The organism is Elioraea rosea (genome assembly GCF_007644105.1).
Taxonomy (GTDB): domain Bacteria; phylum Pseudomonadota; class Alphaproteobacteria; order Acetobacterales; family Acetobacteraceae; genus Elioraea_A; species Elioraea_A rosea.
In genome coordinates, this window is the sequence record NZ_VFAC01000001.1 from 110063 (window position 1) to 220268 (window position 110206).

Annotated in this window: 105 protein-coding genes, 1 tRNA gene and 2 pseudogenes (2 of these 108 cut by a window edge); 53 read left to right on the forward strand and 55 right to left on the reverse strand. The window is 70.4% G+C overall.

Features of this window, described 5'->3' with window-relative positions; translation table 11 throughout:
* Nucleotides 1–779, reverse strand: the 5' portion of a protein-coding gene (locus FIF60_RS00550) for an ABC transporter substrate-binding protein (protein WP_144182721.1). 763 nt of this gene lie to the left of the window's left edge; 779 of the gene's 1542 nt are visible here — the first part of the coding sequence; it begins with the start codon at nt 777–779; the stop codon falls past the left edge of the window.
* A gap of 212 nt (nt 780–991) precedes the next feature.
* On the opposite strand from FIF60_RS00550, the gene FIF60_RS00555 reads away from it, so the two are divergent.
* Genes FIF60_RS00555 through puuE form a run of 3 tightly spaced genes read left to right on the forward strand, consistent with a single transcriptional unit; the run spans nt 992 to nt 4053 of the window.
* Nucleotides 992–2260, forward strand: a complete 1269-nt coding sequence (locus tag FIF60_RS00555) for a M20 family metallo-hydrolase (protein ID WP_144182723.1) — start codon at nt 992–994, stop codon at nt 2258–2260.
* 12 nt (nt 2261–2272) lie between these two features.
* Nucleotides 2273–3124 (forward strand): pyridoxal kinase PdxY, encoded by an 852-nt coding sequence (gene pdxY, locus FIF60_RS00560; protein ID WP_144182725.1) that lies wholly within the window; start codon nt 2273–2275, stop codon nt 3122–3124.
* Nucleotides 3121–4053 (forward strand): allantoinase PuuE, encoded by a 933-nt coding sequence (gene puuE, locus FIF60_RS00565; RefSeq protein WP_144182727.1) that lies wholly within the window; start codon nt 3121–3123, stop codon nt 4051–4053. Before pdxY ends, puuE begins: the two co-directional genes overlap by 4 nt.
* Here puuE and FIF60_RS00570 read toward each other — a convergent pair.
* On the reverse strand, nt 4050–5177 hold the full coding sequence (locus FIF60_RS00570) for a hypothetical protein (protein ID WP_144182729.1): 1128 nt from the start codon (nt 5175–5177) through the stop codon (nt 4050–4052). The genes puuE and FIF60_RS00570 overlap by 4 nt on opposite strands.
* Nucleotides 5177–6241: a hypothetical protein gene (locus FIF60_RS00575; protein WP_144182731.1), complete on the reverse strand. Its 1065-nt coding sequence runs from the start codon at nt 6239–6241 to the stop codon at nt 5177–5179. The genes FIF60_RS00570 and FIF60_RS00575 overlap by 1 nt, the downstream gene beginning before the upstream one ends.
* Before the next feature lie 214 nt (nt 6242–6455).
* On the opposite strand from FIF60_RS00575, the gene FIF60_RS00580 reads away from it, so the two are divergent.
* Complete coding sequence (locus FIF60_RS00580) at nt 6456–6842, forward strand: hypothetical protein (protein WP_144182733.1); 387 nt, start codon at nt 6456–6458, stop codon at nt 6840–6842.
* On the forward strand, nt 6839–7498 hold the full coding sequence (locus tag FIF60_RS00585) for a hypothetical protein (protein WP_144182735.1): 660 nt from the start codon (nt 6839–6841) through the stop codon (nt 7496–7498). Before FIF60_RS00580 ends, FIF60_RS00585 begins: the two co-directional genes overlap by 4 nt.
* A 13-nt stretch (nt 7499–7511) precedes the next feature.
* Here the strand turns inward: FIF60_RS00585 and FIF60_RS00590 are convergent, their stop codons facing one another.
* The 3 genes from FIF60_RS00590 to FIF60_RS00600 form a co-directional block, all read right to left on the reverse strand.
* Complete coding sequence (locus tag FIF60_RS00590) at nt 7512–8102, reverse strand: YopT-type cysteine protease domain-containing protein (protein WP_144182737.1); 591 nt, start codon at nt 8100–8102, stop codon at nt 7512–7514.
* 12 nt (nt 8103–8114) lie between these two features.
* On the reverse strand, nt 8115–9146 hold the full coding sequence (locus tag FIF60_RS00595; RefSeq protein WP_144182739.1) for an amino acid ABC transporter substrate-binding protein: 1032 nt from the start codon (nt 9144–9146) through the stop codon (nt 8115–8117).
* Nucleotides 9147–9251: 105 nt separating this feature from the next.
* Nucleotides 9252–9893, reverse strand: a complete 642-nt coding sequence (locus FIF60_RS00600; protein ID WP_144182741.1) for a hypothetical protein — start codon at nt 9891–9893, stop codon at nt 9252–9254.
* A 169-nt stretch (nt 9894–10062) separates the two neighbouring features.
* Between FIF60_RS00600 and FIF60_RS21445 the strand changes: the two genes are divergently transcribed.
* Entirely contained in the window at nt 10063–10206 is a 144-nt protein-coding gene (locus FIF60_RS21445) for a hypothetical protein (protein WP_158639007.1), read from the forward strand.
* A 9-nt stretch (nt 10207–10215) separates the two neighbouring features.
* Here the strand turns inward: FIF60_RS21445 and FIF60_RS00605 are convergent, their stop codons facing one another.
* Complete coding sequence (locus FIF60_RS00605) at nt 10216–11292, reverse strand: tartrate dehydrogenase (protein WP_144182743.1); 1077 nt, start codon at nt 11290–11292, stop codon at nt 10216–10218.
* 4 nt (nt 11293–11296) lie between these two features.
* Nucleotides 11297–12196 (reverse strand): L-threonate dehydrogenase, encoded by a 900-nt coding sequence (ltnD, locus tag FIF60_RS00610; RefSeq protein ID WP_144182745.1) that lies wholly within the window; start codon nt 12194–12196, stop codon nt 11297–11299.
* Nucleotides 12197–12317: 121 nt separating this feature from the next.
* Between ltnD and FIF60_RS00615 the strand changes: the two genes are divergently transcribed.
* Nucleotides 12318–13274 carry a Bug family tripartite tricarboxylate transporter substrate binding protein gene (locus FIF60_RS00615; protein WP_144182747.1) on the forward strand — a complete coding sequence of 319 codons (957 nt, stop codon included), beginning with the start codon at nt 12318–12320 and terminating at the stop codon, nt 13272–13274.
* On the opposite strand, the gene FIF60_RS00620 is transcribed toward FIF60_RS00615, so the two are convergent.
* The 3 genes from FIF60_RS00620 to FIF60_RS00630 are packed head-to-tail and all read right to left on the reverse strand — an operon-like array spanning nt 13271 to nt 18126.
* Nucleotides 13271–15628, reverse strand: coding sequence for a xanthine dehydrogenase family protein molybdopterin-binding subunit (locus FIF60_RS00620; RefSeq protein ID WP_144182748.1), 2358 nt, complete (start codon nt 15626–15628; stop codon nt 13271–13273). The genes FIF60_RS00615 and FIF60_RS00620 overlap by 4 nt on opposite strands.
* 3 nt (nt 15629–15631) lie before the next feature.
* Nucleotides 15632–16603: an ABC transporter substrate-binding protein gene (locus tag FIF60_RS00625; RefSeq protein WP_144182750.1), complete on the reverse strand. Its 972-nt coding sequence runs from the start codon at nt 16601–16603 to the stop codon at nt 15632–15634.
* Entirely contained in the window at nt 16600–18126 is a 1527-nt protein-coding gene (locus FIF60_RS00630; RefSeq protein ID WP_144182752.1) for a M81 family metallopeptidase, read from the reverse strand. Before FIF60_RS00630 ends, FIF60_RS00625 begins: the two co-directional genes overlap by 4 nt.
* Before the next feature lie 94 nt (nt 18127–18220).
* Between FIF60_RS00630 and FIF60_RS00635 the strand changes: the two genes are divergently transcribed.
* A complete protein-coding gene (locus FIF60_RS00635; protein ID WP_158639008.1) occupies nt 18221–19774 on the forward strand; it encodes an ABC transporter substrate-binding protein in 1554 nt (517 codons plus the stop codon).
* A 228-nt stretch (nt 19775–20002) separates the two neighbouring features.
* Nucleotides 20003–21103, forward strand: a complete 1101-nt coding sequence (locus FIF60_RS00640) for a hypothetical protein (protein ID WP_144182756.1) — start codon at nt 20003–20005, stop codon at nt 21101–21103.
* 12 nt (nt 21104–21115) lie between these two features.
* On the opposite strand, the gene FIF60_RS00645 is transcribed toward FIF60_RS00640, so the two are convergent.
* The 3 genes from FIF60_RS00645 to FIF60_RS00655 form a co-directional block, all read right to left on the reverse strand.
* Nucleotides 21116–22234, reverse strand: coding sequence for an enolase C-terminal domain-like protein (locus tag FIF60_RS00645; RefSeq protein WP_144182758.1), 1119 nt, complete (start codon nt 22232–22234; stop codon nt 21116–21118).
* The gene (locus FIF60_RS00650; protein WP_144182760.1) at nt 22231–24177 is read right to left on the reverse strand and encodes a TRAP transporter permease; all 1947 of its coding nucleotides are present in this window, start codon (nt 24175–24177) and stop codon (nt 22231–22233) included. Before FIF60_RS00650 ends, FIF60_RS00645 begins: the two co-directional genes overlap by 4 nt.
* Nucleotides 24178–24239: 62 nt before the next feature.
* Nucleotides 24240–25226, reverse strand: a complete 987-nt coding sequence (locus tag FIF60_RS00655; protein WP_158639009.1) for a TAXI family TRAP transporter solute-binding subunit — start codon at nt 25224–25226, stop codon at nt 24240–24242.
* Between the two features lie 144 nt (nt 25227–25370).
* Between FIF60_RS00655 and FIF60_RS00660 the strand changes: the two genes are divergently transcribed.
* Nucleotides 25371–28043, forward strand: coding sequence for a cation-translocating P-type ATPase (locus FIF60_RS00660; protein WP_204251039.1), 2673 nt, complete (start codon nt 25371–25373; stop codon nt 28041–28043).
* A 7-nt stretch (nt 28044–28050) separates the two neighbouring features.
* On the opposite strand, the gene FIF60_RS00665 is transcribed toward FIF60_RS00660, so the two are convergent.
* Nucleotides 28051–28803, reverse strand: coding sequence for a glucose 1-dehydrogenase (locus FIF60_RS00665; RefSeq protein ID WP_144182764.1), 753 nt, complete (start codon nt 28801–28803; stop codon nt 28051–28053).
* Nucleotides 28804–28982: 179 nt separating this feature from the next.
* Between FIF60_RS00665 and FIF60_RS00670 the strand changes: the two genes are divergently transcribed.
* The 6 genes from FIF60_RS00670 (at nt 28983) to FIF60_RS00695 (ending at nt 34873) form a co-directional block, all read left to right on the forward strand.
* Nucleotides 28983–30302 carry an ABC transporter substrate-binding protein gene (locus tag FIF60_RS00670; RefSeq protein WP_144182766.1) on the forward strand — a complete coding sequence of 440 codons (1320 nt, stop codon included), beginning with the start codon at nt 28983–28985 and terminating at the stop codon, nt 30300–30302.
* A 64-nt stretch (nt 30303–30366) separates the two neighbouring features.
* Nucleotides 30367–31269: a branched-chain amino acid ABC transporter permease gene (locus FIF60_RS00675; protein WP_144182768.1), complete on the forward strand. Its 903-nt coding sequence runs from the start codon at nt 30367–30369 to the stop codon at nt 31267–31269.
* Complete coding sequence (locus FIF60_RS00680; protein WP_144182770.1) at nt 31269–32210, forward strand: branched-chain amino acid ABC transporter permease; 942 nt, start codon at nt 31269–31271, stop codon at nt 32208–32210. Before FIF60_RS00675 ends, FIF60_RS00680 begins: the two co-directional genes overlap by 1 nt.
* The gene (locus tag FIF60_RS00685) at nt 32207–32998 is read left to right on the forward strand and encodes an ABC transporter ATP-binding protein (protein ID WP_144182772.1); all 792 of its coding nucleotides are present in this window, start codon (nt 32207–32209) and stop codon (nt 32996–32998) included. Before FIF60_RS00680 ends, FIF60_RS00685 begins: the two co-directional genes overlap by 4 nt.
* Nucleotides 32985–33647, forward strand: a complete 663-nt coding sequence (locus tag FIF60_RS00690) for an ABC transporter ATP-binding protein (protein ID WP_144182774.1) — start codon at nt 32985–32987, stop codon at nt 33645–33647. Before FIF60_RS00685 ends, FIF60_RS00690 begins: the two co-directional genes overlap by 14 nt.
* 110 nt (nt 33648–33757) lie before the next feature.
* Nucleotides 33758–34873: an NADH:flavin oxidoreductase/NADH oxidase gene (locus FIF60_RS00695; RefSeq protein WP_204251040.1), complete on the forward strand. Its 1116-nt coding sequence runs from the start codon at nt 33758–33760 to the stop codon at nt 34871–34873.
* Between the two features lie 60 nt (nt 34874–34933).
* Here the strand turns inward: FIF60_RS00695 and FIF60_RS00700 are convergent, their stop codons facing one another.
* A complete protein-coding gene (locus FIF60_RS00700) occupies nt 34934–35884 on the reverse strand; it encodes a TAXI family TRAP transporter solute-binding subunit (protein ID WP_144182776.1) in 951 nt (316 codons plus the stop codon).
* A 137-nt stretch (nt 35885–36021) separates the two neighbouring features.
* Between FIF60_RS00700 and FIF60_RS00705 the strand changes: the two genes are divergently transcribed.
* Nucleotides 36022–36921: a LysR family transcriptional regulator gene (locus tag FIF60_RS00705; protein ID WP_158639010.1), complete on the forward strand. Its 900-nt coding sequence runs from the start codon at nt 36022–36024 to the stop codon at nt 36919–36921.
* A 19-nt stretch (nt 36922–36940) separates the two neighbouring features.
* Here the strand turns inward: FIF60_RS00705 and FIF60_RS00710 are convergent, their stop codons facing one another.
* The 3 genes and pseudogenes from FIF60_RS00710 to FIF60_RS22350 all read right to left on the reverse strand — a co-directional run.
* On the reverse strand, nt 36941–38095 hold the full coding sequence (locus FIF60_RS00710) for a helix-turn-helix transcriptional regulator (RefSeq protein WP_158639011.1): 1155 nt from the start codon (nt 38093–38095) through the stop codon (nt 36941–36943).
* Between the two features lie 124 nt (nt 38096–38219).
* The gene (locus tag FIF60_RS22345; protein WP_239451425.1) at nt 38220–38582 is read right to left on the reverse strand and encodes a LysR substrate-binding domain-containing protein; all 363 of its coding nucleotides are present in this window, start codon (nt 38580–38582) and stop codon (nt 38220–38222) included.
* A gap of 14 nt (nt 38583–38596) precedes the next feature.
* Nucleotides 38597–39058, reverse strand: a pseudogene (locus FIF60_RS22350) (LysR family transcriptional regulator); the annotation flags it as partial.
* A gap of 89 nt (nt 39059–39147) precedes the next feature.
* On the opposite strand from FIF60_RS22350, the gene FIF60_RS00725 reads away from it, so the two are divergent.
* Entirely contained in the window at nt 39148–39900 is a 753-nt protein-coding gene (locus tag FIF60_RS00725) for a Bug family tripartite tricarboxylate transporter substrate binding protein (RefSeq protein ID WP_239451448.1), read from the forward strand.
* 176 nt (nt 39901–40076) lie between these two features.
* Here FIF60_RS00725 and FIF60_RS00730 read toward each other — a convergent pair whose 3' ends face one another.
* On the reverse strand, nt 40077–42230 hold the full coding sequence (locus tag FIF60_RS00730; RefSeq protein ID WP_144182786.1) for a multicopper oxidase family protein: 2154 nt from the start codon (nt 42228–42230) through the stop codon (nt 40077–40079).
* Between the two features lie 304 nt (nt 42231–42534).
* Between FIF60_RS00730 and rpmE the strand changes: the two are divergent.
* Nucleotides 42535–42741, forward strand: a pseudogene (gene rpmE, locus FIF60_RS21995) (50S ribosomal protein L31); the annotation flags it as partial.
* A gap of 326 nt (nt 42742–43067) precedes the next feature.
* Nucleotides 43068–43520 (forward strand): Hsp20 family protein, encoded by a 453-nt coding sequence (locus FIF60_RS00740; protein WP_144182790.1) that lies wholly within the window; start codon nt 43068–43070, stop codon nt 43518–43520.
* Nucleotides 43521–43620: 100 nt separating this feature from the next.
* Here the strand turns inward: FIF60_RS00740 and FIF60_RS00745 are convergent, their stop codons facing one another.
* Entirely contained in the window at nt 43621–43818 is a 198-nt protein-coding gene (locus tag FIF60_RS00745; RefSeq protein ID WP_144182792.1) for a DUF1192 domain-containing protein, read from the reverse strand.
* A 194-nt stretch (nt 43819–44012) separates the two neighbouring features.
* On the opposite strand from FIF60_RS00745, the gene FIF60_RS00750 reads away from it, so the two are divergent.
* Nucleotides 44013–44594, forward strand: coding sequence for a DUF1013 domain-containing protein (locus FIF60_RS00750; RefSeq protein WP_144182794.1), 582 nt, complete (start codon nt 44013–44015; stop codon nt 44592–44594).
* Nucleotides 44595–44664: 70 nt separating this feature from the next.
* Here the strand turns inward: FIF60_RS00750 and FIF60_RS00755 are convergent, their stop codons facing one another.
* Both FIF60_RS00755 and FIF60_RS00760 read right to left on the reverse strand, forming a co-directional pair.
* Nucleotides 44665–44844 carry a YdcH family protein gene (locus FIF60_RS00755; RefSeq protein WP_144182796.1) on the reverse strand — a complete coding sequence of 60 codons (180 nt, stop codon included), beginning with the start codon at nt 44842–44844 and terminating at the stop codon, nt 44665–44667.
* 176 nt (nt 44845–45020) lie between these two features.
* The gene (locus FIF60_RS00760; RefSeq protein ID WP_144182798.1) at nt 45021–46130 is read right to left on the reverse strand and encodes an ATP-dependent 6-phosphofructokinase; all 1110 of its coding nucleotides are present in this window, start codon (nt 46128–46130) and stop codon (nt 45021–45023) included.
* A gap of 148 nt (nt 46131–46278) precedes the next feature.
* On the opposite strand from FIF60_RS00760, the gene FIF60_RS00765 reads away from it, so the two are divergent.
* From FIF60_RS00765 to FIF60_RS00775, 3 genes are read left to right on the forward strand one after another with little or no spacing between them, the layout of a single operon-like run.
* Entirely contained in the window at nt 46279–46482 is a 204-nt protein-coding gene (locus FIF60_RS00765) for a YdcH family protein (RefSeq protein WP_144183167.1), read from the forward strand.
* A 10-nt stretch (nt 46483–46492) separates the two neighbouring features.
* Nucleotides 46493–46984: a 5-(carboxyamino)imidazole ribonucleotide mutase gene (gene purE / locus FIF60_RS00770; RefSeq protein ID WP_144182800.1), complete on the forward strand. Its 492-nt coding sequence runs from the start codon at nt 46493–46495 to the stop codon at nt 46982–46984.
* A complete protein-coding gene (locus tag FIF60_RS00775) occupies nt 46977–48125 on the forward strand; it encodes a 5-(carboxyamino)imidazole ribonucleotide synthase (RefSeq protein WP_204251041.1) in 1149 nt (382 codons plus the stop codon). The genes purE and FIF60_RS00775 overlap by 8 nt, the downstream gene beginning before the upstream one ends.
* A 19-nt stretch (nt 48126–48144) precedes the next feature.
* Here FIF60_RS00775 and FIF60_RS00780 read toward each other — a convergent pair whose 3' ends face one another.
* The 3 genes from FIF60_RS00780 to def are packed head-to-tail and all read right to left on the reverse strand — an operon-like array spanning nt 48145 to nt 50310.
* Nucleotides 48145–49092 carry a transglutaminase family protein gene (locus FIF60_RS00780; protein ID WP_144182802.1) on the reverse strand — a complete coding sequence of 316 codons (948 nt, stop codon included), beginning with the start codon at nt 49090–49092 and terminating at the stop codon, nt 48145–48147.
* Nucleotides 49093–49097: 5 nt separating this feature from the next.
* Nucleotides 49098–49745: a COQ9 family protein gene (locus tag FIF60_RS00785; RefSeq protein ID WP_144182804.1), complete on the reverse strand. Its 648-nt coding sequence runs from the start codon at nt 49743–49745 to the stop codon at nt 49098–49100.
* Complete coding sequence (gene def, locus FIF60_RS00790; RefSeq protein WP_144182806.1) at nt 49738–50310, reverse strand: peptide deformylase; 573 nt, start codon at nt 50308–50310, stop codon at nt 49738–49740. Before def ends, FIF60_RS00785 begins: the two co-directional genes overlap by 8 nt.
* Before the next feature lie 226 nt (nt 50311–50536).
* On the opposite strand from def, the gene rpsU reads away from it, so the two are divergent.
* The 5 genes from rpsU to FIF60_RS00815 all read left to right on the forward strand — a co-directional run bounded on the left by rpsU (nt 50537) and on the right by FIF60_RS00815 (nt 54052).
* The gene (gene rpsU, locus FIF60_RS00795; RefSeq protein WP_144182808.1) at nt 50537–50740 is read left to right on the forward strand and encodes a 30S ribosomal protein S21; all 204 of its coding nucleotides are present in this window, start codon (nt 50537–50539) and stop codon (nt 50738–50740) included.
* A 146-nt stretch (nt 50741–50886) separates the two neighbouring features.
* Nucleotides 50887–51429, forward strand: coding sequence for a hypothetical protein (locus FIF60_RS00800; RefSeq protein WP_144182810.1), 543 nt, complete (start codon nt 50887–50889; stop codon nt 51427–51429).
* A gap of 73 nt (nt 51430–51502) precedes the next feature.
* Nucleotides 51503–52471 carry a tripartite tricarboxylate transporter substrate-binding protein gene (locus FIF60_RS00805; protein WP_144182812.1) on the forward strand — a complete coding sequence of 323 codons (969 nt, stop codon included), beginning with the start codon at nt 51503–51505 and terminating at the stop codon, nt 52469–52471.
* Between the two features lie 107 nt (nt 52472–52578).
* On the forward strand, nt 52579–52863 hold the full coding sequence (locus FIF60_RS00810) for a UxaA family hydrolase (protein WP_144182814.1): 285 nt from the start codon (nt 52579–52581) through the stop codon (nt 52861–52863).
* Between the two features lie 13 nt (nt 52864–52876).
* Nucleotides 52877–54052, forward strand: coding sequence for a UxaA family hydrolase (locus tag FIF60_RS00815; RefSeq protein ID WP_275426697.1), 1176 nt, complete (start codon nt 52877–52879; stop codon nt 54050–54052).
* Between the two features lie 76 nt (nt 54053–54128).
* Here the strand turns inward: FIF60_RS00815 and FIF60_RS00820 are convergent, their stop codons facing one another.
* From FIF60_RS00820 to FIF60_RS00835, 4 genes are all read right to left on the reverse strand, one after another.
* On the reverse strand, nt 54129–54809 hold the full coding sequence (locus tag FIF60_RS00820; protein ID WP_239451426.1) for a PEP-CTERM sorting domain-containing protein: 681 nt from the start codon (nt 54807–54809) through the stop codon (nt 54129–54131).
* Between the two features lie 210 nt (nt 54810–55019).
* Complete coding sequence (locus FIF60_RS00825; protein WP_144182816.1) at nt 55020–55373, reverse strand: DUF1428 domain-containing protein; 354 nt, start codon at nt 55371–55373, stop codon at nt 55020–55022.
* A 45-nt stretch (nt 55374–55418) separates the two neighbouring features.
* Nucleotides 55419–55826 (reverse strand): VOC family protein, encoded by a 408-nt coding sequence (locus FIF60_RS00830; protein WP_144182818.1) that lies wholly within the window; start codon nt 55824–55826, stop codon nt 55419–55421.
* Nucleotides 55827–55839: 13 nt separating this feature from the next.
* Nucleotides 55840–56607 (reverse strand): VOC family protein, encoded by a 768-nt coding sequence (locus FIF60_RS00835; RefSeq protein WP_144182820.1) that lies wholly within the window; start codon nt 56605–56607, stop codon nt 55840–55842.
* A gap of 80 nt (nt 56608–56687) precedes the next feature.
* Between FIF60_RS00835 and FIF60_RS00840 the strand changes: the two genes are divergently transcribed.
* The 3 genes from FIF60_RS00840 to FIF60_RS00850 all read left to right on the forward strand — a co-directional run bounded on the left by FIF60_RS00840 (nt 56688) and on the right by FIF60_RS00850 (nt 60901).
* Nucleotides 56688–57134: a MarR family winged helix-turn-helix transcriptional regulator gene (locus FIF60_RS00840; RefSeq protein WP_144182822.1), complete on the forward strand. Its 447-nt coding sequence runs from the start codon at nt 56688–56690 to the stop codon at nt 57132–57134.
* Nucleotides 57135–57200: 66 nt separating this feature from the next.
* Nucleotides 57201–58850 carry a hydantoinase B/oxoprolinase family protein gene (locus FIF60_RS00845; protein WP_144182824.1) on the forward strand — a complete coding sequence of 550 codons (1650 nt, stop codon included), beginning with the start codon at nt 57201–57203 and terminating at the stop codon, nt 58848–58850.
* Nucleotides 58851–58855: 5 nt separating this feature from the next.
* Nucleotides 58856–60901, forward strand: a complete 2046-nt coding sequence (locus FIF60_RS00850) for a hydantoinase/oxoprolinase family protein (RefSeq protein WP_144182826.1) — start codon at nt 58856–58858, stop codon at nt 60899–60901.
* A gap of 13 nt (nt 60902–60914) precedes the next feature.
* Here FIF60_RS00850 and FIF60_RS00855 read toward each other — a convergent pair whose 3' ends face one another.
* From FIF60_RS00855 to dctP, 3 genes are read right to left on the reverse strand one after another with little or no spacing between them, the layout of a single operon-like run.
* Nucleotides 60915–62213, reverse strand: a complete 1299-nt coding sequence (locus FIF60_RS00855; protein WP_144182828.1) for a TRAP transporter large permease — start codon at nt 62211–62213, stop codon at nt 60915–60917.
* 13 nt (nt 62214–62226) lie between these two features.
* Nucleotides 62227–62781: a TRAP transporter small permease gene (locus FIF60_RS00860; protein WP_144182830.1), complete on the reverse strand. Its 555-nt coding sequence runs from the start codon at nt 62779–62781 to the stop codon at nt 62227–62229.
* A 34-nt stretch (nt 62782–62815) separates the two neighbouring features.
* Nucleotides 62816–63814 (reverse strand): TRAP transporter substrate-binding protein DctP, encoded by a 999-nt coding sequence (dctP, locus tag FIF60_RS00865; protein WP_144182832.1) that lies wholly within the window; start codon nt 63812–63814, stop codon nt 62816–62818.
* A 212-nt stretch (nt 63815–64026) separates the two neighbouring features.
* Between dctP and FIF60_RS00870 the strand changes: the two genes are divergently transcribed.
* The 3 genes from FIF60_RS00870 (at nt 64027) to FIF60_RS00880 (ending at nt 65865) form a co-directional block, all read left to right on the forward strand.
* Nucleotides 64027–64692, forward strand: a complete 666-nt coding sequence (locus tag FIF60_RS00870) for a PEP-CTERM sorting domain-containing protein (RefSeq protein WP_144182833.1) — start codon at nt 64027–64029, stop codon at nt 64690–64692.
* 163 nt (nt 64693–64855) lie between these two features.
* Nucleotides 64856–65545, forward strand: coding sequence for an SOS response-associated peptidase (locus FIF60_RS00875; RefSeq protein WP_144182835.1), 690 nt, complete (start codon nt 64856–64858; stop codon nt 65543–65545).
* Nucleotides 65546–65667: 122 nt separating this feature from the next.
* Nucleotides 65668–65865, forward strand: a complete 198-nt coding sequence (locus tag FIF60_RS00880) for a hypothetical protein (protein WP_144182837.1) — start codon at nt 65668–65670, stop codon at nt 65863–65865.
* An 89-nt stretch (nt 65866–65954) separates the two neighbouring features.
* On the opposite strand, the gene FIF60_RS00885 is transcribed toward FIF60_RS00880, so the two are convergent.
* A tRNA-Val gene (locus FIF60_RS00885) sits at nt 65955–66029 on the reverse strand.
* A gap of 96 nt (nt 66030–66125) precedes the next feature.
* Here FIF60_RS00885 and FIF60_RS00890 point away from each other — a divergent pair.
* From FIF60_RS00890 to FIF60_RS22225, 4 genes are all read left to right on the forward strand, one after another.
* A complete protein-coding gene (locus tag FIF60_RS00890; protein WP_144183175.1) occupies nt 66126–67019 on the forward strand; it encodes an N-formylglutamate amidohydrolase in 894 nt (297 codons plus the stop codon).
* 66 nt (nt 67020–67085) lie between these two features.
* Entirely contained in the window at nt 67086–67700 is a 615-nt protein-coding gene (locus tag FIF60_RS00895) for a GNAT family N-acetyltransferase (RefSeq protein WP_144182839.1), read from the forward strand.
* 251 nt (nt 67701–67951) lie between these two features.
* Nucleotides 67952–68731 carry a transglycosylase SLT domain-containing protein gene (locus FIF60_RS21880; protein WP_204251042.1) on the forward strand — a complete coding sequence of 260 codons (780 nt, stop codon included), beginning with the start codon at nt 67952–67954 and terminating at the stop codon, nt 68729–68731.
* 66 nt (nt 68732–68797) lie between these two features.
* The gene (locus FIF60_RS22225; RefSeq protein ID WP_275426698.1) at nt 68798–68923 is read left to right on the forward strand and encodes a hypothetical protein; all 126 of its coding nucleotides are present in this window, start codon (nt 68798–68800) and stop codon (nt 68921–68923) included.
* A gap of 19 nt (nt 68924–68942) precedes the next feature.
* On the opposite strand, the gene FIF60_RS00905 is transcribed toward FIF60_RS22225, so the two are convergent.
* On the reverse strand, nt 68943–70073 hold the full coding sequence (locus FIF60_RS00905; protein ID WP_144182841.1) for a CaiB/BaiF CoA transferase family protein: 1131 nt from the start codon (nt 70071–70073) through the stop codon (nt 68943–68945).
* 146 nt (nt 70074–70219) lie between these two features.
* Between FIF60_RS00905 and cls the strand changes: the two genes are divergently transcribed.
* Complete coding sequence (cls, locus tag FIF60_RS00910; RefSeq protein ID WP_144182843.1) at nt 70220–71644, forward strand: cardiolipin synthase; 1425 nt, start codon at nt 70220–70222, stop codon at nt 71642–71644.
* Nucleotides 71645–71648: 4 nt separating this feature from the next.
* On the opposite strand, the gene FIF60_RS00915 is transcribed toward cls, so the two are convergent.
* From FIF60_RS00915 to FIF60_RS00925, 3 genes are read right to left on the reverse strand one after another with little or no spacing between them, the layout of a single operon-like run.
* Complete coding sequence (locus FIF60_RS00915) at nt 71649–72047, reverse strand: hypothetical protein (RefSeq protein ID WP_144182845.1); 399 nt, start codon at nt 72045–72047, stop codon at nt 71649–71651.
* A 23-nt stretch (nt 72048–72070) separates the two neighbouring features.
* Nucleotides 72071–73240, reverse strand: a complete 1170-nt coding sequence (locus FIF60_RS00920; RefSeq protein WP_144182847.1) for an acyl-CoA dehydrogenase family protein — start codon at nt 73238–73240, stop codon at nt 72071–72073.
* 60 nt (nt 73241–73300) lie between these two features.
* Nucleotides 73301–73888, reverse strand: a complete 588-nt coding sequence (locus FIF60_RS00925) for a LysE family translocator (RefSeq protein WP_144182849.1) — start codon at nt 73886–73888, stop codon at nt 73301–73303.
* Between the two features lie 99 nt (nt 73889–73987).
* Between FIF60_RS00925 and FIF60_RS00930 the strand changes: the two genes are divergently transcribed.
* Complete coding sequence (locus FIF60_RS00930; protein ID WP_144182851.1) at nt 73988–74992, forward strand: 2-hydroxyacid dehydrogenase; 1005 nt, start codon at nt 73988–73990, stop codon at nt 74990–74992.
* Here the strand turns inward: FIF60_RS00930 and FIF60_RS00935 are convergent, their stop codons facing one another.
* Nucleotides 74993–76465 (reverse strand): N-acyl-D-amino-acid deacylase family protein, encoded by a 1473-nt coding sequence (locus tag FIF60_RS00935; RefSeq protein ID WP_144182853.1) that lies wholly within the window; start codon nt 76463–76465, stop codon nt 74993–74995.
* Nucleotides 76466–76611: 146 nt separating this feature from the next.
* On the opposite strand from FIF60_RS00935, the gene FIF60_RS00940 reads away from it, so the two are divergent.
* Nucleotides 76612–77964, forward strand: coding sequence for a serine hydrolase domain-containing protein (locus FIF60_RS00940; protein ID WP_144182855.1), 1353 nt, complete (start codon nt 76612–76614; stop codon nt 77962–77964).
* 30 nt (nt 77965–77994) lie between these two features.
* On the opposite strand, the gene FIF60_RS00945 is transcribed toward FIF60_RS00940, so the two are convergent.
* Genes FIF60_RS00945 through FIF60_RS00965 form a run of 5 tightly spaced genes read right to left on the reverse strand, consistent with a single transcriptional unit; the run spans nt 77995 to nt 85103 of the window.
* Nucleotides 77995–79674: a hydantoinase B/oxoprolinase family protein gene (locus FIF60_RS00945; RefSeq protein WP_408869784.1), complete on the reverse strand. Its 1680-nt coding sequence runs from the start codon at nt 79672–79674 to the stop codon at nt 77995–77997.
* A 12-nt stretch (nt 79675–79686) separates the two neighbouring features.
* Nucleotides 79687–81762, reverse strand: coding sequence for a hydantoinase/oxoprolinase family protein (locus tag FIF60_RS00950; RefSeq protein WP_144182857.1), 2076 nt, complete (start codon nt 81760–81762; stop codon nt 79687–79689).
* A complete protein-coding gene (locus FIF60_RS00955) occupies nt 81762–83027 on the reverse strand; it encodes a hydantoinase/carbamoylase family amidase (RefSeq protein WP_144182859.1) in 1266 nt (421 codons plus the stop codon). The genes FIF60_RS00950 and FIF60_RS00955 overlap by 1 nt, the downstream gene beginning before the upstream one ends.
* A gap of 5 nt (nt 83028–83032) precedes the next feature.
* A complete protein-coding gene (locus FIF60_RS00960; protein ID WP_144182861.1) occupies nt 83033–84304 on the reverse strand; it encodes a hydantoinase/carbamoylase family amidase in 1272 nt (423 codons plus the stop codon).
* Between the two features lie 10 nt (nt 84305–84314).
* Nucleotides 84315–85103 (reverse strand): SDR family oxidoreductase, encoded by a 789-nt coding sequence (locus FIF60_RS00965; protein WP_144182863.1) that lies wholly within the window; start codon nt 85101–85103, stop codon nt 84315–84317.
* 142 nt (nt 85104–85245) lie between these two features.
* Between FIF60_RS00965 and FIF60_RS00970 the strand changes: the two genes are divergently transcribed.
* Nucleotides 85246–86220, forward strand: coding sequence for a 2-hydroxyacid dehydrogenase (locus tag FIF60_RS00970; RefSeq protein ID WP_144182865.1), 975 nt, complete (start codon nt 85246–85248; stop codon nt 86218–86220).
* 40 nt (nt 86221–86260) lie between these two features.
* Here the strand turns inward: FIF60_RS00970 and FIF60_RS00975 are convergent, their stop codons facing one another.
* On the reverse strand, nt 86261–88606 hold the full coding sequence (locus tag FIF60_RS00975) for a methyl-accepting chemotaxis protein (RefSeq protein ID WP_239451427.1): 2346 nt from the start codon (nt 88604–88606) through the stop codon (nt 86261–86263).
* Nucleotides 88607–88760: 154 nt separating this feature from the next.
* Here FIF60_RS00975 and FIF60_RS00980 point away from each other — a divergent pair, with 154 nt between their 5' ends.
* Together FIF60_RS00980 and FIF60_RS00985 are read left to right on the forward strand one after the other, a co-directional pair.
* Complete coding sequence (locus FIF60_RS00980) at nt 88761–89399, forward strand: flavin reductase family protein (protein WP_144182867.1); 639 nt, start codon at nt 88761–88763, stop codon at nt 89397–89399.
* Between the two features lie 86 nt (nt 89400–89485).
* On the forward strand, nt 89486–91153 hold the full coding sequence (locus FIF60_RS00985; protein WP_144182869.1) for an ABC transporter permease: 1668 nt from the start codon (nt 89486–89488) through the stop codon (nt 91151–91153).
* A gap of 140 nt (nt 91154–91293) precedes the next feature.
* On the opposite strand, the gene FIF60_RS00990 is transcribed toward FIF60_RS00985, so the two are convergent.
* Entirely contained in the window at nt 91294–91758 is a 465-nt protein-coding gene (locus FIF60_RS00990) for a hypothetical protein (RefSeq protein ID WP_144182871.1), read from the reverse strand.
* A gap of 90 nt (nt 91759–91848) precedes the next feature.
* Nucleotides 91849–92946 carry a Fe(3+) ABC transporter substrate-binding protein gene (locus FIF60_RS00995; protein ID WP_144182873.1) on the reverse strand — a complete coding sequence of 366 codons (1098 nt, stop codon included), beginning with the start codon at nt 92944–92946 and terminating at the stop codon, nt 91849–91851.
* A 189-nt stretch (nt 92947–93135) separates the two neighbouring features.
* Here FIF60_RS00995 and FIF60_RS01000 point away from each other — a divergent pair, with 189 nt between their 5' ends.
* Nucleotides 93136–93984 carry an amidohydrolase family protein gene (locus tag FIF60_RS01000; protein ID WP_144182875.1) on the forward strand — a complete coding sequence of 283 codons (849 nt, stop codon included), beginning with the start codon at nt 93136–93138 and terminating at the stop codon, nt 93982–93984.
* A gap of 61 nt (nt 93985–94045) precedes the next feature.
* Here the strand turns inward: FIF60_RS01000 and FIF60_RS01005 are convergent, their stop codons facing one another.
* The 6 genes from FIF60_RS01005 to FIF60_RS01030 all read right to left on the reverse strand — a co-directional run bounded on the left by FIF60_RS01005 (nt 94046) and on the right by FIF60_RS01030 (nt 100276).
* Nucleotides 94046–94834 carry an HpcH/HpaI aldolase family protein gene (locus FIF60_RS01005; protein WP_239451428.1) on the reverse strand — a complete coding sequence of 263 codons (789 nt, stop codon included), beginning with the start codon at nt 94832–94834 and terminating at the stop codon, nt 94046–94048.
* Nucleotides 94835–94895: 61 nt separating this feature from the next.
* Nucleotides 94896–95672 (reverse strand): hypothetical protein, encoded by a 777-nt coding sequence (locus FIF60_RS01010; RefSeq protein ID WP_144182877.1) that lies wholly within the window; start codon nt 95670–95672, stop codon nt 94896–94898.
* Nucleotides 95673–95816: 144 nt separating this feature from the next.
* Nucleotides 95817–97400: a cisplatin damage response ATP-dependent DNA ligase gene (locus FIF60_RS01015; protein WP_144182879.1), complete on the reverse strand. Its 1584-nt coding sequence runs from the start codon at nt 97398–97400 to the stop codon at nt 95817–95819.
* A complete protein-coding gene (locus tag FIF60_RS01020) occupies nt 97397–98482 on the reverse strand; it encodes a ligase-associated DNA damage response exonuclease (RefSeq protein WP_144182881.1) in 1086 nt (361 codons plus the stop codon). Before FIF60_RS01020 ends, FIF60_RS01015 begins: the two co-directional genes overlap by 4 nt.
* A gap of 22 nt (nt 98483–98504) precedes the next feature.
* A complete protein-coding gene (locus FIF60_RS01025) occupies nt 98505–99266 on the reverse strand; it encodes an SDR family NAD(P)-dependent oxidoreductase (RefSeq protein WP_144182883.1) in 762 nt (253 codons plus the stop codon).
* A 23-nt stretch (nt 99267–99289) separates the two neighbouring features.
* Nucleotides 99290–100276, reverse strand: a complete 987-nt coding sequence (locus FIF60_RS01030) for an acetamidase/formamidase family protein (RefSeq protein ID WP_144182885.1) — start codon at nt 100274–100276, stop codon at nt 99290–99292.
* Nucleotides 100277–100450: 174 nt separating this feature from the next.
* On the opposite strand from FIF60_RS01030, the gene FIF60_RS01035 reads away from it, so the two are divergent.
* The 3 genes from FIF60_RS01035 to pdeM are packed head-to-tail and all read left to right on the forward strand — an operon-like array spanning nt 100451 to nt 105071.
* On the forward strand, nt 100451–101701 hold the full coding sequence (locus FIF60_RS01035) for an MFS transporter (RefSeq protein WP_144182887.1): 1251 nt from the start codon (nt 100451–100453) through the stop codon (nt 101699–101701).
* A 56-nt stretch (nt 101702–101757) separates the two neighbouring features.
* Nucleotides 101758–104385, forward strand: a complete 2628-nt coding sequence (locus FIF60_RS01040) for a ligase-associated DNA damage response DEXH box helicase (protein WP_239451429.1) — start codon at nt 101758–101760, stop codon at nt 104383–104385.
* Nucleotides 104382–105071 carry a ligase-associated DNA damage response endonuclease PdeM gene (pdeM, locus tag FIF60_RS01045; protein WP_144182889.1) on the forward strand — a complete coding sequence of 230 codons (690 nt, stop codon included), beginning with the start codon at nt 104382–104384 and terminating at the stop codon, nt 105069–105071. Before FIF60_RS01040 ends, pdeM begins: the two co-directional genes overlap by 4 nt.
* On the opposite strand, the gene FIF60_RS01050 is transcribed toward pdeM, so the two are convergent.
* Both FIF60_RS01050 and FIF60_RS01055 read right to left on the reverse strand, forming a co-directional pair.
* Complete coding sequence (locus tag FIF60_RS01050) at nt 105038–105604, reverse strand: GNAT family N-acetyltransferase (protein ID WP_144182891.1); 567 nt, start codon at nt 105602–105604, stop codon at nt 105038–105040. The genes pdeM and FIF60_RS01050 overlap by 34 nt on opposite strands.
* A 36-nt stretch (nt 105605–105640) precedes the next feature.
* Entirely contained in the window at nt 105641–106252 is a 612-nt protein-coding gene (locus FIF60_RS01055; RefSeq protein ID WP_144182893.1) for an FMN-binding negative transcriptional regulator, read from the reverse strand.
* 178 nt (nt 106253–106430) lie between these two features.
* Between FIF60_RS01055 and FIF60_RS01060 the strand changes: the two genes are divergently transcribed.
* The 4 genes in view from FIF60_RS01060 to FIF60_RS01075 are tightly spaced (at most 13 nt apart) and all read left to right on the forward strand, a layout consistent with a single transcriptional unit that may run on beyond the window.
* The gene (locus FIF60_RS01060) at nt 106431–107888 is read left to right on the forward strand and encodes a cryptochrome/photolyase family protein (RefSeq protein WP_144182895.1); all 1458 of its coding nucleotides are present in this window, start codon (nt 106431–106433) and stop codon (nt 107886–107888) included.
* On the forward strand, nt 107889–109199 hold the full coding sequence (locus FIF60_RS01065) for an NAD(P)/FAD-dependent oxidoreductase (RefSeq protein WP_239451430.1): 1311 nt from the start codon (nt 107889–107891) through the stop codon (nt 109197–109199).
* Nucleotides 109196–109975 (forward strand): DUF1365 domain-containing protein, encoded by a 780-nt coding sequence (locus tag FIF60_RS01070; RefSeq protein WP_144182897.1) that lies wholly within the window; start codon nt 109196–109198, stop codon nt 109973–109975. The genes FIF60_RS01065 and FIF60_RS01070 overlap by 4 nt, the downstream gene beginning before the upstream one ends.
* A gap of 13 nt (nt 109976–109988) precedes the next feature.
* Nucleotides 109989–110206, forward strand: partial view of an SAM-dependent methyltransferase gene (locus FIF60_RS01075; protein ID WP_144182899.1) — the 5' portion only. The gene runs 1000 nt beyond the window's last position; 218 of the gene's 1218 nt are visible here — the first part of the coding sequence; its start codon is at nt 109989–109991; its stop codon lies off the right edge, out of view.

Sequence of the window (110206 nt, forward strand, 5' to 3'; positions counted from 1 at the left end):
ATCGCGGGATCGCGCGCGAGCTCGGGCAGGGCGGCGGCCCTTGCGCGCGCGATGTGCAGGTCGCCCGCGCGAAGCGCCAGCGTCGGATCCTCGAGGTCGCGCAGGGAGAACTCGACCGCCTCGGCACGCGGAAGCCCCGGCTGCCAGTAGCGGTCGAACGCCGGCGCATGGAACACCTCGTTCGGCACCCAGCGGCCGAAGCGGAACGGGCCGGTGCCAATGGGCGTGCGGATCGTCTGGTCCCACCCCTCGCTCTCGGGGGCGACGATCCAGAGCTCCGAGAGCAGGTTCAGGAGCGGGCCGTAGGGCTCCTTCATCGTCATGACGAAGGTGCGCTCGTCCAGCGCCTCGAGGCTCTCGACAAGACGCATCGGCGCGGACAGCCAGCCGCCGCGCACCTTGTCGCGCACGCGCTCGGCGTTGGCCCGGACATCGGCCGCCGTGAGGACCCTGCCGTTGTGGAAGCGGACATTCTCGCGGATTCGGAACACGTAGCGCTTGCCGCCATCCTCGATGGCCCAGCTCTCCGCCAGGTATGGCAGCGCGCGCCCATCGTCGGCGATCGATGTCAGCGCCTCGACGTAGACCTGCTGCACCGCGATCGAGCCGGTGTGACGGTGCGGGTCGGCCGTGTCGAGGCCGAGCAGGTGGACCCTGAGCGTCCCCTGCCGGCGCGGGGCCTCGGCGCGGGCACGGCCGGGAACATGGGCGAGAAGCCCGGCTGCGGCGAGCGCGCCGCCCATCAGCGCGCGGCGGGTCGGGCGTGCGGTGTCGGTCATGGCGGTCCTCCGGCTGGATGTGCCACCACCCTTAGGCCTTGTCTGTTACGGCCACGCGACGGCTGCATGACGTTGTCGTTGCCGAGCCGACCACCCCCGAGCGACGTCCGCACCTATCGACGATGCTGGGCCTCATCGACGCGGCGAAAGCCGCGTTGACGGAGCGGCCTTGCGCGGGCCAGATCGCGTGGAATGGATGGGGAGAACGATCGATGAGTGCTGGTGTCGCGCCGAACGCCGTTGCCGCCGTGAGCGAGGGTCGGCTGTGGCAGCGCCTGATGGAAATGGGCGAGATCGGCGGGTTCGAGTTCGAGGGCGGACACAAGGGCGTCAACCGCCCCTGCCTCAGCGCGCTCGACCGCACCGCCCGGCGGCTCCTGATCTCCTGGGCGGAGAAGATGGGCGCCTCCGTCACGATCGACCCAGCGGGCAACCTCTTCCTGCGCCTCGAGGGCGAGGACCCGTCGCTGCCTGCCGTGCTCACCGGCAGTCACATGGACAGCCAGCCCCAGGGCGGGCGTTTCGACGGCATCTACGGGGTTCTCGCCGGCCTCGAGGCGATCGAGGCGATCGCGACCGCAGGCATCCGGCCGAAGCGCGCCATCGAGGTGGTGGCCTGGACGAACGAGGAAGGCGGCCGCTACGCGCCTGGCTGCACCGGCTCAATGAGCTTCACCGGCTTCAAGCCGATGAGCGAGTTCGACGACCTCGTCGACCGTGACGGCATCCGCTACGCCGATGCGCTCGCCGAGCAGATGGAGGCAGAGAGCGACCTCGCCAAGCGCCCGCTCGGCTACGCCCCACACGCCTATCTCGAAGCGCATATCGAGCAGGGGCCGCGCCTCGAGGTCGAGCGCAAGGAGATCGGCGTCGTCACCGGCATCCAGGGCTCGCGCTGGTTCACCGTCACCGTCGAGGGCCGGTCCGACCATGCGGGCACGACCCCGCTCGCGCTCCGGCGCGACGCGGTGCAGGACATGGTCCGCGCCATCGGCGCGCTGAACCAGCTGATGCACGACCCGGACGACGTGCTGCGCTTCACCGTCGCCTCCATCAAGGTCGAGCCGGACACCTCGAACAGCGTGGCGAACAAGGCCGTGTTCACGATCGACTTCCGCCACCCGGACAAGGCGGTCCTGCTCGCGCGCGGCGATGCGATCGCGGGCGTCGTGCAGGCGGCGATGCGAAGCTGCACCGCGACGGTGCATGAGCGGTTCCACGCCCTGCCGGTCGACTTCGCAGAGACTGCCACCGGCGCCGTAGCCGCCGCGGCGCAGGCGCAGGGGCTGTCATCGCTCGCGCTGCCCTCCGGCGCGTTCCACGACGCTCAGTTCCTCGTCCCCGTCTGCCCGACGGGGATGATCTTCATCCCCTGCCGCGGCGGCGTGTCGCACCACCCCTCCGAGCATGCCGAGCCCGTCGCCTGCGCCAACGGCGCGCGCGTGCTCGCCCAGGCCCTGCTCAGCCTCGCCAATTCCTGAGCGGTGCAGGGGATGCGCGTTCTCTCCATCCAGTCCTGGGTGGCGCATGGCCATGCCGGGAACGCCGCGGCGGTATTCCCGCTGCAGCGTCTCGGCCTCGATGTCATCGCCATCCATACCGTTCTGTTCTCGAACCATACCGGCTACGGCGATTGGGGTGGGCGCGTGTTCGATGCCGCTCTCGTCGGCGAGGTGCTCGAGGGCGTGGCGCGGCGAGGCGTGCTTGCAGAGACCGATGCCCTGCTCACCGGCTACATGGGCGATGCGGCGATCGGCGAGGCGGTGCTCGCCGCGCATGCGCTGCTGAAGGCTGCGAACCCCGCAGCGCTCTGGGCCTGCGATCCGGTCATCGGCGATGTCGGCCGCGGCGTGTTCGTCCGCCCCGGCATCGCGGAGTTCTTCCGCGACGCCTGCGTTCCGGCGGCGGACATCATGACGCCGAACCATTTCGAGCTCGACCTGCTGACCGGCCGTGAGACGCGCACGCTCGAGGCGGCGAAGGAGGCCGCGGGCGCACTGATGGCGCGGGGGCCGAAGCGGCTTCTCGTCACGTCCCTCTCCGTCGAGGGAACGCCTCAGGACGCGATCGACGTCGCCGCCTTCGGACAGGGCGAGGCCTGGCGCGTGCGCACGCCGAAGCTGCCCATCGCCGGCCGCGGCACGGGCGATGCGATCACCGCGCTCTTCCTTGCCCACACGCTTGCGGGACGGCCGCTTGCCGAGTGCCTCGCGCGGTCGGTCTCCTCCCTGCACGGCGTGCTGCGCGCGACGATCGCCGCCGGGCGCGAGGAGATGGCTCTGGTCGCGGCGCAGGAGGAGCTCGTCTCGCCGTCGCGGCTGTTCGAAGCGGAGCGGATCGGATGAAGAACCCCTACGCGCCTGGCGCGGGCGACTATCCGCGCGACCTCGTCGGCTACGGTGCCGCGCCGCCGAACCCTCGCTGGCCGGGCGACGCCGCGATCGCGGTGCAGATCGTGCTGAACTACGAGGAGGGAGGCGAGAACTCCATCCTGCACGGCGATGCGGGGTCGGAGGCCTATCTGACCGAGGTCGTCGGCACGCAGTCCTGGCCAGGGATGCGCAACCTCTCCGTGGAGAGCCAGTACGACTATGGCGCGCGCGCGGGGTTCTGGCGCATCCATCGCGAGCTCACGGGCCGGAGCATTCCGATCACCGTCTATGCCGTGACGATGGCGCTTGCGCGCAACCCCGACGCGGCGAAGGCGATGGTCGCGGCGGAGTGGGAGATCGCGAGCCACGCGATGCGCTGGATCGACTATCGCGATATGCCCGAGGAGGAGGAGCGGCGGCAGATCGCGGCCTCGATCGCGCTGCAGGAGGCGGTGACGGGAACCCGCCCGGTCGGCTGGTACACCGGCCGCTTCAGCGCCAACACCAAGCGGCTCGTCTCCGAGGCCGGCGGCTTCCTCTACCTCGCCGACAGCTACGCCGACGACCTGCCCTACTGGGAGGAGGTCGCGCCCGGGCGGTGGGAGCTGATCGTTCCCTACACGCTCGACAACAACGACATGCGCTTCGGCACACAGCAGGGCTTCAACACGGGCGAGGATTTCGCCCGCTACCTGATCGACGCATTCGACGTTCTGCACCACGAAGGCCTCGCCGGAAGCCCGAAGATGATGAGCGTCGGGCTGCATTGCCGCCTCGTCGGCCGTCCTGGCAGGCTCGCCGGGTTGCGGCGCTTCCTCGACCATGCGCAGCGCAAGGAGCGCGTGTGGTTCTGCCGCCGCGCCGACATCGCCCGACACTGGCGCCAGCACTTTCCTCGCTAGGCCGCCTCCGCGGCAGGACCCGCGAACAGCCCGACGCCGCCCGCACGGAGGATCGCGAGGGTGGCGGGCAGCGCCACGTCGTCGGCGATGATGCGCGGCATGAGCGCGGGCGGGATGGCCGCGCGAAGGGCATCCGGGTCCATCGTCTCGCAGCCGCACAGGCGCAGCCAGGTCGCGCCGGCCGCGAGCGGTTCGATGGCGGCGAGATGCGCCGGCCGGATCCGCGAGAGGCACACAGGCACCTCCGCAGCGGCCGCGACCCGCGCGGCCTCGGTGAAGCCCTCGACGCAGCCGACGGCTTCCGACAGCGGGATCTCGAGCATGATCCGCCCGCGAAGCCGCGCGGGAAGCGAGGCATCGAAGCGCGCGAACTCGGGCGAGAGCACCGTCTCGGAGCCGGAAGGAACTGTGATCGTACCGCCCGAGGCGCGCTCATGGCTCGCCGCGAGCTGGCCGAGGATGCGCCGATGCGCTACGCGGGCAAGGCGCGCCCGAAGCCGCGGCTCGGGCGCGAGCGTGCGCCCGGGCACGAGAACGTCGAGCAGGCCCTGAAGGTCGAGCCCCAGGCTCTGCATCGCACGCGTCTTCTCACCGCCCTCGCCGAAGCTCCAGACCGCCATGCTCGTCAGCCGGTCGAGCAGCTCAACCTGGCCGATGACGCGCTCGATCGAGACGACGTCCTCGAGCGTGATCGGCGTCGCGGGCGGTCCGCTCGCCACAGAAGGCGGGGCATGGCCATGCTCGGCCGCGATCACGGCAAGCGCCAGCTGCAGCGAGGAAAGGTCCTCCGGCACGTCGAATACGGCAGCGACGCCCGGGCTTCCCGCCATCGCCGCCTCGACGGCCGAGACCTCCGCCTCTCCGCCGCGGCGCCAGATCGCGAGCGCCTCGCCGTCAGGCAGGTCGTTCCAGACGAGCCCGGGCAGCGCGAGCACCGGGTCGAGCGCGCTGCGAAGCCGGGCCACCTGGTCCTCCGCTGCGGGCCAGCCGGGCAGCCGCGCTGGCCGCAGCAGCAGCACGCGGCGGGCCGCGCCGTTCTCCGCCACGGAGGCGAAGAGGCGCGCGGCTTCGGCGGGTGTCATCGGGTGGCGCAGCGCCGGGCCGAAGGAATGCGAGAGCAGCATCACGCCGCCTCGCGGGCTGCGAGCAGCATCTCGACGACCGGCCCCTCGAACAGCCCCACGCCGAGGGCAAGGCCGAAGCCGATATCGGCCTCGCTTCGGCAGCCGCCGAGGACGATTCGCTGCGCGCCGAGGCGGCCGATCGCGCCAGGCTCCGCCGCCTCGCGCTCGATCGCATCGGGCGCGGTGATCGCGACGAGATCCTCTGCCGCCGCGATCGCCCGGAGCATCGGGAGCGTGGCGGACGAGGCGGAGGCGAGGACCGGGCGCTGGCCGTCGGCAGCGAATCGTGCGCGGGCGGAGGCGAAGGCGCGCGGCGCGGCGATGGCGTCCTCGAGCGCGACCTCGGGCATCAGCCGCGCCATGCCCGCCCGCCCGCAGGAGCCTTCGAGCGCGTCGTGCGCACCGCCGAGCGCGCTCGCCGGCGCAAGCGGCAGGACGAGACGCCCCCCTGGCGGTTCGCGCGCGAGCAGCGACGGCGCGGCGGCGAGGAGCAGGGAACCGAGCAGCCCGACCGCCTCTGCCGGCGCATCCGGCGCGCCCGCGCCTCCTCCGGCGAGCGCGCGCCCTGCGATCGACGCGTCGGGGCAGAGGCGGCGGGCCACCACCCTCGCCTTCCCGCCTGGCCGGAGCGACACGATCGGCAGGCGGCGTACCCAGAGCTCGGCCGGCGCGGCGGCAAGCACGCGGCGCATGGCAAGCAGGCTGTCCGTTGGCGGGCGCTTCTCCTCGATCGGGGTCGGCGGCACGGGCTCGGCGCGGGCATAGGCCGCGAGCGCGGCGGCATCGCGCGGCAGGAGGTGGCGGGAGAAGCGCGTTCCAGGCTCGGGCAGGAGTTCGCCAAGGCGGGCGGCAACCCGGTCTGCCGCGGCGGGAACAGCATCGCCCCTGCCGAACAGCACCATCGCCTCCGCCGTCGCGGCGAGCCCTGCCTCGGGCAGGACGCGCGAGGCAAGCCGGCGGAAGGCAGAGAGCACGGCAGGCGAGCGGGCCGGCGGGGGCAGCGCGACGGCCACTGCCCAATGCTCCGCTCCGCTCTCGATCGCCCGCCTGACGGGATGCTGCATGCCGGCCTGCGCCACCTTCTTCCCCCGCCCGGGAAGGGCGGCGCGCGCCGCGTCCCCACGGGGCAGCCATCGTGCCAGCGCGGCGGAAACCCCCGGTTAACGCGCCGCTTGCCGATACGCCGGATACGCTTCGGGCGCGACGCTGGCATCGAAGCGAAACATTCCCCCGCCACCGTCGGCGCATCCAAACAGCCACGCGACGGGAGAGGCGAAGATGCGAGACGTTGTCCTGACACCACGGCGGGCCCTCGTGGCCGGCATCGTCGGCGGCATCGCCGCGGTCGCCCTGCGCGGCCGCGCGAACGGCCAGCCGGCCCAGCCCGAGGTGCTGCTATTCCGCATCGTCGGCCCGCGCGACACGATCACCGCAGGCATCACGGCCGCGGAGCTCGCAACCTGGGGCCGGGGCGAGGCGGTCACGGTACTGGCAGAGAGGCTGGTGGCGGCGGGGCAGATCACGCTCTGGTCCTACGCGGTCGGCCGCGCTGCGGATGGCTCGCTGCGGATGGAGCCGCGCGGGCGCGTCGCGGTGCTGCGCAACGATGCGGTGAGGATCGAGCCGTATCGCGCTGCGCACCCGGTCGCCGCGCCGTCGTCGTGACGACCGTCAACGCGCCGGCCCCCGGCCGGGTTCGGCGATGGGCGATCCGGCTCGCTGTGCTTGGGCTGATCGTCGTCACCGCTCCTGTCTGGGGCCCGGTGCTGCTGATGTTCACCATCGCCGGGTTCGAGGAGTTCGCGCAGCGCACGACGGTGACCGAGGAGCCGCCCGGAACGATGCCGCTGGTCGCCCCCGGGCGGCAGGCCTCGGTGATCAGCACGGGCGGGCCCTGCTACATGTGCGCCTCGGGCACGCGGGGCTCGTCGGGCTGGGGCTCGAGCAGGTCGAGCCGCATCCTGCTCTACATGATCGACCGCGAGGCCTTCGCCCTGCTGCCGAGGACCGAAACGCCCCGGCGAATCCAGCTCGTGGCCCTCGAACCCATGGTCGTCCTGGTCCGCGATGATCCCTCGGAGTTGGCGCCGGAGGAGGGTTTCGCCGTGTCGGACGAGTGGCTGGGTGTCCATGGCGGCAATAAGCGCCTCTGGCATGGCACCACGCTGCCGGGGCCGATCGCCGATCTCTCCTGGGCGAGCCCGGGCACGGCGCTCACGCCCGTCGCCATCGATGCGGAGGGGCGCGGCGTCATTCCCCTTCCCAAGGGCCGGCTCGTGCTGGCCGAGCAGGCGGGCGTCGTGACGGTGACGCGCGAGTAGCGGGCACCCTGCCCTATCCGCCCATGTAGATGATGCGGCAGGATTCCCCGAGCGTTGCATTGTAGAGGTCTGCCGCCATCCAGTAGCGGATGAACCAGTTGCTGAACGCGCCACGGTCCGTGAACTCGACCTCGCCGTAGTTCGGGTCGAAGAACCGGCAGCGCGCATCGGCGACGACCGCGGCGACGGCATGGCCCTCGCCTCCGCCGCGGAAGCTGATCTGCTTGTAGCCGAGCTCGTAGAGCTCGTTCGCGACCTCCGTCATGTTCAGCGGCTCGATCGTCAGCGTCGTCTGGCCGATGCGGGTGAGGCCGTGCCCCTCGAGGAAGCGGATGCGGTTCTCGATCCGGTTCGGCCCCTCGCCGAAGCTCGGACTCGCCTGCATCTGGTTGATCGCCTTGATGCCCGACGGCGTGCGCACCCAGCCGTAGAAATCCTCTCCCTTCCTCGCCTTCACGAGCCACCAGCAGGACAGCGCGATGCAGGCGCCCGGCCGCGTCAGGGGGTCGAGATTGGTCCAGCCATAGCTCTCGACATCCCCCTGACGGAAGGCGTGCTTCACCCGCCCTCCCGAGGCCTCTGCAGTGTTGAGAGGGCCGAGCATGGCCCCCGCACCTCAGCGAAACGGCATCGCGTACATCAGCCCGCCGCGCGTCCAGAGGTCGTTCGGTCCCCGCGGCAGCTTGAGCGGGCTGCCCTGGCCGAGATTGCGCTCGAACAGCTCGCCATAGTTGCCGAGCTGCTTGATGACGCGGTAGGCCCACTCGTCGTCGAGGCCCATCATCTTGCCATGCCCGCCCGACTTGCCGAGAAGCCGCTGCACGGCGGGGTTCCGGCTCTCGAGCATCTGGTCGACATTGGCCTGGGTGATGCCGAGCTCCTCCGCCTCGATCAGCGCGAACAGCGTCCAGCGGACGATGTCGAACCACTGAGAATCGCCCTTCCGCACGAGCGGCCCGAGCGGCTCCTTCGAGATGATGTCGGCAAGAACGATATGGTCCTCTGGCTTCTCGAGCGCGGTGCGGATGCCGGCGAGCTGGCTCGCATCGGTGGTTAATGCGTCGCAGCGGCCGGCGATGTAGGCCTTGCGCGTCTCCTCGTTCTGCTCGAACACGACGGGGCGCACCGCGATGCGGTTGGTGCGTGCCCAGTCGGCCAGGTTCAGCTCGTTTGTCGTTCCGGTGGTGACGCAGATCGAGGCGCCGTCGAGTTCCTTCGCGCTCTTGAGGTTCAGGCTGGTACGCACCAGGAAGCCCTGGCCGTCATAGAAGTTCACGCCGGTGAAGCTCAGGCCGAGATTGGTGTCGCGCGAATGCGTCCATGTCGTCGTGCGGACGAGAAGGTCGATCGCGCCGGACTGCAGCGCCGTCAGCCTCTGCTGGGAGGTGAGCGGCGAGAGGCGCACCTTGGTCGCATCGCCGAGCACCGCGGCCGCGACCGCACGGCAGATCTCGACATCGAACCCCGTCCAGTTGCCCTGGCTGTCGGGCAGGCTGAAGCCGGGCGCGCCGACATGGCCGCCGCAGAGCAGGACACCCCGTTCCTTGACCTGCTCGAGCGTCGGCCGCTGCGGCTGGCCCTGCGCGAGCGCCCCTGTCGCCACGAGCGCCCCCGCTGCGGCGGCCGCAATCAATCCCCTCCAAGCCATGGGTGTCCCCCCTCCCTATTCGTTCGGGAGCGAAGCGAAGCATGGTTGGCGGGGGCCCGTCCATTCCGGATGAGAGGCGCGGCGGCGGCGCGCCGCATCCGCGCCTCAGGCGAGGATGTCGACGCCCTTCGCGGCGAGGACGGTGGCGCTGGTGGCAAGCGCCGGCACGGAGGGGCCGGTGAGCGCGAAGTCGCGCTCGGCGAAGCGCTCGTCGAGCCGGCGCAGTTCCTGCCCCGCCTCGGCAGCGATCGCGGCGAAGCGGGCCCTGTCCGCCCTGTCGGCCGAGAGCACGCGGGCAAGCGGCGAGGCCGGGTCGCGGCGCGCGGCGGCGTAGAGCGCGGCGAGCGGCCCGCCCGTGTCGCGCGCCGAACCGATCTCGACCACCTCGCGCAGCCGCGTGCGCAGCGTCTCGAACTCCGCGCCCGAGGCGTCGGCGAGGCGCTCGACGAGGTCGGCGGCGAGCGCTGCCATGGCGCGGGATTCGCGCAGGCCCGACACGACGGAGCGGCTCGGCTGGAACCGGTCATCGGCCTTTGCGGCGCTGGCCTTGCCAGGGTTCGTTGCGATGGCACTGGGAAGCGGTGCGGCGCGCAGGACCGACACCGAGGCTTCCGACGCGTCTCCGGCACCTGCCTCGCTGGCCAACGCATGCGGACGCAGAGCGGGCACCGCCATGCGAACGGAGGGAGCGAACGAAGCGTGGTCGGGCCCGGTGGGCACGAGGCGTGTCTCCTCAACCTTGCTCATGTATCATGATACGGAACATACCCTTCGTACGCAAACGACCGGTGTGTGACCGCCATCACTTGCGTGCCGGTGATGCCGGCGATCGGGACTGGAACGAAAGGCGAACCATGCCACCACGCGGCGTGACCGGGCATGTTGGGTACGGCGATGGCGTTGGGAGAGCGGGCCGATGACATGGCCGAGCCGGGTCATGGCCTGGGCCAGACGATTGGGCTTCTGGCGCCTCGCCGGGTTCGCGATGGCCCTGCTGGTGCTCTGGCTCGCGCTGCGGGGATGGACCGAGCCGACGGCCGTGAACATGCCCCGCCGCTGAGCCCGGCGCTCAGATGTTCCTGCCCTCGATGGCGGCGATCACCGCTTCCGTCACCTCGCGCGTCGTCGCCTTGCCGCCGAGATCGGCGGTCAGCAGCCCCTTCGCCGTCACCCGCGCGATCGCATCGGTGATCATCGTCGCGGCAGCAGGTTCGCCGAGATGCTCGAGCATCATCGCGCCAGACCAGAACGTGCCGACCGGGTTGGCGATCCCCTTGCCCATGATGTCGAAGGCCGAGCCGTGGATCGGCTCGAACATCGACGGCGCCGCCCGCTCCGGGTTCAGGTTCGCCGTCGGCGCAAGGCCGAGGCCCCCGGCCAGCGCGCCGGCAAGGTCGGACAGGATGTCGGCGTGCAGGTTCGTCGCCACGACCGTGTCGATCGAGCGCGGCTTCAGCACCATCCGGGCCGCCATCGCATCGACCAGCACGCGCTCGGTCCGCACGGCGGGAAACTCCTTCGCGACCTCGGCCGCGATCTCGTCCCACAGGACCATGCCATGACGCTGCGCGTTCGACTTGGTGACGATGATGAGGTGCTTGCGCGGCCTGCTCTCGGCGAGGCGGAAGGCGACGCGCATGATGCGGGTGACGCCGACGCGGGTGAAGATCGACGTCTCGGTCGCAACCTCCTCGGGGAGGCCGCGATGCGCCCGCCCGCCATGGCCGGCATACTCGCCCTCGCTGTTCTCGCGCACGATCACCCAATCGAGCGCCTCGGCATCCGCGCCCGCGAGCGGGCTCGCGATGCCGGGAAAGAGGCGGATCGGGCGGATGTTCGCGTACTGGTCGAAGCCCTGGCAGATCGCGAGCCTCAACCCCCACAGCGTCAGGTCATCCGGCAGGTCGGGGTCGCCCACCGCGCCGAACAGGATCGCGTCATGCCGCCTCAGGCTCGCGAGCCCATCCTCGGGCATCATCCGGCCGGTGGCGCGATAGAAATCCGAGCCCCAGGGATAGTCCGTCACGTTAAGCGCGAAGGTGCCTGCGCGCTTCGCCGCTGCGGCGAGCACGGCGAGGCCGGCGGGCACGACCTCCTTGCCGATGCCGTCACCCGGGATCGCGGCGATGCTGTAGCGCTTGGTCATCCAGTCAGTCCTTCTTGTCACCGGGAACGGGAATGCCCGCGAGCTTCTGCCAGAAGCGGATGGCGAAGGCGTCGTCCTTATCGCCGCCGCCGCCGGCCGCGACGCCGAGGAACACCTGGTGCGCGGCAGCGGAGAGCGGCAGCGGGAAGGTCAGCGCACGCGCCTGGTCGAGCACGATGCCGAGGTCCTTGACGAAGATGTTGATGGCGCTCCTCGGCGCATCGTCGCCGGCAAGAAGCCTCGGGCCCCGATCCTTCATCATCCAGGAGGAGCCCGCGCTCTCGCTGATCACGTCGTAGAGCACCTGCGGGTCTGCGCCCGCACGCACGCCGAGCGCGAATGCCTCGCCCATCGCGGCGAGATGCACGCCAGCGAGAAGCTGGTTCACCATCTTCACCGTGCTGCCCGCACCTGGCTCTGCACCGAGCTCCCACACACGGCGGGCGATGGCATCGAGCACCGGCCGCGCGGCCGCGAAGGCAGCGTCCGGCCCCGAGGCCATCACCGTCATCGACCCCTCCGTCGCTCCCTTGACGCCGCCGGAGACGGGGCTGTCGAGCATCAGCACGCCGTGCCCGCCGAGGCGTTTGGCGATCGCGACGGCGGCACCCGGCGCGACGGTCGAGCAGAGGAGGACGACCGCACCCTTCGCGAGCCGTGGGGCTATGCCGCCCTCGCCGAACAGCACCGCCTCCGCCTGCGCGGCGTTGACGACGAAGACGATCACCGCCTCGCGGTCTCCCGGCAGATCGGAGACCGAGGCGACGGCCTTGCCGCCTTCCTTTGCGAACGCTTCGCGCCCGGCCTCGCGCGGCTCGACGCCGACGACGTCATGCCCCGCCTTCAGCAGGTTCACCGCGGCACCGAAGCCCATCGCGCCGAGGCCGATCACGCCAACCTTCACAGCCGCCTCCTTCCCAACCCTGAACGCGCCCCGGTCTAGCGCGCCGCCGGCGTGCTGCGAAGGGGCGGCTTGCGCCAGGGCCGGGGTCGACTATCGTCTCGGCAAACGTCGGGAGGTTTCCATGCATCGCCGTTTCCTGCTCGCCGCCGCAGCCGCGACGCTTGCCGTGCCCGCCCTCGCGCAGGCCTGGCCGATGCGCACGATCCGCATCATTGTTCCGTTCGGCGCGGGCGGGCCGGCAGACATCTATGCACGATACCTGGCAGAAAGGCTTTCGGGCCCGCTCGGGCAGAACATGGTGGTGGAGAACAGGCCGGGCGCCGGCGCGGTCGTCGGCACCGACGCCGCCGCAAATGCCGGGGGCGACGGCTACACGCTCCTGATGATGTCGAACACCCATACCGCGAACGAGACGCTTCTGCCGAACCGACCCTACGCGCTGATGCGCGATTTCGTTCCCGTCGCGCCGGTCAACATCGCCAACCACGCGCTCGTCGCCAGGACGGGGCTCGCCTCCTCCGTGGCCGACCTCATCGCCAAGGCGAAGGCAGCGCCAGGGACGCTGAACTTCGCCTCCTCCGGTCCCGGCACGCCCTACCACATCGCTGGCGCCGCCTTCTGCCACCGCGCCGGCATCCGCGTCGAGCACATCCCCTTCCGTGGCTCGGGCGAGGCACGGACCGCGATCATCGCCGGGCAGGTCGACTTCATGTTCGACAGCATCACGACGCAGATCGAGAACATCCGCTCCGGCCGCGTCGTCGGGCTCGCGACGTCCGGCGCGCGCCGCAACCCGCTTCTGCCGGATCTGCCGACGGTCTCCGAGGCAGGGGTGCCGGGCTACACCTCGAGCATCTGGCTCGGCCTGATGGCACCGGCCGGAACGCCCGGGCCGGTCGTCGAACGGCTGAATGCGGAAGTGCTGAAGGTGACAACGTCGCCCGAGACCGAGGCGCTCTGGCGGCGCCAGGCGGTGGAGGCGATGCGCATGAGCCCGGCCGAGTTCGGGGAGTTCCTGAAGAAGGATATCGCCGACCAGGCCGAGATCATCCGCGCGGCGAATATCCGGCCAAGCTAGCCGCTCGCCCGCGCCTCGCGGATCGCGCGCCACACCCGCTCGGGCGTGGCGGGCATGTCGACGTGGCGGATGCCGAGAGGCGAGAGCGCATCGACGATCGCGTTGATGACGACAGGCAGCGCGCCCACCGTTCCCGCCTCGCCTGCCCCCTTCGCGCCGAGCGGGTTGGCAGACGTCGGCTGCGGGTTGCTCTCGACCACCATCGACGGCAGGTCTGCGGCGCGTGGCATCCGGTAGTCCATGAAGCTCGCCGTCACCAGCTGGCCGGCCTCGTCGTAGAGGATCGCCTCGCCGAGCACCTGGCCGACGCCCTGCGCCACGCCGCCATGGATCTGCCCCTTGAGCAGAAGCGGATTGATCACGGTGCCGACATCGTCGGACACGACGTAGGACACGAGCCGCACGACGCCCGTCTCGGGGTCGATCTCCACCTCCGCGACGTGGCAGCCATTGGGGAAGGTCGCCTCGTCGGGGATCAGCACGGCATCGGCGGCGAGGCCGAGCTCCTCGCCCTTCGGAAGCCGGTTCGGCGTATAGGCCGCTACCGCAACGTCCTCGATGCGCACCGCACGGTCGGTGCCGGCGACGCGGAAGGAGCCGGACTCGAAGGCGATGTCGGCCTCGGCCGCCTCGAGAAGATGCGCCGCGATCCGCTTGCCGCGCGCGATGATGCGCTCGGAGGCCTTCGCCATCGCCGTTCCCGCGACGACGAGCGAGCGCGAGCCGAAGGTGCCGCGGCCATGCGGCACGAGATCGGTGTCGCCGAACACCACACGCACGCGGTCGAAGGAGAGGCCGAGCAGGGTCGAGGCGAGCTGGCGGAAGGCCGTCTCGTGGCCCTGGCCGTGGTTGTGGCTGCCGAGCAGGAGCGTCGCGCCGCCATCGGGCTCGAAGCGGATGCCGGCCCCCTCCTCGTTCGGCGCGCGGAACGGGCCGGCTGCGATCTCGATCGCGTTGGCGATGCCGATGCCGCGTAGCATCCCCCTCGCCTTCGCCTCCTCCCGACGCGCGGGAAAGCCCGCCCAGTCGGCGGCCTCGAGCGCCATCGCCATGCCGCGCGCGAAGTCGCCGCTGTCATAGGTGAAGACGAGACCGGTCTTGAACGGCATCGCCTCGCGGGGAATGAGGTTGCGCTCGCGCAACGCCACGCGGTCGATGCCCATCTCGGCGGCGGCGAGGTCGATCACCCGCTCGATCGCGTAGGTTGCCTCCGGCCGGCCCGCGCCACGATAGGGCGCCGTCGGCTGGGTGTTGGTGAAGGCCCCGCGCACCTCCGCGAGGATCGCGGGCGTGCGGTAGACGCCCGCGAGCCCGCCCAGATTGTTCGTCGGCGAATGCGGGGTGTTGAAGGCAAGATAGGCGCCGAGATTGGCGACGGTGCGGATCCGCAGCGCGAGGAAGGTACCGCCCGCGTCGAGCGCGAGCTCGACCACGCTGTCGTTGTCGCGTGCGTGGAAATCGGACAGGAAGCTCTCGGTGCGGTCGGCGATCCAGCGCACGGGCCGGCCGAGAAGGCGCGCGGCCCACAGAACGAGCGCATGCTCCTGCGTCGGCGAGCCGCGCATGCCGAACGCGCCGCCCATGTCGGGCGAGATCAGCCGCAGCCGGTTGTCGGCCACGCGGAGCGTCTTGCCCGCGAGCTCGGAGCGGATCTTGTGCGGGATCTGCACGCCCGAGATCAGCGTCCACCGCCCCTCGCCCTCGTCCCACGCGCCGATGGCGCCACGCGGCTCGAGCGGGTTGGCCGAGATGCGCGAGACGCGGAAGGGCAGTCGCGCGACATGCGCGGCCTTGGCGAAGCCTGCCTCCACCGCCTCGCGGTTGCCGAGGCTGAACAGGAAGCAGAGATTGTCCGGCGCTTGCTCGGGCCACACGGCGGGCGCGCCCGGCTCGAGCGCGGCCGAGGCATCCGTCACCGCAGGCAGCGTCTCCCATTCCACCGCCACCACTTCGGCAGCATCACGCGCGATCGCGCGCGTCTCCGCGACCACCGCCGCAACGGGGTCTCCCACGAAGCGGGCCGCATCCGTCGCCAGGATGCGATAGGGCGGTCGCGGCATCGGCGAGCCGTCCGGCAGGTTTCGCGCGACGGAGGTCTGCAGCGCGCCGAGTTGCTCGAGGTCGCCGCCCGTCAGCACGCCAAGCACGCCTGGCATGGCAAGCGCGGCCGAGGCGTCGATGCCGCGGATGCGCGCGGCGGCGTGGGGGCTTCGCACCAGCACCATGTGGGCGGCATCGGCGAGGCGATGATCGTCGGTGTAGCGGCCGCGTCCGCGCAGCAGCCGCCCATCCTCGACGCGGCGGACAGGGGCGCCGAGGCCGCCCTCGGCGAGAGCGGTGATGTCGTCTGCCATGGTTCAGAGGTCCAGCGTGTCGGGGTGGAAGAGCTCTTCCGGGGCGAGCGCGCGACCGATCAGCCCGTCATCCCGCGCGGCCTCGATCATCGTTGCGAGCTCGGCGCGGTTGCGCGCGAAGCCGTAGGCCCAGGGGTCGGGGCCCATCAGCGCGCGCGTCTCGGCCCAGTGCTCTGCCGCCCAGGGGAGTGCGACGCGAAGCACGTTGACCTGCGCGAGCTCCGCCTCGGCCAGCCGTTTCGCTTCCGAGAAGGCGCGGACGAGCGCGCGCGGCAGGCCGGGGTTGGCCTCGGCCACATCCTTGCGGATGGCGATGCAATGCATGATCGGGAAGAAGCCCGTCGCGCGGAACCAGGCCGATTCGGCGCCGCGAACGTCGGCGAAGAGCCGCGCCACGGGCGCCCCCTTCTCGATGCAGGGCGGCGGGCGCGGCCCGACATAGGCGTCGATGCCGCCGCTCGCGAGAAGCGCATCGAGCGTCTCGCCATTCGCGATCGGCGCGAGGTCATGGCCGGGGGGAAGCGACAGGGCGAGGCGCTCGTCGATGCCCGGCTGGACGAGTCCTCCGGTGCGCCAGCGTATCGTGCGCGTATCGACGCCGTGTGCGGAGCGGAGGATCGCGCGCACCCAGAGCGCTGCCGTCATCTGGTACTCGGGGACGCCGATGGTGCGGCCCGCGAGGTCCTCCGGCCGCGTGATGCCGCGATCGGTGCGGACAAAGATCGCGCCATGGCGGAAGGCGCGGCTCGGCCAGATGGGGATCGCGGTATAGGCCGCCCCGCCGCGCGTCGTCGTCAGGATGTGGCTCGACATCGAGAGTTCGGTGACGGCGAAGGCGCCCTCGCGCAACGCGCGGCGGAAGATCGTCTCCGGCTCGCCCGGCTCGAAGGCGAGATCGGCCCCCTCGACCGCGACGCGCCCGTCGATCAGCGGGCGCGTACGATCGGTCGCCACGCAGGCAAGGGTGAGCCTCACGCCGGGACCGACCAGGTCATGCCGGGGTCGAGCGGCCAGATCGGTCGGGGAACGTTCCGGTAGGGAACGCGCGTCAGCACCACCGCGGTCAGCCCGGCAACGTCCACCTCGACGATCGCCTCGCGGGGGAAGATGTCGTCGAAGCCCGCACGGAAATGCCCGCGGCTCTTGACGACAAGGCTGCGCACCGAGCGGAGGTCGATGCCGAGATGCTCGAGCATCGCTGGCTCCGCACATTGCTTGCGCAGGGAGACGACGATGACGCGGATGCCGCCGAGGCGCAGAAGCGCCGTTGGCCCGAGGCTCACGCTTCGCCCCTTGTAGATGCCGCGGCGGCCGATGATCTCGCCGTCCGACAGGGCCTCGACCACCGCCTCGGCCTCGAAAGGCTGGCTGAACTCTTGGGTCTCTGCGGAGTTGAAGCGGGCACGGATCGTCGCCCCCTTCCCGGCCTTGTGGGCCTCTGCCGCGAGAGGCGGGTCGTTGTGGATGCCGAACACCGCGCCCTCAACCCCCGCAGCATAGAAGGCGCGCAGGATGAAGGGCGTGTTGCCGCGCCCGCCCCCGCCGGGGTTGTCGGCGACGTCGGCGAACAGCAGCGCCTGGGCGGAGGGGTCCTTGCCCGCCTTCAGGGCCATGGCGGTCGCGTCCTCGAGGCTCGTGAGCCTGATCGAGAAGCGCTCGCGCATCGCCCAGAGCCGCGCGGCGATTCCCCGCGCCACAGCCTTCGCGCGCTCGGCGTCGCGCCGCGCCGTCACGATCACGCTCATGCCGTTCTTCGGCGTGTCGCCGACGGAGAAGCCCGAGACGACCGAGACGTCGAGGATCTCATGGTCGAGCAGGCTCTGCACGTAGGCGATGATGTCGGCATAGGGGCCGCGATCGGTGTTCTGGCTCGTCGCGGGGGGGATGAGCGGCAGCTTCACGAAGGCGGCCTTCGGCTTCATGCCGCCGAGCATCGCGCGCATCGCATTCGCCGCATCGATGCCGCGCTCGACCATGTCGACATGCGGGTTGGTGCGGTAGCTGATCAGCATGTCCGACTGCTCGACCATCGCCGCCGACACGTTGGCGTGCAGGTCGAGCGTGCCGATCACCGGAACGTCCGGCCCGACGATGGCGCGAACGCGCGCGATCAGCACGCCATCCGGGTCGAACTCCTTGGTCGCTGTGGCGGCACCGTGCAGACAGAGATAGACGCCGTCGAGCGGCATCGCGGCGCGAAGCCCGGCCTCGATCTTGCCGAGGATCTCGTCGAACACCGCCTGCTCCACCGGCCCCGAGGCGCCCGCGGAAGCGGCGATGAGCCACACGGGCTGCCACGGCCCACCGTCCTTCATCCCGTTGAGGAAACCGGTCAGCCCCGACGGCGCGCGCGGGTTCGGCCGGGCGAGGTCGGCGGCAAGGGCGTCGCCTTCGAGCCAGCACGTGGCCTCGAACTCGGACCTGGGGGCGGGGGCGGCGTGGCCATTGCTTTCCAGCATGAAGGCCGCGAGCGCAATCTTGGGTGGTGTGTTCGGCATGGCGCGCATGCTGCTGCGGCGGCGTGCTTTGCGCAACCGGGCGAAACCGGCATGATCGCCCTGCCCACCGGGCAACATGCGAGGGAGGATTGCGATGCGAAGGGTGCTTCTGGCCGCCGCGGCCGCATTGGCGATGACGGGAACCGCGCAGGCACAGAGCGTCACGCTCGGCACGAAGCTCGAGCTCAACACGCTCGATCCGCATTTCTTCAACGGCTTCCCCCCTGCCTCGAGCCACAGCCAGATCTGGGACAGCCTCACCTGGCAGAACGAGAAGCTCGAGCTCGAGCCGGCGCTGGCCACCGCCTGGCGCAACCTCGACGAGAACACGTGGGAGTTCACCCTGCGGCAGGGCGTCACCTTCCATGACGGCACGCCGTTCACGGCAGACGATGTGATCGCGACCATCCGGCGCGTTCCGACCGTGCCGAACTCGCCCTCGCTCTTCACCTCCTTCACCCGGACGATCGCTTCCGTCGATAAGGTGAACGACCACCTCATCCGCATCCGCACCTCGAGCCCGAACCCGCTTCTGCCGCTCGACCTCTCGCGGGTGTTCATCATCGCGGCCAAGGACGCGGAGGCGACGACGAGCGAGTTCAACGCCGGCCGCGTGAATGGCACGGGCCCCTATCGCTACGCCTCGTGGACGAACGGCGAGCGGCTGGTGCTGCGGCGAAACGATGCCCATTTCCGCGGCCCTGCACATTGGGAGCAGGTGACGGAGCGGGTGATCGCGCGCGACCCTTCGCGTGTCGCCGCCCTCCTCGCCGGCGAGGTCGACGCGATCGACCTCGTGCCGACGGGCGACAAGCCGAGGCTTTCGCAGGACAGCCGCTTCACGCTGTTCGCGGGGCCTGCGGGCGTGGTGCACTACATCGCGCTCGACAGCGCACGCGAGATGAGCCCGCATGTTGGGGCGAAGGACGGCCAGCCGCCGCTGGCGCGCAACCCGCTGCAGGATGCCCGCGTGCGTCGCGCCCTCTCGCTGGCGATCGACCGCACCGCCATCGCCGAGCGGCTCATGGAAGGCAGTGCCACGCCCGCGAGCCAGTTCCTGCCGCCCTCGTTCCCAGGCACGAGCCAGCGCCTGAAGCCCGACCCTCTCGACCTCGCCCAGGCGCGACGGCTGCTTGCCGAGGCAGGCGTGCCGAACGGGTTCCGCCTCGCCTTGCACACGACGACCGACCGCTACCCCAAGGACAGCCAGATCGCCCAGGCGGTCGGGCAGATGTGGACGCGGCTCGGGCTTCAGGTATCGGTCGAGGGCGTGCCGGGCCAGGTGTTCTTCGGCGCCGCCACGCGGCAGGAGTTCTCGGCCTTCATCGCCCAGTACGGCACGGCGGAGGCCTCCGAGGGCCCCCGCGCGGTGATCCACACCAATGACGCCACGAAGGGGCTCGGGGCGGCCAACCGCACGCGCTACTCGAACCCGGAGGTCGATGCGCTGATCGTCGCCGCCCTTGCCGAGATGGACCCGGAGAAGCGCATCGAGAAGGTCGCCGCCGCAATCGATGCCGCCTTCGCCGACCAGGCGCTGATCCCCGTGTTCCACCCGACCTGGGACTATGCCGCCCGCAAGGGCATCGTCGTCGTGCCGCGGCCTGAGAGGCGGTTCAACGCGCTGATGCTCCGCCGCGAGGGCTGAGCCCGGCCGGCGCGCTCGCCGGCGACCTCACGCGGTTTGCAGTGGCACGGGCCCGGCTGCCCGTGCTGCACTGCACCGCGGCCGTATCCCGAGCGGCGCCCCCCGCGCGAAGGGGTTATGACCCCGCGCACACGCGCTGGAAACATTTTCGGGCTTATCTCCGGTGTCATGACGCTGGAGGCGGCAGGCATGGTGGCGGCATCGAGGCGCAAGAGGGCGCGACCCTGGATGATCCTGGCGGCGGCGGCCGCGGCGCTCGGCGCCTGCGCCGCGCCCGTGCCCGACGCCGCGCCGGAGCCTGCCACGCCGCTCATCGCGGTGCCGGGCCTGACCGTGACCGAGAGCGCACCAAGCCGTGCGGTGCTCGACATCGCCGCCGTTCCGGGGCTCACCGAGACGGGCCGGCGAAGCTATGCCCGCTTCCTCACCTACCCCGCGCCGCGCGCCTTCGCCCTCGGCGGCGATGGTGGGCTTGCCTGGGCAGCCAATGCCCGCAGCACCGAGGAGGCAGAGCGGCGGGCGCTGGCCCAGTGCCGCACCGCCAACGGCGGCCGCCCCTGCCGCCTCTACGCGGTCGACCAGGATGTCGTGTGGGAGGGCGCCCCCGCCGGGCCCGGCGAGACGCTCTCGGTCGACGCCGAGGGGTGGCGGCTCGTCAGCCCGCCGCGCTTCATCCGCCACGGGCGCGAGGCTGCCGGCACCATCCTCTGGACGCATGGCCGAGGCAGCGACCCGCGGCACGCCGCAGGCACCGAGCGGTCGCCCATGCCGCTTCCCTTCATCCAGCGCTTCAACAACGCAGGCTGGGACGTGTGGGTACTGGAGCGCGACCCGTTCCATGACGTGAACTACGACGGGGTGCTGTCCTTCGCCGACGCGTCCCTCCGCGTCGCTGCCCGTGCGCTTCGGCATGCGGGATACCGCCGTGTGGTCGCTGCAGGCCAGTCGGCCGGCGGCTGGGCGGCGCTCGCCGCGCTCGACACGCCAGGGCTGCTCGACGGCGTGGTGTCGGTCGCGGGCGCAGGGCTCTACCAGCCTCCGCCAGGCCAGGTCGGCACACTCGATTTCGCCGCGCTGCTCGAACGCATGCGCGACCGCGAGGCGGCCGTGGTCGTCGCCACCTTCGACGGCGACCATCTTCTCCCCTGGCCTGGGCGGAGTGCTGCCATGCTTCGCACCGCGCTCGCCGACCGGCCTGGCCCGTTCCTGCTGATCGACCGGCCGGACGGGCTCGTCGGACATGGCGCGGGCGCGGAGCCCGGCTTCAACGACCGCTACGGCGCGTGCATCGTCCGCGCCGTGGCGGAGCGCGACGCGCGGAACTGCTGACAGGCTGGGCTGCTAGCCTCGTTCCGCCACGGTATCGGCGGCGAGCGCGGCCTCGTCGAGCGCGACGCCGAGGCCAGGCGCCATCGGCACGTGCACCGCGCCATGGATCACCGGAAAGGGCTCCGCCGTGACATCGCGCGCAAGCACGAAGCGCGGCATGTAGAACTCGCAGCCGAGCGACATGTTCGGGCTCGCCGCGATCACCTGCGCCGCGGCGGCAAGCGCGATTCCGCCTTCCCACAGCGTTCCGCCATAGGTCGGCATGCCGGCCGCGGCGGCAACCGCATCGGCCTCGCGCGCGGCGAGGAGGCCGCCTGCCTTCATCAGCTTGACCGAGACGCAGTCTGCCCAGGCGCCGCGGGCGCAGGCGAGCATCTCGTTGGCGTTGTAGACGCTCTCGTCCGCCATCACCGGCGTTGCGAGCGCGGCGGCGAGCGCGGCGAGCGTGGCTTCATGGCCGCGCGGCACCGGCTGCTCGATGAAGCCCAGGCCCAGCTCATCGAGCGCGCGGCACACCCGCATCGCCTCGTGCGGCGCAAGCCCCTGGTTGAAGTCGGCCCGGATCTCCGCCTCGGGCACCACCTCCCGGAGATGGCGCAGGCGCTCGAGATCGGTCGCAGCGCTCGCGAAGCCGGTCTTGACCTTGAAGGTGCGCACCCCGTCATTCGCGAAGGCCATCGCCCGGTCGAGATCGGCGTTGAAGTCGGGGTCCGCGATCGAGAAGGAGAGCCGGATCGTCTCGCGCACGAGGCCGCCGAGCAGCGCGTGCACGGGCAGCCCGGCCCGCTTGCCCGCGATGTCCCAGAGCGCCATCTCGACGGCCGCGCGCGCCTCCGGGTGCCCGGCGAGCGCATGCGCCATGCCGCCCGCGATCGCCGAGATGCGCGCGGGGTCGGCGGCGATCAGGACCTGGCGGATGGGGCCGTCGAGCGCCGCGGCGGTCGTGTCCGCGGTATTGCCGAACGGCGCCCAGGGGGCGGCTTCGCCAAGGCCCGTGAGACCGTGGTCGGTGTCGATGCGCACGATGACGCGCGCGACATGGGCGGCGATGGTACCGCTGCCGTGCGCCCGCGCCATGGCGATGGCGCTGTCGATGCGCGTGATGCGAAGCCGCGCGATGCGGTCGGTCATGCTGTCCTGTCGCGGGTGGTGAAGAGGGCGGGAAGGAAGGCCATCATCGCGAGCGTACCGAAGCCGAGGGCGAGGCGGATTTCCTGCGGCAGCATGTGGCCGAAGGCGACGAGGGCGCCCATGGCAACGGCGAGTGCGGCGGCCCACAGGGCAAGCGGCGCGCGCAGGTGACGCGCGAAGCCGGCGCCGATCAAAGCGAGCGCTGCAGCGAGAAGCAGCGTTTCCTCGACGATCGTCAGGATGCTTCCGCGCAGCATCACGCCCTGGTCATAGATGAAGGCATAACCGACGACGAAGCCAGCAAGCGCGAAGCGGAGCGCGTGCAACCCTGTCGCGAGCGGGTTCGCGCCCGCAATGGCCGCTGCGGCGTAGGAAGCCACGGCCACGGGCGGCGTCGCATCGGCGAGCACGGCGAAATAGAACATGAAGAGGTGCGCCGAGAGCAGATCGACGCCGAACTCGCGCAGGATAGGCGAGCCGAGCGCGGCGGTAATGATGTAGGCGGGCGTTGTCGGCACGCCCATGCCGAGCACGAGCGCCGTGATCATCAGCAGGATGCAGAGCAGCGCGAGGCTTCCCCCTGCAAGACCCTTCACGATGCCACCGAAGGCGACGACGAGGCCGGTGACGGTCAGCGCCGAGGTGATCACGCCCGCGCCGGCGACGGCGACCGCAAGCAGGGCCATGGTGGCCGCGGCGCTGGTGAGCGTGTCGATGACCGTGCGCAGGCTCATCCGCGTCCGCGACGTCAGTGCGGCCGCGATGACCGAGGCGACGATCGCGGCGAAGGCAGCGAAATTGCCGGACCAGCGCTCCATCAGAAACCACACGAGGACGCCGATCGGGATGACGAGGTGCGCATCCGCCGCCACCTCGCGCCAGGTCGGCACCTCGTCGTCTGCCATCGCGGCGAGCCCCAGGCGCTTGGCCTCGAAATGCACGGAGACGAAGATCGCGAAGTAGTAGAGCACCGCGCCGAGCGCCGCGGCGACGATGATGTCGCCGTACGGGATCTGCGTGATCTCGCTCATCACGAAGGCCGCCGCACCCATCACCGGGGGCATCAGCGCCCCGCCCGTGCTCGCCGCCGCCTCGACGCCGCCGGCGACGGCGGGGCGGTAGCCGAGGCGCTTCATCATCGGGATGGTGATCGCCCCGGTCGTGACGACGTTCGAGACGGTCGAGCCGCTCATCGTTCCGAACAGGCCCGAGGTGATGACCGCGACCTTGGCAGGCCCGCCCGCATAGCGCCCGGCGACCGCGCTGCCGAAGGTGGAGAACAGCCGCCCCGTCCCCGAGCCCTGCACGAAGGAGCCGAACAGGATGAACATCGCGATGGTCGAGGCGACGATCCCGGTCAGCGGCCCGTAGATGCCCCCGACGATGGGGACGATGTAGCTCGTCTCGACGATGGCGGGGATGTCGAAAGGCCGGGTGTTGAAGATGCCCGGCATCCACTGACCGAAATACATGTAGGCGAGGCTCACCAGGACGATCACCGCCAGCACGGGCGCCACGGCGCGGCGGATGGCCTCGAGCAGGAGCAGCATCATTCCGAGACCAAGCCAGAATTGCAGCCCCGTCAGCGGATCGATGAACTCCATCCGCGCATTGATCTCCTGCGCGTGGATGAGGATGTAGAGGCTTGGCGCGACGCAGGCGATGGCGAGCACCCAGTCGAGCACGCTCGGCCGGTTCGCCGGGCTGCTGCCTGGCCGCGCGGGGTAGAGCAGGAACACGAGCGGCATGAGCGAGGCGAGATGGAAGCCGCGCATCTCGAGCGGATCGGGCACCCCGAGGATCGCGCGCACCCAGTTGCCGATGCCGAGCGTGCGCGCGAGCAGTTCCATCGCGCTCGCGCCGCCGAGCCAGAGATGGCCGAACGCGACGAGCGCGGCATAGCCCATGACGAGGACCCCGATGGGGCCCGTGAGCGTGCGCATCCCTGGCGACGACCGTCAGGCGTGGCGGAACGGGGCGGGGCGAAACCCCCGCCCCTGCCGCGTCACATCGTGCAGCCGGCTTCGGCGAAGGCCCGCTTCGCGCCCGGATGGATCGGCGCGCCGGGGTACTTGCACGCGACTGCGGGGTTGAAGGCGGCCATGCTCGGGTGGATCGCGCCGAGCCTGTCCTTGTTCTGGATGAAGGTGCGGACCATCCGGTACACCGCCTCGTCCGGCAGGGTGGTCGGGACAACGAGCACCGTGTCCATCGTCGTCACCGGGATCTCGGCCGTCTGCATCGGCGCCGGATAGGTTCCCTGCGGGATCGTTCCCTGGCTGAAGCCGTAGGTCTGGCTGAGATGGTCGCGCACGTCCTGCGGGAAGGCGACGAGCGCGCCTTCGCGGCGGCTGCGCTGGATCTCGTTCACCATCGCCGCGGGCCGCGCGAGCGCGACGTAGACGTAGTCGACCTGGCCGTCGATGAACGCGGCGGCGATGTCGCTGTAGCTGCCCTGAACGACGCGGCCGCCATCGCCGCGGATCTTGTCGAAGCTCGTGCCGAGATGGCGCAGGATGTAGATCAGCGTCAGCGTGTCCGACGAGGTCGATTGCGGCGCGCCGAGCCGCAGGCCCTGCATCGTCAGGATCGACTTCATGTCGGTCGGGCCACCATCGCCGCGGCGGATGAAGTGGTGCTCCGTCGGCGAGTAGCCGACGCCGATATGGGCGATCTTGTCGTGCGGCGCACGATAGGGCTCGCCGCCCTTGACGGCCGTCGAGACGAGGAAGTCTAGGCCGAATCCGATCTGGCTCACGCCGTTCTGGACGCGAGTCGGGTTGCCGAGGCCGCCGCCCGGAACCACGCGGATCGTCAGGCCCGGATTGTTCTCCTGGATCATCGCCGACAGGCCGGTCGCCATCGTGTACCAGCCGCCGCCGAGCGCGCCGGCGACCATCTCGTAGGTCTGCGCTGATGCCGCGCCCGTGAGGCCAAGGACACCGACGGCGCCGGCCAGAAGGCCGCGCCGCATGATTGAACCGAAGCCCATCGCATCGCTCCCCGTCCGCATGAACCCTCACAGCATGATGAGCCCGCGCCGCACGCTTGTCACGTCCCGATGGCGCATCGTTTGATGCGTCGCAACGCTCCCGCCTCCCCCACTGCGGAGGATGCGTGCGCCAGGGAGAACGGAATGCCGGGACCTGTCGACGACACGCGGCCGCTGCCGCCGTGGCATGCGATGCCGATCGGCGATGCTCTCGCGCGGCTCCACGTCGCCGAGAGCGGGCTTGCTACCGCTGAAGCCGCTGAACGGCTGCGCAGCGAGGGGCCGAACAGCCTCACCGCGGCGCCGGGGCGCTCGGCCTTCGCACGCCTTGCCAGCCAGTTCGCCAACCTGCTGATCGTCGTGCTGATTGCCGCCGCAGCCATCGCCGCGGCCGTGGGCGACCTGAAGGACGCAGGCGTCATCCTGCTCGTCGTCATCGTGAATGCCGCCATCGGCTACGTCCAGGAGGGCCGCGCCGAGCGCGCGCTTGCGGCGATCTCCTCGATGCTTGCGCCCCAGGCCACCGTGCTGCGCGACGGGCGTCGCAACACGGTTCCCGCCGAGCAAATCGTCCCCGGCGACGTCGTCGTTCTCGAGCCTGGCGACAGCGTGCCGGCCGACCTCAGGCTGATCGAGGCACGCTCCCTCTCGATCGAGGAAGCGGCGCTGACAGGGGAATCGGTTCCTGCCTCGAAATCGACCGGGCCCGTGGCGGCCGAGGCCCCGCTCGGAGACCGTGCGTCCCTCGCCTTCGCCGGAACGATCGTCGCCGCCGGCGCCGGGCTCGGGCTCGTCGTCGCGACGGGCGACCGGACGGAGGTCGGTCGCATCGGCACCGCCATGCGCCAGACCGCCGCCCCGACGACCCCGCTCGTCCGCCGCATGGCGGAGTTCGCCCGGCGGTTGACGGCGACCATGCTTGCCGTCGGCCTCGCAGCCTTCGCATGGGGCGTGTGGGTGATCGGCATCCCGCCCGCGGAGATGGCGTTCGCATCCGTCGCGCTCTTCGTCGCCGCGATCCCGGAGGGGCTGCCGACCATCCTCACCGTCACGCTCGCGATCGGCGTGCAGCGCATGGCCGCTCGCCGCGCGATCGTCCGCCGCCTGCCCGCAGTCGAGGCGCTCGGCAGCATCGACACGATCTGCACCGACAAGACAGGCACGCTGACGGCAAATGTCATGACCGTGCGCGCCCTCGTCACGCCGGAGGCGCGCTTCGGCGTGACGGGAGACGGCTACGCCCCACGCGGGGCGATCGAGGACGGATCGGGCCGCGAGGTGACGTTCGAGCTGCCCGACGGCGTCTCGCGCCTCGCCCGCGCCGCCGCGCTCTGCAACGACGCAGCGCTCGAGCACCGCGACGGCCAGTGGTTCGTCGCGGGCGACCCGATGGAGGGTGCGCTTCTCGCCTTCGCGGGAAAGGCAGGCGTGGAGGGAGCGCGAGCCGCCTGGCCGAGGCGCGACGCCATTCCCTTCGACCCCGCGCACCGCTTCATGGCGACGCTTCACCATGACGGATCGGGCGAGGCCTTCCTCGTCCTCAAGGGCGCGCCCGAGGCGGTGCTCGCCCGCTGCGACGACACGCCGGCCGACATCGAGGCGACGGTCGCGTCCCTCGCCGCCGACGGCATGCGCGTCATCGCCTTCGCCGAGCGCCGCCTGCCGGAACGCACCGCCGCGCTGGCGATGGACGATGTCACGGGAGGGCTCGGCTTCCTCGGGCTCTGCGGGCTGATCGACCCGCCCAGGCCTGAGGTTTTCGATGCGGTGGCGGAATGCCGCGCCGCAGGCATCACGGTGAAGATGATCACCGGCGACCATCCTGAGACGGCTGCGGCGATCGCCCGCGCGGTCGGGATCGCCGACGCGCCGCGCGCGATCGCGGGTGCTGCGTTCGAGGCGCTTGCCGAGGCGGACAGGCCGGCCGCCGCGGCGGGGCACGACGTGTTCGCGCGGGTGAGCCCGCTCGGCAAGCTCGCCCTCGTCGAGGCGCTTCAGGCCAGGGGCCACACGGTGGCGATGACAGGCGACGGCGTGAACGATGCGGTTGCGCTCAAGCGCGCCGATGTGGGCGTTGCCATGGGCCGGGGCGGAACCGAGGCGGCCCGACAGGCGGCGCAGATCGTTCTGGCAGACGACAATTTCGCCACCATCGCGGCAGCGACCCGCGAAGGCCGCCACATCTACGACAACCTCAGGAAGGCGATCCTGTTCCTGTTGCCTGTCAATGGCGGGGAATGCCTCGCGGTGCTGCTTGCGATCGTCCTCGGCGTGGCAATGCCGATCACGCCGCTGCAGATCCTCTGGGTGAACATGGTCTCCTCCGCGCTGCTCGCGTTGAGCCTCGCCTTCGAGCCGGAGGAGCCCGACGTGATGACCCGCCCGCCGCGGCCGCGCGGCGAAGCGCTGCTCGACCGGTTCCTGGTCTGGCGCGTCGCGCTCGTCTCGGCGCTGTTCCTCGCGGGCATCTACGCGATGTTCCACGGCATGCTCGCCGCCGGCGCGAGCCTCGAGACGGCGCGCACGGCCGCGGTGTGCGCGCTCGTCGCGATGGAGACCTGGTATCTCTTCTCCGTGCGGTTCCTGCGCGCGCCCTCGCTCACGCTCAGACGCGCCTTCGGCACCCGCGCGGTGTGGCTGTCGCTCGCCGGCGTATTGGTCTCGCAGGCGGCCTTCGTGTGGGCGCCGCCGCTTCAGGCGCTGTTCGACACGCGAAGCCTCGATCTCGTCACGCTCGTCCTCGCGGCGGTTCTCGGTGCGACGGTGTTCCTGCTTCTCGAGCTCGAGAAGGCGCTGTTGCGCAGGAGGCGCGCCTGATCCCTGCTCAGGCCGTCCTGCCGCCGTCGATCGGCAACAGGATGCCGGTGACAAAGGCGGAGGCCGGGTCGGCAAGCCACACCGCGGCGTTGGCGATGTCTGCCGGCGTGCTCATCCGCCCGAGCGGGATGGTGGAGAGGAAGCGTGCGCGATTCTCTGGCGTATCGGGCATGCCCATGAAGTCCTCGAGCATTGCCGTGGCGCCGATCACGGGGCAGATCGAGTTCACCCGGATGTTGTCGGGCGCGAGTTCCTGCGCCATCGCGAGCGTGATCGTGTTCACCGCACCCTTCGAGCCGTTGTACCAGGTGAGCCCCGGCCGGGGCCGGATGCCGGCGGTCGAGCCGACATTGATGATCGACCCGCCCCGCCCCTGCTTGCGCAGCAGCGGCACCGAGGCCCGCGTCATCCAGTAGATGCTCTTGACGTTGACGGCATAGACACGGTCGAACTCCGCCTCCGTCACCTCGAGAAGTGGCTTGTTCCGATGCGTCGTTCCGGCGTTGTTCACCACGATGTCGAGCCCGCCGAAGGCAGAAACCGCGCGCGCGACCATCGCCTCGCAATCGCCGCCGCTGCTGACATCGCCGCCGATGGCCACCGCCGTCGGCCCCAGCGCGGCGGCGACGCTGCGCGCCCCCTGTTCGTTCATGTCTGCCACGATCACGCGCGCGCCTTCCGCGACATAGGCCTGGGCGATGCCCGCGCCGAAGCCCGATGCCGCCCCCGTGACGATGGCGACCTTACCCTCGAGACGCATCGCTTCGCTCCCCGCCCTGTTTCGCTTTCTGCGGCCAGGACGCTAAAGCGCGTAGGGCAGGTGCAGCAAGGCCTTGGCGGAAGGCGGTCTTCGGGCTAGGGAATCACGGGAAGCGGCGAGAACGGCCGCGCTCGAGGAACGGCGTGTTCCGCCGTGGAAAGCAAAGGGAGAACGACGAGATGCGTCTCACACGCCGCGCCGCGCTTCAGGCCGCTGCCGCCGCCCCGCTCGCTTCGCCATTCATCCTGCCGCGCAACGCGGTTGCGCAGCAGAAGCCGAGCGAGCTTCGCCTCGGCATCTCCACCTTCCTCTCCGGCCCCGCCTCCGTGTTCGGCGTGCCCGGCCGCAACGCGGCCGATTTGATCATCGAGCAGTTCAACAGCTCGGGCGGCATTGGCGGGGTGCCCCTGCGCAGCGTCGTGATCGACGAGGCCCCCGGCGTCGACTTCCTGCTCGGCGAATGCCGCCGTCTCGCCCAGAACGAGGGCGTGGACATGATGCTCGCCTCGATCTCCTCGGGCTCGTGCCTCGCCGTCGCGCCACTCGCCGAGCAGCTTCGCATGCCGACGATCCTATGGGATTGCGGCACGCAGCGAATCTTCGAGGAGAACAGCTACCGCTACTCCGTGCGCACGCAGGCGAACGCGGTGCCGGAGATCGTCGCGCCGCTTCTCTACCTCATGCGCGTGAAGCCCGATTTCCGCACCCTCGCCGTCGTCAACCAGGACTATGCCTGGGGCCGCGATTCCTGGGCGATCTGGAAGGCGGCGATGGACGCGATCAAGCCGGGGGTGCGCGTCGTGGCCGAGCTTTTCCCCCGCTTCGGCGCGACCGACTTCTCGACCGAGATCACCCGCCTGCAGGCCCTGCGGCCGGACGTGATCCTGTCGACGAGCTGGGGCGGCGAGCTCGACACCTTCGTCCGCCAGGCGGCGGAGCGGCGCCTCTTCGAGCGCTCGACCTTTGTCCTGCCTCTGGCGGAGAGCTCGCTCGAGCGCGTCGGCAGGACGCTGCCCGAGGGCGTCATCGTGGGCGCGCGCGGCGACCACTGGTTCCTGCACCCCACGGCGCGCGACGGCGAGCTCCTGAAGAACTTCACCCAGTCCTATCGCCAGCGCTTCAACCTCTACCCGATCTACCCGACCTTCCACATGGCGCAGGCGCTCTATGGCATGAAGGCAGGCTACGAGAAGGCGATCGCCGCGAATGGCGGCAGCTGGCCCTCGCGCGAGCAGGTGATGGATACGATGCGCGGCCTCGAGTTCCAGCACCTGACGGGAACGATGAAGATCCGCGATGACGGCCAGGGCCTCGAGCCGATGCTGATGGGTGTCACCCGCCATGTCGAGGCATACAACTTCCCGGTGCTCGACCAGATGATCCTCTATCCGCCCGATCTGACGATGAACCCGACCGGCACGAAGGGGCTCGACTGGGTGCGCCTGCTGACCCCGGCGGCCGTGCAGCGCGCGCCGGCGCCCATCGCCTACCGCGCCTGACCGTGCGGCCGGGCATTCCGACACCGGAGCGGGGGGGCAGCGATGCCCCCCCGTTTGCCGTGCCGTGACGCTCCTTCTTCTCCTCGCCGTCCTCGACGGCCTGGCCTACGCCGCGCTCGTCTTCATGGTGGCGGTCGGGCTCACGCTGGTGTTCGGCGTGCTGCGCGTGCTCAACGTCGCGCACGGCTCCTTCTTCGCGATCGGCGCCTATGTGGCGGCGACGCTCGGCACGGCTGCGGCGGCCACGGCCGCTGCACCGGTGCTGGCCCTACCCGTCCTGCTGATCGCTGCCATCCTCGTCGGCGGCGTGCTCGGGCCGCTCGTCGAGAAGCTGCTTCTGTCACGAATCTACGTGAAGGACCACGTGCTCCAGCTCCTGGTCACCTTCGCGCTCTTCATGATCCTCGAGGACGTGCAGAAGCTGATCTGGGGCGTGCAGCCGATCTTCCAAGATGCCGCGGTGAAGGCGCTCGGGCCGGTCGAGGTCGGCGACATCGTCTACACGCGCTACCAGCTCTTCCTGCTTCCCGGCGTTGCGGCGACGACGCTGGTCGGGCTCATGTGGTTCCTCCGCCGCACGTTGACCGGGCGCGTCATCGTCGCCGTGACGCAGGACCGCGAGGCTGCGACGGCGATGGGCATCGACGCGCAGCGCGTCTACCTGCTCACCTTCACCTTCGGCACGATGCTCGCCGCCCTCGGCGGGGCGCTGGCCTCGCCGACGTCGAGCCTGGTTCCGGGCGTCGGCGTCAACATGATCGTGCTGTCCTTCGCGGTGGTGGCGACCGCAGGCCTCGGGCAGATCGAGGGCGCTGCACTCACGGCCCTGCTGATCGGGCTCGGCCGTTCGGTCGCGGTGTATTTCGCGCCGGAGTTCGAGGTGGTGATCCCCTACATCATCATGGTTCTGGTGCTGCTGGTGCGGCCCTACGGCATCTTCGGCTCGCCGGAGCTCAGGCGCGTATGATGGGTCGCTCGCTCACGCTGCCGACGCTGCTCGGTGTCGCGCTGCTGATCGGGCTGGCGGCCAGCGCGCCGTGGCTGAAGTTCGTCTTCACCATCGCGCTCGCCAAGGGGCTCGCGGTGCTCGGCATCCTGCTGCTTCTGCGCGCAGGGCAGGTGAGCTTCGGGCATGCGCTCTACGTGGCGGTCGGCGCCTACACGGTCGCCTTCGCGCGCCCGACGGTAGGCGACGTGCTACTGCTCCTTCCGCTCGCGGTCGGCGCAGCGACCATCGTGGGCCTGCTCGTCGGGCTGTTCGTCGCGCGCTACCGCGACATCTTCTTCGGCATGCTGAACCTCGCGTTCAGCATGGTGTTCTACTCGCTTCTCGAGAAGCTCTACGCGTACACGAGGGGCACCGATGGCATCCGCGTCATCCCGCCGACCATCGCGGGTCTTGCGTTCGAGCGCGTCTCCTACGAATGGGTGATGCTCGGCTTGTCGTTGGCGCTCGCGGTGGGGCTCGGCTTCCTGGCGCGGATCTTCCTTGCCTCGCCCCTCGGCCAGGCGCTGCCGGCGATCAAGGCGCGCGAGACGCGGCTCGAGTTCGCGGGCATCTCGGCCAAGCGCGTGCTCCTCGTCTCCTACGTGGCTTCCGCAGCGCTCGCGGGCCTCGGCGGCGGCATCATCGCGATGACGACGCTGCACGTGACGCCTCTTCTTGCCTATTGGACGCATTCGGGAGAGCTCGTGTTCATCGCCATCCTCGGCGGCGGCGGCGCGGTGCTCGGGCCCTTCCTCGGCGCTGCGGTGTTCGAGCTCGTGCGGGTCTATGCCGCGGCTGCCTTCCCCGATGCCTGGCAGATGATCCTCGGCGCGGTTCTGCTCGGCATCATCCTGTTCGCCTCGCGCGGCCTGTGGGGCATCTACGAGGACCTCACGACCAGGCGGGCGGCGCGACCATGAGCGCGCTTCTCTCCGCCAAGGGGCTGAAGATCGCCTTCGGCGGCGTGAAGGCCGCCGACGGGATCGACCTCGACATCGCCGAGCGCGAGTTCGTCGCGATCATCGGGCCGAACGGCGCAGGCAAGACCACCTTCATCAACATGACTACGGGCTATCTCCGCCCCCAGGCCGGCAGCATCACCTTCGACGGCACCGACATCACCGGCCTTCCCCCGCGCCAGATCGTCCGCCGCGGCATCGCCCGCAGCTTCCAGATCCCGCAGCTCTTCACCGAGCACACGGTGATCGAGAACGTCGCACTCAAGGTCGCCGCGCATCGCGGCTTCTGGCACGCGTTTCGCCCGCTTCTCGACCGCGAGACGACGGCCGCGACGATGGCGATCCTCGACCAGTTCGGCCTCCGCTCCGTCGCCGAGGCGCGCGCGACGGAGCTCAACGAGGGCACGCGCAAGCTCACCGACATTGCCATGGCCATGGCGCTCGAGCCCCGCCTGCTTCTGATGGACGAACCAACCTCAGGCGTCGCCAGCGCGGAGAAGTTCGGCATCATGGACACGCTCGTCGCCGCGCTGCGCGCGCGCGGTGTCACCGCCGTGTTCGTCGAGCACGACATGGAGGTGGTCGAGCGCTATGCCGACCGTGTCGCGGTGTGGAGCCAGGGCAAGATCCTCGCCAGCGGCCCGCCGGCGGTGGTTCTAAACGACCCTGCCGTGCTGCGCGAGGTGATCGGCGTCGAGGTGAAGCACGCGGCGGGTGCGACCCCAGGGAGCGGCGATGCTCACGCTTGATGGCGTCGACGTCTCGATCGCGGGCACGCGCGTTCTGCGCGGCGTCTCGTTCTCCATCGCCGAGGGGGCGCGCGTCGCGCTCGTCGGCCGCAACGGTGCGGGCAAGACCACCACGTTTCGCGCCATCATGGGCCTTGTGCCGATGACGGCGGGCCGGATCGGCTTCGACAATGCCGACCTCGCGCGCGTGCCGGCGCACAGGCGTACCGCCATCGGCATCGGCTACGCGCCGGAGGAGCGGAAGCTGTTCCCGACCTTCACGGTCGAGGAGAACCTGCGCCTGCCGGCCGAGGTCCTGAAGCTGCCGCGGGACGAGATCGGGAGGCGGCTCGAGAAGGCCTACGCCATCCTGCCCGAGGTGAAGGACTTCGCCGACCGCAAGGCGGGCGGGCTTTCCGGCGGCCAGGGCAAGATGGTCGCGTTGGGCCGTGCGCTGATGGTGGGCACCAGGCTCGTTCTGCTCGACGAGCCGTTCCAGGGCCTCGCGCCTGCACTCGCGAAGCGCTACGGCGAAGCGCTGCTGCGGCTGCGCAAGGCCGAGCCCGGGCTTGCCGTCCTGATCAGCGAGAGCAACCCCGATCTCCTGAAGCCGATGGTCGACACCGCCTTCCTGATCGAGCGCGGCGAGGTCAGGCCCACGGCGCTCTGACCGGCCTGCTCGTTGCGCCAGCCGATTGCCCCTTGCGCCGCGCCCGACGACACTGAACCTTTCGGCAGCGCCGCGAGGCGCCCTGCCCTCCCGCCGAGGACCTCACCCGCATGAATGAGACCGCCCGCCGCGTGCATGTGCGCGACCCGCGCCCGATGCTGTTCCGCCCCATCGAGTTCCGCTCCGTCACCGCGCGCAACCGCATCGCGCTCTCGCCGATGTGCCAGTACTCCGCGGAGGACGGCATGCCGAACGACTGGCATGTCCAGCATCTCGGCGCGCGGGCCGCGGGCGGCGCGGGCATCGTCATCACCGAGGCGACGCATGTGGCGGCCCACGCGCGCATCACGCCCGGCTGCCTCGGCATCTGGTCGGACGAGCATGTGGCGGCGCTCGCGCGGCTGACGTCGGTGATCGCGCGGATGGGGGCGGCGCCGGCGATCCAGCTCGCCCATGCCGGCAGGAAAGCCTCCGTCACCGTGCCGTGGGAGGGAACCAAGCCCATTCCGCCGAGTGAGCCTCAGGGCTGGGTGCCCGTGGGCCCGACCGACACGCCCTTCGGCCCCGGCCACACCGCGCCCGTGCCGCTCGACGCCTCAGGCATCGCCGCGGCAGTGGAGGGGTTCGCCGCCGCCGCCCGGCGCGCGCGCGAGGCCGGGTTCACCATCGCCGAGATCCACGGCGCGCACGGCTACCTGATTCACTCCTTCCTCTCACCCCTCTCCAACACGCGGAACGACGTCTATGGCGGAGACCTGAAGGCGCGGGCCCGGTTCCTGATGGAGGTGGTCGATGCCGTGCGCGCCAACTGGCCGGACGAGCTGCCCCTCTTCATCCGCCTCTCCTGCACGGACCATCTGCCGGGGGGCCTGACGATCGAGGACACGGTGACCGTGGCCCGCTGGCTCAAGGCGCGCGGCGACGTTGACCTGGTCGACTGTTCCTCCGGCGGGGTGAACCCCGACAGCCGCCCGCCCTCTGCCCATCCCGGATACCAGGTTCCCTATGCCGAGGCGGTGCGTGCCGGCGCGGGCATCGCGTCGGGCGCGGTCGGGCTGATCGGCTCGGGCGACCAGGCGGCGGAGATCATCGCCAACGGGCGGGCCGACCTCGTGCTGATCGGCCGCGCGATGCTGGCCGACCCGGCCTGGCCGCTGCGCGCGGCGAAGGCGCTCGGTGCGCAGATCGACTGGCCCGCGCAGTACGAGCGGGCGAATTTCGTGTGAGGGACTGAGGCCAGCACGCCGCCGGCCGCCTGGGCGCGGAGCGAACCGCCCAAACGCCACTCACGCGGGCACGGCGATGTCAGGAACCGTTGCGCCGGCTTCGCGCAGCGCACGTGCCGCACCTGGGTGGAAGGCAAGCACCTGGTTGGCTCCCGCATTCGCCGCGCGGGTGCCTGCGGCGATCGGCGCGATCTCGCGCACCGGATCGCTGGCCGAGAGCACCGCGCGGGTGATCGCATAGGCCTCGGCCTCCGGCAGCGCCGCATTGGCGATGACGAAGTTCCACGCGGCAAAGCTCGCTACCTCGTCCGGCTGGCCGCGATAGGTTCCGCCGGGCACGACGAGCGGCGACAGATGCGGCAGACGCCTCACCACCCCGGCGGCGACCTCTGCACCAGGACCGATGATGACCGCCTCCGCCGCATCGGCGACCGCCGCGATTGCGGGGATCGGGATGACCGCCCCTTGCCAGAGCGCATCGATCTCGCCGCTCAGAACGGCACGGCTCAACGTGGCGCTGTCACCCGAGACGATCTCCGACGAGATGCCGGCAACCCCGGCGGCGGCGCGGAAGAAGGTCTCGGCCGGTCCACGCGCGGGCCCGCAGCCGACCTTGCGGCCGGCAAGGTCGGCAAAGCGCGTGAGCCCCCGGCTGGCCAGTGCAACGGCCATGAAGCCGGTCAGGTACATCGGGAAAAGAGCCCGGATCGCGCGGTGCCGCCGGCCGCCGGCAGCTTGGGTGCCGTTCAGGGCATCCACGACGCTGCCGAGGAAGGCTGTGCCGATGGCGTCGGGTTCATCCTCGACGCGGCGGAGGTTTTCGAGGCTGCCCGCGCTCTGCCGCACCTCGAGCGCGATGCCGCGCGAAGCGGCGAAGCGGGCGACCGCCTCGCCGTAGGGCAGGAACGCACTGCCGGGCCCTGCGGTGTAGAAGGGGCGCCCCGCCTGCGCACGTGCGGCGGGAGCGAGGAACACAGCCGGCGATGCGGCGAGCAGGCTACGGCGGCGCATGGGCGTTTCCTTTCACATCCACAATGGACGACAGGGTTGTTCGCTGCTTCGCCTCATGTCAAAAAGATTATGATGAAGGCACGATGCCATAATTCGAATGCATGGCACCACGCGGCAAGTGCCGATGGTCGCTCCGCATGAACTGGGACGGCCCGAACCGTGGCGCCATCCCGAGCCTGCGCGAGCTCGAGGTGCTGAACGCCGTCCTGCGCCATGGCAGCGCCGGCGCCGCGGCGCGTGCGCTTCGCGTCACCCAGCCTGCGGTGTCACGTGCGCTCGCCTCGCTCGAGGCCAGGCTTGGCTGCCGGCTTTTCGACCGACGCGCCAATGCGCTGCTGCCCCGGCCGGAGGCGCTCGAACTCGATGCGGGGGCGCAGGCCATCATCGGCGCGCTCGGCCGGCTCGTCAGCGGCGTGGAGGCAACGCAGCGCGCACCGCTGACGCTGGTGACCACCACGACCCTGGCGCAGGCCTTCCTCGCACCGCGCCTGCCCGCCCTGATGAGCGGCTGGCCCGAGCTCGCCCTCCAGGTCGAGATCGCGAGCAGCACCGCGGTGCTGACCGCCGTCGCCGATGGCACGGCCGATCTCGGTATGCTCGACCAGTTCACCGGCCATGCGAGCCTCTCCGCCGTGGCGCTGCACCGGGGCGCGGCGGCGGTGGCCATGCAAGAGGGGCACGCCCTGGCATCCGAGCCAACGGTGAACCTCGCGGCGCTTGCGGCCGTGCCACTGGTGGCGCTGCCGCGGCGCTTTCCGTTGCGCGCAGCGCTCGACCGCGCATTCCGTGCCGCCGGGCTCGTGCCGCATGTCGTGCTCGAAGCCGCCACGAGCCTGTTCGCCGCCGAGATGGTGCGGGCGGGCGTCGGCGTTGCCGTTCTGAACCCCTTCCCGCTCGCGGCGCATGTTCCGGGGCTCGCGTTCCGGCCGCTCTCGGTCGAGATCATGCTCGACACTGCCCTGGTTCTGCCCGGCGGCGCGCCGCCTTCCCCGCTGGTCGCGCGGCTTGTGGCGCAGCTCGCCGGCCCTGCGGCGTGAGGGTGCTGTCCAGGCGACGCTAGCTCGGGGCCCGCTTCGTGCCGCCGCCTATCAGGAGGCGCACGAGTTCCGCCTGCCGGTGCGTGCCGGTCTTGTCGAAGACGCGCTGGAGATGGGTCTTCGCCGTGGTGAGCGAGATGCCCAGCGCTCCGGCCGCAGCGCCGAGCGTCTCGCCATTGGCGATGCGCAGCGCGAGGCGCGCCTCTGCCTGGGTGAGGCTGTATGCGGCGCGAAGCGCGTCGGCGGTGACCGTCGGCGCGTGATCGGCGAGGCTCACGATCAGCATGACGCGCCGCGCGCTGGCGGTGAGCCCGCCCTGCGGCCCGTTCGCGCCAACGGGCCTGATGGCGACCGACAGGGGCGAACCGCCCCGGCGGCGCAGCAGGACCGGCCGCTCGTCGTACACCCAGCCTGACGCGTCTCCGGCAGGAACCGATGCCTCGGCAACACGGCGTCGCAGCATATCGGTTTCGTAAGGCGTGCCGGCGTGCAGCCCGTCCGCCGCCTCGCGAAGCCCGTCCTGGGCGTCGAGCAGCCCTCGTGCAGCCTGGTTGGCGAACCGCAGCTCGCACTGTGGTCCGACCAGGAGGATCGGCGAGGGCATCTCTTCCAGGACGTGGCGAAGCGCAGCGAACTCGTCGGCCAGCGTGGCGACGCGCAGGCTCGTTCGAAGGGCCCGGACCAGATGCGGCACGAGAGGTGCGAGCCGCCCGGCATCGGGCTCGCCGAACCTGCCGAACCGGACGCTGCGCGAGAGCGTCAGCGTCGCGCTCGTCGGGCCGGCCTCGAGCATGTTGGTCACGAGCGTCGTCGCGCCGCCGTAGAAGTTGCGCGACTGCCCCAGGTCATCGAGATAGGGGTTGCTGCGTGGCAGGCTCATCGCGGCGACCTCGGCATCGGAGAACACCACGCCGGTTGCCGGAAGCGACGAGCCCTGCGGCGGAAAGCGCACGCCGGCGTAATGGCCCGCCCAGGCGCGGCGGGCCGTCACATGGTCACCGACCGAGAGGCCCGCGGCGCGTCGGCTCGCGCGTTCGAGGGTGAAGATCGAGGCGCCTGCCGCGCCGACGAGGTCGGCAAGCTCTCCGAGCACCGAGGGCCAGAGGGCCGGCTCGAGCGCGGCCTTCTCGATCGCGTCGATCAACCGGCCGGGGGCGGCAGCGGGTTCGGCCATGTGCGCCATCCTGTCGCCGGCGCGCCAGCGTCACGCCGGGAAGCGTTCGGAGATGAAACGACAAGTCGGGGCCGAAGGCAATTGAACAGGGCGTGCGAAACAGGTCGCTTCCGACGGGACGGGGTCATGCGCCGCTCGATGCGGAGGCCGAAACGATGTCGGGTGCGACGATAGCGCAGCGGATGAGAGCCACGAAGTTGCGCGATGCCGACGACCCCGGCTCGCGTCGCGTCGCAAGCCTGAGCGGCACCGTCGGCCGGTCAGGCGGCGCCAGCTCGCAATAGGCGACGCCGTCCATGTGCACGCGGTGCATGGAGGCAGGAACGATGGCGATGCCGAGACCAGCGGCAACCAAGCCCAGTGTCGAGGTGATCCGCGGCGCCTCCTGGCCCAATCGCGGCGTGAATCCGGCTCTGAGGCATGCGCCGAGGGTCGCGTCGAACATGCCTGGGCCATCCGCCCGCGCGAAGGCGATGAAGGTCTCCACGGCGAAGTCGCGCAGCGGCAGCGGTGTCGCGGCGGCGGCAGCGGTGTCGCGGCGGCGGCAAGCGGGTGAGCCGCCGGAACGGCAGCCATCATGGGCTCGTCGAGCAGGGGATGGACCGCAAGTCCAGCGTCTGCCGGCAGTTCCGCGCGAACGAAGGCGGCATCCAGCCGCGCCTCCGTCAAGCCCTGCACCGCCTGCCGGCTCAGGCACTCCTCCAGGATGACCGTGACGCCGGGCAAGGCGTCCCGGAACGCCCGGACGACCCCAGGCACGAGCGGGTGGAACGGTGCCGTGTGTGCCACGCCGATGCGCAACTGGCCTTGCTCGCCGCGGGCGACGCGTCTCGCCTCGCGCTCGGCCTGTTCGAGGCGTTGGAGGACCGCGCGCGCTTCCTCGAACAGGAACCGCGCGCTCTCGGTCAGCTCCACCCCGCGCGGCTTGCGGCAAAACAGCTGGAACCCGAGATACGTCTCCATCGCCTTGATCTGCTGGCTGAGCGGCGGCTGCCGCGTGCCAAGCCGCTCGACAGCGCGCGCCCGCGCTCGAGCGCGGTGTCGGCGTGGCCGTGCGCGTCGAGAACCATGTGGGTGCCAGTGGCAACGATGCGACGCGGCTGGTCGTTCGGGCGGCTCCGGACGGCGGAACGCTCCTGCTCTGCGCGCCGGTGAACGCGATCGAATTCCGGGACGACATCGTGCCGGTAGCCGGCATTGTGCGCGTCCCGCTCATCATCGAGGTGCATCCCTCTGTTCCGGCGGTGTCCATCCCGGAATTGATCGCCCATGCACGCGCGAACCCCGGGCAGCTGCGCGTCGCCTATGCCGGCAGGGGAACGCCGCAGCACGTGGGTATCGAGCTGTTCCAGCACATGGCCGGCGTGCGGCTTTCGCTCGTCGCCTATCCGGGCTCCGCGGCAGCGCTCGACGACCTTCTCCGGGGCGCGGCGGACGCGATGTTCGACCCCGCACCTTCCTCCATGCCGCATGTCCGCGCCGGCCGGCTGGTTGCGCTGGCGACCACGGGCCCGACCCGATCCACGTCGCTGCCCGGCGTGCCGGCGGTCACCGAGTTCCTGCCGGGCTACGAGGCCGGGTCCTGGATGGGCCTTGGCGTGCCCCGACAGACCCCGCCCGATGTGGTGACCTGGCTCAACCAGGCTGTGAACGAGGGACTGAAGGACGTCGAGATCCGGCGCGCGCTCGATGCGCTCGGCGCGGAGCCGATGCCGGGCTCTCCGGCCGAGTTCGCCAGCTTCATCGCCACCGAGACCGCCCGCTATGCGGACATCATCACGCGCGCCGGCATCCGGCGCGGATGAGGCTTACGGTCCGGCGGCTCGCACGTTGGAGGGTGGAGATCAAGGCGCCTGCCGCGCCGACGAGGTCGGCGATGCCGCCCAGGGCAGAGAAGGCGCTCGGCCCCCGAGCGGGAGAGTTTTGCTTGAGTTCGCCCCAGTGCGGCGGGGCAAAGGGTGGGTGTCTCAGCGCGATCTGCTCAGATCAGACTCTCCGCGACAAGGAGCGGCCGCATCATGTCGTGGTCCTCGTGCGACAGCACATGGCAATGCCACACATACTCGCCCGGCTTGTCGAAGTGGGCGATGATCTCGAGCACCTCATCCGGCGCGATCCAGACCGTGTCCTGGAAGCCTGTCTCCTCCGGCCGCACGGGCTGCGCTGCGCCATAGGTCAGGTCGCGCCAGTCCACCACGCCGTCCGAGGTGACATCGTCCGGAGTGCCGTCCTCGTCGGCGTCCGCGAAGGAGAAGCCTCGCTTCTCCACCACCTGGAACTGCACGAGGTGGAGATGCAGGGGATGCGCGTCCTCGGTGAAGTTGTGGATGCGCCAGAGTTCGACATCGCCCAGCCGCACCACCTCGGTGGCGGGGTCGTGATACGCCAGCGCGCCGAAGCCCTGCAGCTCGCCGTCGATATCGGGCACCTCCTCGGCCAGGCCGAGCGAGGGCAGGATGCGGCCGTACTCGTCCTCCCCCTCGAACAAGCCGAGCTGGCGGACGCGGTCTGGCGTGGCGCCGAGCAGATCCTTCATCGCCCAATCCGTCTCGCGCACCAGCGCTCGCGCGTTCGCCGCGTCGGCCAGCACGCCGGCGGTGTTGGCGAGGACGTCCTCGGCGCCGATACGGAACTGCATGACATTGCCCACCGGCATCGACTGCGTCGCCGCCTCCGCTCCACCGGCCAGCGCACCGTCCGCGAGCAGCCCCTTGAACGGCTCGAAGGCGGGGCCGCCGTTGAGCAGCGTGACGGATTGGCCGCGCAACGCGTCTGCGCCGAAATCCACCACAAGCTCCACCCGGTCGCCCGGGGCGAGCAGGATTTCCTCGCCCGCCTCCTGAACGCCGTCACCGTCCATGATGCTGACGGCGCGCTGCAGCAGCCCGCCGTCGACGCCAACCAGCTTCGCCTCGACCAGCGGGTTGTCGAAGCGCAGCAGGTAGAAGCGGCTGTCGGAGCCGTTCAGCAGGTGCAGCCGGTAGGCGCCGGGATCCGCCTCGAAGACGGGCCAGGCCATGCCGTTGACCAAGATGTGGTCGCCGAAGAATTCCGGCACCGTGGTCGGGAAGCCGCCGCCGAGCGCCTCATAGTCGTCCGGCAACAGGTCGCGCACCGTCTCGCCGGTGCCGGGTAGGGGATCGTCGGGATGCGCGCCGGGCAGGTAGAGACGGCCGTCAGTTGTGAAGGCGCGGTCCTGGATGGCGAGGCCGAGCTGAAACTCTCGGCCGGGCAGGTAACCCTCGGCCACCAGTGCCTGCTCGTTCTCGTCGATGAGGATGTAGAAGCCGGCGAGGCCGGCATACGTGTTGAGGCGCGTGAGGCCCAGCGCGTGATCGTGGTACCAGAGCGTCGCTGCGTCCTGGCTGTTGTCGTACGTATAGACGCGCGTGGCGTAGTCAGGCCCGGTCTCCTTGTGGTGGGCGGTGAACCAAGCCTCCGGGATGCCGTCGCTGGCTGAGTCGCTGTGGCCGCCGTGCAGGTGCGTGACAGCCGGGATGCCGCCACGCATCCCCATGGCATGGGCGATGCTCTCGTCCACCGGGAGCAGGTGCTCGTCGGGCAGCATGTTCTGCCAGTGGATGCGCAGCGTCACGCCTTCCTGCGCGAGGATGGTCGGGCCGGGATAGGAGGCGTGGTTGCCCGTGCCGTAGCCCCAGACCGTGGTCATCAGCCGATCGCCGAGCTCGTCCGTCAGGCCGAGCCATTGCTGCGTCTCGCGCATCTGCAGCACGAGCGTGCCGCCGTTGGTCGCATCGATCGTCTCCGGCACCGGCAGGGCGGCCCGGAAGAGGTCGTCCATGGTGGCGACGCGCAGCAGCGCCGGGCCGGGCTCGGCATCGGAGGTGGGCGTCGGCGGCACGCTATCGGGGGGTGTTATCGACGCCGCGGCGAGCGCGATGGCGGCGGCAGCCTGCAGGGAGCCTGCGACGGGCAGCACGACTCGAACCGCCTCCGGCGGCGCGGGCAGGTTTCGCGCGGCTGGTGGCGGGGGGATCGGCGGGTCAGACAGTTCGGGGGCAAAGAGCGGCAGGACGAGGCCTGAGGTACCGGCCCTGTCGGTTGCATCGGGCTCGTCGCGGAAGTGGAAACGCGTCGCCCCCACCCTTCCCGGTGCGTTGCCTGTTGCCGGCATTCGCCCCTCCCGTTTGCCATCTGCCGTGCGCACGGCGCCGGCTGCGGCTCATGGAATTTGGCTGGTTGCGCCGCCAGATGCATTGCGGCAGATCAAACGGTCGGACCTATCCGTTGAGCTCATCACGTGCCGTGATCCGCGTCGCCGCTCGCCGGCGCCCATGGACGGCCCGTGCAGGTCCCAGGAGCGAAGCGGCATCAGCGCGGGACACCGACCGCGGGTTGCGGTTTGTGCCTGCTTCCGCTACATCCCCCGCCTCGCGCGCCGGTCGGCATCGGCGCGCCTATCCGCTTGGAAGGTCGCCATGAAGCAGGGCATCCACCCCGACTATCACGAGATCACCGTCATCATGACGGATGGTACGACGTTCACCACCCGCTCCTGCTACGGCAAGCCGGGCGACACCATCCGCCTCGACATCGACCCGAAGTCGCACCCGGCCTGGACGGGCCAGCAGCGCGCGATGCTCGACACGGCGGGCCAGGTCGCGAAGTTCTCCAAGCGCTTCGCCGTCGACATGTCGAAGATGAACATCAAGGCCGCGGCCAGCATCAACAAGGGTGCAGGCGCGAAGGCAGCCGCCGCGGCCGCACCCGCCGGCAAGGCGCCCGCCAAGAAGAAGAAGTAAGGCTTCGCGGCTCGCCGCCGCGTTCGGGCCGATCGGGGCCGCCCCCTTGAACGAGGGGGGCGGCCTTTCTACGTCATGGGTCGCCGCTTGTGCCTTCGGGGCTCGCGGCACCGCGGTCGGGCCTTTGGCCGATCAGCGCCCGGGTCACGCATCCCCCGGGTGCGGCAAAGCGCCGACCGACGGACCTTGCTGTAACAGGAGGACCGATGATGACCGGCTTCGATTTCTCTCCCCTCTTCCGATCCACGATCGGCTTCGACCGTCTGTCGCGCCTGATGGACGCGACCATGGGCGCGCCCGAGGCGTCGTCCTACCCGCCCTACAACATCGAGAAGCTCTCTGATGACCAGTACCGCCTGACCATGGCGGTGGCAGGCTTCGGCGAGAACGAGCTCGAGATCACGCAGGCGCAGAGCGCGCTCGTCGTCGCCGGCCGCGCGCCGAAGGACGAGACGCCGCGGCAGTTCCTGCATCGCGGCATCGCCCGCCGCGCCTTCGAGCGCCGCTTCGAGCTCGCAGACCACATCGTGGTCGATGGCGCCTCGCTCGAGAACGGCCTCCTGCACATCGCGCTGAAGCGCGTCGTGCCCGAGAGCCTGAAGCCGCGGCAGATCCCCATCGGCGGCAGCGCTCCGCGGGTGATCGAGACCAAGGCCGCCTGAGCACCGCCACAGGCGAACGATGGAGGCCGGGCCACGGGTGTGGCCCGGCCTTTTCTCTTATTATCAAATATTTGTAGTGCGACCCTTCAACGGCACCTGATCACCCCGGCGGGCGGCGGAACACCGCCTCGGCGGCACCACGGTCTCGGTCACGCGCCGCGATGGTTGCCCGGACGCGGGCGATCTCGGCCTCGAGGGCGGCGATGTAGCCCTCCATGTCCTGCCGGCTCACGCCGTCGAGCGGAAGCGGGTCGAATCGTGGCTTCCGCTTCGGTAGCTCCTCCTCGTCGCGCAGCATGCTTGCCTCCCTCGCTCGGCACAGGATATCGACAGTGCGGCGCCCTCGCAGCGCATGGCGCCGATGCCCATATCGGTGCATGAAAGGCGATTGACCGGAAGCCCGCGCGGCCTATGGTGCCGCCGCCGCCGACGCGCCGGACGATCCCGCCGCAGACACGCAACGATAGACGAAGGCCGGAGGGGCCCCCGATCATGTCCTTGCCATTGATGCCGAAGGCCACAGCCGTGTGGCTGATCGACAAGACCGCGCTGTCCTTCGATCAGATCGCCGCCTTCGTCGGCATGCATCCGCTCGAGATCCAGGCCATCGCCGATGGCGAGGTCGCGATCGGCATCGTCGGCCATGACCCGATCGCATCGGGCCAGCTCACCCGCGAGGAGATCGCCCGCTGCGAGGCTGATCCTTCCGCGAGGCTGCGGCTCGCCGAGAGCTCGGTCGTGCTGCCCAAGCCCAAGGGCAAGGGCGCGCGCTACACGCCCGTGTCGAAGCGGAACGACCGGCCGGACGCGATCGCCTGGCTGCTGCGGAACTTCCCAATGCTGTCCGACCAGCAGGTCGGCAAGCTTCTCGGCACCACGAAGGACACGATCGCGAAGGTGCGTGACAAGACGCACTGGAACAGCGCCAACATCAAGCCGCGCGACCCCGTGATCCTCGGCCTCTGCACGCAGACCGACCTCAACCGCGAGGTCCAGTCCGCCATCGAGAAGGCCGAGCGCGAGGGCAGGCCGATCCCGCAGGCTCCGGTCGATACCGGAAACGCGCTCGCCTAGGGCGAGGCTCGCACAGCACCGGCCGCAATCCCCACCCCCGCCCTGCCGGGCGGGGGCGGAGCGCGACGCGTCAGGAGAGGGCCCGGTCGGCTTTCAGCCGCTCCATCTCTTCCTTCAGACGCAGCTTCTCCCGCTTCAGTTGCGAAAGCGCCGTCTCGTTGGGGCGCGGGCGCCCTCCCTCCTCGGCGATGCGCATTTCGAGCGCCGAATGCCGCTCGTTGAGCGTGACAAGTCGCTGCTGAAGGCTCATGCAGACCTCCGTGTGGTGGACGATGGCCACTTCCCGGACGGGACCCGCTGGACGGCGCCCCGCGCCGGAACAGGAATGCTAACCCTGCTCCGGCACGTCCGGCCATCACAATCTTTCCGTGCACCTCACAACCATGTGGACAACCGGCACGAGATTATCGCGCGCCCGTTTTGACCTCACTGGTCGCCGAGGCAGATGCCCAGTCCCCGGGCCACGCGCACCATGTCGTCGTTCGGGTCGACAGGCCGGGCAGCTCCCGCCGCCTCCTCGACGGGCGCGTCGGCCACCCGTCCCTCCCGCCACACGACGATGCGCCCGAACCGCCCGGCCACGGCGAGATCGACCGCGTGCACCCCCATCGAGGAGCCGACGATCCGGTCAAGCGCGCCTGGCGAGCCGCCGCGCTGGACGTGCCCGAGCACGGTGACGCGCGCCTCCGCTCCCGTCGCTTCCTCGAGCGCGTGGGCGATCGGGCCGCCGACGCCACCGAGCCGCGGCATCGCCCCTGGCGCGGAGGGGCCCGCGAGCACGGTCTCGCCCTCTGCCGTGCGGACGGCTTCGGCGACGACGACGAGGGCGAAGTTTCGCCCACGGTCCCGCAGCGCCTTGATGGCGGCGGCGACGGGCGCCATCCGCCAGGGGATCTCGGGGATGAGGATCACGTCGACCCCCCCGGCGATGCCTGCGGCAAGCGCGATGTGCCCGGCGTCCCGCCCCATCACCTCGAGAACCATGATGCGGTTGTGGCTGGCCGCCGTCGGCTGCAGGCGGTCGAGCGCCTCCATCGCCACCTCCACCGCCGTGTGGTGGCCGATGGCGTACTCTGTGGCGCCGAGATCGTTGTCGATCGTCTTCGGGATGCCGACGAAGGGGAAATGCCCGGTGCTCATAAGCCTGTGCATGATCCGCATCGACCCGTCGCCGCCGATGCCGATGATCGCGTCGAGCCCGAGCCGCGCGACCCCAGCATGGATCTTAGCCGAAAGGTCCGTCACGCCCCCTTCGGGAAGCGGGTAGGCGAAGGGGTCGCCGCGGTTGACGCTGCCGAGGATGGTGCCGCCCGCGCGAAGCAGCGCGGCATCGGCCTGGCCGAGCTCGAGCCGTTCGTAGCGCGGCGGATTGTCCATCAGCCCCACCGTACCCTGGTGGATGCCGTACACCTCGAGCCCCCAGTGGCCTGCCGCGCGCCGGACCACCGCGCGGATGGCGGCGTTCAGCCCGGCACAGTCGCCGCCCGTGGTCAGAACGCCGAGCCGCTTGATCCCCGACTGCTGCATGGCTTCCATCCGAATCGTTCCCTCTTCACCGTCGCGGCCAGCATAGGTAGACGGTCGCGCGTTACGCCATGCCATCGCCGTGCTATGAGCGGGGCCGAGCGGGACGGGCGAGCCAGGAAGGCGCCGACGACGAGATGAGACCGACGGCCTGGGCATGATGGACGAGGATCGCGACAGCCTTCTCGCGCGCCTGAACACGCTGCGCTCCGAGCACCGGGACCTCGATACGGTGATCGCGCGGCTTTCCGGCGACGCCATGACCGACCAGATCCACCTCGCCCGGCTGAAGAAGCGGAAGCTGAAGCTGAAGGACGAGATCTCCTGGATCGAGGACCGGCTTATCCCCAACATCATCGCATAAGCATCTGTTCATGAACGAGCGTCCGTTGGTTGGCGTGATCATGGGGAGCCGCTCCGACTGGCCGACCATGGGGGCGGCGGCGGAGACCCTGACGAAGCTTGGCATCCCGCACGAGGCGCGCGTCGTCTCTGCGCACCGCACGCCGGAACGCCTCTACGCCTACGCCTCCGGCGCGGCCTCGCGCGGCCTGAAGGTGATCATCGCCGGCGCGGGCGGGGCGGCGCACCTCCCCGGCATGGCCGCATCGATGACCGCGCTTCCGGTTCTTGGCGTGCCCGTGGAATCCCACAGTCTCAAGGGTATGGACAGCCTTCTTTCGATCGTACAGATGCCCGGCGGAATCCCCGTCGGCACGCTCGCGATTGGCCGGCCGGGCGCGATCAACGCAGCCCTCCTCGCCGCCGCCATCCTCTCCCTGTCGGACGCAGCGCTCGCCGGGCGTCTCGCCGCGTTCCGCGCACAGCAGACGGCCTCCGTGCCAGAGACCGTCGAGGATGCCTGAGCTGTCCGGCCCCCTCCGGCCGGGGGCGACGATCGGGATGATGGGGGGCGGGCAGCTCGGCCGGATGGCCGCGGTCGCCGCGGCCCGGCTCGGCTACCGCGTGCATGTCTTCACCCCGGAGGCGGACTCGCCGGCAGCGCAGGTCTCCGCCGCAGCGACGGTGGCAGAGTGGTCGGACTCGGAGGCGCTCGGCCGGTTCGCCGCGTCGGTCGATGTCGTCACCTTCGAGTTCGAGAACGTGCCGGGAGACGCGCTCGATCTTCTCGCCGCGCGCGTTCCCGTCGCCCCCTCGCCGCGCGTCCTGCGCGTCAGCCAGGATCGCATCGCCGAGAAGACCTTCCTCGCCGAAGCAGGCGTGGCGACCGGCCCCTGGGCGCCGGTGACGGCTCAGGCGCAGGCCGCGGCGGCCATCGCGGCCGTCGGTCTGCCCTGCGTGCTGAAGACCACCCGGCTCGGCTATGACGGCAAGGGCCAGGCGACGCTGAGGCGGGCAGACGAGCTGGCGCCCGCGCTCGGCAAGCTCGCCGGGCAGGATGGCAGCTTCCGCCCCCTCGTCGCCGAGGCCTTCATCGATTTCGCCTGCGAGGTCAGCGTCATCGTCGCGCGCGACAGGGCGGGCACGATCGCTGCCTATGACACGGTGGAAAACCGCCACCGCAACCACATCCTCGACCTCACCATCGCGCCGGCCCGTGTGGCCTCGGCCGTGGCGGAGGCGGCGCAGTCGGCTGCCCGCCGGGTTGCGGAGGCGATCGGGCTCGTCGGGCTTCTCTGCATCGAGTTCTTCGTCACGCAGGATGGGCGGGTGCTTGCCAACGAGATCGCGCCGCGGCCGCACAATTCAGGGCACTGGACCATCGAGGCCTGCGCGGTGAGCCAGTTCGAGCAGCAGGTCCGCGCCGTCGCCGGCCTGCCGCTCGGCGATCCGTCACGCCACTCCGATGCGGTGATGAAGAACCTGATCGGCGACGAGATCGGGGCCGTCCCTGCGCTGCTCGCGACGCCGGGGCTCGTGCCGCACCATTATGGCAAGGCGGAAGCCCGGCCCGGCCGCAAGATGGGCCACGTCACCCGCCTCTTCCCCCGCGGCGGACTGCCCGACGAGACGGGGATCGCGGCGGCCTTCGCCCCGGCGCCGTAGCCGTTCAGCCGGGGGTGGTTCAGGCCGGTGCGGATTCGACGCCTGTCGGCGCCTGGACCTCGGGAGGAGGCGGCGTCGCCGGCCGTTCGCCGACCTCGACCGTCACCTCCACATTCATGCCCAGGAAGTCGTTCGGCTGCCCGGTATAGGAGCCGCCGATCGGCACGGCCTGCGAGGGCTGGCGCGCGACGGCCACGCGGATCAGGTTCCGGCCACCGATCAGCCCGTTCGTCGGGTCGAACTCGACCCAGCCCGCACCGGGAACGTAGACATCGCACCAGGCATGGGTCGCGCCGCCGCCGACCACCGGCGTGTCGCTGTCGGCCAGCGCCGCGTCGTAGAGGTACCCCGAGACGAAACGGGCGGCGAGGCCGAGGGCGCGGCAGGCCTCCATCATCAGGAGCGCGAAGTCGCGGCAGGCGCCGGACCCAAGGCTCAGCGTCTCAGTCGGCGAGCGGGTCCCCTCCTCGTCGCGGCTCTCGTAGCGGAAATCGGCCTTGATCGCATTGGTCATGCCCACGAGCAGCGACGCGGTCCGTGTCGGCCCCTCGGTGGAGAGGAACTTCTTCGCCCATGCATCGACCGCGCGGTCAGGGTCGGGGAAGTGGCGCTCGGCGGTCCGGCCGAGATCGGGCACTTCCTCGGGCGGGTAGGCGAAGGGGATGGTCTCGGCGAACGGCTCCACCATCGCGGCGAGGTCGGCGGGGACGGGCGGGAAGTGGTCGAGCACGATGTGGCTCTCGATCGAGAGCCGGTTGGCCTGCTCGGGGAAATGCGCCACGGCGACGGAGTTGCCGAACACGTCGTGCTTCCAGCGGAGCTTCGCCGAGGGGCTGAAGCTGAGCGTGGCATCGATCAGGCGCAGGTCGTGGCTGTCGCGCGGGCGCGTCATCAGCCTGTGGTCGCCGAAGGTGACGGGGTTGGCGTAGTTGTAGACCGTGCGGTGGGTGATGGCGACGCGGGGCATGGCGCTCAGCCCGCCGGCCGGAGGCGGCGGATGAGGCCGAACGGGTCTGGAAGCCGCGCGGCGGCCTCCTTCAGCCTCGCCCGCGCCTTCGGGATCACCATCAGCCCCTCGATCCGCCTGTCGAGGAACTCGGCGGTGCGGGCGTCGTCCTCGCTGTCGTCGTTCAGCCAGTAGAGAAGCGTCGCGCCATAGACGGCGCCGAGCGAGGCGCGCTTGGTGTACCAGGAGAAATCGCTCGACCGGTCACCAACCGCCCGCCAGATCGTATCCACCGTCCTGAAGGCCGTGCGGGCTGCGATCGGCGCATTCTGCGGCAGGGCGAGCAGCGCGAGCGCGCGGCCGACCGCCTCCTTGTTGCCCCGCAGCCTGTCGAGCCGCCCCATCACCGCACGGGCGACGCGGGCGCGAAGCTTCATGCCGGCGAGCTCCTCGCGGGCGAGGTCCTCTGCCATCTGCCGGTCGGCGAGGTCGCACCAGACCTCTATCGCCTCGACGGGGCCGCCGGGGAACAGCAGGTCGAGGTCGCGCGGGTCCATCCCGGCATCCTTGAGCCCCGCCTTCAGGGCGCGGCGCGTCCAACCGTCCAGCGGCACGTGCGGAAGCGTGGCGGTGACCGCCGCGTCGCGCTCGGGGCTTCGCTCGATCTCAGCCATCTCGTCCTCCTTCGCTCCTCGCCCCGGCGGAGGCCGCGGCGGCGCGCATCAGTTCCTCGGTGAAGCCGAACAGGGCGAAATCCTCCATCCGCATCGGGTAGAGGATGCCGTCGAGATGGTCCATCTCGTGCTGGACCACGCGGGCGTGGAAGCCCGAGACGGTCCGGTCGATGGCATGGCCGTCCGGGTCGGTGCCGCGGTAGCGGATCCGCTCCGGCCGCGGCACGGCACCGCGCAGGCCGGGAATCGAGAGGCACCCCTCCCATTCCACCGCCATCTTCTCCCCAGCCGGCTCGACGATCGGGTTGATGACGGTGACGACGCCAGGGCCGGTCGGCACGTCCTCCGCCTGGCCGGTCAGCCGCTCGGGGCGGGCGCGGAACACGAAGAGGCGAAGCGGCACATGCACCTGCGGAGCGGCGAGTCCCGCGGCATCGGCATCGATCAGCGTCTCGATCATGTCAGCGACGAGCCGGCGGATCTCGGGCGCCCCGGGGTCTGGCACCGGATCGGCCACCCTCAACAGCACGGGATTGCCCATGCGCGCGATCTTCAGGATGGCCATGCCGCGTTTTCCCCCGTCGGCCCGTCTCGAACGGTGCAAGCGATCCAGGTTCGAACGATATTGGCCGGCGGTGGATGCATGGCAACTGCGCGCTTTGCCGCAGCCCTGCCCTGTGCTATTCAGGCTGACCCCGCGCCTCGGTTCGCCAGGCGCGGTTCCGTTTGCGCGCCTGCGGAAGGAGCCCATCCTGGGCAAGGCGCAAGAGCCCGATGGAGGGTAACGGCACGTGCAGGTTCTGGTTCGCGACAACAATGTCGATCAGGCGCTCAAGGCGCTCAAGAAGAAGATGCAGCGGGAAGGGATCTTCCGCGAGATGAAGCTGCGCCGGCACTACGAGAAGCCGTCCGAACGCCGCGCCCGCGAAGGGGCAGAGGCTGTTCGCCGCGCCCGCAAGCTGGAGCGCAAGCGGCTCGAGCGCGAGGGGTTCTGAACCCCTCCCGGTGTCGCTGCTGACGCGATGCCAGGCTCAGGTATGCTGGGCTCAGGAATGCCAGGCTTCAGGATGACACCGCCCACCCCACGGGCCATGGCAACCGCCGTGGCCCTTTCGGTGTCGGGCGCGGGGCGGAGCCGTCGATGGGCCTGATCCGCTGGCTCGGCGCGCTTATCGGCTCGGCGCTGTCGCTCGTGCTGTTCCTGCTGATGCCGTGGCGATGGTTCCGCCGGCGGCAGCCCGTCGCCGGCATCGTTCCGACGCCCGAGATGGCCGCACCGGTCGAGGCGGAGCCCGCCTGGCCGCAGATGCCGCGCACAGGCCGCCCCGGCACGGCGACCGACGACCAGGTCGAAGCGTTGATGGAGGCGCGCATCGTGCCCGCCCCGCCGTGCCGCGACCTGCACGACTATTCCGTCGAGGAGGCCGCCGCCATCCTCGATGCCCTCGCCTTCTCCCGTGCGGTGGCCGCGCAGGTCACAGGCGGCGAGGACGCGGACGCACCGCCCGAGGTTCTGACAGAGCTGCTCAACGACCTGGTCGCGACCACGCTCGCTGATGACGAGCTGCGCGACTTCGCGCTGCGCTGGGCGCGCTCGGGCCAGCCGCTTCCGATCCGCGAGAACACGACCTTCGCGCGTGCCCGCGAGGCGGTGCTTCGGCACTGGCAGCCGGCCGAGGCCTGACCGATTCCTTCCGCTTGACGAACGCTTCGGGCGACCGCACAGACGTCGCGGTTTGGCCAAGGAGGCAACGTCCATGATCCGCCGTACCCTGCTTGTCGCTGCGCTGTCGGCCCTGGCCGCACCGGCGCAGGCGCAGACCTATCCAACGCGCATCGTCACCATCGTCGTTCCGTTCGCCGCAGGCGGGCCGACCGATGCGGTGGCGCGGCTGATCTCCGAGGCGATGGCCAAGGACCTCGGCCAGACCGTGGTGGTCGAGAATGCCGGCGGCGCCGGCGGCACGATCGGCGCCGACCGCGTCGCCAAGGCGCGACCCGACGGCTACACGATCCTGCTGCACCACATCGGCATGGCAACGATCCCCACCCTCTATCGACGCCTGCCCTACGACCCGGTGAACGCCTTCGCGCCGATCGGCCTCGTCACGCCGGTGCCGATGACGGTGATCGCGCGCAAGGACCACCCGGCAGCGAGCTTCACGGATCTCATCGCCTGGATCCGCGCCACGAAGGAGAACGTCAATCTCGGCAATGCCGGGCTCGGCGCGGCGAGCCAGCTCTGCGGCACGTTGCTGCAGTACCTGCTGCAGACGCCGATGACGGCGGTTCCGTTCCGCGGCACGGGCCCGGCGATGACCGAGCTGCTCGGCGGGCGCATCGATCTGATGTGCGACCAGACGACGAACACGACCGAGCAGATCCGGGCCGGTGCGGTGAAGGTGTATGCCGTGACCGTACCCGAGCGCCTCGCCGCCCTGCCGGACGTGCCGACGACCGCGGAGGTCGGCATGCCCGATCTTGCGGTGACGATCTGGCACGGGCTCTACGCGCCGCGGAACACGCCCGAAGCGGTGATCGCGCGGCTCTCCCGCGCGCTGCAGGCCGCGCTGAAGGACGAGAAGGTGATCGGCCGCTTCGCCGAGCTCGGCACCATGCCGGAGCCGGCGGAGCGCGCGACACCCGAGGCGCACCGCGCGCACTGGATGGCAGAGATCGCCAAGTGGCGGCCGGTTCTGCAGGCGGCGAACCAGTACGCCGACTGAACCTCCCTCGCCTGCGGCGCGCGCCCCCCATTGCCGGGGCGCGCACGCTCGCGCATCGTGCGCGGACGGCACTCGCCTCGAAGCAGGAACGGGAAGGGAGAACGCGGATGACGATCCACTTCGTCGTGCATGACGAGCACGACTCGGTCGGCGTCGTGGTGGTCGAGGGGCTGAAATCCCGCCAGCCCCTGACCGGCTGGATCATGGACCAGGACAAGATGATCGAGTTCACCGCGAAGTCGGACATCCCGATCGGCCACAAGCTCGCCATCCGCGACATCGCCGCGGGCGACACGATCATCAAGTACGGCGTCGACATCGGCCGCGCCGTCGCGCCGATCGGCGCGGGCGAGCACCTGCACGTGCACAACGTCAAGACGAAGCGCTGGTGAGGGAGAAGCGACCATGGGCATGAAACTTGGCTCCCAGAGCTTCGAGGGATACCGGCGCGAGAACGGGCGTATGGGCGTGCGCAACCACGTCATCATCCTGCCGGTCGATGACCTCTCCAACGCCGCCTGCGAGGCGGTCGCCAACAACATCAAGGGCACGCTCGCCATCCCGCATTCCTACGGGAGGCTGCAGTTCGGTGCGGATCTCGAGCTGCATTTCCGGACGCTGATCGGCGTCGGCGCGAACCCGAACGTCGCGGGTGTCGTCGTGATCGGCATCGAGCCTGGCTGGACGGGGCGGATCGTCGAGGGCATCGCGAGGACGGGCAAGCCCGTCGAGGGATTCTGGATCGAGCAGCACGGCGACATCGCGACGGTGGCGAACGCCTCGCGCGCCGCCTACCGCCTGCTCAAGCACGCCTCGCGGATCAAGCGCAGCAAGGCGCCTCTGTCGGAGCTCTGGGTCTCGACCAAGTGCGGCGAGAGCGACACGACCTCCGGCCTCGCCTCCTGCCCGACCGTCGGCAACGCGTTCGACAAGCTCTGGGAGAACGGCAACACGCTCGTCTTCGGCGAGACGACGGAGCTGACGGGCGGGGAGCATCTCGTCAAGGCGCGGTGCCGCACGCCGGAGATCGCCGCGCAGTTCCAGGCGATGTTCGACCGCTACCAGGGTGTGGTCGAGGCGAACAAGACCAACGACCTCTCCGAGAGCCAGCCGACCAAGGGCAACATCGAGGGTGGCCTCACCACGATCGAGGAGAAGGCGCTCGGCAACATCCAGAAGATCGGGAAGAAGTGCCTCGTCGATGGCGTGATCGACAAGGCCGAGGTGCCGACGGGGTCGGGGCTCTGGTTCATGGACAGCTCCTCGGCCGCGGCCGAGATGGTCACGCTCTGCGCGGCGTCGGGCTACGCCGTTCACACTTTCCCGACCGGCCAGGGCAACGTCATCGGCAACCCGATCCTGCCGGTGATCAAGATCACGGCGAACCCGCGCACGATGCGCACCATGTCGGAGCATATCGACGTCGACGTGACCGGCATTCTGCAGAAATCGATGAACATGGACGATGCCGGCGAGGCGCTGCTCGACTGCATCGTCAGGACCGCCGATGGCGAGCTCAGCGCGGCGGAGATCCTCGGCCATCGGGAGTTCTCGCTGACACGGCTCTACGAGAGCGCCTGAGGGCACCGCTCCCAGATGCGAGAAGGGCGGTGGCCTCGCGGCCACCGCCCTCATTCGCTCCGCGAAGCCGTGGCGCTCAGGCGGCGCGGCGGCGGCGCGAGACGGCGCCGAGGCCGAGCAGCCCGGCGCCGAGCAGGGCGAGCGTCGCAGGCTCCGGCACCGGCACGGAGGTGATGCGAAGCTCGGCGATGTCGAAGCCGTCGCGGTTGTTCGCCTCGACAGGCGACATGTCGACCAGCCGCAGCGAGTTGAAGCTTCCGCCGTTCACGGTCATCGAATAGGTGGTCGGTCCGTTGCCGTCGACGGCGGAGAGCGCGGCCGCGCCGCTGCCGCCCGAGGTGTCGACCGCGGCGCCAAGCTGGTCGTTCAGCAGCTTGCCGATGAACACCCAGTTGCCGAGATCATCGCCGAGATAGAGGCTCGCGATCTCCTTGTGGCCGGAGCCGGCGAAGGTCAGCTCGATGATCGAGCCGGAGCTGATCACGTTGTCGGTCGGCGAGATGAGGAAGGAGATGTATCCACCGAGGCCGAGCGACAGCATGGTGGTGTTGTTGCCGTCGAACATCGCGTTGACGTTGCTGCGCGCGGCCGGAACCGGGCCGAGCGCGAGCGAGCCAGGCAGCGTGCGCTGGCCCTGGCTGAACACGATCGAGGCGAAGTCGCCCACGCTGTCGTGCAGGATGGTACCGGCCTGGGCGTTGCCCGAGAAGCCGATGATGGCGGCGGCGGCAACCGCCGCGAGAAGCTGATGACGCACTGGTCGGCACCCTTTCGAAATGGGTTGCAACAGGTTCGTGGCGACCAGGCTGCAAGATGCATGCCGCATCTGCGAAGACGGGAATATGTCGGTGACCCATACAGGGGTCTGAGTTCTGGCGGGATGGCGTAAAGCTTGCCGACAGCGTGTCGGAAAACCTGACGAATCGGCCCGCCCCCGGTGGAAGGCCGGAGGCGGGCCGGAACCGGCTCAGGCGTCGACGATCATCTCGAAGCCGCCATAGATCATCCGCTTGCCGTCGAACGGCATCGGGTTCACGTCGGGCTTCAGCCGCGGGTCTTCCATCACCTTGGTATGGCCGGCGTCCCGCACCTCCTTGGACGGCCAGGTGATCCAGGAAAACACCACCGTCTCGTCCGGCTTGCGCAGGACCGCGCTGTGCATCGAGTTGACCTTGCCCTCCGGCACGTCGTCTCCCCAGCATTCGACGAGGGAGAGCGCGCCGTGTTCCTTGAATACCTTTGCCGCCTCCTCCGCATGGCGGCGATACGCCTCGCGGTTCGCCGTCGGCACCGCGGCCATGAAGCCATCGACATAGGTCATGCGTCCGTCCTTCCTACCTAGCTGGTTTCGATCAAGCGTGGGGTGTCAGGCCGCGCGGGCGGGGATCTGCGCGGCATCCATCCAGAACGGCTCCCAGATATGACCGTCCGGATCGGAGAAGGCGCGGCCGTACATGAAGCCGTGGTCCTCCGCCTCGCGCACCTCCGTCGCACCCGCAGCGCACGCCGCCTCGATCATGCGATCGACGGCCGCGCGGCTGTCGAGCTGCACCGCCGTCAGCACCTCCGTCGTCGCCCGCGCATCGGCGATGCGCCGCGGCGTGAAGGCGGCGAACTTCGCATGCGTCAGTAGCATCGCCATCGCTCCGTCTCCGATCCTCATCGCAAGGGCGGTTTCGTCGGAAAAGCGGTCGTCGAAGGCGAAGCCGAGGGCGGCGAAGAAGCTCCGCGTGCGCGCGAGGTCGGCGACGGGAAGGTTGATGTAGACGTTCATCGTCCCTCTCCCCTCAAGCGCGCGGGCCGACAATCGCGAACATCGCGCCCTGCGGGTCGCGCGCCTGGATGATCCAGGCCTCGCCCGGCACAGGCTGCGGCCCGTGCAGCACCGCGCCGCCCTGATCCGTCAGCCGCTTCTGCGCGGCATCGATGTCGTCGACGGAGGCGTAGAACAGCCAGTGCGGTCGGGGCATCATCGGGTTGGTCATCATCCCGCCCATCGCCTCGCCGCCCTGCTCGCCGAAGATCTGGTACGTGCCCATCGGGCCCATATCCATCGCCTCGTGCTTCGCCCAGCCGAACTGCCCGGCATAGAAGTCGAATGCCTTCTGCCAGTCGGTGCTGTGCAGCTCGTGCCAGGCAACGGCGGGCATGCCGCCATTCGGCTTCGGGCCATCCGCCGAGGCCGGCGTGAAGAGCATGAACACGGCGCCCTGCGGGTCTGCCACCACGGAGAAGCGGCCCACGGAGGGAATGTCCTGCGGCGGCTTGTGCACCGAACCGCCCGCGCCGCGAAGCGCCTCGGTCGCGGCATCGACATCCGGCACGCCGACATAGCCGAGCCAGCCAGGCGGCATGCCGCCCGCCTGCGCCTCCTCCGGCAGGGCCATGATGCCGGCAACGCCCTGCCCTGCCGCTTCGAGCACGAGATAGGGGACGGGCGAGGCTTCGAAGGGCTTGGCCTCCCAGCCGAGAACGGTGCGGTAGAACCCGGCCGCCGCTTCGGGGTCAGTGGTGACGAGCTCGTACCAGACGAAGCGCGGGGCGCCGTTCTTCATTGATCGTTCCTTCCTCACCGGCAGCGCGGTGAACCCGCGGCGCCATTGCTTTGCTTGATGCGTGTATATACATTCTTGCCATGGAGGCAACACCTCACCTTCGCGAGACCGTCGGCTGCCTCTGTCTCGCCGCGCGGCGCGCGGCGCGCGCGATCACGGCAAGCTTCGACCGCGGCCTGCGCGCACACGGGCTTCGTTCCACGCAGTTCACGCTTCTCGCCGTGCTTGCGCTGAAGGGCGAGCAGACGATCGGCGCCCTCGCCACCATCATCGGCGCCGACAGGACGACGATGACGCGCAACGTCGCGCTCGCGGCCAGGCGCGGCCTCGTCACCGTCGCGCGCGACGAGGCGGATGCACGCTCACGCCGTGTCGCGATCACGCCGGGTGGCCGATCGACGCTCGAGGAAGCCTTTGTCACGTGGCGGACCGTGCAGCACACGCTCACCGAGGCGATGGGCACGGCCGCTGCCGATGGGCTGCGCCGCATCGCGAAGGACCGCCTGGCAGCGCGAAGCGGCGCCTGACCGCCTTGGCCCCCGGGCAGGGCGGCGTATCCTGTCCGCTCCGCCGCACCGAGCAAGGACAGGCCCATGCCCGAAATCGACCCCGTGACCATCTCCGTCGTGCGCCACAGGCTGCACGCCATCGTCGAGGAGATGGGCGAGGCGATGCTGCGCACCTCCTACTCGCAGATCCTCAACTCGAGCCGCGACTTCTCCACAGCGCTCACCGATGCCGAGGGGCGCCTGATCGCGCAGGCCGAGCATGTGCCGATCCATGTCGGCGCGCTTCCCTGGGCGGTGCGCTCGGTGCACGACTACTTCCGCGGCCGGATCAATCCCGGCGACGTCTATCTGCTGAACGATCCCTATCGCGGCGGCAACCACCTGCCCGACCTCACCGCCTTCGTGCCGGTGTTCGACGGCGACCGGCTGGCCTTCTGGGCGATCAACCGCTCGCACCAGAGCGACATCGGCGGCGCGACGCACGGCGCCTACAACCCCGGTGCAACCGAGATCTGGCAGGAGGGGATCCGTGTCCCGCCGCTGCGGCTCTACGATCGCGGCGAACTGCGCGACGACGTTGCGGAACTGCTTGCGCTCAACGTCCGCCACCCGCGCGACTTCCGGGGAGATCTCGCGGCGATGATCGGCTCGGCGCGCGTCGGCGAGAGGCGGCTCGGCGCGCTGCTCGCGGAGTTCGGCTCGGAGGCGACGCATGCGGCGATCGAGGCGGTGCTCGACGGCGCAGAGCGGCAGGTGCGCGCCGTCATCGCGTCCTGGCCCGACGGCGTCTATCGCGGCGAGGCGATGATCGACGATGACGGGCACCGCTTCCGCGACATCCACATCCGCGCGACGGTGACGAAGACGGGAAGCGACCTCGTCGTCGATCTCTCCGACAGCCACGAGGAGGTCGACGGCTTCATCAACTCCGCCTACGCCAATACCTGCTCGGCCGTCCTCGTCGCCCTCTCCTACCTGATCGACCCCGAGACGCCGAAGAACGACGGTGCCTTCCGGCCGGTGCGGATCGTCACCCGCGAGGGAACGATCTGCCACCCACGGCCAGGCAAGCCGGTGACGTTGTCGACCAATTGCAGCGGCCAGGAGATCATCGAGGCGGTGATCAAGGCGCTTGCGCCCGCCTGCCCGGACCGGGCGATGGCAGGCTGGGGACGACGCTTCCGCATCGCCATCCAGGGGCGCGACCCGCGGCGCAACCGCCCCTTCATCTGGCACCTGTTCCAGGCGCGGCCGGGCGGCGGCGCCTCGCCCGCGGGCGATGGCTGGCCGGGCGCGGGGGAGTGGCAGGCTGCGGGCGGTATCAAGTTCGGCTCGATCGAGGTCGCCGAGGTGCGCTTCCCCCTCTACTTCCTGCGCCACCAGTTCCGCCCCGACAGCGGCGGGGACGGTCGCTTCCGCGGCGGTCCGGGCGGCGATCTCGCCTTCGCCGTCGAGGTGGCCGAGCCGGCCGTAGCAAACACGGCGGGGGACGGGGTGAAGTACGGCGCCTGTGGAATCGCCGGCGGGCGCGACGGCGCGCCGCATCGCTACGTGCTTCGCTCGGGCGATGAGGTCCGCGTGTTGAAGACGAAGGAGGTCGGCATCGTCATCCACCCCGGCGACATCATCGAGGCGCGCTCGGGCGGCGGAGGCGGCTGGGGACCGCCTGGCGAACGGAGCGCGGAGGAACGCGCGCGCGACCGCCGCCTCGGCTTCGTCACGGGCGAGGCCTGAGCGCGATGGCGTATCGTATAGGAATCGATGTCGGCGGCACCTTCACCGACCTCGTCGCGGTCGACGATGCAGGGCGCGTCGTGCACGCGAAATCCCCCTCCACGCCCGAGGACCAGTCGCTCGGCGTGATGGAGGGGCTCGGCCTTCTCGCCACCGAGCTCGGCCTCTCGCGCGAAGCGATGCTTGCCGAAACGGACCGTATCGTCCACGGCACGACGGTCGCGACCAACGCGCTTCTCGAGCGCAAGGGTGCGACGGTCGGCCTGCTCGCGACGGAGGGCCACGCCGACATCCTCGAGATGCGCGAGGGGCTGAAGGAGGACCGCTACAACCTGCGGCTTCCCCCGCCCGAGCCGCTCGTGCCGCGCGACCGCCGGCTCGGCGTGACCGAACGGATGCGCCATGACGGCCACGTCGCCATCCCGCTCGACCGCGCCTCGCTCGACCGCGCCATCGCGCGGCTAAGGGAGGAGGGCGTGGGGTCGGTCGCTGTCTGCTACCTGCATGCGTGGCGCGACGGGGCGCATGAGCGCGCCTCGGCAGAGGCCGTCCGCGCGGCGCTGCCTGGCTGCTACGTCTCGCTCTCCTCCGAGGTGCTGCCGGAGATCAAGGAGTACGAGCGCACCTGCACGACGGTGGTCAACGCCTATGTCGGCCCCGCGCTCGAACGCTACCTGACGCGGCTCGAGGCGCGGCTCGCAGAAGCGGGTTTCGCAGGACCGCTGCTGATAATCCAGTCGCATGGCGGGGTCGCCACCGTTGCCGATGCGGTTCGGCTCGCGGCCGGCGCGGTGCTTTCCGGCCCCGCGGGCGGCGTCGCCGGCGCGCGCCACGTCGCGCGACTCTCCGGCATCGCCAACCTCATCCCCTTCGACATGGGCGGCACGAGCACAGACATCTCGCTGATCACCGAAGGCGAGGCGGCGATCTCGTCCGACCGCAAGCTCGCCGGCCAGCGCGTCGGCCTGCAGAGCCTCGACATCGTCTCGATCGGCGCGGGCGGCGGCTCGATCGCACGCGTCGATGCGGGTGGCGTGCTGCATGTCGGCCCGGAGAGCGCGGGCGCGATGCCGGGCCCCGCCTGCTACGGCCGCGGCGGCGAGGCGGCGACCGTGACGGATGCCAATCTCGTCCTCGGCTATCTCGATGCCGCCGGCTTCATGGGCGGCCGGTCGCGGCTCGATCTCGCCGCGGCGGAGGTTGCCGTCGATCGCGTCGCCGCCGCGCTCGGCCTCGGCCGCATGGCGGCGGCGGAGGGCATCCACCGCGTCGTCAACACGCGCATGGCAGAAGGCGTGCGGCTAGCCTCCGTCCGGCGGGGCATCGACCCGCGCCGCTTCGCGCTTCTCTCCTTCGGCGGCGCGGCGGGATTGCACATCACCGACATCGCGCGCCAACTCGGCCTCACGCGCGTCCTCGTGCCGCGGCTCGCCTCGGTGCTTTCGGCCTGGGGCATGCTCGCGACCGACCTGCGCTGCGAGGTCGCGCGCACCCATATCGGCGATGCGAGCACGCTCGAGGACGAGGCGCTGCGCGCCGTCTATGCCGAGATGGAGCAGGAGGGGCGCGCGCGGCTCGCAGCAGCGCGCTTCGAGGGCGAGGTGCGCATACGTCGCTCTGCCGACATGCGCTACGGCGAGCAGATCTTCGAGGTGCCGGTCGATCTCGGCACCGTGGAGTGGGACGCGCCAGGGCTTCGCGCGCGCATGGCCGAAGCGTTCCACGACCGGCATGAGGCGCTCTACACCTATGCGCTGCGCGACCAGGAAGCCGTGCTCGTCAATGCCCGCGTCGCGGTGATCGGCGTCCTGCCTTCGCTTCCCTCCGAGCCGCCGCGCGGCAGAGACGCGGCCGCCCCTCCGCACGGCACGCGGCGCATCCATCTAGGCACGGAACAGGAGGTGTCGGTGTTCGGCTTCGACGCGCTCGGCCCGGGGCAGGTGATCGAGGGGCCGGCACTCGTGGAATCGAGCACCACGACGGTGCTGCTGCGCGAGCGCGACCGCGCGACCGTCACGCCCCTCGGCTGGCTCGACGTGTCGGTGCAGTAGCGGCCGCAGTGCCTCAGTAGCCGGCGACGCGGGGCAGCCACAGCGCGATGTCGGGGGCGGCGATGATCAGCACGATGCCGAGCGCGAGCATCGCCATGTAGGGGATCGCCGCCATGTTCACCTCCGACAGCGGCGCGCCCGTGATCGCCTTGATGACGACGAGGTTCAGCGCGACGGGAGGCGAGATGAGCGCGAGCTCGAGGTTCAGCGTCAGCAGCACGCCGTACCACACCTTGTCGATGGCGAGCGCGTCGAGCACGGGAAGGATCGCTGGCGTGGTGAGAAGAATGATCGAGAAGCTCTCGAGGATCAGCCCAAGCAGGAACAGGAGCACCGCCATGGCGAGAAGGAAGCCGGTGCGGCCGAGGCCCATATCGACGATGAGCTGCGTCAGCTCCTGCGGCGCGTTCAGCTTCGTCAGCATGTAGCCGTAGAGCGAGGCGCCGATGATGATCATGAACAGCATCGCCGTCGTGCGCGTCGCGTCCGAGATGCCGTCCCACAGCGCCGTGACGGTCATCTGCCGGTAGACGAACACGGCGATGGCGAGCGCCCAGAGTGCGCCGGTCCCTGCCGCCTCGGTCGGCGTGAAGATGCCGAAGTAGATTCCGCCTAGAACGAAGGGCGGAAGCGTCAGCGCCCAGAAGCTCTTGCGAATGGCGGTGGCCATCTCCCGGAACGAGGCACGCTCGAGCTGCCGCGAAGCACCCGCCTCGTCCGTCGCGACGGGCCTTCCCTCCGTCGCCATGCAGTAGGCCGCGAACATCGCCGCCATCATGAGCCCAGGCACGACGCCGGCGGCGAACAGCGCGCCGACCGACGCCTCGGTGACATAGGCGTAGAGAACCATCGGAGCCGAGGGCGGGATGAGGATGCCGAGCGTTCCGCCACCGGCGACGACGCCGAACGCACCCTTCCGCGAATAGCCGTAGCGCAGCATCTGCGGGATCGCGACCTTGCCGATCGTGAGCGCTGTCGCAACGGAGGAGCCGGAGATGGCGGCGAACACGGTGCAGGCAGCGACCGTCGCCACGCCGATCCCGCCGCGGATGTGCCGCAGCATGGTGTGGGCGGTGTGGAAGAGGTCATCCACCACCCTGCCGCGCACCATGAAATGCGCCATCAGCATGAAGAGCGGCACGGCGACGAGAAGGTAGCTGTCGAGCTTGCCGAACACGAACTCGCCGAGGGTCGCGACCGTCCCCTCCGTCGCCCAGAGCACGCCGAGCGAGAGAAGCGTCATCGCGGCGAACATCGGCACGCCGAGATAGAGGAGGACGAGCAGCCCCGCGAGGGTGGCGAAGAACGTCATCGAACCGGAACGCTCACTCGCCCGAGCCGCTCGCGGCAGTGAGGCCCGCCTCGTCGCGCGGGGCAGACCCGCGCGGCTCGCCGCCCGCGAGCAGCACAAGAAGCTGCGCGAGCGAAACGAGAAGCAGAAGCGCCGCGCCGATCGGAATAAGAAGGTGAAGCCACCAGAGCGGCACGGCCTCGATGTTGGTCGCGATGCCGATCATCCGGCTGAACGAGACCGTCTCGATCCCCTCCCGCAGGAGGATCGCCGCGACCGCGAGCACGGAAAGCACCGAGAGGATGCGCGCCGCCCGCCTCGCCCCGCCGCGCAGCCGGTTCGTCACCACCTCGACGCCGATATGCTCCTCGCGTCGCTGCGTCTCCGCGGCAGCGAGCATGACCAGGGCGACGACGAGCCAGGCAGCGGCATGATCGATCCAGGGTTGCGGCTGGCCGAGGAAGTAGCGCCAGCCGACCGAGGCGCAGACGAGGGCGAAGCAGACGAGGCCAGCCACCGCCCCGAGCGTCGCGGCGACCCGGGCGACAAGGCCGGCGAACCCTTCGAACAGGCGTAGCGCGCGCAGCACGAGCCCCCTCCGCGATGCCGCGCGCGCCCGCCGCTCAGGCCTTCAGCGCCTCGAGAAGTTCGAGGATGCGCGCGCCGCCATCGGGCGCCGCACGCCGGAACGCCTCGATCACCGGCGGCTGCATGGCCGCACGCCACGCCGCCTGCTCCTCAGGCGTCTGGACGTGGATGGTCATGCCCTTGGCGCGGAGCTCGCCCACCGCGGCGGCCGCCGTCTCCTCGGTCGCCGTCACGGCATCGGCCTCGGCCTTCTTCAGGCTCGCCTCGAGCGCCGACCGGGCCGGGGCGGGCAGCCCGTCCCAGAAGCGCGGGTTGACGTAGACCTGCGTGAAGACGCCGAAGAACGGCGTGACGGTGCCGAACTTCTGCACCTCGTAGAAACGTCGGCTGACGGCTGCGGACACGTCCGTCAGGCCTGCGTCGAGCACGCCCGACTGGAGCGCGCCGACGACCTCGGGCGCGGGCGTCGCCGCCGGGGCGGCGCCGACGGCACGGAGGCCCGTGTCGATCAGCGGGTTGATGCCGCGGATCTTCAGCCCCTGGAAGTCGGCGAGCTGGATGATCGGGCGGCGGCCGGAGGTGAAGATCGAGGTGCGCGTGGTGAAGAGCCAGGCGACGGAGCGCACGGCGCGCCTTGCCGTCGCCTCGTCAAGGAACTTCGCAGCGTCGGAGCCGGGGAACTTCTTGATGCGCTCGAGCTCGGTGAACAGGAACGGGATGGTCGGCGCGCTCATCTCGGGGATGGTGTTGCCCCAGGTGAAGTTGGTGGCCACCGCCGCCTCGAAGGCGCCGCGCGCCACGCCGGGGAAGTTCTCCGCCACCTTGGCGAGCTGCTCGGCCGGGAACACCTGCACCGTGACGCCCGCTCCCTTGGCGTTGACGTCCTCGGCGAAGGCGGCGAGCACCTTCGCGATGTGGTGGCCAGGGGGATACTGATGCGAGAGCCGCATCTGCGCCCCCTGGGCGCGGAGCGTCGTCGGCGCCGCGAGGGCCGCGATGCCGGTTGCGAGAATGGTGCGGCGTGTGGCGCGCATGGATTGGTCCTCCCAGATCGACGGGCGACGCTTACGGCGCGCTGGCCCGAGGGTCAATCGTGGCCAGGGTCGGCCCCGGCGCCCTGCACCCTGGCCCTGGGTCCCGGCCCTTGGCTCCTCCCGCGAGGCGGAAGAAGCCGCTGCCCCGTGGATGCGAGGCGACACACGCGTGCCGCTGTGCCGGACCTCGACCCACTACCGGAGGATGATTATTGCTACTCAATCTCGCGTTTGTAGACGATGCGTTGCATTTTCGATATCATTCAATAACCACGCTGACATCGAGGGGGCCAGCGACAGTGAACAGGTCATTGAGCATGGTTGGCGCGGCGCTGATCGCTGCATCCGTTGCGGGGGCGGCGCACGCGAGCTTCCTTGGCAAGGAGATGGAAGCGACCTATCGGTTTCCGGACGTCGGCACGGTGTATGGGTTCGCGACGTGGTCACCGCCGACATTCACGGTTGGCGCAGGGATCGAAACGACCGGCAACGTCGAGAACGTGACCTCGCTGGTGACCGATTTCTCGGACACGTCGCTGCTGATCTCATTCGAAACGGTGCTGACCAACCCGACATGGAACGGTTCCGCGTTCAACGGGCCGGTGTTCAGCCTCACCAGCGGCACGCTCGGCATCGTTTCCGCAAGCGTCGACGGTGCGACGACGATGCCAGGCTTCGACGACGGTCGCGTCACGTTCACCGACACGGACATCCGGCTGGATTGGAACGGCCTCTCCTATGTCGACGGCACGACGATCGCCATCAGCTTCACCTTCAACGGCACGGCGGTGCCCGAACCGGGAGCGCTGGCCCTGCTCGCCTTCGCCATCGGCGGCCTGATCGTCGCATCGCGCCGAGCGGCACCTGCGAGGGCATGACAGGGCCGCATCAGGGCCTGACGTCCGCCGCGTCAACACGCTGAGCCTGGCGATCGTGATTGCGTGGGGGCGCCGTGCCGCGCCGGCGTGCCACCGGAGGCCACCGTCAACTCAGTCTCTCCAACGCTGGGCGCAACGTCGTACGCGTGGAAGAATGCGGCGCATGTGCGGCCGCTACCAGCTCAACCGTCCCCCCGCCGAGATCGCGCGCTGGATGGGCATACGCACCGGCGTGCTGCCGAATGTCGGCCCCCGCTACAACATCGCGCCGACGCAGACCGCACCCGTGGTGCGCCGCCACCCCGAGACGGGCGAGCGGCATCTCGACCTGCTCCGCTGGGGCCTGGTTCCGCACTGGGCGAAGGACCCCTCGATCGGGGCGAGGATGATCAACGCGCGGTCGGAGACGATCGCAACCGCGCCTGCCTTCCGCGACAGCTTCCGGTCCCGCCGCTGCCTCGTTCCGGCGGATGGCTTCTATGAGTGGAAGGGCGAGAAGCCGCCGAAGCAGCCCTATGCGATCGCGCGCGCCGACGGCGGGCCGATCGCCTTCGCCGGGCTCTGGACAGGCTGGCGCGACCCGGCGAGCGGCGAGGTGCTGCGAAGCTTCACGATCGCGACGACCGAGGCCAACGCGACGCTGCGCCCGCTGCACGAGCGCATGCCCGTGATCCTCGGCGAGCAGGACTGGCCGGCCTGGCTCGGCGACACGGAGGCCGGGCCGGACGCGGTGCAGGCCCTGCTTCGCCCCTGCCCCGACGATTGGCTCCGCTGTTGGCCAGTGTCACGCCGCGTCGGCAACGTGCGGGAGGACGACGCCGGGCTTCTCGAGCCGGTCGAGCCGGCGGGGTGACGCCTAGCTCAGGCTCCGCGGCCTTGCGCGAGATGTCGTTGGGCCAACGGGCCAGGGGCATGATAAAAGCCGTGTAAAGCCCTATATCCGGGGGAATTGGTGCCAGGGATCAGGAGGGGGGAGTGACACCCGACGACTCGACGATGGGCCTCGCCGTCGAGGCATCGAACGCCATCCGCACGGCGGCGACGGCACTCAACGAGGCAATCCGGCGCGGCGCACGCCTCGGCGTGACGACGCGGATCGAGATCCAGCAATCCGTCCGGATCGGCGAGGCGCCGCATGACCTCGCCTATGTCGAGACGACCGTCCGCACGTGACGGCACACGCCGAAGCTACGCTCCGGGCAATCGCGGTTCATCTGAACTCAGGGGGCGCGGGTCAGGACCGATGGCGTGCCGGCCGGTCCTGGTGGGCGCGAGAGGGATCGAACCTCTGACCCCCACCGTGTCAAGGTGGTGCTCTCCCGCTGAGCTACGCGCCCGCCGTCGCCGCCTATAGCCGCCGCACGCGCGGGGTGCAAGGCGGAGCGTGTCATGGCCGGTGACAGCCTTTGCGCGTGATGCTTTCATCGCCGCCGATGGACCTGCCGCTGTCGCACCTCACCGACGCGTCGCACCGCGCGCCCGAGCCGGCCTTCACCGTGCTCGCGCCGGAAGCGCAGCGCGCGCCGGTCGTGTTCGCCTCTCCGCACTCTGGGCGAAGCTATCCGGACGAGTTCATCGCCGCTGCGAGGCTCGACGCGCATGCGCTGCGGCGGAGCGAGGACAGCTTCGTGGAGGAGCTGTTCGAGGCGGCCCCTCGGCATGGCTGCCCGCTCATCCACGCCCTCTTCCCGCGCGCCTGGTGCGACGCGAATCGCGAGCCGTGGGAGCTCGACCCCGCGATGTTCGACGAGGCCCTGCCGGGCTACGTCAACGCAGCGAGCCCGCGCGTCGGCGCAGGTCTCGGCACGATCGCGCGCGTGGTCGCGACGGGGGAGACCATCTACCGCCGCAAGCTCTCCTTCGCCGAGGCGGAGGCGCGCATCGCCACCTGCTGGCAGCCCTATCACGACGCGCTCGCCGGGCTCATCGATGCCACGCGGGCGCGGTTCGGCGTGTGCGTGCTGGTCGACTGCCACTCGATGCCGACCCTGCCCGGCCAGGGGCGGAGCCGGCAGCCGGACATCGTGCTCGGCGACGCGCACGGCACCTCGGCAAGCCCCGTGGTGATGCGCCGCCTCGAGGAGGCGCTGCTCGAGGCGGGGTTCAGCGTCCGGCGGAACGACCCCTATGCGGGCGGCTTCGTCACCCGCCATTACGGGCGCCCGCGCGAGGGGGTGCACGCGGTGCAGATCGAACTCGCCCGCGCCCTCTACATGGATGAGGAACGCATCACCCGCTCCTGCGGCTTCGCGCGGCTCAGCGCGCGGCTCGAGGCGGTGATCGGCCTGCTCGCGCGCGAGGACTGGTCGATGCTCCGACGAGGCTGATCGCACCCGGGCGGCAACGCCCTCACCGCCTCGTCCGAGCCCCCTCTCCTCACAAGGTCCACCGCCATGAATGCCGAGACGATCGCCGCCCACCCCGCGCGGAGCCTCGCCACGCCCGCCGCCGAGCCTGCCTCGCCCGCCCTCCGGCCCTCGACCGATGCCGACCTTCCAGCGATGCACGCGATCTACCGCCACCACGTGATGACGGGCCTCGCGAGCTTCGAGGACGAGCCGCCCTCGCTCGAGGAGTTCGCGCAGCGGCGCGCGGCGGTGCTCGCGCTCGGCCTGCCCTGGCTCGTCGCCACCGCGGGGGAGGGCGGGGAGATCCTCGGCTATGCCTATCTCGGCCTCTACCGGCCGCGCAGCGCCTACCGCTACACGGTGGAGGACAGCGTCTATGTCGCCCCGCAGGGTGTTGGGCGTGGCGTCGGGCGGAGGCTGATCGCGGCGCTGGTCGAGCAGGCGGCCGCGCTGGGCTACCGCCAGGTCCTCGCGGTGATCGGCGACAGCGGCAACCTCGCCTCGATCCGCGCGCATGCGGCCTGCGGGTTCCGCGAGGCAGGCCGGCTCGAGGCGATCGGCTTCAAGTTCGGCCGCTGGGTGGACAGCGTGATCATGCAGCGCACCCTCGCAGACGGGGCAGAGACCATCCCGTCCGGCCCGCCCGCGCATCGGCGCTGAGCGGGCAAAAAAAATGGCCGCCCGTGAGGGCGGCCAAGTTTAGGGAGGAAACGTCCAAGAAAGACAGCATGGCCGAAGCCGTGCTGCGCTGCACAAACTAGTCTTTGACCCTCCGGGCTTCAAGGTTTTTTTGCACCGCAGCATCTGCATGGCGTCCTGACCCCGACGCATGGGTCCGCTCCCTTGCGCAGGCGCCGCTCATCCACGGGGCGGGCCTGCCGCAGTGGCACGGCGGCTGCAATGCCTGGCCCATGACACCGATCCCACGCCTCCTTCCCCTGCTTGTCGCGACGCTTGGCCTGGTCGCGCCCGCCGCGGCCACGACCCTGCCGGCAAACGCGCAAGCCGATGATCCGACACGGCTTTGTCGCGCCGCCATCCGCACCGCCGAGCGTGCGGCCGGCATTCCCCAGGCGCTTCTCTCGGCACTCGGGCGGGTGGAGAGCGGCAGGCGCAACCCGGAGACCGGCAATTTCGGCCCCTGGCCCTGGACCATCAATGCCGAGGGACGTGGGCAGTTCTTCCCTACCAAGGCGGAAGCGGTTGCCGCGGTTCGGCGGCTCCAGGCCGAGGGCGTCCGCTCGATCGACATCGGCTGCATGCAGATCAACCTGCGCCACCACCCGAATGCCTTCGCGAGCCTCGAGGACGGCTTCGACCCCGCCAAGAACACCGCCTACGCGGCGCAGTTCCTGACGCAGCTCTACGAGAACTCGAAGAACTGGCTCCAGGCGGCCTCGCACTACCACTCGCAGACGCCCGAGTTCGCCCAGGCCTATCAGCGCCGGGTGATGGCCGCCTGGCCCGAGGAGAGCCGAATCGCGGCGGAGGAGTTCCGCCAGACGCAGCTCGCCGCCTGGGCCCAGCGCCCGGCGCCGCAGCAGGCGGGGCCGGGCGGGCTGCTCAACAATGGCGGGATGGGCCGTATCCAGGCCGCCGCGACCGGTCGGAGGCTCGATGCCTACCGTGCCGCGCCTATCGCCCCGGCCTTCGCCCCGCGCCGGGTCGCGGCGTTCCGCCGCGCGCCTTGAATCCGACACGTCCGCTCGGGCATGATTGCGCGTCCGGGTCGATCCACCGTCCGCAAGGAGCGTCAGATGCGCCTCGTCGCCGCCCTCGCCCTCCTCGTCGCGCTTGCCGCCCCCGCCCTCGCGGGACCGTGCAACGAGGCGCCGCCGGAGCCGAAGACCTCCGCCCTGCCCTCGCCCGCCTCGCCGGCCTAAGCCTCCCTCGACCTGAGCCTCAGCCGCCGAACTCGGCCCTGATCGCCGCCGAGTGCTGGCCGATGGCCGGCACCGGACCATAGTCGCGCGCACCTTCGGCCCAGCGGACCGGCGGCGCGGCATAGGCTACCTCTCCACCTGGCGTCGCGACGCTCACCCGCCTCAGCGCAGGGTGGCGCGAGAAATCCGCGACCTCGTTGACGAAGCCATAGGCGGTGCCCGCCCCGTTCAGCCGTGCGGTGATGCCGGCCCGGTCGAGCGAGGCGAACTCGGCCGCGATCCGCGCATCGAGCGCGGCGCGGTTGCGCACGCGCGCGACGTTCGAGGCGAAGCGCTCGTCGGTCGCGAAGCCGGGGTCGCGTATCACCTCGCGGCAGAACGACACCCATTCCCGCTCGTTCTGGATCGAGATCAGCACCTGCCCGCCATCGGCAAGGGTGAAGGCGCCATAGGGCGCGACGGAGGGGTGGGCGAGGCCGATGCGCGGGGGCGCGCGGCCGGTGCCCTCGTAGGTGAGCAGCGGCACGTTCATCCAGTCGGCCATGCCGTCGAACAGCGAGACGGCGAGGCCCGCCCCCTTGCCCGAGATGCCGCGCTGCAGAAGTGCCTCGAGCACCCCGGCATAGGCGGCCATGCCGCAGGCGATGTCGCACACCGAGGCGCCGACACGGCCCGGCCCCTCCGCCCGCCCCGTCACGGAGCAGAGCGCCGTCTCTGCCTGCACGAGAAGGTCATAGGCCTTCATCTGCGCGTATTCCCCCTCCTCGCCGTAGCCGGAGATGTCGACGGTGACGAGGCGCGGATACTTCGCGCGAAGCTCGGCCGAGCCGAAGCCCGCACGGGCCGCGGCTCCGGGCGCGAGGTTCTGAATGAACACGTCGGCCTTGGCGAGGATCGCGTGCAGCAGCGCGGCATCCTCCGGCTTCTTGATGTCGGCGACCAGGCTCTCCTTACCGCGGTTGAGCCAGACGAAGTAGCTCGACATGCCCTTCGCGTAGTCGTCGTAGCCGCGCGCGAAGTCGCCCTCGGGCCGCTCGATCTTGATCACGCGCGCCCCGGCATCGGCGAGCTTGCAGGAGAGGAACGGCGCGGCGACGGCCTGCTCGAGGGTGAGGACGGTGAGGCCCTGCAGGGGCTTCGGTGCGGTCATGGTCGGCGTCTCCGGCGATACGGACGGCTCGGGCAGGAGCGTTGGGGAGGGTGGGGGGCGGCACCATAGAGCGCACCCGCCTCCCCTGGCCAGACGATGCGGGGCGCTCGGCGCGGGCTGCCGGTTCTGCTACGTCTGGGGGCATTATGCTGATCGCGATCCATATCCTGCTTCAGCTCGTCTGCATCGGGCGGGTCCTGCTGCGGCCGATGCGCAATCCTTCCACGCGCATCGCCTGGATCGTGGTGATCCTCGCCATCCCCTTCCTCGGCCTGCTCGCCTATGCCCTGCTCGGCGAGATCACGATCGGCCAGTCGCGGCTGCGGCGCATGCTCGGCGTGATCGCGAGCCTGCCCGATCCGGCGGACGCGCCCGGTTACGATGCCGTACGCAGCGTCGAGATTCCCGCGCGGCACGAGGCGCTCTTCGTCGCCGGCCGCTCGCTCAGCGGCTACGACCCCGTCGGCGGCAACCGCGCGGAGATCATGCCTGACACCAACGGCATGATCGACCGCGTGGTCGCCGACATCGACGCGGCGACCGATCACGCGCATCTCCTGTTCTACGCCTGGCTCGATGACCGCAACGGACGGCGCGTTGCCTCCGCGCTCGCGCGCGCGGCGCGGCGCGGCGTCGCCTGCCGCGTGATGGTCGACGATCTCGGGTCCTGGGGCATCACCGAGAGCGGGCTCTGGTCGGAGATGGAGGCGGCCGGGGTGAAGCTCGGCGTATCGCTGCCGCTCGGCAACCCGTTGCTCAGGCTCGCCAAGGGACGGATCGACCTGCGCAACCACCGCAAGGTGATCGTGATCGACGACCGCATCACCTATTGCGGCAGCCAGAACTGCGCCGACCCCGAATTCGGCGGCACGCCGCCCTGCGCGCTCTGGGTGGACACGATGATGCGCTTCGAGGGGCCCATCGCGCGGCAGTGCCAGCACCTCTTCGCCGGAGACTGGATGACCTTCGTGAAGGAGGACATCTCGGAGATGCTGACGCGCCCGCTGCAGCCGTCGCGGGGCGACGTCACGGCCCAGCTCGTCGCCGCGGGCCCGGGGCTGCGGCACGCGACCATGCCCGAGATGTTCCAGAGCCTGATGTATGCCGCCCGCCGCGAGCTCATCATCAGCACGCCCTACTACGTGCCGGACGAGCCTCTGCAATCGGCGCTGTGCGCTGCCGGCTGGCGCGGCATCGACGTCACCATCATCCTTCCGGCGGAGAGCGACCACTGGGTCGTCGCCGCCGCCGGGCGAAGCCACTACCAGGAGCTTCTGCAGGCGGGCGTGAAGGTGCGCGAGTTCACCGAGGGGATGCTGCACGCCAAGACGCTGACGCTCGACGGCGAGGTCGGGCTGATCGGCTCGGCCAATCTCGACCGCCGCAGCTTCGACCTCAACTTCGAGAACAACATCCTCTTCACCGCCCCAGCCGCCGCCGGCGCGCTCCGCGAGCAGCAGCTCCGCTTCATCGGCTGCTCGCGCGCGGTGACGGCAGACCACGTCGCCGAATGGCCGGCCTGGCGGCGGCTCGGCTACAACGCCGTTTCGCTGCTGAACCCGCTGCTGTGACGGCTCAGCCGAAGATGACGGCGAGGCTCGGCGCGTCGCGCACGAACTCGGCGGCCGTCCGCAGCACGCCGAACACGACCGCGACCTTGGCCAGGATCGCCCAGACCTGCCTGCCGCCGCGCCCGACATGCGCCGAGGCGGAGCGCCAGATTCCGACGGCCTGCCAGGCGGTAACGACGAGGCCGCCGATGACAATGAGGGCGATCAGCAGCCTGATCGTGGTGATGCCGAGCGCGATGCCGCGCGTCTGGATCAAGTAGCCGACCGCGAGCGTCACCGCGAAGACGATCAGGCCGACGGCAACGCCGTTGATCCAGTAGGCGAAGCCGAGGCCGAAGCCGCCGCGCCAATGCGTTGCGAGATAGTCGCCCGGGCCGGAGACCCGGGCGAGATTGTCGCGCATCCCCGCCACCGGCGCGCGGTGGGCTAGTACGACCGCGGCATGCCGAGCACGTGCTCGGCGATGTAGGAGAGGACGAGGTTCGTCGAGATCGGGGCGACCTGGTAGAGCCGGGTCTCGCGGAACTTGCGCTCGATGTCGTACTCCTCCGCGAAGCCGAAGCCGCCATGGGTCTGCACGCAGGCCTCGGCAGCGGCCCAGGAGGCTTCCGCCGCGAGCATCTTCGCCATGTTCGCCTCGGCGCCGCAATTGATGCCGGCCTCGAACTTCTCGCAGGCGTCCTTCACCATGAGTTCCGCCGCGCGCCACTGCGCATAGGCGCGCGAAATCGGGAACTGCACGCCCTGGTTCTGGCCGATCGGGCGGTTGAACACGCGGCGGTCCTTGGCGTAGGCGACCGACTTGTCGGTGAACCACTTGGCATCGCCGATGCACTCGGCAGCGATCAGGATGCGCTCGGCGTTCATGCCGTCGAGGATGTAGCGGAAGCCCTTCCCCTCGACGCCGACCAGGTTCCCGGCCGGGATCTCCATGTTGTCGAAGAACACCTCGCACGAATTGTGGTTCATCATCGTGCGGATGGGGCGGATGGTCAGCCCCTTGCCCAGCACCTCCTTCATGTCGACGATGAAGGTCGACAGCCCCTCGGTCTTCTTCGACACCTGGTCGCGCGGCGTGGTGCGGGCGAGGAGCAGCATCAGGTCGGAATGTTCCGCCCGCGATGTCCACACCTTCTGGCCGTTGACGATGTAGCGGTCGCCCTCCTTCTTCGCGGTGGTGCGAAGCGAGGTCGTGTCGGTACCGGAGGTCGGCTCAGTCACGCCGAAGGCCTGAAGGCGAAGCCGGCCGGCCGCGATCTCCGGCAGGTACTTCTTCTTCTGCTCGGGCGAGCCGTGCCGGAGGATGGTGCCCATGATGTACATCTGCGCGTGGCAGGCGGCACCGTTGCAGCCCTGGCGCTGGATCTCCTCGAGGATCGCCGCCGCACCCGAGAGCGGCAGGCCCGCGCCGCCATACTCCTCGGGGATCAGCGCCGCGAGATAGCCCGCCTCCGTCAGCGCCGCGACGAACTCCGTCGGATAGCCGCGCTCGGCGTCGAGCTTGCGCCAGTACTCGCCGGGGAACTGCGCGCAGAGCTTGGCCACCTCACCGCGCAGGTCGGCCCAGGCATCGTCACGAAGAAGCGTCTGATCCATCGGTCGGGGTCCTCCCGCCCCGGGATTAGGGCGCGCGGGGAGCCCTGGCAAGGCCACGGGTCAAATGAACACGAGCACGATGGAAGCGACCAGGAGGAGCGCCATAGTGACGTTGAAGGCGCGAAGCCGAGCGGGGCTGTCGAGCAGGTAGGCAGCGCCTCGCCCCACCACCGCCCACACCGCGAGCGCCGGAAGGGACACGGCGAGGAAGGCCGCGGCGATCATCAGCGTGTCAGCAAGAACGTCTCCGCCCGGGCGGGAGAAGGCGGGGATCGCGGCGAGCGCGAGCATCCAGGCCTTGGGGTTCACCCACTGGAAGGCAGCGGCCCCGAGGAAGCCGAGCGGCGGCTTGCCCGTCCCCTCCCCCGGCGCGCCGGCGCGCGCGATCTTCCACGCAAGCCAGAGAAGCCAGGCCGAGCCGATCCATTTCAGGACGAGGTGAAGCGTCGGGCTCATCGCGAAGGGGCCGGCGAGGCCAAGGCCGACGAGCACGATCATCGCAGGAAAGCCGAAGGTGATGCCGAGCATGTGCGGCAGCGTGGCGCGCACACCGTGATTGGCCGCAGAGGCAGCGACCATGATCACGTTCGGCCCCGGCGTCACCGATGACGCGAAGGCGAAGGCGAGCAGGGCCGGCAGCACGTCCATGCCGGACATGATGGGGCAGCGGTGCTGTCCTTGTCGCGTATGGCCGCTTCGTAGCCGCGCATGCGAGGTTTGCCCGCAATGCAACGCTCGGGAGGTCGCATGCGCACGGCGATGTTCAGCACAAAGCCCTATGACCGGCGGAGCTTCGAGGACCAGGGCCCGAACCACGAGATCGCCTGGCTCGAGCCGCGCCTATCGGCCGAGACGGCCTCGCTCGCGCACGGGTTCGAGGCGGTGTGCCTGTTCGTCAACGACGACGCGAACGCCGACGTGCTGAGCATCCTCGCAGGGGGCGGAACGAAGCTCGTCGCGCTTCGCTGCGCGGGCTTCAACAATGTCGATCTCGCCGCGGCCGAGCGGCTCGGCATCGCCGTGGTGCGCGTGCCCGCCTATTCGCCGCACGCGGTGGCGGAGTTCACCATCGGACTGCTGCTTGCGATCGTGAGGCGCATCCACAAGGCGTATACGCGCACGCGGGAAAGCAACTTCGCGCTCGACGGGCTGCTCGGCTTCGACCTTCACGGCAGGACCGCCGGCATCATCGGAACGGGGCGGATCGGCGCGATCGTCGCGCGCATCCTCGCCTCAGGCTTCGGCTGCCGCGTGCTCGCGCATGACATCCACCGCGACGGCACGCTCGAGGCGGCAGGCGTGCGCTACGCGACCATCGACGAGATCATCGCCGAGAGCGACGTGATCTCCCTCCACTGCCCGCTGACGCCCCAGACGCATCACCTCCTGAACCCTGCGAGCTTCGCGCGGATGCGCGAGGGGGCGATCGTGGTCAATACCTCGCGCGGCGCGCTGATCGACACCGAGGCGGCGATCGAGGCGCTGAAATCGGGCCGGCTCGGCGGGCTCGCGATCGACGTCTACGAGCAGGAGGCAGACCTGTTCTTCGAGGACCTCTCGGCGGAGATCATCCAGGACGACACGCTGCAGCGCCTGATGATGTTCCCGAACGTGCTGGTGACCGGCCACCAGGCCTTCTTCACGCGCGAGGCCCTCGCGGCGATTGCCAAAACCACGCTCGCCAACATCGCGGATTTCGCCGCGGGGCGCGAGCTCGCGAACGCCGTGCGCGCAGCCGCCGTGCGAGGATGATCAGACGGCGTTGGGGTTCCTGATCAGGCGCCCGGCGCGTTCGCGCGTCTGGCCGATCTCGTCGCCCCAGCGATAAGATTCGACGCCGTTGACCCACACGCGCTCGATACCCTGGCTGGGGCGGATCGGGTCCTCGAAGCTCGCGCTGTCGATCACGGTTGCGGGGTCGAACAGAACGAGGTCGGCGTGGTGGCCAGGGCGGATCAGCCCGCGGTCGGGGATGCCGAAGGTCTCCGCCGTCAGCCCCGTCATCTTCCGCACCGCATCCTCGAGCGTGATGAGGCCGAGGTCGCGCGCGTAGTGGCCCAGCACGCGCGGGAAGGTACCCCAGAGCCGCGGGTGGGGGAAGCTGTCATGCGGCAGCCCGTCCGAGCCGATCATCGAGCGCGGGTGGGCGATGATCCGCCGCACGTCCTCCTCGTTCATCTGGAAATAGACGGCGCCCGCGGGAAGCAGCTTCGCTGCCGCCTCGGCCCGCGTCATGCCCCATTCCGCCGCGATCTCGGCGAGGTCCCTGCCCTGCATCTCCGGGTGCGGCACCGACCAGGTGACGACGACGCGCACCTCGTCGCGAAGCCGTTCGGGCATCAGCACAGTGCTCGAGGCCGGATAGGGATAGACGTCGAACGACACTTTCTGCGTCGCCGCAGCGCGGTCGACCCGCGCGAGCGTCTCGGTCGAGCGGCCCCAGTTGGCGGGGCCGGTGCACTTAAAGTGGCTGATGATGACAGGGACGTTCGATGCCCCGCCGATGGCGAGCGTCTCCTCGATGCTGTCGAGCACCCGGTCGCCCTCATCGCGCATGTGGGTGGCGTAGAGGCCGCCGCGCGCGGCGAGAGCCTGGGAGATAGCGATCACCTCGTCGGTTGGTGCCGCGATCGCCGGCGGATACCAAAGCCCCGTGCTCATCCCCCACGCGCCCTGCGCCAGCGCCTCGTCGAGCCGTGCGCGCATCCGCTCGGCCTCGGCCTCGGTCGCGGCCCGGGTGAGCTCGCCATCGCCCATCTCGCGCACGCGAAGCGTGGTGTGGCCGACGAAGGCGATGGCGTTGACCACAGGCCGCTCCCGCTCCAGCGCGTCGGCGTAGGAGGCGAAGCTGTCGAAGCGCCACCAGCTCTCGTCGCCAAGCAGGTCGAGCGGCGGCGGGGGGCGCATCTCGCGCGTCAGGGGCGAGAGCGAAACCCCGCAATTGCCCGCCACCACCGTCGTCACGCCCTGGGTCAGCTTGCAGTGCATGCACTCCGCGCCGCAGAGAAGCGCGCGGTCGTCATGCGTGTGCGCATCGATGAAGCCCGGCGCGACGACCTTCCCCGTGCCGTCGATCTCGTTGTCCGCGCTCGTCGCCGAGCAGTCGCCGACCGAGACGATCCTGTCGGCCGAGACCGCGACATCGCCTTGGAACCGTGGCGCGCCGGTGCCGTCGATGATCGTGGCGTTGCGGATGATCGTGTCGCAGCGGAACAGCGTGGCCATGCGCGGTACCCTCCCGGAAAACCGGCGCGATCATGCCGCCGCGGCAGGGTTTCGGCCAGGGAGAGGCCGGTTGCGCAACGGCCCACTCGCGCTATGGTTGTGGAGCCAGGGCGGTCAACACCCGGCGATCCCCGAGGAGGACATCCATGACAACCCCATTCCTGCCCAGGCGCGCCGCCCTTGCCGGAGCCGGCCTAGCACTTCTGGCTGGCGGCAAGGCGAGTGCGCAGATCCAGCTCGCCCAAGCCCCGCAGGCCGCCGCGCCCACAGCATCACCGGCCGTCACGCCATCGGCCACCTCCGACGCGGTGCGCGGCTTCTCCAAGGCGCGGCTCGCGCGGATCCGCGGCGTGATGGAGGCAGAGGCCGCGCGCAACTCCTTCCCCGGAGCGGTGACGCTGATCGCGCGCCAGGGCGAGGTCATCCATCTCGAGGCGCATGGCCATCTCGACGCGGCCAAGACGAAGCCCTTGACGACGGATGCGATCTTCCTCCAGGCCTCGATGACCAAGCCCATCGTCTCGACGCTCGCAATGATGCTGGTCGAGCAGGGGCGGATGAAGCTCGACGACCCGGTGCACGCCTACCTGCCCGAGCTCGCGGAGCTGAAGGTGGAGATGCGCCGCGCCGGCGCCGAGCCGGAATACGTCCAGCCGACGCGGCCGCCGACCATCCATGACCTGCTGCGCCACTCTGCCGGCTTCATCTACGCAAACCCCGCCTCGCCGTCGGCCGCCATCCGCGCGGCCTACGAGCGGCACGACATCGAGGCACGCAACGGGCCGGTGCCGACGCGCACGATGCTGCAGCAGCTCGGCACCATCCCGCTCGCCTTCCAGCCTGGCACGACGTTCCACTACTCGATCGCGACCGACGTGCTCGGCCTCACCCTCGAGCGCGCCGCCGGCATGCGGCTCGACCGGCTTCTCGCGCGCGACCTCACCGGCCCGCTCGGCATGGCCGACACGACCTGGTTCGTGCCCGAGGCAAAGCGCGCCCGCGTCGCCGAGGCGCCGACGACCGACCCGCAGACGTCGCGGATGTGGCGCAGCTACCGCATCACCGAGGATCCGGGCGATGCCTCCTACTTCAAGGGTGGCGCGGGGCTCGTCTCGACGGCGGCGGACTATCACCGCTACGCGCAGATGATCGCCAATGGCGGCGTGTTCGACGGCGTGCGCTACCTCTCGCCCGCCACCGTACGGTTCATGCTGTCGAACCACATCGTCGGCATGGCAGGCACACCGGCCGGCTCGACCGGCCCTGGCTACGGCTTCGGGCTCGGCTTCGGCGTGCGCCTCGATGACGGGATGGGCACGGCGGCGGGAAGCCCGGGCGATGCGATGTGGGCCGGCGCCTGGGGCACCAGCTTCACGATCGACCGCGCCGAGGGCCTCGTCGCCATCCTCATGGCGCAGGGACCCTCGAACCGCTTCCGCACGCGGATGATCTTCAAGAACCTCGTCTACGGCGCGATGACGGAGAGCCTTCGCGCCTGAGCCCGGACCGGGCCGGCTGGCGCGCCTGCGTCATCCGGTCCAGCCATACTCCGCCTTCGCCCGCTCGGACGTGATCAGCCCGTCCGCCACGTCGCGGGCGATGAGGTCGCGGTCACGCTGCTTCGGGTCGCCCATGCCGCCGCCGCCGGGAAGCAGGAGCAGGAGCCGCTCGCCCTCCGGAACGGTCTGGAAGCCCTTCGTGCGCAGCGTCTTGCCGGATTTGAGCGCGACGACGCCGGCGGCACCATCGCCCCCGCCCTTGCGGCCGCGCGGGGCGTTCGCCACCCGGTCGAAGATCGCGTTGACCGCGAACTCCGCCTCGCCCTTGGTGCCGATCTCCATGATCTGGCCGAAGCCGCCGCGCGTGCGGCCCGCGCCGGCGCTGTCGGGGCGAAGCTCCTTCTTCCAGAACACGACCGGCGCGACATTCTCCGTCGCCTCCACGGGCATGGTCCGCACGCCGGAGGGAAAGGCGATGCCGGAGAGCCCGTCCTGCGTCGCGCGCGCGCCGGTGCCGCCGGAGTTGAAGGTGATGATCTCGAAATCCTCGACCTTCGCGGCCTGGCCCGACACCTGGGTGCCGCCACGCAAAGGCGGGTTCCAGAGGCAGGAGGAACCCTCCGCCGCGACGCGGTCAGGCACGGCCTGCACGAGGCAGCCCATCATCAGGTCGGGCAGCAGCTGGCCGGTGACGTGGCGCACCGCCACCGGATAGGGGCGCGGGGCGTTGAGGATGCAGCCCTCGGGGATCTTCATCCGGAAGGGCTGGAGCGAGGCCCAGTTGTTCGGGATCTCAGGTGCCACCACCACCTTGATGCCGAAGCAGGAATAGGCGCGGCAATAGGCCGGCGGCACGTTGATCGCGCGCGTCGACAGGCCCGAGGTGCCTGCGAAATCCACCTCGATCGTCGCGTCGTTCACCGTCATCGCGGCGGCGAGCGTGACCGGCGCCTCGTAGCCGTCAGACTGGATCGTCGCGCTGTAGGTACCCTTCAGAAGCTTCGCGATCTCTGCCTCGGTGGCGCGGAGCGAGGCCTCGAAGATCGCCTCGGCAAGAGGGTCGAGCCCCTCCATGCCGAACTCCTCCATCATCTCGATCAGCCGCTTCGCCCCCGCATCGTTGCAGGCGCAGAGCGAGTAGATGTCACCCTCGAGCTCGACCGGCGTGCGCGAGCCAGCACGGATGAAGTCGAAGAAGGTCTCGTTCGCGCGGCCTTCCTCGAAGCACTTCACGATGGGGATGTAGAGCCCCTCCTCGAACACCGACCGCCCCTCGGGCCCCATGCCGAGGCCGCCGATGTCGATGATGTGCGCGGTGTTGGCGAAGAGGCCGACGATGCGGCCGTCCTTGAAGGCGGGGGTGACGACGGTGAGGTCGTGCAGGTGGCCCGTGCCGAGCCAGGGATCGTTGGTGATGTAGTGGTCGCCGGGCTTCATCGTCTCGGCGGGGAACTTGGCGAGGAAATGCGCCACGCTCTCCATCATCGAGTTCACGTGGCCTGGCGTTCCCGTCACCGCCTGGGCGAGCATGCGGCCCTTGAGGTCGAAGATGCCTGCCGAGAGGTCTCCCGCCTCGCGCACCGTCGTCGAGAAGGCGGTGCGGATCATCGTTTGCGCCTGCTCCTCGACGACGGCGATCAGGCGGTTCCACATGATCTGCGTCTGGATCCTGGCGAGCGCAGAAAGCTCGTCATTGGCCATCTGGTGCATCGTCGCTGCTCCTCAGGCGTTGCCGCGCGTCAGGCGGATATAGCCCATGCCGTCGATCCTCGCGGTCCAGCCCGGGCCGACGAGGGTCGAAGTCTCGTCCTCTGCGATGATCGCGGGGCCCGAGAGCGTCGAGCCCGGCGACAGGCTTGCCCGATCATACACCGCCCAGTCCGCCACCGTCCCGGTCGCGGTGTCGCGCACGGCCTGGCTGCGTGCCGGTTCGGCTGGCGCCGCCGCGCCCGCCTCCGGCGCTGGGGAAACCGGTTCCGGAACGGTCGCGATCGTCACGGCGAAGGAGAGGATCTCAACATCGGAGCCCGGAACCGGCCGGTCGTAGAACGAGGTGTAGAGCCGGTCATACTCGGCGCGGATGGCGGCAACGTCGGCCTCCGTCAGCACCCGCGCAGGGATCGGCACGGCGATCTCGTGCCCCTGGCCGACATAGCGCATGTAGGCGAGGCGGTGCTCCTCCATCTCCCGCCCCTTCGCGCCGACGGCGACGACCTCCGAGGCCTCGCGGCTCATCGCGCCGAGCAGCGCGTTCACCGCTGCCACGTCGAAGCTCGAGAAGCGCTGGTAGAGGCTCTTGACCACCTCGTAGGCGACGGGCGCGCGCAGGAACCCGATGGCGGAGCCGACGCCTGCGCCCGAGGGCACGAGCACCGAGGTGACGCCGATCTTCTCCGCCACGCGGTAGCCGTGCACCGGCCCGCCGCCGCCGAAGGCGACGAGGGTTCGGCCCGCGAGGTTCTTGCCGCTCTCGATCGCGTGCACGCGCGCGGCGTTCGCCATGTTCTCATCGACCATCTCGACGACGCCGAGCGCTGCCATCTCGGGCGCGAGCCCGAGTGCCGTACCGACGGCGCGGCCCAGCGCATCGCGCGCGGCATCGGGGTAGAGCTTCAGGTAGCCTCCGGCGAAATGTGCGGGGTCATAGCGGCCGAGGGCGAGGTTCGCATCCGTCACCGCCGGCAGCGTGCCGCCACGGCCGTAGCAGGCCGGCCCTGGGTCTGCGCCCGCGCTCTCGGGGCCGACGGCGATGCGGCCCATGCTGTCGACATGCGCGAGGCTTCCGCCGCCCGCGCCGATCTCGACCATCTCGATCACGGGGATGCGCAAGGGCAGGCCTGAACCCTTCTTGAACCGCCCGACGCGCGCGACCTCGAAGGTGCGCGAGGCCTGCGGGCGGTAATGGTCGATCAGGCAAACCTTCGCGGTCGTTCCGCCCATGTCGTAGGAGAGCACGTCCTCGAGCCCGACCTCGCGCGCGATGTGGGCAGCGAAGATCGCACCGCCCGCCGGCCCGCTCTCGACCAGGCGGATCGGGTAGCGGCACGCGGTATCGACCGTGGTGAGACCGCCTCCCGACAGCATGAGGAACAGCGGCGCCGTCAGCCCCGCCTCGTGCAGTCCGCTCTCGAGCTTGCGCAGGTAGCGGCTCATCAGGGGCTGCACATAGGCGTTGGCGACCGTTGTCGAGAACCGCTCCCACTCGCGCATCTCGGGCGAGACCTCGGAGGAAAGGCTCACCGGCACGTCGGGCAGCTCGGCCTCGAGGATCTCGCGCACGCGGCGCTCATGCGCGCCGTTGACGAAGGCGTGCAGGAAGCCGACGGCGATGGCCTCGATGCGCTCCTGCTTCAGGAGGGGAACGAGCGCGCGCACGGCCGCCTCGTCGAGCGGCTTCAGAACCGCGCCAGTGTTGTCGAGGCGCTCGGGCACGGGAAGGCGAAGCCGCCGGGGAACGAGCGGCTCGGGAAGGGTGATCTGCAGGTCGTACTGGTCGTAGCGCGCCTCGTTGCCCAGCGCGAGAACGTCGCGGAAGCCTTCGGTGGTGATCAGCGCGGTGCGCGCGCCCTTGCGCTCGATCAGCGCGTTGGTCGCAAGGGTGGTGCCGTGGATGACCAGGCCGATATCGGAAGGCGAGAGGTTCGCGTCCTTGAGAATGGTGGCCACGCCGTCCAGCACGCCCTTCTCGGGTGTCGCGGGCGTCGTCAGCACCTTCGCCGTCCAGCGCTTCTCGCCATCCTCGAGGGCGAGGTCGGTGAAGGTGCCGCCGATATCGACGGCAAGCCGCGCGGTCGCCATCAGCCCGCCACCCCCGCAGCCCAGGTCGTCACGACCGCGCAGGCCCGCGCGAAATCTTCCATACGCATTTCCTCATCGGGGTTGTGGCTGCCGTTCTGGTTGCGAACGAACACCATGCCGGCCGGCACGCCGGCGGCAGCGAAGGCGGCGGCATCGTGCCCGCCGCCCGAAGGCATGACCTTGTGCGCGATGCCGAGCGCGGTCGCGGCGCGGACGAGCCCGTCCTGGATCGCCTTGTCCATCAGCGCCGGCGAGGAGCCCGTCTCGGCGCCGAGCTCGACCCTTACGCCGCGGCGCGCCTCGATCTCCGGGATCATCGCGTGCAGGGCGTCGAACAGCGCGTCGCAATAGGCGGGTACCACGCTGCGTACGTCGAGCTGGAACCGCGCCTCGCCGGGGATCTTGGTGAACCCCGCCTCCTCGGTGGTTGCGAGCACGCAGAAGGTACACACCATCTCGCGCCCCGCCGCGTCGAGCCGCGCCCATTCCTCGTCGAGCCTGTGCGCAAGCTCCGCAAGCGCGATCGCTGCGTCATGGCGGTAGCGGCGCGGGGTCGCGCCCGAATGGTCGTACCTGCCGACGACGCGCGCGGCACGAAGCCTGCGCGAGCCGGGCACGCCGGTGATGATGCCGACGGGGATGCCATCGCTGTCGAGAACCGGGCCCTGCTCGATGTGCAGCTCGAGGAAGGCCGCGACGTTGTGCGGCCCGAGAACCGCCTTGCCTGCGCGCGCGGCCTCGGGGTCGAATCCCTCCTGGCGCATGTGCTCGGCGAGGCTCCGCCCGCTGTCCTGCCGCCTGACGTCGAGCTCCTCGGGCTTGAGCCGCCCGAGCGCGCCGCGGCTTCCGGGATAGGAGGTCGGGAACCAGGCCCCTGCCTCCTCAGCGCGGATCGCCATGACGGTCACGTCGCGCGCGGGCGCGAAGCTCGCGCGCTTCATTCCTGCGACGGCCGCGAGCCCCGCGAGCACGCCGGCCGCGCCATCGAAGTTGCCGCCTCGCGGCACGCTGTCGAGATGGCTTCCCATCAGCACGGCGGGGGCCGACCGGTCCGCCCCCGGAAGGGTCAGGTAGAGGTTGCCGACATGGTCGGTGCGCGCCTCGAGGCCGAGGCGCTCGCCCTCCTCCCGCACGAGCGCATGGGCGATGCGCTCGCCCGGCCCGAAGGCCTCGCGGGTGATGCCGACGCCGTCATGCGTGCGTTCGCGCAAGGCGCCGAACAGCCGCTCGGCAAGCTCGACATCGGGGGTCAGGTTCGGTCGCATCTCTCTCAGCCCTGGTGGGTCGCGGCGAGCGTGGCCAGGATCCGCGCGGCCTCGGCGAAGTCGGCCATCTCCATCGCCTCGTCGGGGTTGTGGCTGCCGTTCTGGTTGCGGATGAACAGCATCGCCGCAGGCACGCCCGCCTCGTGGAAGGCAAGCGCGTCATGCCCGCCGCCGGAGGGCATCTCGTGGCACGCGATGAACCGTGCCGAGGCACAGTCGCGCAGCCGCTGCACGAGCGCCTCGTCGAGGAAGCCGGGCCGCGGCCCCGTGTCGGGGCCGAGCGTCACCGTCACGCCGTGCTTCGCCTCCGCCTCGGCGATCAGCTCGTCGAGGATGTGGCGCATGCGCGCGAGCGCGGGGAGATCGACGCCACGGATGTCGAGGGTGAAGCGCGCCTCGCCAGGCACGCGGCTCCATGTCGCCATCGCGGGGTCGACGCCGATGACGCCGAAGGTCGTCATGATGCGGTGGCCTTCCGCCTCGAACCGGTCCCAGCTCGCGTTGATGCCGGCGACGATGTGGGCGAGTGCTGCCACCGCATCGCGGCGCACGCGCTTCGGCGCGCCGCCGACATGGGCGTATTCGCCGGTGATGCGCGCCTGTCGGAACCGGTAGCCGCCGCTGATCGCGGGGACGATGGCGACCGCGCGATCGACCTCGATCAGCTCCGGCCCCTGCTCGATATGCGCCTCGACGAAGCCCGCGATGCGCTCCGGGTCGAGATGCCGCCGCCCGGCGGCGATCGCGTCCGGATCGAAGCCGAGGGCGCGCATGTGCTCGGCGAGAGTGCGACCGGTGTCGGAGCGCTTCAGCGCGAGCGCGTCGGCAGGAAGTCGCCCGAGTGCGGCCTTCGCACCTGGGAAGGAGACGGGGAACCACACCGTCTCCTCCGCCCGCGTCATCATCACCGCGACGTCCGCTTCCGGGCGATGGTTTGCCTTCACGAGGCCCGACAGCGCGGCAAGCCCCGCGAGCACACCCGCCGCACCGTCGTAGTTGCCGCCATGCGCGACGCTGTCGAGATGGCTTCCGATCAAAAGCGTCCTGCCGCCCTCCGCCTTGCCAGGCAGCGTGGCGTAGCTGTTGCCGGCGAAGTCGCGGGTGACGGCGAGCCCCGCTTCCTTCGCCGCCTCGATGCACAGCGCATGCGCACGCTCCTCGCCCGGCCCATAGGCATCGCGCGTCACGCCAGGCGGGTCGAGGCTCGCCTCGCGCAGCGAAGCGAACAGCGCCTCGGCAAGCGCGAGGTCGGGTTCGAGGCGAGCCTCGTGCTTCACCCTGTCGCCCTCAGAACGACCGCACGATGCCGCCGTCGCAGCGGATGATGCTGCCCGTGATGTAGGAGGCGCGTTCCGAGGCAAGGAAGGTGCCCACCGCGCCGTACTCCTCCGGCGTGCCGATGCGGCCGGCGGGGATGAGCGCCGCGCGCTTGGCGAGCGCAGCCTCGAAGGTGATCCCCTCCTTCTTCGCCATGAACCCGGCCGTGTCCTTCGTCCGGTCCGTCAGGATCGAGCCGGGGGCGAGGATGTTGCAGGTCACGCCATCGGCGGCGACCTCGTTGGCGAGGGTCTTGTTCCAGCCGACGATCGAGGCGCGAAGCGTGTTCGAGAGAACCATGTTCGGCAGGGGCTGCACCATGCCGGAGGAACCCACCGTGATGATGCGGCCCCATTTCCGCTCCCGCATCGCGGGCAGGAGGCGCATGGCAAGCCGGATGGGTGCGACCACCATCTTGCCGAACTGCTCCTTGAGCGCGGCGAGGTCGAGGTCGAGCGCGGGGCCGACAGGCGGGCCGCCATGGTTGAGGATGAGGATGTCGACGCCCCCCATCTTCGCGACGGCAGCGTCGGCGAGCGCATCCATGCCCGCCTCGTCCGACACGTCGGCCGCGATCGCATGGGCCGGGGCGCCGCTTTTCCCCGAGAGCTCCTTGGCCAGCGCCTCGAGGGCTGCGAGGTCGCGGCTCGCGAGCGTCAGCGTCGCGCCCTCCCCGGCCAGCCCCTCGGCGATCGCGCGCCCGAGCCCCTTCGAGGCGCCCATGACCAGCGCGCGCTTGCCCTTCAACCCGAGATCCATCCGGCCCTCCCATGCGTAAGGCCGGGCATCCTAAGGGCCATCGCCGCCGGGGCAAGCCCGGGCCAGGCAAGGGCGGGGCTTGCGCCGCGGGTGCCGTTGCGCAAGAAGGCCCGGCTCGCACGCCACCGGGAGGCCCGAGACGATGGACCCACGCCCCAAGCCGCGCCTTGCGCTGACGCGCCTCTTTCCGCCCGACGTCATGGCCCGGGCCAGGCGGAGCTATGCCGTGGTGGCCGAGAACCCGGACGACATCCCCGCCGATGCCGACCGGATCGTCGCAATGGCGGCCGAGGCCGACGCGATCTTCTGCGCCGCCGGCGACCCTCTGGGGGCCGACACGATCGCCCGCCTACCAGGCTCGGTGAAGGCCATCGCGACCTTCTCCGTTGGCACCGACCATATCGGCCTCGATGCCGCCAAGGCGCGCGGCATCGCCGTGACGAACACGCCCGACGTGCTGACGGAGGCGACGGCCGAGACCACCATGCTCCTCCTGCTCGGCGCTGCGCGGCGCGCGGCGGAGGGCGAGCGGCTGGTGCGCGAGGGACGCTGGACGGGATGGACGCCGACGCAGCTGCTCGGCCGCCAGGTTTCGGGCAAGAAGCTCGGGATCCTCGGCATGGGCCGCATCGGCCGGGCGGTGGCGCGCATGGCGCGCGGCTTCTTGATGGAGGTGCACTACCACAACCGCTCGCGCCTTCCGGAGGAGCTGGAGGCCGGCGCGATCTACCACAGCGATGCCGCGGCGATGCTCGCGCAGATCGACATGCTTGCGCTGACGGCACCGGGCGGCGGGCCGCTCACCAACTGGCTGAACGCCGAGCGGATCGCGCTGATGAAGCCTGGAACGGTGGTGGTGAACTCGGGCCGCGGCACGCTCGTCGAGGACAATGCGCTGATCGCCGCCCTGAAATCCGGCCACGTGGCCGCGGCGGGGCTCGATGTGTTCGCCAACGAGCCGCAGCTCGACCCGCGCTATCGCGAGCAGGCCAACACCTTCCTTCTGCCGCATCTCGGCAGCGCGACGGTCGAGGCGCGGAACGCCATGGGCTTCCGCGCGCTCGACAATCTCGACGCCTTCTTCTCGGGAGACCAGCCGCCTGACCGCATCGCCTGAGGGCGGCTCGTTCCCTCAGGCGCCGGCCGCGCCGTCCCGCCTATCGCGTGCGGATGTCGGCGAGGAAGCGCTCGACCTCCTTGACCAGCGTGCCCGCCTCTCCAGCGAGCCCGTTCGCCGAGGAGAGAACCTGCGCGGCCTTGTCGCCCGTCTCCTCGATGGCGGACGAGACCGCGCCGATATTGCTCGTGACCTCGCTCGTGCCCGCGGCGGCCTGCTGAACCGCACGGGCGATCTCGTGCGTCGCGGCACCCTGCTCCTCCACCGCTGCGGCGATGCCGGTCGCGATCTCGTTCATCCGCCCGATCGTGCCGCCGATGCCGCGGATCGCGCCGACCGCGTCGTTGGTCGCCTGCTGCATCGCGCTGATCTGCGCGGCGATCTCCTCGGTCGCCTTCGCGGTCTGCCCGGCGAGGTTCTTCACCTCCGAGGCGACCACCGCGAAGCCCTTGCCCGCCTCGCCGGCGCGCGCTGCCTCGATCGTCGCGTTGAGCGCGAGAAGGTTGGTCTGGCCCGCGATATCGCCGATCAGCCGGACCACGTCGCCGATCCGGGCGGCGGCATCCGAAAGCCCCGCCACCGTCCCGTCCGTCGCATCAGCCTCGCGCGCGGCCTGCGCGGCGATCTGCGCGCTCTCGGCAACCTGGCGGCTGATCTCCCGCACCGAGGCCGCAAGCTCCTCGGCAGAGGCAGCGACGGTCTGGACATTGGCAGAGGCCTGCTCGGTGGCGGCGGAGACGGCAACGGCGCGCTTGCCCGTGTCCGACGCCGTGTCGCTCATCGATTCGGCAAGCGTCTTCACCCCCGCTGCACCCTCGCCCATGTTGCGCGCAACCCGCGCGACAGAGGCCTCGAAATTGTCCGCGAGCTTCACCTGGGCCGTGACGAGGTTCAGCACCAGCATCGCACCGACATACTCGCCCGCGGCGTCGAGCACGGCGTTGACGCGGAGGTCCATCGTCTCCGGCCCGATCTTGATGCGCGCGCGGTGCGGCAGGTTCTTCGGGTCGGAGAGAAGCGTGCGCTGGTGTGTGGCGTTGCGGTGGAACAGATCGACGCTCTTGCCGACGAGCTCGTCTGCCTTCACGGGCATCAGGTGCTCGACCGTGCCGAGAACGCGACGCGTCTCCTCGTTCACGTAGGTGATGCGGAACTCGTCGCGCGGGTCTGCGACGATGACGGCCATCGGCAACTGGCCGAGCATCTGGCCCTGCGCGAAGGCCTGCTCAACCGTGCCGCGTAGCCGCGCGACGGCGTTCTGCATCCGACCGAACTCGTCGCGCCGCGCGGTTTCCTCGAGGGTGAAGCGCGTGTCGCCGCCGGCGATGCGTTGCAGCAGCCCGGTGATGCGCGAGACCGGCCGGCCGACGATCAGCGCGGTCGAGACGGAGGTCGCGACCATCAGGAGAGCGATCGCGCCGGCGAGAACGAGAACCGTCGTGCCTGCGGCGGAGATGATCGCCTCGAGCCGCAGCCCGGCCGAGCGCGCCTCGCCGACATAGGCGGTGGCAACGGCCGCCGCCATCTGCTCGAGCGCCTGGGCGGCAGGTGCGGTGACGGTCCGGTCATGCTCCGCAAGCTCGCCCGACAGCGTGCCGAGCCGCATCGAGGCCTCGACGAGCTGCTCGAGCGCCTGGGAGAGCTCGCCGAGCTCGTCCTTCATGCGCGCGTTCACCTCGACGCCCGAGGCGCCGCGCATATGCGTCCGCGCCGTCGCCGCCGCGCGACGGACGCGCTGCATCTGCCCCGCATCGCCCGTGGCGAGGTAGCGAAGCGCGGCGATCCGGAGGTCGGACGCGGCACCGTTGACGGCCAGCAGGCGACCGCGCAGCTCCTCGAGCATCGTCGCGTCGAGGCCCTCGAGCTCGATGCCCGCGAAGGAGCCCTCGAAGCGCATGTCGTAGCTCTGGCCGAGCGGGAAGAAGGCATCGTCGCGCGTGGCGATGAGGCTCGCGCGCAGATCCGCCGCCTTCAGCACGGCACCGTTCAGCACCGCAACCTGCTCGCCGAGCGCCTTCACCGAGCCCTGATCGACCTCATGGGTCTCGTGGCGGGCGATCTCGGCGATCTCAGCGGTCGCGGCGGTGGTGATCCGGTCCGCCTCCTTGCGGATCGCGGCGAGCTCTGCGCCGGTCTGGGCGGCGAAGATCGCGCGGTTCTGCGTCGGCAGGGCGGAGACGGCGACGGCAACTTCCCGCACGCGGCGCTCGGTGTCGACATCCTCCTGCTCATGCACACGGCCCTGCCGGACATCGCCGAGCTGGCCCATCACGGCGAAGACGAGCCCGCCGAGCAGCACGATCGGCACGACCGCGAAGATGCCGAGCTTGGTCCGAAGGGGGAGATTGCCGAGAAGGGTCATGCGCCAGGCCTTGATCACGATCACCAATGGGGGTCTCCGTCTCTATCGGCGCGGCCTTAATCCAGGATGAATTTCCGGCAATGTCCGGGCAGCGTCCCGCGCGGCGGCGATTGCCCTTCCGCCGCATGGCCCCCAAGTCAGAACCGACGCCATCGCCCCAACGCCGCGGAGCCACCCGATGCTGTTCGACTGCGCCTCGCTCTCACCCGAGAACACCTACAAGCTTCTCGTCTCCACGGTCGTGCCGCGGCCGATCGCCTGGGTGACGACGCTCGACGAGAACGGCACGCCGAATGCGGCGCCCTACAGCTTCTTCAACGCGATGAGCGGCTCGCCGCCGGTCGTGGCCATCGGCATCGGGCCGAAGCGCGAGGGGCTCAAGGACACCGGCGAGAACATCCGCCGGGCGCGCGAGTTCGTCGTCAACCTCGTGACGGACAGGACGGCAGAGGCGATGAACGTCACCGCGATCGACTTTCCCGCGGGCGTCAACGAGCTCGCCGAGGCAGGCCTGACGACGGCGAAGAGCAGCCATGTCGCCCCGCCGCGGATCGCCGAGAGCCCGGTCGCGGTGGAATGCAGGCTGCACACGCTGATCGAGCTCGGCCAGGGCCGGGCGGTCGTCCTCGGCGAGGTGCTCGCCTTCCACATCGACGATGCCTGCGTGCTCGACCCGGCACGCTGCTACATCGATACGCCCAGGCTCGGGCTGATCGGCCGCATGCACGGGGCGGGCGGCTACCTGCGCACGACCGACAGGCTGGAGATGCCGCGGATCTCGCTCGCCGCCTGGCAGCAGCGCGGCGCCGCGGAGTAGTTCCGCCCCCGCCCCCTCTGGCGCACCGGGCGGAACTGCCGCATGGTGGCGCAAATGCGAGGCATTCTCAGACAAGAACGCGGGCGATGACAGCCACCGCCACCGTGGCCGGAACGGCGCCCTCCTCCCGGCCGCGCCTGCCCTCGGGCTGGACGGTCGCCGCCCTCGTGGCCGCCGCCGCCGTGGCCTCCCCGCTCATCGCCGTGCTTGCCGGGGCCGTCGCGCCGGCGGGGGAGGTCTGGCGCCAGCTCGCCGAGACCGTTCTCGCGGAGTTCGTGCTGAACTCCATCCTGCTCTCCGCCGGCACCGCGGCGCTTGCCATCACAATCGGCGCCGGCACCGCCTGGCTTGTCACGATGCATGACTTCCCCGGCAGGCGCGTCTTCGAGGTGGCACTTCTCCTGACGCTGGCGATGCCCGCCTACCTGATCGGCTACGTCTACACCGACATGCTCGACGTGACCGGGCCCGTGCAGTCCGCGCTTCGGGCGGGGCTCGGGGTTCGCTTCGGGGAGTACTGGTTCCCCGAGATCCGCTCGCTCGGCGGTGCGGTGCTGATGTTCGGTCTCGTGCTCTACCCCTATGTCTACCTGCTCTGCCGTGCGGCCTTCCTCGAGCAGTCGGTGTGCCTGACCGAGGTGGCACGCACGCTCGGCTGCTCGCGGATGGCGATGATCCGCCGCGTGGCGCTGCCGCTGGCGCGACCGGCGATCGCGGCCGGCGCGGCGCTTGCGGTGATGGAGGCGCTGGCCGATTTCGGCACGGTTCAGCACTTCGCCGTGCGCACCTTCACGACCGGAATCTACCAGGCCTGGTTCCAGATGGGCGACCGGACGGCCGCGCAGCAGCTCGCCGCCTGCCTCATGGGCGTGGTCGCGACGCTTCTGCTCCTCGAGCGCCTCGCCCGCGGGCCGCGGCGCTTCTTCAACACGAGCTCGAAGCACCAGGCGATCACGCTCGTGCCGATGGCGGGCCTCCGCGCGGCCGGCGCGACGCTTGCCTGCGCGCTGCCTGTCCTGCTCGGCTTCGCGGTGCCGGCCCTGCGGCTCGCGCAGCTCGCGCTCGAGGACGGCGACAGCACCTTGCACGTCCTGCCCTTCGCGCGGCACAGCATCGTTCTCGCGGCCCTTGCCGCGGCACTTGCCGTCGCCGTCGCGGTGGTGATGGCCTATGGCGCCCGGCTGCGGGCGACCGCGACGATGCGCGCGGCCGTCACCGTCGCCTCGCTCGGCTACGCGGTGCCCGGCTCGGTCATCGCCGTCGGCGTGCTCGTTCCGTTCGGGCTGTTCGACAATGCGCTCGACCGCTGGATGCGGGCACAGTTCGGCATCTCCACCGGCCTGCTGCTCTCGGGGACGATCGCTGCGCTGGTGTTCGCCTACGTCGCGCGCTTCCTCGCCGTCGCGCTCTCGACCGTCGAGGCCGGGCTCGCACGGATCCGCCCGAGCGTCGAGGATGCCGCCCGTGTTCTCGGCCGCGGACCGGCGGGAAGCCTCGCCGCGGTGCATGCGCCGCTGATCCGCGGAAGCCTGCTTTCCGCCGCCCTCCTCGTGTTCGTCGACACGATGAAGGAACTGCCGGCAACGCTGATCGTCCGCCCCTTCGATTTCGATACGCTTGCCGTGCGCGTCTACAACCTCGCTTCCGACGAACGCCTGGCGCAGGCCTCGACGGCTGCGCTGGTCATCGTTGCCGCCGGCCTCATCCCCGTTGCCATCCTCGCCCGGGCAATGAAGCGGGCCGGGCACGACTGACCAAAAAAAACGCCCCGCACGAGGCGGGGCGAGTGTGGAACGGAGCGATTGGAGCGCAAGTGAGGGGACGGCGCCCGGCGTCCCGGAAAGCCCCGCGCGGGGAGAGTGAGGTACGCAGGGGTCCCGAGCTCGCCACCCAGTCAATGCACGACCGGGCGGTCAGGTTTCGTTGTGATCGGCAACGCGGCGTCGGCGAGGCTTCGCGCGATGCTCGCCATCAGACCGACGGCGCGTGGCGCCGCAGCGGGCGGAACCCACCCGGCAATGATGCGCTGGGCACGCCAGGGCTCTCCTGCCTGCAGCGCGCCGATCGCCTCGACCAGCTGTTCCTCGCCCTCGGACAGCCAGGCATCGTGGATCGAGCCGAAGCCAGGGCCGGAGGGGCAAGCAGAGAGGAGGGCCAGAAGGCTGGCGAAGGCCGCGAAGGCATCCGGAGCAAGCCCGGCGCAGCGGAACAGGGCGCAGGGGCTCGCGACGCCCGAGACCTCGCCCGCCGTCCAGGTCCGCGCCGCGCACAGCATGAGCTGGCCACCGAGGCCGAGTTCGGCCACGCGGGGGAGGCTGGCGACGGCGGTCATCCGCGGTTCGATCAGGCGTCGGGTCATGCGGTTGGATCCATCAATCATGCGAGTGCGAGGCATTCGCAAATTAAAGGCCGAAAGAAGGGCGCGGCAGGACGCCGCGCCCCGTTCCTCTCAGCGCCAGCCGGCGCGCTGCATCAGCGTCAGCGCCTCGGCACCGTTCTTCGCATAGGCAACGGCGTTCAGCTGGTCTTCCGTGAAGCGGCCCCACGAGGCGACCACGGGGTGGACGTTCACCTCGTCCACGACCGGGTACTCGAAGTTGCCGTTCGCGAACATCTCCTGCGCCTTCACCGAGGTCAGGTATTCGAGGAAGGCAACGGCCGCATCCCGGTTCGGCGCGTTCCGCACCACGGCGGCACCCGAGACGTTCACATGGGTTCCACGGTCACCCTGGTTGGGGAACACGACACGAAGCCCGTCGGCCATCGCCTTCTCCTCGGGCTTCTCCGAGGCGGCGAGCCGGCCAAAATAGTAGGTGTTGGAGACGGCGATGCGGCACTGCCCGGCTGCCACCGCCTGGATCTGCGGCGTGTCGCCGCCCTGCGGCGGCCGGCCCATGTTGGCGACCACCCCCTTGGCCCACGCCTCCGTCGCCTCGGCGCCGTTGGCAGCGAGCATCGAGCCGGCAAGCGAGATGTTGTAGACCTGATTGGACGACCGGACGCAGACCGTGCCCTTCAGCGCCGGGTTGGCGAGATCCTCGTAGCGCGCGAGCGGGATCGGCGGCGTCCAGTCCTTCGGCACGATCAGCACACGCGCGCGCTTCGACAGCCCGAACCAGTTGCCATCGGGGTCACGGAGATGGGCGGGGATGCGACCCTCTAGAACCTGGCTTCGCACAGGCTGGAGGATGTTGGCCGCCCTCGCCCGCTCGAGCCGCGCGGCATCGACGGTGATCAGCACGTCGGCCGGGCTGTTCGCTCCCTCGTTGCGGATGCGCTCGATCAGCTGGTCCGCGTCGCCCTCGATCAGCCGGACGCGGATGCCCGTTGCCTGCGTGAACCCGTCATAGAGGGCACGGTCGGTGTCGTAGTGGCGCGAGGAATAGACGTTCACCACCCGCTCCTGCCCGAAGGCCATGGCAGGGGCGAGCACGGCGGCGGCGCCGAGGCCGGCGATGATCGCGCGGCGGGCCAGGCGCGGCTTCCGGCGTTCGCCGGTGGCGAGCTCGGCGAGGATGCCGGCGACGAGGGGAGTGGAACGCTTCATCGAGCATAATCCTCACGATCGGTGGCGATGCGCCGCCGGCCATCAGGCCGCGCGGCCGTTGCAACTCATTCTCATTTGCGACGCTAGCCGGATTGCGAACGCTTCGCAAGTGCGATCGCACCCCTGACGGATCACGACCCGCCCGCCTACACTCCCCCGCAAATCGAAGACCGAGGAGGCGACGCCGAGATGCCCGAGCAAACGACCCGCCCGACGCTTGTCCTGCCCCGCGGCGCCATCGAGTGCCACAGCCATGTCTACGACCCCGACCGGTTCCCCTACGCTCTGCCCGAGCTCGGCGAGAAGACCTATGACTGGCAGGCCTTCGGCGCGATGCTCGCGAGGCTCGGCTTCGACCGCACGGCCATCGTGCAGGCCGGCGCCTACGGCACGGACAACCGCTGCACCCTCGAAGCCGTCGCGCGGCTGGGGCATGACCGGGCACGCGCCGTCGTCGTCACCCGGCCCGACGAGACGGAGGAGGGGTTCCGCGAGCTGCACGCGCAAGGCGCGCGGGGATTGCGCTTCTTCTTCGGCTCACCCTTCCTGAAGCTGTCCGACGTGAAGCCGATGGCGGCACGCATCGCGCCGCTCGGCTGGCACATCATCATGCAGGACCCGAACGGGATCGACTTCGAGGCCTGGAACGCGGTGATCGACGGTCTTCCCTGCCCCGTCGTCATCGACCATCTCGGCCGCATCCCGCCGGGGCCGGGAGCGATGTCCTCGGCGACGCACCCCGGGTTCCAGGGGGTGCTGCGCCTGCTCGAGAAGGGGCATGTCTACGTGAAGCTCTCCGGCTTCTACTACGCCTCCGCCACGGGCTACCCGTACCAGGACGTGGAGCAGCGCGTGCGCGCGCTCGTCGAGCTCCGGCCCGACAGGCTGCTCTACGGCGCGAACTGGCCGCACCCGAAGATGGAACCGAAGCCGGACGATGCGAAGGAGCTCGACCTCCTGCTCGACTGGGTGCCGGACGCGAAGGTCCGCGACATGATCCTGAGGGACAATCCCGCGCGGCTCTACTTCAACGAGTGAGCCGAAAAGAAAACGGCGCCGGAACGCTCCGGCGCCGTTTCGTGGGCCGGCGCGCGTCGGCTCAGGCCTTGTTGAGCCCGCGCAGGAAGCCGGTGCGGGACTTCATCGCCGGCATCAGCAGCCCATGGTCGCTTCCGGAGAGGATGAACTGCATGCCCATGCCGATATAGGTGCCGGCGTTCTCCTCGTCGTACACCCCGCCCATGCCGGGGAACTTGCCGTGCTTCCTGCACGCAGCGATCACTGATTCATACGCTGCCTTCACCTTCGCGTTCCCGAGCTGGCCGGGAATGCCCATCTCGGCGGTGAGGTCGGAGGTGCCGATCAGAAGCACGTCGATGCCAGGCACGGCCGCGATGGCCTCGGCGTTCTCGACGGCACGCGGCGTCTCGATCATCACGATCGTCAGCAGCTGCTCGTTCAGCTTCGCCATCAGCTCGCCCGCCGGCATCACGGCGAACCGCGCCTGCGCCGGCGGCCCGCCGAGGCTGCGATGGCCGACAGGCGGATACTTGCAGGCGGCAACGACCTCGTTCGCTTCCTCCGCCGTGTCGACATGCGGGATCACGACGCCCATCGCGCCGTTGTCGAGGACACGCGGCGCCTGGTCGAGCGCACCCTTGCAGACGCGGACGATCGGCGTGCAGCCCGTCGGCAGCGCGGCGAGCGCGATCTGCGTCGCCTGGTCCTCGCTGAACGCGCCGTGCTCGGCGTCGATGAACAGCCAGTCGAACCCGGCCGCCTCGCCAAGCATGCCCGACGCCGTGGTGCGGAGATGATGCAGGCCGAGGCCCAGCGCGAGCCCGCCTGCCTTCATGCGGTCCTTGGCGTGATTGGGGACGATGGCCATCAGCGCGTATCCTTCCTCGGTTCGTGGTGCGCGCGAACCAAGCCACGCAGGCCGCGCCGCGTCAACGCACCGGCAGGCGGTATCGCAACCCGAGGCTGATGACGTTCGAGCCGTCCTCGACGCCATTGATCGCGCCGAACACGCCGCTCCGATGATGGTAGCGCAGTACGAGCTCGTATTGCCTGTACTGCGGCAGGGCGAAGGTGATTTCGGGGGCGAAGTAGTGCAGGACGTTGGACGTATTTGGCTCCGGCTGGGACGGCGGTCCCGCCTCGGCCTCGGGCAGGTGCGAGATCCAGTTCAGGCCGGTGCTGACCGCCACGGTCGTGTAGAGGTGCTCACGCCAGGGGAAGCCGTCGAAGCGGAGATAGAGCGCGCCCCAGAGCTCGACGCTGTCGGTGGAACCGAACCGCCCGGCAATTCCGAGCTCCGGCTCCAGCGTGAACCAGCGCCAGAACCGCGCCACCTCGTAGGACCCGGCGAGGCCGACAAGCGTGTCGCTTCCCCAGGTGCCGTTCCACGGTTGCAGCACGGTTTCGCTGAACGGTACGTCGTCGATGGAAACGCCGAGGAAGAAGGTGAGCGCGAACGGCCGACTGAAGGGACCAGAACGCGCCTCCGGCATTCCGGCGCGTGGCACCGCCGGCTGTGCCCCGACCATTGCCGACTGCGCCAGGGGCGAGCGGCCGCCCGTAACGCGCGGAATGGAATCGATCACCGTACCGTCGACGATCACCGACGGGTCCCGTCGCCCGTCGGCTGGAAAACCGCACAAGGCGACCAATGCCACCGTGGCGAGCGCCGTCATGCCCGGTCGGGTCAGGAGACGCTTGCGCACTGACAAAGATCCCCGTTGCCGTCGACGTGATGCACAGGCCTCGGCGCCTGACCGCGATCACGCCTGCACGAGCGGCTCGGCGCATTGATCTCGGTCAAGTCGGGACACGGCGCCGTCGTCGCAGAGGCGGGAACGCCCGGTGATTTACCGTCCAGCAGGATCGAGCAGCGCCAGAACTGCCTCGATCCTGTCCGCCTCCGCGGCCGGCTTGTCGGTGCGGATGCGGCTGATGCGGGGGAAGCGCAGCGCCACGCCCGAACGGTGGCGCGAGGAGCGCTGCGCGGCATCGAACGCGACCTCGAGAACCAGCGCCTTCTCCACCTCCCGCACAGGCCCGAAGCGCCCGATCGTGTTGTTGCGGATCCAGCGATCGAGCCAGGCCAGCTCCTTGTCGGTGAAGCCGGAATAGGCCTTGCCGACGGGCACGAGCTCCTCGCCGCGCCAGACGCCGAAGGTGTAGTCGCTGTAGAACGACGAGCGCTTGCCGTGGCCGCGCTGGGCGTACATCAGAACGGCATCGAGCGTCAGCGGGTCGCGCTTCCACTTGAACCAGGGCCCCTTCGGCCGGCCCGCGACATAGGGGCTGTCGGCGCGCTTCAGCATCAGCCCCTCGATGCCCGCCTCGCGCGCGCCGGCCCTGATCGCTGCAAGCTCCTCCCAGCTCGAGAAGGGAACGAGTGGCGAGAGGTCCATCCGCGCGGGCGCCTCGCGCGCGAGCCAAGTCTCGAGCCTCTCCCGCCGCGCATCGAAGCCGAGGCCCCTGATGTCCCCCGTCCCTTCGAACAGCATGTCGTAGAGGCGAACATGCGCGGGGTGCTCGCGCATCAGCTTCGCCCCGGGTGCCTTCCGGTTGAGCCTCTGCTGAAGGTCCGAGAACGGCGCGACGACGCCTTCGCGCAGAACGAGAAGCTCGCCGTCGAGCACCGCCTCGAGACCCTCCATCGCCTCGACGATCTCGGGGAAGGCGTGGCCGATCTCCTCCCCCCCGCGCGACCAGAGCTTCGCGCCCGTCCGGGTGGCGACGCATTGCACGCGGATGCCGTCCCACTTCCACTCCGCGCGGAACTCGCGCGGATCGAACTCGGCGAGCTCTGCCTCGTCGAGCGGGTTGGCGAGCATCGGCGGGCGGAACACCGGCGCGTCCACGCCCCTCGGCTGCGGGCCACGCCCCTCGAGCCAGTCGAACAGGGCCGTGTAGGGCGGGGCGACCGCCGGCCAGGCCTCCTCGATCTCCGCGACGTCGATGCCGTATCGTTCCGCGAGCGCGACCTTGACCAGCCGCGCCGAGACGCCGACGCGCATCCCCCCCGTGATGAGCTTGAGCAGCGCGAAGCGCGAGGAGGCGTCGAGCGTGTCGAGCCAGGCGGCGACGATGCCGGGAAGCTCTCCCCTGCTCGTGGTGGCGAGCGTGCGCGCGACTGCTGCAAGCGAGGGCGCTGCCTCGTTCACGCCCTCGCGCGCGGGCCACATCAGCGAGACGGTCTCCGCGAGATCGCCCACGAAGTCGTAGGAGAGCGCGAACAGCACGGGGTCGGTCCGCTCGGCTGCGAGGGTGCGGATCAGGCCGGCCTTCGCCGCGTCGAAGGAGAGCTCGCCCGTCAGCGCGGCAAGCCCGATGCCGCGATCGGGGTCAGGCTCCGTCGCGATCCAGTCCTTCAGATGCGCGAGCTTGGTGTTGCGCGCGGGCGTCAGCACGAGCCGCTCGAGCAGGTCGGCGAAGCGCTTCATGGGGGTTCTTCGGTCGCCTCGCGCGCGCCGTCCGGCGCGCTGCCGGCGACGGAAGGCGCTTCCGCCACCGCCTCGTCCTCGTCGCCACGCCCGACGAGATGCAGCGCGCGGCCGCGGATGCCGCGGAGCCCCGCGGCATGGATCAGCGCGTCCTCCGCGCCATGCGTCACCCACACCTCGGGTGCAGCGACGGCATCGAGCGTGGCGTTCAGCTCGTCCCAGTCGGCATGATCGGAGATCACGAGCGGCAGCTCGACGCCGCGACTCTTCGCGCGCTGCCGCACCCGCATCCAGCCCGAGGCCAATGCGACGACGGGATCGGAGAGCCGCCGCGCCCACCGGTCCTGGATCGCGCCTGGCGGACCGATCACGACCGCGCCGGCCAGCGCCTCGCGGTTGGCGACCGTCGCCGGGCGCAGATCCCCAAGCGTGATGCCGAAGGAGGCATACACCTCGTTCATCGGCGTGAGCGCGCCGTGGACGTAGATCGGCGCGTCGTAGCCGGCCTCACGCAGGAGCGCGAGCACGCGCTGCGTCTTGCCGAGCGCATAGGCGCCGACGACATGCGTGCGCTCGGGGAAGACGCGAAGCGAGGCGAGAAGCCGCGCGATCTCCTCCTCCGCAGGCGGGTGGCGGAACACGGGCAGGCCGAACGTCGCCTCGGTGACGAACACGTCGCATGGCACCGGCTCGAAGGTCGCGCAGGTCGGGTCGCGCCGCGTCTTGTAGTCGCCGCTGACGACGGCACGCGCGCCCTGCCACTCGAGAACCACCTGCGCCGAGCCGAGCACGTGCCCCGCCGGGCGGAGCGTGACGCGCACCCCGCCGATATCGAGCGCCTCGGCGTAGCCGAGCGCCTGCTGGCTCTCCCCCGCCCTGCCTTCGCCGAGCCGGCGCGTCATGATCGCGAGCGTCTCGGCCGTGGCGAGCACGGCCCGGTGGCCCGGCCGCGCATGGTCGCTGTGGCCATGCGTGATGACGGCGCGATCGACGGGCCGGAGCGGGTCGATGAAGAAGCCGCCGGGCTCGCAGTAGAGGCCGGCCTCGGTCACCTTCAGCCAGGTTTCGGGATGCGGCGGCACGGCCTGTGCCGCCCCCCACGGGTCAGAGCTGCACGCCCTTCGTCAGCGCACCGTCGATCACGAGGTTCGTGCCTGTGGTGAACGAGGAGGCGGGGCTGGCGAGGAACACGACGCCGCGCGCGATTTCCTCCGGCTTGGCCATGCGCCCGGTCGGGTTCAGCGCGAGCGCCTCCTTGAAGAGCGCGGGGTTGTTGGTCTCGATCCACTGCCAGATACCGCCGTCGAAATAGGTGTTGCCCGGCGAGACGGCGTTGGCGCGGATGCCCTTGCCCGCGAGGCGGAAGGCGAGCCCCTGGGCGTAGTGGACGAGGGCTGCCTTGAACGCGCCATAGGCAGGACCGGTGAAGTCGATCTCGCGGCCCGACACGGAGGAGATGACCGTGATCGAGGCCGCCTTGGATGCCTCGAGATGCGGCATCGCGGCGCTCACCACGCGCACCGTGTGCATCATGTCGGTGTCGAAACCCTTGCGCCAAGCCTCCTCGTCATCGGCCACCGCGAGCGCGGAGACGTTGGCGACGACGATGTCGATCCCGCCGAGCGCCTTGGCCGAGGCGGCGACCCAGTCCTCGAGCGCCGCCTTGTCCGAGACGTCCACCGCCTGGCCGAAGGCGGTCACGCCCTTCGCACGCAGGGCCGCGACCGTGTCCTCGATCTCGCCTGCGTTGCGGGCACAGACCGAGACATGCGCGCCCTCCTCGGCGAAGAGGTCAGCGCAGCGGCGGCCGATGCCCTTCGTTCCGCCGGTGACGATTGCGCGCAGTCCCTTGAGCCCGAGATCCATCGCTTCTGTTCCTTCCTGTCCGGTCAGGCGAGATAGGCTTTGAGCATCGAGGCGCCGAGCGTGTATTTCGGGTCGACCATGTTGCCCACCCGCATCGATCCCGCCTGGGTGCAGAGGAAATAGGCCTCGCTCTCCTCGAAGCCGTACTCGTCGACCATCCAGCGGATCAGGTCGCGATAGGCCATGCGCGCGGCATCCTCCATCGGCCGCGCGCTGCCCACCGACATGATGAATCGCTCGTTCTCGAGCCGCACGCCGGGGATCGTCCACCCCTTGATGAGATCGACCTGGATCGTGACATGCGCAGGCATCTCGACGGCGACGCCGCAGAGCTCGCCATCGCCCTGTCGCGCGTGGCAATCGCCGAGATAGAGAAGCGCGCCCTTATGGTGCACGGGGAAGTATACGACCGCGCCCGGGGCCACGTCCGGCAGGTCCATGTTGCCGCCCCAGTAGTCCGGTTGAAGCGAGGTGACCGCCTCGATCTCGGGGCTGACGCCGAGCGTGCCGATGAAGGGCTCGTAGGGAAGCGTGATGCGCTCGCTGAAGCGCACGCCCTCGGTCGTCACCTCCATCTTCTTCACCCGCTCGGGGATCGGCTTGTTCAGCATCGCCGTCGCCGCCGTCGCGACCAGGCCGCCGAACTCCGGGATCAGCGCCGTGGTGCCCACGGGCTGGGCCCCGCGCGGCAGGATGGAGAGGATCGACACCGCGAGCGCATCCCCCTTCTCCGCGCCCTCGACGACGATCGGCCCGTTCTGCGGGTTGAGGAACGGCATGCGCAGGATCTCCGACGGTCTGTCGCTCTCGGAGCGTATCTTGCCCTCGAACGCGTCGTGGGTCTCGACCTCGATCACGTCTCCCGGCTTCACCGTCAGCACGGGCTCGGCATAGGGGCCGTACACGTAGCGGTAGGTGCCCTGCTTCGCCTCGGTGAGCGCATGGCTCGCGCCTCGGCGGCCGCGCGCGACGCCCTTGCGGCCCATGTAGGATGTCTCGAGCCAGCTCATGCCGCGCGCGCTCCCTGCCTTGTCCGTTGAAGCCTGGGAGATTAGCGCGCCACGGACTTCCGGCAAGGCGGGCCCCGCCTTCGCGCCGGGGCGAATCCCGCCCATACTCGCCCCGGTCGGCGCGCCACGACGCCGCACGGAGGAGATGCCCGCGTTGACTGTGCCCCAAGCGGCATGAGCGATCGCCAGCCCGCAGGCCTGCTCGCCCCGTTCAGCCAGCGCAGCTTTCGCTTCCAATGGCCGGCCGATCTCGCGACCTCCACGGCCCATGAGATGGAGACGTTGATCCTCGGCTGGTACGTGCTCACCGCAACGGGCTCGGTTGTCTGGCTCTCGGTGTTCGGTGCCTCGCAGTTCCTCGGCACGCTGATCTCGCCGATGTTCGGCGTGATGGGCGACCGGGTCGGCCAGAGGCGGGTGCTCTGTGCCATGCGGGCGGCCTATGCGGCGCTTGCCGCCTGCCTTGCCCTGCTCGACCTCGCAGGCCTGCTGCACCCCGCACCAGTCTTCGTCATCGCCGCGCTCTCGGGGCTCGTGCGCCCGTCCGATATCGGCATGCGCAACGCGCTGATCGGTGCGACCATGCCGCAGGGCCTTCTGATGGGGGCGATGGGCATCGCGCGCATGAGCGCCGACAGCGCCCGCGTCCTCGGCGCGCTCTCCGGCCCCGCGCTGGCCGACTGGCTCGGCTTCGGCCGCGCCTACGCTGTCCTGACCCTGCTCTATCTCGTCAGCATTCCCCTCGTCCTGCAGGTCGAGGAACGCCACGCGCGGCGGACCGAGGGCGCGATCACCTCGCCGTGGCGCGACCTCACCGATGGCGTGACCTATGTGCGGCGCATGCCGGTGCTTCTCGCCGCGCTGTTCCTCGCCTTCCTGATGAACTTCGCCGCCTACCCGATCAGCGGCGGGCTGCTGCCGCATGTCGCGCATGACGTGTACGGGCTCGACCGGACGGGGCTCGGCTACCTCTCCGCGAGCTTCGCCGCAGGCGCGCTGCTCGGCTCGCTGAGCCTTTCCGCCACCGTGCGACGCCTGCCTCCGGCGCGGACGATGCTTCTCGCCGCGCTGCTCTGGCTCCCGCTTCTGATCGGCTTCGCGCAGCTTCGCGTTCCCCTCGTCGGCATGGCCCTGCTCGCGCTCGTCGGCTACGTGCAGAGCTTCTGCATGATCCCGATGTCGGTGCTGCTGCTGCGCATGCCGAACCCTGCCTATCGCGGGCGCGTGATGGGCCTGCGGATCCTCGCCGTCTACGGGCTTCCGCTCGGGCTCCTGCTGGCGGGGCCGCTGATCGCCTGGCTCGGCTTCACACGGGCGGTGGTCCTGCTCACGGGGTTCGGGATCGCCGCGACGCTCGCCATCGCCTGGACCTGGCGGCGCGAGCTCCTTCCCGCGGACGCACCGGCGAACGAGCGGAGCGCCTGAGGAGCCCCTCTCCGCCACCCCCGCCCGGCATGGTAGAACCGCCGGGACACATGACGATGTTCCCCGAACACGAGCCGAAGCGCGGCACGATGGGCGACGCGACGGCCCTGCCGCCGGCGCTCGCCGCCTGGTTCGCCGCGCGCGGCTGGTCACCGCACCCGCACCAAGTCGCGATGCTCGAGGCCGCGCGCGCAGGCCGCTCAGCGCTTCTGATCGCACCAACCGGCGCGGGCAAGACGCTCGCTGGCTTCCTCGGCTCGCTCGCCGCGCTGTCCGAGGATGCGTCGCCGAGGCTGCACACGCTCTACGTCTCGCCGCTGAAGGCGCTCGCGTCCGACATCGCGCGCAACCTGACCGCGCCGATCGCCGGCATGGGGCTTGCCGTGACCGTCGAGACGCGCACGGGCGACACGGGAGCGGAGGCACGGCGTCGCCAGCGCGCCAAGCCGCCGCATATTCTGCTCACCACGCCAGAGAGCCTCTCGGTGCTTCTCTCGCTACCCGACAGCTTCGCCATGTTCGCGGGCCTCGAGGCCATCGTGGTCGACGAGATCCATGCGCTTGCCGGCACCAAGCGGGGTGACCAGCTTGCCCTCTGCCTCTCGCGGCTCGCCTCCCTCGCCCCGCGGGCGCGCCGCGTCGGCCTCTCCGCCACCGTGCCGCATCGCGCGCCGCTCATCGCCTATCTCTCCGCAATGGGCCGGGCGGATGCGGGCGACGTGTCCGTCATCGAGGCGCCGGAGGGGGCCGAGCCGTCACTCGGCGTGATGCTTCCCGAAGGCCCGCTCCCCTGGTCGGGCCACATGGGGCTGCTCGCGACGCCCGACATCTACCGGCTGATCCGCGAGGCCGGCACCTCGATTGTCTTCGTCAACACCCGCGCGCAGGCAGAGCTCGTGTTCCAGGCGCTGTGGCGGCTGAACGACGACGGGCTCGCCATCGCGCTGCATCACGGCTCTCTCGCGCGCGAGCAGCGCGAACGCGTCGAGCAGGCGATGGCCGAGGGGCGGCTGAAGGCGGTCGTCGCCACCTCTTCGCTCGACCTCGGCATCGATTGGGGCGATGTCGATCTCGTCATCCAGGTCGGCGCACCGAAGGGCGTGTCGCGGCTGATGCAGCGCATCGGGCGGGCGAACCATCGCTGGAACGAGGCCTCGCGCGCGGTGCTCGTACCCGCGAACCGCTTCGAGGTGCTCGAATGCCGCGCGGCGCTCGACGGTGTTGCCGCGCACGACCTCGACGGCGACCCGCCCCCGCCTGGCGGGCTCGACGTGCTTGCCCAGCACGTCCTCGGCATGGCCTGCGCCGCGCCGTTCCTGGTAGACGAGCTCTACGCCGAGGTGACGCGCGCGGCACCCTACGCGGCGCTGTCGCGGCAGGATTTCGACGACGTGGTCCGCTACGTCGCCGATGGCGGCTACGCGCTGTCGGCCTATGAGCGACACCGGCGGCTGTTCCGCGATTCCGAGGGGCGCCATCATGCCGCCTCCGAGGCGGTGATGCGCCGGCATCGGATGAACATCGGCACCATCGTCGAGGCGCCGCTTCTCAAGGTGCGGCTCGGCCGCGGCTTCGGCGGGCTCCAGCTGGGCGAGATCGAGGAGTACTTCGTCTCGATGCTGAACCCGGGCGACACGTTCCTGTTCGCCGGCCGCGTCCTGCGGTTCGACCGGCTTCGCGAGACGATCGTCGAATGTAGCCCGGCCCAGGGGCAGGACCCGAAGGTGCCTGCCTATGCCGGCGGCCGCCTGCCACTCACCACCTATCTCGCCGACCGCGTGCGCGCGATGCTCGAGACGCCGGAGCGCTGGAGCGACCTTCCCGACAGCGTCGCCGAATGGCTTCGCCTGCAGAGATCGCGCTCGCGCCTTCCCGGTCGCAACAACCTTCTCGTCGAGACCTTCCCGCGCGGCGGCAAGTGGTTCCTCGTCGCCTACTGCTTCGAGGGGCGCAACGCACACCAGACGCTGGGGATGCTCCTGACCCGGCGGATGGAGCGCGCGGGCTTCGGCCCTCTCGGCTTCGTCGCGACCGACTATGTCGTCGCCGTCTGGTCGGCGCATCAGCCGCTGCGCGTGGCCGAGCTGTTCGGCGAGGAGATGCTCGGCGATGATCTCGAGGAGTGGATGGCGGAGAGCTCGATGCTCCGCCGCACCTTCCGCACCGTCGCGGTGATCGCTGGGCTGATCGACCGTCACGTTCCCGGAGCGGAGAAGAACCGGAGGCAGATCACCATCAACACCGATCTCGTCTACGACGTGCTGCGCAAGCACGAGCCCGACCATGTGCTCCTGCGCGCCACGCGGGCCGATGCGGCGCGCGGGCTTGTCGATGTCGGCCGCGTCGCGGGCCTGCTCGCGCGCGCGAAGGGGCGCGTCGTCCACATGGCGCTGTCGCGTGTCTCGCCTCTCGCGGTTCCGGTCCTGCTCGAGGTGGGGCGCGAGAGCGTCCGCTCGGGAGAGGGCGAGGAGGCGCTGCTCGCCGAGGCGGAGGAGGCAGCGCTGATCGCAGAGGCACTGGGTGAGGCAGAGCCCGCGCCGCCACCGCCCCGCGTCCACCCCGTCCACCGCGCCAATGCGCGGCGCGATGCGCGCCCTGCCGCGCATTCGCCCGGAACCCAGGGCCGCGTGACGCTTCGCTCCCTGCGCGGCCGCCGGCAGGCCGAGCTGCCGCTCGACGAATGACGGCAGCACCGATCCACATCGCGGGCGAGCGCCTGATGCTCGACCCGGAAGGCGCACTCTGGTGGCCGGCACGAAGCCTCATGGCGGTGGCCGACCTGCATCTCGAGAAGGGCTCCTCACTCGCCGCCCGCGGCGCGCTCCTGCCGCCCTATGACAGCCGCGCGACGCTCGACAGGCTCACGCCGCTGATCCGGCGCTACCGGCCCGCACGGCTCGTCGCGCTCGGCGATTCGTTCCATGACCGGCATGGCGCGGCGCGGCTCGGCGCGGCCGAGGCAGAGCGTCTCCGTGCGATCGCGGCCGTCACCGAGCTCGTCTGGGTCCTCGGCAACCACGACCCTGCGCCGCCCGCGGGTTTTCCAGGGATGGCCGTCGCGGAATGGCGCGAGGGGGCGATCGCGTTCCGCCACGAGGGCGGCGGCGGCACGCCGGAGATCTGCGGCCATCACCACCCGAAGGCGCTCGTGCCGACGCGGGGCAAGGCCGTGTCCCGCCCCTGCTTCGTCGCCGATTCGCGGCGGCTAATGCTGCCTGCCTTCGGCGCCTACACGGGCGGGCTCGACGTGCGCGACCAGGCGATCGCTGGGCTGTTCCCGCGCGGCTGCCGCGTTTTCCTGCAGGGCCGGGGCAGGCTCTACAGCTTCACCCTCGCTCAGCTCCGCGCGGCCTCTCCGGCGGAAGCCTGATCGCCCTGGCGGCGTCGCTCGAGCAGGACGAGCTGGCTCCCCTGGCCGTCGGCGCGAGCGAACTCCACGAAGCCGAGCTTCGCTGCGATGGCGAGCGACACCGCATGGCTCGGCTCGATGATGCAGGTCATGCGGGGAACCGGCCACGCTGCATCGGCCCAGGCCAGGGCCGCGCGCATGGCTTCGATTGCGTAGCCCTGGCCCTGCGCGACCGGGGCGATCACCCAGCCGGCCTCCATCGTTCCCTCGATCGAGGGCGTGATGGCGCGGCGAAGGTCCTGGAATCCGACCTGGCCGACGAAGGCACCCGTCGCCTTCTCTTCCACGGCGAAGTAGCCGAAACCGAGGAAATGCCAGAGCCCGGCGTGGCGCAGGAACCGCGTCCACGCAGCCTCCCGCGTGACCGGAGCGCCGCCAATGTAGCGGACGACGTTGGGGTCTGCCCACATGGCGGCGTAGGGCTCGAAGTCGTCCGGTCGATGACCGCGGAGGTGCAGCCGGGGCGTGTCCAACTCGGGAACGGAGAGCGCCATCGGAAATCGCCTGGCGTGCGCTTCGGCTGGGTGGGCCTAGCGCCGCATCAGCGCAGCCAGCGCCTGCGCGTCGGCTTTGGGGGTCGCGGCCATGCCGTCGTGCACGCCCTGCCTGTCGGCCTCCGGACGGTTCTGCGAGAGCTTCGCCGTTCCCTCGAGCGCGGTGACGCGCAGCCGGAATCCGACGATGCCCTTCATCATGCCGAGGATGAACGCCTCCGGCGCATCCTCGATCGCCCAGGGCATCTCGCGCCCCGCCTCCTGCACATCCGTCAGCCGGGCGACGACGTCGCGGAGTGCTGCCGGATCAGTTACGGGGTCCAGTCGTCCCCTTGCCTGCACCGCAAGGTAGTTCCAGGTCGGCACAACCTTTCCGTGTTCACGCTTGGAGGCGTACCACGACGGCGTGACATAGGCGGACGGCCCGACGAACACCGCAAGCGCCGGCACACCCGGCCCGATCAGCCCCGCGAGCGGGTTGGCCCGCGCGAGATGGCCGACGAGATCCTCGCCGTCGAACACGAGCGGCAGGTGTGCCGCAACCGGCCCGTCCTCGCCGTTGACCACGAGCGTCGCGAATCGGACGGCCTCGGCCATCGCGCGCAAGGCAGCAGGGTCGTTCACCCGGAAGGAGGAAGGCGCGTACATGCGCGGAGAATCATGCCTCACGGCGATGTTTGTCCAGCGCAGCGCACGCGGGGCTGCATGTCGGGACTGGCAAAATCCCCGCCCGTCCCATATCGAGGCATCGGAAGAGGCGGAATGGCCGTAGAGAGGCCGCACGCGCCGGGCAACGGACTGGGAAGACGAACGAGGTTTCCGGCGCATGCAAACGCCCACCGGGACACCGGTGATATGGTGGGTGCGGCAGGATCTGCGTGTTTCCGACAACGATGCGCTCCTTGGAGCGGTCGCGGCCGGTCGCGCTGTGCTGCCCGTCTTCGTACTCGATGAGGAGACCCCAGGACGCTGGGCGCCCGGCGGCGCCTCGCGCTGGTGGCTGCACGGGAGCCTTGCCGCGCTCGACGCCTCGATCGCCGAACGCGGCGGTGTGCTCATCCTCCGCCGCGGCAAGGCCGATACCGTGCTCGCCGAGCTCGCCGCCGAGACGGGGGCGGAGCAGGTGTTCGCCGGCCGCCTCTACGAACCCTGGGCGCGGGAGCGCGACAAGCGCGTCGCCGCGGCGCTGAAGGCGAAGGGCGTCGAGATCATCGGCGCGAAGACCGCGCTTCTGTTCGAGCCCTGGGAGATCGAGACCAAGGCCGGCGGCCCCTACGGCGTCTACTCCCCGTTTAGCCGGGCCTGCTTCGACCGCCTGCCCCCGCCCGAGCCTGCGCCGGCGCCGGAGCGCATCCCCGCCCCCGACCGCCTGCCCCGCTCGGAGAGGCTGGATGACTGGGGGCTCCTGCCGACGAAGCCGGATTGGGCCGAAGGCCTGCGCGAGAGCTGGACGCCTGGCGAGGCCGGGGCTGCGGTGAGGCTCGAGCGTTTCGTCTCCCGCGGCCTCGCCTCCTATGACGAGACGCGCAATCGCCCCGATCTCGACGCCACCTCGGGCCTCTCGCCGCACCTGCGCTGGGGCGAGATCTCGCCGGCCACGGTCTGGCACGCCGCCCTCCGCGCAGGGTCGCCCCGCAGCGCGGCGACGCGTACCTTCCTGCAGGAGCTGCTCTGGCGGGAGTTCAGCTACCACCTTCTCTGGCACCGGCCGGAGATGCCGGAGGAGGCCCTGAAGCCCGCCTTCGCCGACTTCCCCTGGCGGCGCGACGCGGCCGGCCTCGCCGCCTGGCAGAAGGGGATCACGGGCTATCCCATCGTCGATGCCGGCATGCGCCAGCTCTGGCAGACGGGCTGGATGCACAACCGCGTGCGGATGATCGTCGCCTCATTCCTCATCAAGCACCTTCTGCTTCCCTGGCAGGACGGCGAGGCCTGGTTCTGGGACACGCTCGTCGATGCTGACCTCGCCTCCAACAGCGCATCCTGGCAGTGGGTCGCCGGCTCCGGCGCCGATGCCGCGCCCTATTTCCGCATCTTCAACCCCGTACTCCAGGGCGAGAAGTTCGACCCAGACGGGGCCTATGTCCGGCGCTACGTGCCGGAGCTCGCGCGGCTTCCCGCGAAACTGATCCACCGCCCCTGGGAGGCGGACGCGGCCGTTCTGCGCGGCGCGGGCATCACGCTCGGCCGCGACTATCCGAAACCGATCGTGGAGCACGGCGCGGCGCGCGCCCGCGCGCTCTCCGCGCTCGAGACGATTTCCGGGAACAAGGGGGCAGCCTGAATGGACGGTGTGTGGAGGATGGAGCCGCGCCGCTCCGTCGCGGTGATCGGCGCGGGCATCTCTGGCCTGTCAGCGGCCTGGCTCCTGCGCGATGCCGCCACCGTCACCCTCTACGAGGCCGAGCCGCGGCTCGGCGGCCATGCCGACACGCAGCATGTCAAGGTTGCCGGGCGCGAGGTTGCCGTCGATACCGGCTTCATCGTCTACAACACGCTGAACTACCACCACCTCACCGCGCTCTTCGCCCATCTCGGCGTCGCGACCGAGGCCTCCGACATGAGCTTCGGCGTCTCGATCGGCGAGGGCGCGCTCGAGTACGGCGGCGGGTCGATCCCGCAGCTCTTCGCGCAGAAGCGCAACATCGCCCGGCCCCGCTTCCTCGCGATGCTGCGCGACATCATCCGCTTCTACCGCGAGGCGCCGCGGCTTCTCGAGGGCGAGGACAGCCTGAGCCTCGGCGAGTATCTCGACCGGAACGGCTACGGCCCCGGCTTCGTCGAGGACCACATCCTGCCGATGGGCGCGGCCATCTGGTCCGCCTCGGTCCAGGCGATGCACGATTTCCCCGCGCGCAGCTTCGTGCGGTTCTTCGTGAACCACGGGCTTCTCCGCCTCTCAGACAGGCCGCGGTGGCGCACCGTCACCGGCGGGTCGCGCCGCTACGTCGCGCGCATCGAGGAGGCGCTCGGCGCGGGCGTGCGCAAGGCAGCGCGCGTTGCCGCGGTGCTGCGCGACGAGACGGGCGTGACCATCCGCCTCGAGGACGGCGCCTCGGTGCGCCACGACAGCGTGATTCTCGCCACCCATGGCGACGAGGCGATGAGGCTTCTCGCCGAACCGACGGCGGAGGAGAGGCGCATCCTCGGGGCCGTGCGCACCCAGGCGAACCGAATGATCCTTCACACCGACGCGGCGCTGATGCCGCGCCGGCGCGGCGTGTGGTCGTCATGGAACTACCTCGCGCGCGACAGCGAGGATCTTCGCCGCGAGGTCTCGCTAACCTACTGGATGAACCGGCTGCAGAACCTTCCGACGCCGGTGCCGCTCCTGGTCACGCTGAACCCGCTGCAGGAGCCCGACCCAGCGCGCGTGCTCCTGGAGAAGACCTATCGCCACCCGTGCTACGATGCCGCGATGATCGAGGCGCAGCGCCTTCTGCCGTCGCTCCAGGGCGCCAACCGAACCTGGTTCTGCGGTGCGTGGACAGGCTACGGCTTCCACGAGGACGGCATCGCCTCCGCCGTCGCGGTGGCGCGCGACTTCGGTGTCTCGCCGCCCTGGGAAGCGCAGGAACTGGAACGCGCCGCATGAGCGGCCTCGACGGCGAGCCGGCGCTGCTATACCGCATGCGCGTGATGCACGCGCGCCACCAACCCTTCGCGCACCGGTTCGAATACAGGATCTGGACCCTGCTGCTCGACATCGACCGGATCGGCGAGCTCGACGCCCGTTCGCGCCTGTTCGCGGCGGATCGGCGCGGCATCGTGTCGTTCCGGTCGCGCGATCATGGCGCGCGTGACGGCTCCCCGCTTCGCCCGTGGGTGGAGGGCGCCCTCGCCCGGGCTGGCCTCGCGGAGTGTGCGGCGCGGATCAGGCTACTCGCCATGCCGCGCATCCTGGGCTACGTGTTCAACCCGATATCGATCTATTTCTGCGACCGGGAGGACGGGACGCCGGGTGCGGTGCTCTACGAGGTCAAGAACACGTTCGGCGACCAGCACGCCTACATCGCCCCCCTCGCAGGCGCCGCGCCGTGGCGGCATGCGGCGGAGAAGGTGATGCACGTCTCGCCCTTCATCGACATGCAGTGCCGCTACGGCTTCACGCTGTCGCGGCCAGCGGACCGTTTCGCCATGGCGATCGACCAGTGCGACGGCGAGGGAGCGGCGCTGCTCACTGCGACGATGGCCGGCCGCGGCGTGCCGATGACGGACCGCGCGCTCGCCGCCGCCCTTGCCGCTCTGCCCTTCGTCACCGCCAAGACGATCGCGGCGATCCACTGGGAGGCGCTGCGGCTCTGGCGCAAGGGGGCGAGGTTCCACTCCCGCCCCGCCCCACCCGAACCGCCGGTGACGGTGGCGGCCTGACGGACCCTCGACGATGCACGGAACCGATACCACGCTGCCCTCGCCGCGCGCCAAGAAGCAGGACCGGCGCTTTCGACTTGCTCTCAGGCTCGCGGGGCTGATCCGCACCGGGCATCTCATGCTCACCCTGCCGGACGGGTCGATGCACCGCTTCGGGGGGCACCGCCCCGGGCCCGAGGCGCATGTCACGCTCTCGCATCCGCGCGCGATCCGCCGCCTCGCCTTCGGCGG

Excerpts from the sequence above, each read along its gene's own strand:
- FIF60_RS00850 (WP_144182826.1), top strand. The coding sequence starts at position 58,856 with ATGGCGTATCGTATAGGAATCGATGTCGGCGGCACCTTCACCGACCTC.
- FIF60_RS21880 (WP_204251042.1), top strand. The coding sequence starts at position 67,952 with ATGACACCGATCCCACGCCTCCTTCCCCTGCTTGTCGCGACGCTTGGC.
- FIF60_RS00935 (WP_144182853.1), bottom strand. The coding sequence starts at position 76,465 with ATGGCCACGCTGTTCCGCTGCGACACGATCATCCGCAACGCCACGATC.
- FIF60_RS22225 (WP_275426698.1), top strand. The coding sequence starts at position 68,798 with ATGCGCCTCGTCGCCGCCCTCGCCCTCCTCGTCGCGCTTGCCGCCCCC.
- purE (WP_144182800.1), top strand. The coding sequence starts at position 46,493 with ATGAACGAGCGTCCGTTGGTTGGCGTGATCATGGGGAGCCGCTCCGAC.
- FIF60_RS00970 (WP_144182865.1), top strand. The coding sequence starts at position 85,246 with ATGGACCCACGCCCCAAGCCGCGCCTTGCGCTGACGCGCCTCTTTCCG.
- FIF60_RS01060 (WP_144182895.1), top strand. The coding sequence starts at position 106,431 with ATGCAAACGCCCACCGGGACACCGGTGATATGGTGGGTGCGGCAGGAT.
- FIF60_RS00905 (WP_144182841.1), bottom strand. The coding sequence starts at position 70,073 with ATGACCGCACCGAAGCCCCTGCAGGGCCTCACCGTCCTCACCCTCGAG.
- FIF60_RS00985 (WP_144182869.1), top strand. The coding sequence starts at position 89,486 with ATGACAGCCACCGCCACCGTGGCCGGAACGGCGCCCTCCTCCCGGCCG.
- FIF60_RS00775 (WP_204251041.1), top strand. The coding sequence starts at position 46,977 with ATGCCTGAGCTGTCCGGCCCCCTCCGGCCGGGGGCGACGATCGGGATG.
- def (WP_144182806.1), bottom strand. The coding sequence starts at position 50,310 with ATGGCCATCCTGAAGATCGCGCGCATGGGCAATCCCGTGCTGTTGAGG.
- FIF60_RS00830 (WP_144182818.1), bottom strand. The coding sequence starts at position 55,826 with ATGAACGTCTACATCAACCTTCCCGTCGCCGACCTCGCGCGCACGCGG.
- FIF60_RS01070 (WP_144182897.1), top strand. The coding sequence starts at position 109,196 with ATGAGCGGCCTCGACGGCGAGCCGGCGCTGCTATACCGCATGCGCGTG.
- FIF60_RS00995 (WP_144182873.1), bottom strand. The coding sequence starts at position 92,946 with ATGAAGCGTTCCACTCCCCTCGTCGCCGGCATCCTCGCCGAGCTCGCC.
- FIF60_RS00670 (WP_144182766.1), top strand. The coding sequence starts at position 28,983 with ATGCGTCTCACACGCCGCGCCGCGCTTCAGGCCGCTGCCGCCGCCCCG.
- FIF60_RS00825 (WP_144182816.1), bottom strand. The coding sequence starts at position 55,373 with ATGACCTATGTCGATGGCTTCATGGCCGCGGTGCCGACGGCGAACCGC.
- FIF60_RS01065 (WP_239451430.1), top strand. The coding sequence starts at position 107,889 with ATGGACGGTGTGTGGAGGATGGAGCCGCGCCGCTCCGTCGCGGTGATC.
- FIF60_RS00660 (WP_204251039.1), top strand. The coding sequence starts at position 25,371 with ATGCCGGGACCTGTCGACGACACGCGGCCGCTGCCGCCGTGGCATGCG.
- FIF60_RS00855 (WP_144182828.1), bottom strand. The coding sequence starts at position 62,213 with ATGACGTTCTTCGCCACCCTCGCGGGGCTGCTCGTCCTCCTCTATCTC.
- FIF60_RS00705 (WP_158639010.1), top strand. The coding sequence starts at position 36,022 with ATGAACTGGGACGGCCCGAACCGTGGCGCCATCCCGAGCCTGCGCGAG.
- FIF60_RS00965 (WP_144182863.1), bottom strand. The coding sequence starts at position 85,103 with ATGGATCTCGGGTTGAAGGGCAAGCGCGCGCTGGTCATGGGCGCCTCG.
- dctP (WP_144182832.1), bottom strand. The coding sequence starts at position 63,814 with ATGCGCGCCACACGCCGCACCATTCTCGCAACCGGCATCGCGGCCCTC.
- FIF60_RS00710 (WP_158639011.1), bottom strand. The coding sequence starts at position 38,095 with ATGGCCGAACCCGCTGCCGCCCCCGGCCGGTTGATCGACGCGATCGAG.
- FIF60_RS00990 (WP_144182871.1), bottom strand. The coding sequence starts at position 91,758 with ATGACCCGACGCCTGATCGAACCGCGGATGACCGCCGTCGCCAGCCTC.
- FIF60_RS00945 (WP_408869784.1), bottom strand. The coding sequence starts at position 79,674 with ATGCACCAGATGGCCAATGACGAGCTTTCTGCGCTCGCCAGGATCCAG.
- FIF60_RS00835 (WP_144182820.1), bottom strand. The coding sequence starts at position 56,607 with ATGAAGAACGGCGCCCCGCGCTTCGTCTGGTACGAGCTCGTCACCACT.
- FIF60_RS01015 (WP_144182879.1), bottom strand. The coding sequence starts at position 97,400 with ATGAAGCGCTTCGCCGACCTGCTCGAGCGGCTCGTGCTGACGCCCGCG.
- FIF60_RS00815 (WP_275426697.1), top strand. The coding sequence starts at position 52,877 with ATGGGCATGAAACTTGGCTCCCAGAGCTTCGAGGGATACCGGCGCGAG.
- FIF60_RS00600 (WP_144182741.1), bottom strand. The coding sequence starts at position 9,893 with ATGAGCAAGGTTGAGGAGACACGCCTCGTGCCCACCGGGCCCGACCAC.
- FIF60_RS00875 (WP_144182835.1), top strand. The coding sequence starts at position 64,856 with ATGTGCGGCCGCTACCAGCTCAACCGTCCCCCCGCCGAGATCGCGCGC.
- FIF60_RS00615 (WP_144182747.1), top strand. The coding sequence starts at position 12,318 with ATGCATCGCCGTTTCCTGCTCGCCGCCGCAGCCGCGACGCTTGCCGTG.
- FIF60_RS00640 (WP_144182756.1), top strand. The coding sequence starts at position 20,003 with ATGATCCTGGCGGCGGCGGCCGCGGCGCTCGGCGCCTGCGCCGCGCCC.
- FIF60_RS01000 (WP_144182875.1), top strand. The coding sequence starts at position 93,136 with ATGCCCGAGCAAACGACCCGCCCGACGCTTGTCCTGCCCCGCGGCGCC.
- FIF60_RS00840 (WP_144182822.1), top strand. The coding sequence starts at position 56,688 with ATGGAGGCAACACCTCACCTTCGCGAGACCGTCGGCTGCCTCTGTCTC.
- FIF60_RS00595 (WP_144182739.1), bottom strand. The coding sequence starts at position 9,146 with ATGGCTTGGAGGGGATTGATTGCGGCCGCCGCAGCGGGGGCGCTCGTG.
- FIF60_RS00745 (WP_144182792.1), bottom strand. The coding sequence starts at position 43,818 with ATGCTGCGCGACGAGGAGGAGCTACCGAAGCGGAAGCCACGATTCGAC.
- FIF60_RS00690 (WP_144182774.1), top strand. The coding sequence starts at position 32,985 with ATGCTCACGCTTGATGGCGTCGACGTCTCGATCGCGGGCACGCGCGTT.
- FIF60_RS00810 (WP_144182814.1), top strand. The coding sequence starts at position 52,579 with ATGACGATCCACTTCGTCGTGCATGACGAGCACGACTCGGTCGGCGTC.
- FIF60_RS00890 (WP_144183175.1), top strand. The coding sequence starts at position 66,126 with ATGGACCTGCCGCTGTCGCACCTCACCGACGCGTCGCACCGCGCGCCC.
- FIF60_RS00760 (WP_144182798.1), bottom strand. The coding sequence starts at position 46,130 with ATGGAAGCCATGCAGCAGTCGGGGATCAAGCGGCTCGGCGTTCTGACC.
- FIF60_RS00680 (WP_144182770.1), top strand. The coding sequence starts at position 31,269 with ATGGGTCGCTCGCTCACGCTGCCGACGCTGCTCGGTGTCGCGCTGCTG.
- FIF60_RS00940 (WP_144182855.1), top strand. The coding sequence starts at position 76,612 with ATGACAACCCCATTCCTGCCCAGGCGCGCCGCCCTTGCCGGAGCCGGC.
- FIF60_RS00930 (WP_144182851.1), top strand. The coding sequence starts at position 73,988 with ATGCGCACGGCGATGTTCAGCACAAAGCCCTATGACCGGCGGAGCTTC.
- FIF60_RS01035 (WP_144182887.1), top strand. The coding sequence starts at position 100,451 with ATGAGCGATCGCCAGCCCGCAGGCCTGCTCGCCCCGTTCAGCCAGCGC.
- FIF60_RS00630 (WP_144182752.1), bottom strand. The coding sequence starts at position 18,126 with ATGCCGAACACACCACCCAAGATTGCGCTCGCGGCCTTCATGCTGGAA.
- FIF60_RS00740 (WP_144182790.1), top strand. The coding sequence starts at position 43,068 with ATGACCGGCTTCGATTTCTCTCCCCTCTTCCGATCCACGATCGGCTTC.
- FIF60_RS00895 (WP_144182839.1), top strand. The coding sequence starts at position 67,086 with ATGAATGCCGAGACGATCGCCGCCCACCCCGCGCGGAGCCTCGCCACG.
- FIF60_RS00575 (WP_144182731.1), bottom strand. The coding sequence starts at position 6,241 with ATGCAGCATCCCGTCAGGCGGGCGATCGAGAGCGGAGCGGAGCATTGG.
- FIF60_RS00785 (WP_144182804.1), bottom strand. The coding sequence starts at position 49,745 with ATGGCTGAGATCGAGCGAAGCCCCGAGCGCGACGCGGCGGTCACCGCC.
- FIF60_RS00730 (WP_144182786.1), bottom strand. The coding sequence starts at position 42,230 with ATGCCGGCAACAGGCAACGCACCGGGAAGGGTGGGGGCGACGCGTTTC.
- FIF60_RS00750 (WP_144182794.1), top strand. The coding sequence starts at position 44,013 with ATGTCCTTGCCATTGATGCCGAAGGCCACAGCCGTGTGGCTGATCGAC.
- FIF60_RS01005 (WP_239451428.1), bottom strand. The coding sequence starts at position 94,834 with ATGGCCATCGTCCCCAATCACGCCAAGGACCGCATGAAGGCAGGCGGG.
- FIF60_RS00620 (WP_144182748.1), bottom strand. The coding sequence starts at position 15,628 with ATGGCAGACGACATCACCGCTCTCGCCGAGGGCGGCCTCGGCGCCCCT.
- FIF60_RS00555 (WP_144182723.1), top strand. The coding sequence starts at position 992 with ATGAGTGCTGGTGTCGCGCCGAACGCCGTTGCCGCCGTGAGCGAGGGT.
- FIF60_RS00635 (WP_158639008.1), top strand. The coding sequence starts at position 18,221 with ATGCGAAGGGTGCTTCTGGCCGCCGCGGCCGCATTGGCGATGACGGGA.
- FIF60_RS00980 (WP_144182867.1), top strand. The coding sequence starts at position 88,761 with ATGCTGTTCGACTGCGCCTCGCTCTCACCCGAGAACACCTACAAGCTT.
- cls (WP_144182843.1), top strand. The coding sequence starts at position 70,220 with ATGCTGATCGCGATCCATATCCTGCTTCAGCTCGTCTGCATCGGGCGG.
- FIF60_RS00650 (WP_144182760.1), bottom strand. The coding sequence starts at position 24,177 with ATGCGCACGCTCACGGGCCCCATCGGGGTCCTCGTCATGGGCTATGCC.
- puuE (WP_144182727.1), top strand. The coding sequence starts at position 3,121 with ATGAAGAACCCCTACGCGCCTGGCGCGGGCGACTATCCGCGCGACCTC.
- FIF60_RS00605 (WP_144182743.1), bottom strand. The coding sequence starts at position 11,292 with ATGACCAAGCGCTACAGCATCGCCGCGATCCCGGGTGACGGCATCGGC.
- FIF60_RS01050 (WP_144182891.1), bottom strand. The coding sequence starts at position 105,604 with ATGGCGCTCTCCGTTCCCGAGTTGGACACGCCCCGGCTGCACCTCCGC.
- pdeM (WP_144182889.1), top strand. The coding sequence starts at position 104,382 with ATGACGGCAGCACCGATCCACATCGCGGGCGAGCGCCTGATGCTCGAC.
- FIF60_RS00805 (WP_144182812.1), top strand. The coding sequence starts at position 51,503 with ATGATCCGCCGTACCCTGCTTGTCGCTGCGCTGTCGGCCCTGGCCGCA.
- FIF60_RS00570 (WP_144182729.1), bottom strand. The coding sequence starts at position 5,177 with ATGCTGCTCTCGCATTCCTTCGGCCCGGCGCTGCGCCACCCGATGACA.
- FIF60_RS01025 (WP_144182883.1), bottom strand. The coding sequence starts at position 99,266 with ATGGATCTCGGGCTCAAGGGACTGCGCGCAATCGTCACCGGCGGAACG.
- FIF60_RS01030 (WP_144182885.1), bottom strand. The coding sequence starts at position 100,276 with ATGAGCTGGCTCGAGACATCCTACATGGGCCGCAAGGGCGTCGCGCGC.
- FIF60_RS00915 (WP_144182845.1), bottom strand. The coding sequence starts at position 72,047 with ATGCGCGACAATCTCGCCCGGGTCTCCGGCCCGGGCGACTATCTCGCA.
- FIF60_RS00580 (WP_144182733.1), top strand. The coding sequence starts at position 6,456 with ATGCGAGACGTTGTCCTGACACCACGGCGGGCCCTCGTGGCCGGCATC.
- FIF60_RS00590 (WP_144182737.1), bottom strand. The coding sequence starts at position 8,102 with ATGCTCGGCCCTCTCAACACTGCAGAGGCCTCGGGAGGGCGGGTGAAG.
- FIF60_RS00845 (WP_144182824.1), top strand. The coding sequence starts at position 57,201 with ATGCCCGAAATCGACCCCGTGACCATCTCCGTCGTGCGCCACAGGCTG.
- FIF60_RS00950 (WP_144182857.1), bottom strand. The coding sequence starts at position 81,762 with ATGGCGACCGCGCGGCTTGCCGTCGATATCGGCGGCACCTTCACCGAC.
- FIF60_RS00645 (WP_144182758.1), bottom strand. The coding sequence starts at position 22,234 with ATGACCGACCGCATCGCGCGGCTTCGCATCACGCGCATCGACAGCGCC.
- FIF60_RS00920 (WP_144182847.1), bottom strand. The coding sequence starts at position 73,240 with ATGGATCAGACGCTTCTTCGTGACGATGCCTGGGCCGACCTGCGCGGT.
- FIF60_RS00700 (WP_144182776.1), bottom strand. The coding sequence starts at position 35,884 with ATGCGCCGCCGTAGCCTGCTCGCCGCATCGCCGGCTGTGTTCCTCGCT.
- FIF60_RS00695 (WP_204251040.1), top strand. The coding sequence starts at position 33,758 with ATGAATGAGACCGCCCGCCGCGTGCATGTGCGCGACCCGCGCCCGATG.
- FIF60_RS00800 (WP_144182810.1), top strand. The coding sequence starts at position 50,887 with ATGGGCCTGATCCGCTGGCTCGGCGCGCTTATCGGCTCGGCGCTGTCG.
- FIF60_RS00755 (WP_144182796.1), bottom strand. The coding sequence starts at position 44,844 with ATGAGCCTTCAGCAGCGACTTGTCACGCTCAACGAGCGGCATTCGGCG.
- FIF60_RS00780 (WP_144182802.1), bottom strand. The coding sequence starts at position 49,092 with ATGCCCCGCGTCGCCATCACCCACCGCACGGTCTACAACTACGCCAAC.
- FIF60_RS00925 (WP_144182849.1), bottom strand. The coding sequence starts at position 73,888 with ATGGACGTGCTGCCGGCCCTGCTCGCCTTCGCCTTCGCGTCATCGGTG.
- FIF60_RS01055 (WP_144182893.1), bottom strand. The coding sequence starts at position 106,252 with ATGTACGCGCCTTCCTCCTTCCGGGTGAACGACCCTGCTGCCTTGCGC.
- FIF60_RS00765 (WP_144183167.1), top strand. The coding sequence starts at position 46,279 with ATGGACGAGGATCGCGACAGCCTTCTCGCGCGCCTGAACACGCTGCGC.
- FIF60_RS01040 (WP_239451429.1), top strand. The coding sequence starts at position 101,758 with ATGTTCCCCGAACACGAGCCGAAGCGCGGCACGATGGGCGACGCGACG.
- pdxY (WP_144182725.1), top strand. The coding sequence starts at position 2,273 with ATGCGCGTTCTCTCCATCCAGTCCTGGGTGGCGCATGGCCATGCCGGG.
- FIF60_RS21445 (WP_158639007.1), top strand. The coding sequence starts at position 10,063 with ATGACATGGCCGAGCCGGGTCATGGCCTGGGCCAGACGATTGGGCTTC.
- FIF60_RS00665 (WP_144182764.1), bottom strand. The coding sequence starts at position 28,803 with ATGCGTCTCGAGGGTAAGGTCGCCATCGTCACGGGGGCGGCATCGGGC.
- FIF60_RS00655 (WP_158639009.1), bottom strand. The coding sequence starts at position 25,226 with ATGGGCTTCGGTTCAATCATGCGGCGCGGCCTTCTGGCCGGCGCCGTC.
- FIF60_RS00955 (WP_144182859.1), bottom strand. The coding sequence starts at position 83,027 with ATGCGACCGAACCTGACCCCCGATGTCGAGCTTGCCGAGCGGCTGTTC.
- FIF60_RS00685 (WP_144182772.1), top strand. The coding sequence starts at position 32,207 with ATGAGCGCGCTTCTCTCCGCCAAGGGGCTGAAGATCGCCTTCGGCGGC.